98 protein-coding genes, 3 tRNA genes and 1 other RNA gene (2 of these 102 cut by a window edge) are annotated in these 115343 nt (G+C 70.1%); 59 read left to right on the top strand and 43 right to left on the bottom strand.

Annotated features, from left to right (window positions below; translation table 11 throughout):
• Together AC5RV6_RS11085 and AC5RV6_RS11080 are read left to right on the top strand one after the other, a co-directional pair.
• On the top strand, positions 1-2013 hold the final stretch of the coding sequence (locus AC5RV6_RS11085; RefSeq protein ID WP_494007347.1) for a glycosyltransferase. The gene continues 2379 nt to the left of window position 1, outside the view; 2013 of the gene's 4392 nt are visible here — the last part of the coding sequence; the start codon falls outside the window, past its left edge; it ends in the stop codon at positions 2011-2013.
• Between the two features lie 536 nt (positions 2014-2549).
• Positions 2550-3443 (top strand): hypothetical protein, encoded by an 894-nt coding sequence (locus AC5RV6_RS11080; RefSeq protein WP_494007346.1) that lies wholly within the window; start codon positions 2550-2552, stop codon positions 3441-3443.
• 18 nt (positions 3444-3461) lie between these two features.
• Here AC5RV6_RS11080 and AC5RV6_RS11075 read toward each other — a convergent pair whose 3' ends face one another.
• From AC5RV6_RS11075 to AC5RV6_RS11065, 3 genes are all read right to left on the bottom strand, one after another.
• Positions 3462-4940, bottom strand: coding sequence for a DUF6270 domain-containing protein (locus tag AC5RV6_RS11075; RefSeq protein WP_494007410.1), 1479 nt, complete (start codon positions 4938-4940; stop codon positions 3462-3464).
• A gap of 106 nt (positions 4941-5046) precedes the next feature.
• Entirely contained in the window at positions 5047-6192 is a 1146-nt protein-coding gene (gene wecB, locus AC5RV6_RS11070) for a non-hydrolyzing UDP-N-acetylglucosamine 2-epimerase (protein ID WP_494007345.1), read from the bottom strand.
• Between the two features lie 110 nt (positions 6193-6302).
• The gene (locus AC5RV6_RS11065; RefSeq protein ID WP_494007344.1) at positions 6303-6551 is read right to left on the bottom strand and encodes a hypothetical protein; all 249 of its coding nucleotides are present in this window, start codon (positions 6549-6551) and stop codon (positions 6303-6305) included.
• Positions 6552-6785: 234 nt separating this feature from the next.
• Here AC5RV6_RS11065 and AC5RV6_RS11060 point away from each other — a divergent pair, with 234 nt between their 5' ends.
• The 10 genes from AC5RV6_RS11060 to AC5RV6_RS11015 all read left to right on the top strand — a co-directional run bounded on the left by AC5RV6_RS11060 (position 6786) and on the right by AC5RV6_RS11015 (position 27469).
• Complete coding sequence (locus AC5RV6_RS11060) at positions 6786-7985, top strand: glycosyltransferase family 4 protein (protein WP_494007343.1); 1200 nt, start codon at positions 6786-6788, stop codon at positions 7983-7985.
• On the top strand, positions 7982-9727 hold the full coding sequence (locus AC5RV6_RS11055) for a glycosyltransferase family 4 protein (protein ID WP_494007342.1): 1746 nt from the start codon (positions 7982-7984) through the stop codon (positions 9725-9727). Before AC5RV6_RS11060 ends, AC5RV6_RS11055 begins: the two co-directional genes overlap by 4 nt.
• Complete coding sequence (locus tag AC5RV6_RS11050; protein WP_494007341.1) at positions 9717-10592, top strand: ABC transporter permease; 876 nt, start codon at positions 9717-9719, stop codon at positions 10590-10592. Before AC5RV6_RS11055 ends, AC5RV6_RS11050 begins: the two co-directional genes overlap by 11 nt.
• Complete coding sequence (locus AC5RV6_RS11045) at positions 10585-11451, top strand: ABC transporter ATP-binding protein (protein WP_494007340.1); 867 nt, start codon at positions 10585-10587, stop codon at positions 11449-11451. The genes AC5RV6_RS11050 and AC5RV6_RS11045 overlap by 8 nt, the downstream gene beginning before the upstream one ends.
• On the top strand, positions 11448-13349 hold the full coding sequence (locus tag AC5RV6_RS11040; protein WP_494007339.1) for a glycosyltransferase family protein: 1902 nt from the start codon (positions 11448-11450) through the stop codon (positions 13347-13349). The genes AC5RV6_RS11045 and AC5RV6_RS11040 overlap by 4 nt, the downstream gene beginning before the upstream one ends.
• A 114-nt stretch (positions 13350-13463) precedes the next feature.
• Positions 13464-16550, top strand: coding sequence for a bifunctional glycosyltransferase/CDP-glycerol:glycerophosphate glycerophosphotransferase (locus tag AC5RV6_RS11035; RefSeq protein ID WP_494007338.1), 3087 nt, complete (start codon positions 13464-13466; stop codon positions 16548-16550).
• Complete coding sequence (locus AC5RV6_RS11030) at positions 16543-19215, top strand: bifunctional glycosyltransferase/CDP-glycerol:glycerophosphate glycerophosphotransferase (RefSeq protein WP_494007337.1); 2673 nt, start codon at positions 16543-16545, stop codon at positions 19213-19215. Before AC5RV6_RS11035 ends, AC5RV6_RS11030 begins: the two co-directional genes overlap by 8 nt.
• Positions 19216-22749, top strand: coding sequence for a CDP-glycerol glycerophosphotransferase family protein (locus AC5RV6_RS11025; protein WP_494007336.1), 3534 nt, complete (start codon positions 19216-19218; stop codon positions 22747-22749).
• Between the two features lie 185 nt (positions 22750-22934).
• Positions 22935-23651, top strand: a complete 717-nt coding sequence (locus AC5RV6_RS11020; protein WP_494007335.1) for a phosphocholine cytidylyltransferase family protein — start codon at positions 22935-22937, stop codon at positions 23649-23651.
• A gap of 50 nt (positions 23652-23701) precedes the next feature.
• The gene (locus AC5RV6_RS11015) at positions 23702-27469 is read left to right on the top strand and encodes a CDP-glycerol glycerophosphotransferase family protein (protein ID WP_494007334.1); all 3768 of its coding nucleotides are present in this window, start codon (positions 23702-23704) and stop codon (positions 27467-27469) included.
• 22 nt (positions 27470-27491) lie between these two features.
• Here AC5RV6_RS11015 and AC5RV6_RS11010 read toward each other — a convergent pair whose 3' ends face one another.
• Positions 27492-28193, bottom strand: a complete 702-nt coding sequence (locus AC5RV6_RS11010; RefSeq protein ID WP_494007333.1) for an acyltransferase — start codon at positions 28191-28193, stop codon at positions 27492-27494.
• A 125-nt stretch (positions 28194-28318) separates the two neighbouring features.
• On the opposite strand from AC5RV6_RS11010, the gene AC5RV6_RS11005 reads away from it, so the two are divergent.
• Positions 28319-29815, top strand: coding sequence for a glycosyltransferase (locus AC5RV6_RS11005; protein WP_494007332.1), 1497 nt, complete (start codon positions 28319-28321; stop codon positions 29813-29815).
• On the opposite strand, the gene wecB (AC5RV6_RS11000) is transcribed toward AC5RV6_RS11005, so the two are convergent.
• Positions 29812-30963, bottom strand: a complete 1152-nt coding sequence (gene wecB, locus AC5RV6_RS11000; RefSeq protein ID WP_494007331.1) for a non-hydrolyzing UDP-N-acetylglucosamine 2-epimerase — start codon at positions 30961-30963, stop codon at positions 29812-29814. The two genes, AC5RV6_RS11005 and wecB (AC5RV6_RS11000), sit on opposite strands and share 4 nt — an antisense overlap.
• 308 nt (positions 30964-31271) lie before the next feature.
• On the opposite strand from wecB (AC5RV6_RS11000), the gene AC5RV6_RS10995 reads away from it, so the two are divergent.
• From AC5RV6_RS10995 to rsmD, 3 genes are read left to right on the top strand one after another with little or no spacing between them, the layout of a single operon-like run.
• Positions 31272-32231 carry a DAK2 domain-containing protein gene (locus AC5RV6_RS10995; RefSeq protein ID WP_494007409.1) on the top strand — a complete coding sequence of 320 codons (960 nt, stop codon included), beginning with the start codon at positions 31272-31274 and terminating at the stop codon, positions 32229-32231.
• The gene (locus tag AC5RV6_RS10990) at positions 32221-34443 is read left to right on the top strand and encodes an ATP-dependent DNA helicase RecG (RefSeq protein WP_494007330.1); all 2223 of its coding nucleotides are present in this window, start codon (positions 32221-32223) and stop codon (positions 34441-34443) included. The genes AC5RV6_RS10995 and AC5RV6_RS10990 overlap by 11 nt, the downstream gene beginning before the upstream one ends.
• A 59-nt stretch (positions 34444-34502) precedes the next feature.
• A complete protein-coding gene (gene rsmD / locus AC5RV6_RS10985) occupies positions 34503-35099 on the top strand; it encodes a 16S rRNA (guanine(966)-N(2))-methyltransferase RsmD (RefSeq protein ID WP_494007329.1) in 597 nt (198 codons plus the stop codon).
• 70 nt (positions 35100-35169) lie between these two features.
• Here rsmD and AC5RV6_RS10980 read toward each other — a convergent pair whose 3' ends face one another.
• Complete coding sequence (locus AC5RV6_RS10980) at positions 35170-35982, bottom strand: spermidine synthase (protein ID WP_494007328.1); 813 nt, start codon at positions 35980-35982, stop codon at positions 35170-35172.
• A complete protein-coding gene (locus AC5RV6_RS10975; protein ID WP_494007327.1) occupies positions 35979-37220 on the bottom strand; it encodes an aminotransferase class I/II-fold pyridoxal phosphate-dependent enzyme in 1242 nt (413 codons plus the stop codon). Before AC5RV6_RS10975 ends, AC5RV6_RS10980 begins: the two co-directional genes overlap by 4 nt.
• A 90-nt stretch (positions 37221-37310) precedes the next feature.
• On the opposite strand from AC5RV6_RS10975, the gene coaD reads away from it, so the two are divergent.
• Positions 37311-37781, top strand: coding sequence for a pantetheine-phosphate adenylyltransferase (gene coaD / locus AC5RV6_RS10970; RefSeq protein WP_494007326.1), 471 nt, complete (start codon positions 37311-37313; stop codon positions 37779-37781).
• A gap of 30 nt (positions 37782-37811) precedes the next feature.
• Here the strand turns inward: coaD and AC5RV6_RS10965 are convergent, their stop codons facing one another.
• The gene (locus tag AC5RV6_RS10965) at positions 37812-38396 is read right to left on the bottom strand and encodes a YdcF family protein (RefSeq protein ID WP_494007325.1); all 585 of its coding nucleotides are present in this window, start codon (positions 38394-38396) and stop codon (positions 37812-37814) included.
• A 334-nt stretch (positions 38397-38730) separates the two neighbouring features.
• Here AC5RV6_RS10965 and AC5RV6_RS10960 point away from each other — a divergent pair, with 334 nt between their 5' ends.
• From AC5RV6_RS10960 to AC5RV6_RS10940, 5 genes are all read left to right on the top strand, one after another.
• Positions 38731-39285, top strand: coding sequence for a YceD family protein (locus AC5RV6_RS10960; RefSeq protein ID WP_494007408.1), 555 nt, complete (start codon positions 38731-38733; stop codon positions 39283-39285).
• A 2-nt stretch (positions 39286-39287) separates the two neighbouring features.
• Positions 39288-39491: a 50S ribosomal protein L32 gene (rpmF, locus tag AC5RV6_RS10955; RefSeq protein WP_146364453.1), complete on the top strand. Its 204-nt coding sequence runs from the start codon at positions 39288-39290 to the stop codon at positions 39489-39491.
• Between the two features lie 69 nt (positions 39492-39560).
• On the top strand, positions 39561-40331 hold the full coding sequence (gene rnc / locus AC5RV6_RS10950; RefSeq protein ID WP_494007324.1) for a ribonuclease III: 771 nt from the start codon (positions 39561-39563) through the stop codon (positions 40329-40331).
• A gap of 6 nt (positions 40332-40337) precedes the next feature.
• Positions 40338-41303 carry a bifunctional DNA-formamidopyrimidine glycosylase/DNA-(apurinic or apyrimidinic site) lyase gene (mutM, locus tag AC5RV6_RS10945; protein WP_494007323.1) on the top strand — a complete coding sequence of 322 codons (966 nt, stop codon included), beginning with the start codon at positions 40338-40340 and terminating at the stop codon, positions 41301-41303.
• A 601-nt stretch (positions 41304-41904) separates the two neighbouring features.
• Complete coding sequence (locus tag AC5RV6_RS10940; RefSeq protein WP_494007407.1) at positions 41905-43338, top strand: HNH endonuclease; 1434 nt, start codon at positions 41905-41907, stop codon at positions 43336-43338.
• Between the two features lie 81 nt (positions 43339-43419).
• Here the strand turns inward: AC5RV6_RS10940 and AC5RV6_RS10935 are convergent, their stop codons facing one another.
• Genes AC5RV6_RS10935 through AC5RV6_RS10920 form a run of 4 tightly spaced genes read right to left on the bottom strand, consistent with a single transcriptional unit; the run spans position 43420 to position 49101 of the window.
• Positions 43420-44238 carry a serine hydrolase domain-containing protein gene (locus tag AC5RV6_RS10935; protein WP_494007322.1) on the bottom strand — a complete coding sequence of 273 codons (819 nt, stop codon included), beginning with the start codon at positions 44236-44238 and terminating at the stop codon, positions 43420-43422.
• A 44-nt stretch (positions 44239-44282) separates the two neighbouring features.
• A complete protein-coding gene (locus AC5RV6_RS10930) occupies positions 44283-45335 on the bottom strand; it encodes an NAD-dependent epimerase/dehydratase family protein (RefSeq protein ID WP_494007321.1) in 1053 nt (350 codons plus the stop codon).
• Positions 45332-48082: an alpha/beta fold hydrolase gene (locus AC5RV6_RS10925; RefSeq protein ID WP_494007320.1), complete on the bottom strand. Its 2751-nt coding sequence runs from the start codon at positions 48080-48082 to the stop codon at positions 45332-45334. Before AC5RV6_RS10925 ends, AC5RV6_RS10930 begins: the two co-directional genes overlap by 4 nt.
• Complete coding sequence (locus AC5RV6_RS10920; RefSeq protein ID WP_494007319.1) at positions 48076-49101, bottom strand: 3-oxoacyl-ACP synthase III; 1026 nt, start codon at positions 49099-49101, stop codon at positions 48076-48078. Before AC5RV6_RS10920 ends, AC5RV6_RS10925 begins: the two co-directional genes overlap by 7 nt.
• Positions 49102-49317: 216 nt before the next feature.
• Between AC5RV6_RS10920 and smc the strand changes: the two genes are divergently transcribed.
• Positions 49318-52932 carry a chromosome segregation protein SMC gene (gene smc, locus AC5RV6_RS10915; protein WP_494007318.1) on the top strand — a complete coding sequence of 1205 codons (3615 nt, stop codon included), beginning with the start codon at positions 49318-49320 and terminating at the stop codon, positions 52930-52932.
• Between the two features lie 54 nt (positions 52933-52986).
• Here the strand turns inward: smc and AC5RV6_RS10910 are convergent, their stop codons facing one another.
• The gene (locus AC5RV6_RS10910) at positions 52987-53718 is read right to left on the bottom strand and encodes a glutamine amidotransferase (RefSeq protein WP_494007317.1); all 732 of its coding nucleotides are present in this window, start codon (positions 53716-53718) and stop codon (positions 52987-52989) included.
• Positions 53715-55073, bottom strand: a complete 1359-nt coding sequence (locus AC5RV6_RS10905) for an MFS transporter (protein WP_494007316.1) — start codon at positions 55071-55073, stop codon at positions 53715-53717. The genes AC5RV6_RS10910 and AC5RV6_RS10905 overlap by 4 nt, the downstream gene beginning before the upstream one ends.
• Before the next feature lie 67 nt (positions 55074-55140).
• Between AC5RV6_RS10905 and ftsY the strand changes: the two genes are divergently transcribed.
• The gene (gene ftsY / locus AC5RV6_RS10900) at positions 55141-56331 is read left to right on the top strand and encodes a signal recognition particle-docking protein FtsY (RefSeq protein ID WP_494007315.1); all 1191 of its coding nucleotides are present in this window, start codon (positions 55141-55143) and stop codon (positions 56329-56331) included.
• Between the two features lie 89 nt (positions 56332-56420).
• On the opposite strand, the gene AC5RV6_RS10895 is transcribed toward ftsY, so the two are convergent.
• The gene (locus tag AC5RV6_RS10895; protein ID WP_494007314.1) at positions 56421-58133 is read right to left on the bottom strand and encodes a hypothetical protein; all 1713 of its coding nucleotides are present in this window, start codon (positions 58131-58133) and stop codon (positions 56421-56423) included.
• Positions 58134-58429: 296 nt separating this feature from the next.
• Here AC5RV6_RS10895 and AC5RV6_RS10890 point away from each other — a divergent pair, with 296 nt between their 5' ends.
• The 13 genes from AC5RV6_RS10890 (at position 58430) to AC5RV6_RS10830 (ending at position 68497) form a co-directional block, all read left to right on the top strand.
• Complete coding sequence (locus AC5RV6_RS10890; RefSeq protein ID WP_494007313.1) at positions 58430-59716, top strand: ammonium transporter; 1287 nt, start codon at positions 58430-58432, stop codon at positions 59714-59716.
• Positions 59713-60051, top strand: coding sequence for a P-II family nitrogen regulator (locus AC5RV6_RS10885; RefSeq protein ID WP_494007312.1), 339 nt, complete (start codon positions 59713-59715; stop codon positions 60049-60051). Before AC5RV6_RS10890 ends, AC5RV6_RS10885 begins: the two co-directional genes overlap by 4 nt.
• Before the next feature lie 252 nt (positions 60052-60303).
• Positions 60304-61887, top strand: coding sequence for a signal recognition particle protein (gene ffh / locus AC5RV6_RS10880; protein WP_494007311.1), 1584 nt, complete (start codon positions 60304-60306; stop codon positions 61885-61887).
• A 127-nt stretch (positions 61888-62014) separates the two neighbouring features.
• Positions 62015-62911, top strand: coding sequence for a VOC family protein (locus AC5RV6_RS10875; RefSeq protein WP_494007310.1), 897 nt, complete (start codon positions 62015-62017; stop codon positions 62909-62911).
• A 226-nt stretch (positions 62912-63137) separates the two neighbouring features.
• Positions 63138-63539: a 30S ribosomal protein S16 gene (gene rpsP, locus AC5RV6_RS10870; RefSeq protein WP_494007309.1), complete on the top strand. Its 402-nt coding sequence runs from the start codon at positions 63138-63140 to the stop codon at positions 63537-63539.
• A 1-nt stretch (position 63540) separates the two neighbouring features.
• A complete protein-coding gene (locus AC5RV6_RS10865) occupies positions 63541-63783 on the top strand; it encodes an RNA-binding protein (protein WP_494007308.1) in 243 nt (80 codons plus the stop codon).
• A 134-nt stretch (positions 63784-63917) separates the two neighbouring features.
• Positions 63918-64454, top strand: a complete 537-nt coding sequence (gene rimM, locus AC5RV6_RS10860; protein WP_494007307.1) for a ribosome maturation factor RimM — start codon at positions 63918-63920, stop codon at positions 64452-64454.
• Position 64455: 1 nt separating this feature from the next.
• On the top strand, positions 64456-65319 hold the full coding sequence (trmD, locus tag AC5RV6_RS10855; RefSeq protein ID WP_494007306.1) for a tRNA (guanosine(37)-N1)-methyltransferase TrmD: 864 nt from the start codon (positions 64456-64458) through the stop codon (positions 65317-65319).
• A gap of 183 nt (positions 65320-65502) precedes the next feature.
• Positions 65503-65853, top strand: a complete 351-nt coding sequence (gene rplS, locus AC5RV6_RS10850; RefSeq protein WP_494007305.1) for a 50S ribosomal protein L19 — start codon at positions 65503-65505, stop codon at positions 65851-65853.
• A gap of 16 nt (positions 65854-65869) precedes the next feature.
• On the top strand, positions 65870-66571 hold the full coding sequence (gene lepB, locus AC5RV6_RS10845) for a signal peptidase I (protein WP_494007304.1): 702 nt from the start codon (positions 65870-65872) through the stop codon (positions 66569-66571).
• Between the two features lie 11 nt (positions 66572-66582).
• The gene (gene lepB, locus AC5RV6_RS10840; protein ID WP_494007303.1) at positions 66583-67311 is read left to right on the top strand and encodes a signal peptidase I; all 729 of its coding nucleotides are present in this window, start codon (positions 66583-66585) and stop codon (positions 67309-67311) included.
• Positions 67312-67316: 5 nt separating this feature from the next.
• Complete coding sequence (rnhB, locus tag AC5RV6_RS10835; protein ID WP_494007406.1) at positions 67317-68177, top strand: ribonuclease HII; 861 nt, start codon at positions 67317-67319, stop codon at positions 68175-68177.
• Complete coding sequence (locus AC5RV6_RS10830) at positions 68174-68497, top strand: DUF2469 domain-containing protein (protein WP_494007302.1); 324 nt, start codon at positions 68174-68176, stop codon at positions 68495-68497. Before rnhB ends, AC5RV6_RS10830 begins: the two co-directional genes overlap by 4 nt.
• Here AC5RV6_RS10830 and AC5RV6_RS10825 read toward each other — a convergent pair.
• Positions 68466-69080 carry a GNAT family N-acetyltransferase gene (locus tag AC5RV6_RS10825; RefSeq protein ID WP_494007301.1) on the bottom strand — a complete coding sequence of 205 codons (615 nt, stop codon included), beginning with the start codon at positions 69078-69080 and terminating at the stop codon, positions 68466-68468. The two genes, AC5RV6_RS10830 and AC5RV6_RS10825, sit on opposite strands and share 32 nt — an antisense overlap.
• Before the next feature lie 81 nt (positions 69081-69161).
• On the opposite strand from AC5RV6_RS10825, the gene AC5RV6_RS10820 reads away from it, so the two are divergent.
• On the top strand, positions 69162-69788 hold the full coding sequence (locus AC5RV6_RS10820; protein WP_494007300.1) for a 2'-5' RNA ligase family protein: 627 nt from the start codon (positions 69162-69164) through the stop codon (positions 69786-69788).
• Here AC5RV6_RS10820 and AC5RV6_RS10815 read toward each other — a convergent pair.
• Positions 69779-70192 (bottom strand): hypothetical protein, encoded by a 414-nt coding sequence (locus tag AC5RV6_RS10815; protein WP_494007299.1) that lies wholly within the window; start codon positions 70190-70192, stop codon positions 69779-69781. The genes AC5RV6_RS10820 and AC5RV6_RS10815 overlap by 10 nt on opposite strands.
• A 178-nt stretch (positions 70193-70370) precedes the next feature.
• Between AC5RV6_RS10815 and AC5RV6_RS10810 the strand changes: the two genes are divergently transcribed.
• From AC5RV6_RS10810 to AC5RV6_RS10785, 6 genes are all read left to right on the top strand, one after another.
• Positions 70371-70730: a YraN family protein gene (locus AC5RV6_RS10810; protein ID WP_494007298.1), complete on the top strand. Its 360-nt coding sequence runs from the start codon at positions 70371-70373 to the stop codon at positions 70728-70730.
• On the top strand, positions 70727-72286 hold the full coding sequence (locus tag AC5RV6_RS10805) for a YifB family Mg chelatase-like AAA ATPase (RefSeq protein WP_494007297.1): 1560 nt from the start codon (positions 70727-70729) through the stop codon (positions 72284-72286). Before AC5RV6_RS10810 ends, AC5RV6_RS10805 begins: the two co-directional genes overlap by 4 nt.
• On the top strand, positions 72283-73482 hold the full coding sequence (dprA, locus tag AC5RV6_RS10800; protein WP_494007296.1) for a DNA-processing protein DprA: 1200 nt from the start codon (positions 72283-72285) through the stop codon (positions 73480-73482). Before AC5RV6_RS10805 ends, dprA begins: the two co-directional genes overlap by 4 nt.
• 32 nt (positions 73483-73514) lie before the next feature.
• Positions 73515-74201 (top strand): methylated-DNA--[protein]-cysteine S-methyltransferase, encoded by a 687-nt coding sequence (locus AC5RV6_RS10795; RefSeq protein ID WP_494007295.1) that lies wholly within the window; start codon positions 73515-73517, stop codon positions 74199-74201.
• Entirely contained in the window at positions 74198-75148 is a 951-nt protein-coding gene (locus AC5RV6_RS10790; protein WP_494007294.1) for a tyrosine-type recombinase/integrase, read from the top strand. Before AC5RV6_RS10795 ends, AC5RV6_RS10790 begins: the two co-directional genes overlap by 4 nt.
• 248 nt (positions 75149-75396) lie before the next feature.
• Positions 75397-75900 (top strand): DUF3145 domain-containing protein, encoded by a 504-nt coding sequence (locus AC5RV6_RS10785; protein ID WP_494007293.1) that lies wholly within the window; start codon positions 75397-75399, stop codon positions 75898-75900.
• 157 nt (positions 75901-76057) lie between these two features.
• Here the strand turns inward: AC5RV6_RS10785 and fabF are convergent, their stop codons facing one another.
• From fabF to AC5RV6_RS10745, 8 genes are all read right to left on the bottom strand, one after another.
• Entirely contained in the window at positions 76058-77293 is a 1236-nt protein-coding gene (gene fabF / locus AC5RV6_RS10780; RefSeq protein ID WP_494007292.1) for a beta-ketoacyl-ACP synthase II, read from the bottom strand.
• A gap of 88 nt (positions 77294-77381) precedes the next feature.
• On the bottom strand, positions 77382-77627 hold the full coding sequence (locus AC5RV6_RS10775; protein WP_494007291.1) for an acyl carrier protein: 246 nt from the start codon (positions 77625-77627) through the stop codon (positions 77382-77384).
• Positions 77628-77711: 84 nt separating this feature from the next.
• A complete protein-coding gene (locus tag AC5RV6_RS10770; RefSeq protein WP_494007290.1) occupies positions 77712-78773 on the bottom strand; it encodes a beta-ketoacyl-ACP synthase III in 1062 nt (353 codons plus the stop codon).
• A complete protein-coding gene (locus AC5RV6_RS10765; protein ID WP_494007289.1) occupies positions 78770-79723 on the bottom strand; it encodes an ACP S-malonyltransferase in 954 nt (317 codons plus the stop codon). Before AC5RV6_RS10765 ends, AC5RV6_RS10770 begins: the two co-directional genes overlap by 4 nt.
• 109 nt (positions 79724-79832) lie before the next feature.
• The gene (locus AC5RV6_RS10760; protein WP_494007288.1) at positions 79833-81062 is read right to left on the bottom strand and encodes a PucR family transcriptional regulator; all 1230 of its coding nucleotides are present in this window, start codon (positions 81060-81062) and stop codon (positions 79833-79835) included.
• Positions 81063-81111: 49 nt separating this feature from the next.
• Positions 81112-82644, bottom strand: a complete 1533-nt coding sequence (locus AC5RV6_RS10755; protein ID WP_494007287.1) for a carboxyl transferase domain-containing protein — start codon at positions 82642-82644, stop codon at positions 81112-81114.
• Entirely contained in the window at positions 82641-83888 is a 1248-nt protein-coding gene (locus tag AC5RV6_RS10750) for a CaiB/BaiF CoA transferase family protein (protein ID WP_494007286.1), read from the bottom strand. Before AC5RV6_RS10750 ends, AC5RV6_RS10755 begins: the two co-directional genes overlap by 4 nt.
• Positions 83889-83951: 63 nt before the next feature.
• A complete protein-coding gene (locus AC5RV6_RS10745; protein WP_494007285.1) occupies positions 83952-85310 on the bottom strand; it encodes an SLC13 family permease in 1359 nt (452 codons plus the stop codon).
• 142 nt (positions 85311-85452) lie between these two features.
• Between AC5RV6_RS10745 and AC5RV6_RS10740 the strand changes: the two genes are divergently transcribed.
• A complete protein-coding gene (locus AC5RV6_RS10740) occupies positions 85453-86160 on the top strand; it encodes a FadR/GntR family transcriptional regulator (protein ID WP_494007284.1) in 708 nt (235 codons plus the stop codon).
• Positions 86161-86276: 116 nt separating this feature from the next.
• On the opposite strand, the gene aceE is transcribed toward AC5RV6_RS10740, so the two are convergent.
• Positions 86277-89021, bottom strand: coding sequence for a pyruvate dehydrogenase (acetyl-transferring), homodimeric type (gene aceE / locus AC5RV6_RS10735; RefSeq protein ID WP_494007283.1), 2745 nt, complete (start codon positions 89019-89021; stop codon positions 86277-86279).
• Between the two features lie 357 nt (positions 89022-89378).
• On the opposite strand from aceE, the gene AC5RV6_RS10730 reads away from it, so the two are divergent.
• The 5 genes from AC5RV6_RS10730 to gnd all read left to right on the top strand — a co-directional run bounded on the left by AC5RV6_RS10730 (position 89379) and on the right by gnd (position 93107).
• The gene (locus AC5RV6_RS10730) at positions 89379-89798 is read left to right on the top strand and encodes a DUF3052 domain-containing protein (protein WP_494007282.1); all 420 of its coding nucleotides are present in this window, start codon (positions 89379-89381) and stop codon (positions 89796-89798) included.
• 9 nt (positions 89799-89807) lie between these two features.
• On the top strand, positions 89808-90308 hold the full coding sequence (locus AC5RV6_RS10725) for a redoxin domain-containing protein (protein WP_494007281.1): 501 nt from the start codon (positions 89808-89810) through the stop codon (positions 90306-90308).
• Positions 90309-90352: 44 nt separating this feature from the next.
• Complete coding sequence (locus AC5RV6_RS10720) at positions 90353-91291, top strand: NAD-dependent protein deacetylase (protein WP_494007405.1); 939 nt, start codon at positions 90353-90355, stop codon at positions 91289-91291.
• A gap of 127 nt (positions 91292-91418) precedes the next feature.
• A tRNA-Val gene (locus AC5RV6_RS10715) sits at positions 91419-91491 on the top strand.
• A 179-nt stretch (positions 91492-91670) separates the two neighbouring features.
• On the top strand, positions 91671-93107 hold the full coding sequence (gnd, locus tag AC5RV6_RS10710) for an NADP-dependent phosphogluconate dehydrogenase (protein WP_494007280.1): 1437 nt from the start codon (positions 91671-91673) through the stop codon (positions 93105-93107).
• 85 nt (positions 93108-93192) lie between these two features.
• On the opposite strand, the gene epsC is transcribed toward gnd, so the two are convergent.
• The 3 genes from epsC to msrA all read right to left on the bottom strand — a co-directional run bounded on the left by epsC (position 93193) and on the right by msrA (position 95372).
• Positions 93193-93777: a serine O-acetyltransferase EpsC gene (gene epsC, locus AC5RV6_RS10705; RefSeq protein ID WP_494007279.1), complete on the bottom strand. Its 585-nt coding sequence runs from the start codon at positions 93775-93777 to the stop codon at positions 93193-93195.
• Between the two features lie 58 nt (positions 93778-93835).
• A complete protein-coding gene (gene cysK / locus AC5RV6_RS10700) occupies positions 93836-94771 on the bottom strand; it encodes a cysteine synthase A (RefSeq protein ID WP_494007278.1) in 936 nt (311 codons plus the stop codon).
• Positions 94772-94847: 76 nt separating this feature from the next.
• Positions 94848-95372, bottom strand: coding sequence for a peptide-methionine (S)-S-oxide reductase MsrA (gene msrA, locus AC5RV6_RS10695; protein WP_494007277.1), 525 nt, complete (start codon positions 95370-95372; stop codon positions 94848-94850).
• A gap of 90 nt (positions 95373-95462) precedes the next feature.
• Between msrA and AC5RV6_RS10690 the strand changes: the two genes are divergently transcribed.
• The 3 genes from AC5RV6_RS10690 to AC5RV6_RS10680 all read left to right on the top strand — a co-directional run bounded on the left by AC5RV6_RS10690 (position 95463) and on the right by AC5RV6_RS10680 (position 98230).
• Entirely contained in the window at positions 95463-96416 is a 954-nt protein-coding gene (locus AC5RV6_RS10690; protein ID WP_494007276.1) for a Nif3-like dinuclear metal center hexameric protein, read from the top strand.
• Positions 96417-96478: 62 nt separating this feature from the next.
• Positions 96479-97219 carry a zinc ribbon domain-containing protein gene (locus tag AC5RV6_RS10685; protein WP_494007275.1) on the top strand — a complete coding sequence of 247 codons (741 nt, stop codon included), beginning with the start codon at positions 96479-96481 and terminating at the stop codon, positions 97217-97219.
• Positions 97220-97222: 3 nt separating this feature from the next.
• Positions 97223-98230, top strand: coding sequence for a reverse transcriptase-like protein (locus AC5RV6_RS10680; protein WP_494007274.1), 1008 nt, complete (start codon positions 97223-97225; stop codon positions 98228-98230).
• 67 nt (positions 98231-98297) lie between these two features.
• Here AC5RV6_RS10680 and AC5RV6_RS10675 read toward each other — a convergent pair whose 3' ends face one another.
• The gene (locus AC5RV6_RS10675) at positions 98298-99080 is read right to left on the bottom strand and encodes a YaaA family protein (protein WP_494007273.1); all 783 of its coding nucleotides are present in this window, start codon (positions 99078-99080) and stop codon (positions 98298-98300) included.
• A 34-nt stretch (positions 99081-99114) separates the two neighbouring features.
• Between AC5RV6_RS10675 and rnpB the strand changes: the two genes are divergently transcribed.
• The 3 genes from rnpB (at position 99115) to AC5RV6_RS10660 (ending at position 102616) form a co-directional block, all read left to right on the top strand.
• Positions 99115-99496: RNase P RNA component class A (rnpB, locus tag AC5RV6_RS10670), an RNA gene on the top strand.
• 178 nt (positions 99497-99674) lie between these two features.
• Positions 99675-100955: an MFS transporter gene (locus AC5RV6_RS10665; RefSeq protein WP_494007272.1), complete on the top strand. Its 1281-nt coding sequence runs from the start codon at positions 99675-99677 to the stop codon at positions 100953-100955.
• Between the two features lie 191 nt (positions 100956-101146).
• On the top strand, positions 101147-102616 hold the full coding sequence (locus AC5RV6_RS10660; RefSeq protein WP_494007271.1) for a glyceraldehyde-3-phosphate dehydrogenase: 1470 nt from the start codon (positions 101147-101149) through the stop codon (positions 102614-102616).
• Between the two features lie 79 nt (positions 102617-102695).
• Here the strand turns inward: AC5RV6_RS10660 and AC5RV6_RS10655 are convergent, their stop codons facing one another.
• The 5 genes from AC5RV6_RS10655 to AC5RV6_RS10635 form a co-directional block, all read right to left on the bottom strand.
• Positions 102696-103268, bottom strand: coding sequence for a peptide deformylase (locus AC5RV6_RS10655; protein ID WP_494007270.1), 573 nt, complete (start codon positions 103266-103268; stop codon positions 102696-102698).
• Positions 103269-103299: 31 nt separating this feature from the next.
• The gene (locus AC5RV6_RS10650; RefSeq protein WP_494007269.1) at positions 103300-104457 is read right to left on the bottom strand and encodes an acyl-CoA dehydrogenase family protein; all 1158 of its coding nucleotides are present in this window, start codon (positions 104455-104457) and stop codon (positions 103300-103302) included.
• A gap of 108 nt (positions 104458-104565) precedes the next feature.
• Positions 104566-104641, bottom strand: a tRNA-His gene (locus tag AC5RV6_RS10645).
• Positions 104642-104748: 107 nt separating this feature from the next.
• A complete protein-coding gene (gene orn / locus AC5RV6_RS10640) occupies positions 104749-105363 on the bottom strand; it encodes an oligoribonuclease (protein ID WP_494007268.1) in 615 nt (204 codons plus the stop codon).
• A 47-nt stretch (positions 105364-105410) separates the two neighbouring features.
• Positions 105411-106154, bottom strand: coding sequence for a hypothetical protein (locus AC5RV6_RS10635; RefSeq protein WP_494007267.1), 744 nt, complete (start codon positions 106152-106154; stop codon positions 105411-105413).
• A 240-nt stretch (positions 106155-106394) separates the two neighbouring features.
• On the opposite strand from AC5RV6_RS10635, the gene mptB reads away from it, so the two are divergent.
• Positions 106395-107927: a polyprenol phosphomannose-dependent alpha 1,6 mannosyltransferase MptB gene (gene mptB, locus AC5RV6_RS10630; protein ID WP_494007266.1), complete on the top strand. Its 1533-nt coding sequence runs from the start codon at positions 106395-106397 to the stop codon at positions 107925-107927.
• Here the strand turns inward: mptB and AC5RV6_RS10625 are convergent.
• The gene (locus AC5RV6_RS10625) at positions 107890-109143 is read right to left on the bottom strand and encodes a glycosyltransferase 87 family protein (RefSeq protein WP_494007265.1); all 1254 of its coding nucleotides are present in this window, start codon (positions 109141-109143) and stop codon (positions 107890-107892) included. The two genes, mptB and AC5RV6_RS10625, sit on opposite strands and share 38 nt — an antisense overlap.
• A gap of 121 nt (positions 109144-109264) precedes the next feature.
• Between AC5RV6_RS10625 and AC5RV6_RS10620 the strand changes: the two genes are divergently transcribed.
• Positions 109265-109675, top strand: coding sequence for a DUF3224 domain-containing protein (locus AC5RV6_RS10620; protein ID WP_494007264.1), 411 nt, complete (start codon positions 109265-109267; stop codon positions 109673-109675).
• Positions 109676-109717: 42 nt separating this feature from the next.
• Here AC5RV6_RS10620 and AC5RV6_RS10615 read toward each other — a convergent pair whose 3' ends face one another.
• From AC5RV6_RS10615 to AC5RV6_RS10595, 5 genes are all read right to left on the bottom strand, one after another.
• Positions 109718-110479, bottom strand: a complete 762-nt coding sequence (locus tag AC5RV6_RS10615) for a M50 family metallopeptidase (protein ID WP_494007263.1) — start codon at positions 110477-110479, stop codon at positions 109718-109720.
• 3 nt (positions 110480-110482) lie between these two features.
• Entirely contained in the window at positions 110483-111367 is an 885-nt protein-coding gene (locus AC5RV6_RS10610; protein WP_494007262.1) for an anti-sigma factor, read from the bottom strand.
• Complete coding sequence (locus AC5RV6_RS10605; protein ID WP_494007261.1) at positions 111351-111920, bottom strand: RNA polymerase sigma factor; 570 nt, start codon at positions 111918-111920, stop codon at positions 111351-111353. Before AC5RV6_RS10605 ends, AC5RV6_RS10610 begins: the two co-directional genes overlap by 17 nt.
• An 80-nt stretch (positions 111921-112000) precedes the next feature.
• A complete protein-coding gene (locus tag AC5RV6_RS10600) occupies positions 112001-112678 on the bottom strand; it encodes a class F sortase (RefSeq protein ID WP_494007260.1) in 678 nt (225 codons plus the stop codon).
• Positions 112679-112787: 109 nt separating this feature from the next.
• Positions 112788-113609, bottom strand: coding sequence for a DUF4397 domain-containing protein (locus tag AC5RV6_RS10595; RefSeq protein WP_494007259.1), 822 nt, complete (start codon positions 113607-113609; stop codon positions 112788-112790).
• 242 nt (positions 113610-113851) lie between these two features.
• Between AC5RV6_RS10595 and AC5RV6_RS10590 the strand changes: the two genes are divergently transcribed.
• Positions 113852-113924 (top strand) — tRNA-Arg (locus tag AC5RV6_RS10590).
• A gap of 38 nt (positions 113925-113962) precedes the next feature.
• Here the strand turns inward: AC5RV6_RS10590 and AC5RV6_RS10585 are convergent.
• A complete protein-coding gene (locus tag AC5RV6_RS10585; RefSeq protein WP_494007258.1) occupies positions 113963-114655 on the bottom strand; it encodes a response regulator in 693 nt (230 codons plus the stop codon).
• Positions 114652-115343: the end of a sensor histidine kinase gene (locus tag AC5RV6_RS10580; RefSeq protein WP_494007257.1), read on the bottom strand. It continues 1792 nt past the right edge of the window; 692 of the gene's 2484 nt are visible here — the last part of the coding sequence; its start codon lies off the right edge, out of view — the gene reads right to left on this strand; its stop codon occupies positions 114652-114654. The genes AC5RV6_RS10585 and AC5RV6_RS10580 overlap by 4 nt, the downstream gene beginning before the upstream one ends.

Here is a 115343-nt window from a genome sequence, read left to right as displayed (position 1 = left end):
CTGCCTCCTGCTACCTCTTACCGGCACACCGTTGCCTATGCAGGCTCCTACTACGGCGCCCGCTACCCCGAGCGCTCAAAGGAACTGGCCACACTTCTCACAGCGGCCCGGCCACATGGACTCACCATCTATGACCGGCAATACCTGAACCCGGAGAGCCCGTACCGATTCCCGTCCGATCTTGAGCCCTATGTCCAAGGCGGGCTGCCCTACTTGGAAATGGTGCAGGCCTACAAAGCGCATCCTGTCCACCTCAACGTCAATTCGGTTGATGCTTCACCCACCATGTTTTCGCGTAGGGTTGTTGAGGTGGCCGCATCCGGCACTGCAGTTGTAAGCGGAAGAGGCAGCGGCGTCGACCAGGTGCTCGGCGGACTTGTCCACACCGTGGCAGGCGGCAGCGAGGCTGACCTGCTGCTCGACCGCTGGATGAACAATGAACGGGCACGGCTGGCGGACACGTGGCTCGGTTACCGATTGGTCCACCGCGGACACACCGCAGGGCACCGACTGGCCTACGTACTCAGGTGCGCCGGACTCGTCGTCGCTGCACCACAGGCTCCACGTTACGCACTGCGTGTCGAGGCACCGAACGCAGCCGTTATCGCAGCTTTGGAAGCCCAAACAGTCAGGCCCACCGCTGTCATCTGCGCTGAGCAGCCTCAGATGCCGAACGAGCTGTTCTTCCTCACGGAGAGCGAAGCGACGCCGGAACGACTCAAAGAACTGGACGTCGAATGGATTGGGACGGTTCCGCAGGAGGGCGTCGATCGCACGACGTACGAGGACATCCTCACTGCGGTACGTTTCGGCGAATGGAGCAGCATCGGCATCTCCCCGGAGGACTGCGATGAAACAGGCAACGGCCTGTTGACATACGGAGCCTCCCCCGCAGGCTATCCGATCCTCACCAGCTTGCATCCCAAGCCTGCCACGCGCCCGTCGGTGGCCTTCCGCCGTCCCCAATCCGCCCAGGGATCACACCCACAGAGATCTGAGGTCGCAGTATCTCAGGCTGCCGGCCGGCGGGTGCTGGTAGCAGGACATGACCTCAAGTTTGCATCGGGGATCATCGAGGCGCTGGAACAAGCCGGGCACACCGTCATGATCGACCAGTGGCGAGGCCACAACGACCATGACGAGGAGGAAAGCAAAGCCAAGCTCGCCGAGGCAGACGTCATTTTCTGCGAGTGGACCTTGGGCAACGCCGTCTGGTACTCCAGGAATCTGCTCCCCGGGCAGCGGCTGGTGACCCGATTCCACTCCCAGGAACTGTTCACCCCGCACCCCAAAGCGGTCGCCATGCAGCAGATGGACCAGGTCATCTTCGTCGGCAGACACGTGGCGGACCTGGCTGCGAGGGACCACGGGGTTCCCACACGGAAAGCAACGGTGATCCCCAATCCGGTGATGGTGGATGAACTTGCCCTGCGAAAGCCGGCGGAAGCCCGCTTTACGCTGGGATTGGTTGGCATCGTACCGGCGCAGAAGCACCTCGACCGGGCGCTCGACCTGTTGCTTGAACTGCGCTCCGTGGACCCGCGCTACCGGCTGCGGATCAAGGGCAAGCAACCGCACGACTACCCTTGGATGGCGGACCGCCCCGATGAGATGCAGTTCTATGCTGAGCAGTACCGACGCATCGAAGAGGATCCGCGCCTCCAGGGAGCAGTCTTCTTTGACGGACATGGCAATGACATGCCCGAGTGGTACCAGGGTGTGGGCGTGGCGCTGTCGGTAAGCGACTTCGAATCCTTCCACCTCACACTGGCAGACGGTGCGGCCAGCAGGGCCGTACCGGCCAGCCTCGCGTGGCCGGGTGCGGATCGCATCTATCCCGCTGCATGGATCCACCCAACAGTGCCAGAGCTCGCAGAATACATCCGTCAGCAAACTAGCAGTGAGGAGCGCTGGCGTGCTGCGGGTGAGGCTGCGCATGCCGTGGCCGCGGGCCGATTCGCAGAACAGCGTGTCCTGCCGAATCTGCTGAAGACCATCCTGGGGGAGGGGTGAACGCACTATCCAAGGCCATGACAAGTGTCGTTCCGGCGGCAATCCGGGACGGACTGCGGCGCCGACCCAACGGGCGCATCCTGCGCCGGACACAAAAGGTCCTCTCCCGACCGCTTGCCCGGGTCGCTGGTGTTGCAGTCGAGGACGGAGATGCGGGGGAGCAGTTCTTCCTGCTGCCCGGCGGTGAAGCCTCGGGAGGTGGACTTGTATGGTCGGCGCCGCGTGGGGCCACATTTGAGGTGCACGGTCATAGCTTTGTCCTCGTCGATGCGGACGGCGGCCGGCAGGGAGAGGTGTTGATTGAGGCGGACGGTCCGGCTCTGCTGCTCGGCCATCGGGTGAGCGGCAGGGTCAGACGGGTCACGCTCCGGTGTTCCGCCAGAGCGACCATACGGGTCAGGAGCGGAGAGCCGCTGACTGCTGAGCGGGGCGTGGCCCTGCCTCAAGCCGGCTGGAACACCTGGGAAGGCCCTCGCCAGCTGACGTACCTGTTGGATGCTCCGAGGACGACCGCGGGGAAGGGGAGACTCTGCGTCGTGTTTTCCGCCATCGGGGCGCCGCGCGACTTTACCTATAATTACCGGGCCGCCCTCAAGGATGTCGACGCTTATCGTCTGTTTATCTTGGACAACTTCGGTGTCCAAGGCTCCTACTACTACGCGGATCACCGGGACACTTCGATTTTCGACAGCGTACAGGGCCTGTTGAAGGACATGTCGGAACGCCTTGCCATTGAACCTGAGCACACGACATTCGTCGGTTCATCCAAAGGGGGTGCCGCAGCCCTCGCTCATGGCCTGCATTTCGGCGCCGGGTCAATCATTGCAGGCGCACCACAGTGCTTCCCGGGAAAGTACCTGAAAGCAGTCTCCCCGGATATTCTGCGGTTTATTGCGGGCGACGTCAGCGACGAGGCCGTAGAGTGGCTGGACGGCCTGCTCCCCGACGCTCTGGCGATGAGAAAAGGACAGCCGGAGGTCACTATCCTGGTGGGGCAGAACGACGCTCACCGCCGAATTCACGTTCTGCCGTTCCTGAAGATGGCTTCCGCAGCCGCCTTGGACGCAAACGCCGTCATTGTCCAGGACCTGAGCCACCAACAGATCGGCCGGGCCTTCGGCCCGTTCGTACGAGCGCTGCTCGAAGGAGCAACTCCAGACCGCGTTATTCCGTATCGCCTCCAACGGAAGATCAAGGCACCAAGGGAAGTACGGCTTCGTCTGTGGGTGCCGCCCGGAGAGGAGGCCGCCGTCACCTTCATGACACCGGACGGCCCTCCGTCCTCTTCGCGCGTCACTGGTGAAGGCGAGTATGGAACGGTCGTTTCTCCTGACGTCCCCGTATGGGCGACGATACGTCGAACAAAAGCCGCAACCGGCCGATTCATCTGTGAATTTGATACGCCAGTGCTGGGTCCATCGACCCCCTGATGAGGAGAGTGCCGGGACTCAAACCGCCGGCAGGATCCGTCGTCGGGTGTCCGCATCCCAGTTCGGCAAGCCGGCGCCCCAGTCCTCGAGGGCCAGATCGATAAAGTCATTGAGGACCAGCCGGTAAGGCATGCTGTGTCCCTGGCCGAAGCGGTCGACAATCAGCTGTACGTTGCCGTCTCCTGTGCGCCCTGTACGCGGCGCCAGACCGAGTGCCGATGCAAACGGCCCCAGGTGGGCGCGCACGTGCAGCTCGTCGCTGTCATTCTGCACATAGAGGACCTGATAGTCCTCCCGAGTCCTGACGCGCGCCTGCAGCACTACATCGGTGCGGCAGCCCAGCGATGCCAGATCGGCAGGGGCATCAAGCGCAGGGAACAACGCCTCCTGGTAGGCCGACACGGCATTGCGCCAGTACTTTCTGATGCTGGTTTGCGGGTTGAAAACGAGCGCCCGGGACTGTGGGGTCTGCGCCGCCAGAGCCATCGAAGCAAAGCCGCCACCGGACCCGCCGGCAAAAAGGATTCTCCGACTTCCCAATTGGGCAGCAACTTTCCCCACGATGTTTGCGTATCGGGCGCTGAGGTCATCCGCCGCGTCACCGGTATACCAGGCGAGCTCAAGATCTGGATGATCCTCAAGCGCGGTGTCAGCGAGGAACAGCAGATTCTCGCTTCGATTCTGCAAAGTGGCTAACCACTCAAAGCGTGGCAGGGAATACTTGCTGCGTGCCAGTGCCCCGTGACTGATGACGATCAGGGTATCTGAACCGTTGTTCTGGAGCAGGAAACGAAGAGGGAACTTCTCATTCCGCTCGCGCCGCGGTGCAACCACGTGTTCCGTTCGACCGGGGACTGCGGCTTGGAGGCTGTTTGGATCCGTCCAGCAGAACACCGGCGCATGGTGGCGTTCATCCCAGTTCCACGCCGCTGGCTCTTGCCCCATCAGCTGCGCCAGCTCACCGCAGAGCCGATGATAGGCAGCGTCGGGACAGCTCATGGGCCGGTCCGGGCCACCAGACCGCTCCTCCTGCAGACCCTCGCCTACAACGTGAAAGCCTAATCCGCGCAGGTGCCGGAGATAGGATTCCGGCCCGCCTTTGCCCGTCCAGTCGCTCTCGCCAGCGGCGCCGGAGGTAAGGACGTAGGTTTTCTCCTTCAAGCCGTGACTCTCCAGGAGAAGGGCAAAGCGCTGGGTTGCCACCTTCCAAAGGCGAAGGTGGCGCCTTGAACCAAAGGGGATGTACCTGCCCCGGGGGCCTGGGCGTCCCCCGGCTCGTGCGCCGTCGGCACCGGAAGGGGAGACAAACACGCCGTCGGCCAGCTTATGAACACCGGGCCATTCATCGGCCAGGTCCCACAGCACGGCGTGGACATCGTCTGGCCGGGCGGCCAGGAGCGCAGCCAGTGAACCCGGTGGCGCCGGGGGAGGGGGTGGGGTCTTCCGGGAAGGCAGGAGACGCAGACCGGCCCGGCGGGTGTCACCCGGAGTGCCCATGACGGTGATCAGGGACTCACCAGTGACTGAGCCCAAGACAGCCGAATCAAGCGTGTAGTCAGCGACCAGTCTGGAGGCGGTGCCGCCGCCCAGGACGAAGAAGGTTTTAGGCATCCGCGAAGTCGGAGATGCGGGACCCCAGGCCGAGGAGCTCTTCGATGGCAGCGACCGTTCGAGGAGCCGCCTTGCCGTCACCGTACGGATTGACGGCGTTCGCCATGGCTTCGAAGTAGGGCTGGTCGTTGAGCAGGCGGGACACTTCACGCACTACCGTGTCTTCTTCGGTGCCCACCAGCTTGACGGTGCCGGCATCCACTGCTTCCGGGCGCTCGGTGTTCTCACGCATCACCAGCACCGGCTTGCCGAGGCTGGGTGCCTCCTCCTGGACACCGCCCGAGTCGGTGAGGACGACGTGTGCCATGGACAGCATTCGAGTGAACTCGCCGTAGGCAAGGGGTTCGATGATCATGACGTTGGGCAGGCCGTCGATGAAGGGGACCACCGCTTCGCGGACCACGGGGTTCTTGTGCAGGGGCACGACGAGCGTCAGCTCCGGCTCCTGCTCCGCAATCCGCGCCAGGGCCCGGCCGACACCGCGCATGGCCTCGCCCTGGTTCTCCCGGCGGTGCGTCGTGACGAGCAGGATCCTGCGGTCAGCCTCCGCGAGCTCCTCCAGGCGGGGATCGCTGAACGGAACCTTCTTATCCACTGTCATGAACAGGGCATCAATCACCGAGTTGCCAGTGACGACGATGTCGGCCGCATCGATACCCTCCGCCAGGAGGTTGGCCCGGCTGGTGGAGGTGGGGGCCAGATGAAGGCTTGCGATCTGCGACGTCATCTTCCGGTTGGCTTCCTCCGGGAACGGAGAGAAGAGGTTGCCGCTGCGCAGGCCGGCCTCCACATGCACCACGGGGATTCCATGGTAAAAGGCAGCAATGGCTCCGGCGGTGGAGGTCGTGGTGTCGCCCTGCACGACGACGGCGTCGGGACGGTTGACGCTGAAAAGCTTGTCCAGCCCTTCAATGGTCTTGGTGAGGATGCCGTTCAGGGACTGCCCAGGCGAAAAGATATTGAGGTCGTGGTCCGGAACAATGCCGAACAGCCCGTTCACCTGGTCCAGCATGGACCGGTGCTGGCCCGTCACCGTCACGAAGCAATCAAGGGTCGTGGACTCCTGGAGAGCCGCCACGATCGGTGCCATCTTGATTGCTTCCGGACGCGTACCGTAGATGGGCATAACAGTCGGCACGAAAAAACCCCCATGGAATAGCCGAGACTGGATCAGGTGTTAAGCGTAATCCGACAGTCAAAATCGGCCAAACTGCCCCTTAATCCGGGTCACGGCCCGGTTGTGGCTTGTCAGCCCAAAAGGTAGAGCATCAGCAGCAGCGCCGGCACGGACAGGCAGACCAGCGCGGATATCACCAGGACGGCCAGACGCTTCCGCCGGTACACCCGCACGGGCTCCGGGCGGGCGGCGCCGGCAGGACGGACCAGGGCTGTCCCATCCACACTCCTGGCCCCCCTGGAACGCGCCGGCGCCTCAGCTGCCGCGCCCACCTTCATATGGCGGGCAGCAGGAACGTCCGGAAAAAGCTTGTTGGCCATGACACCACTTTGACACAAAGGCCCCTTTCCATCCGGCACCGCGGCCGCCCGGGGACCGGCTCGCCGCCCCGGGCCCCAACGGCAGCCGCACCACGAAGTGGGTGAGGTATCCACGTAGCTGTCGCCGGCTTTTCCGCTGAAAAGGCGAGTATAGGAGGGGCAAACCGGCTGCCCTATACTCAAGGACTGTATCTTTTAGGGGGGAAATCGCAGTGGAAAACGGGGGGACTTGACGTGCGCGTCCTGCTGTTAACGCACTCGTACGCACCGGAGAGCAGCCCTCCGCAGCGACGCTGGACCCAGTTCATTCGATACTTCAGGGCCGCAGGGTGGAAGGTTGACGTCATTGCGCCGGTGGCGCATGCGCCCCACGGGCGGAGAGTTCTGCCGCGTTCAATGGCCGGCCGTCCGTTCCGCCGGGACCGGGGACAGTTTGGGGAAAGCGTCATCCGCGTCCCCTACCTGCCTCATCCCACGACCCGCTTGGGCCGGTTCGCCGACCAGTGTTTTTCCGCTGCAGCCAGCGGGCTGGCGGGGATGTTCTGCGCGCGGCCCGATGTCATCGTGGCCACGGCCCCGAGCCTTCCCATCCTGGTGACAGGGTTCCTGGCGGCCAAGCTGCGGCGGGTACCGTTCGTCGCCGATATGCGCGACGCCTGGCCGGATCTGGCGCGGGATGCCCGAATCGTGGGGGGATCGGCGAAAAGCCTCGCAGAAGTGGTCATCAAAGCGGTCCAGGCCCGGGCGGACCTCGTGGTGACCGTGACGGAGGGCTTTGCCGAGACGCTGCGGGCCAGGGGAGTGCGCCGGGTGGCGACGGTGAGCAACGGCGTGGATGTCACTGTCCGCGAACTGCTTCCGCCGCCGCCCCCGGAATCGGGGCACCTTGAGGTGCTGTACCTGGGAAACCACGGAGAGAGCCAGCGGCTGGAGATCGTCGTCCAGGCGGCCGCCCTCGCCAGGGACACGGTGCGTGTGACCATGGTCGGCCACGGTGTCCGCCGGCGCGAGCTGATGGCCCTCGCCCGCGACCTGGATGCACCCGTCACGTTCCACGAGTCCGTCGCCGGCCCGGAGGTCATGGAGTTCTACCGCCGCTCCGACAGCTGCGTCGTGTCGCTGCGCGATGACTGGAAGTCCTTCGAAACCACGATCCCGTCCAAGACCTACGAGGTCCTCGCGGTGGGCAGGCATGTCACCGCCATCGTGCGCGGCGAGGCCCGCACCATAATCGAGCAGTCCGGCGCCGGCGATGTCGTTCCGGCCGACCCCGGAGCGGTGGCCGCGCTGTGGAAGGAGCTGGCCTCCGACCGGACCAGGCTCCTCACCGGGACCTCGGGCCGGGACTGGATTCACCACCACGCCAACCTGGACACCCTGGCCGGCCAATACATGGCCCTCCTGGGCGAGCTTGCACCGGAGCGGACAGGATGAGTGCGGCCCAGGCCGTGCGTAATCTTCCGCTCGCGGCCCGCACGGTCATCGAGCACCTCGGTGACGATCCCATGACGCTGCTGCTGCAGGCGTCGCGAAAGCTGCCCGCTGCCGTGGTGGTTCCGGCCGCGAAGGTGGCCGGCAGGCTTCCGCACTCTCCCACCGCAGCGGCACTGTCCGCGCACGTGCTCGGCGACGGCGGGCAGCTGCGGCGCAGCCTTGACCGGCACGCACATCTCGGTGGCCGGGTACGGGTCCGCCTTGCCGACGTCGCACTGGCCGCCAACCAGCCTGACACCGCGGACCGGCTGCTGGAGGGCGTGGACCGGCAGACGCCGGGTCTGCGCGCCGTCCGCGCCCGCCGCCGGTGGTATGCCGGGGACATGGACGGTGCGGTGAAGATCCTTCGGGCCGGCAACCGGAGGGAGCGCCGCACGGGAGCGCGCCTGGCGGCGGAGGCCAGGGTCTTCAGCGGCTGGCGGCCGGCCGTGGCGCCGCAGCCCGCCTACCGCCCGGCTGATGACGTGGTGCTGCACCTGCTCACCAACTCGCTGCCGTATACGGGCAGCGGCTATGCCCAGCGCAGCCATTCGCTGCTGCGGGCGCAGGCCGACGCCGGGTGGACGGTCCACGCAGCGACCCGGGTGGGGTACCCGGTCCAGCTCGGCAACCTGGCCGCCGGACGCCGGCAGGCCCTCGACGGAGTGACCTACCACCGCCTGCTGCCGTCCCGCCTGCCGTTCGGCATGGACGCCCGTCTCCAGCTGCAGGCGGAGATGCTCCTCGAACTGGCGCTGCAGACGCGGCCCGCGGTCCTGCACACCACCACGCACTTCGTCAACGCGCTGGTAGTCCGCGCCGTGGCCGACGCGCTGGGGATCCCCTGGGTCTACGAGGTGCGGGGGCAGCTGGCCGACACCTGGGCCTCGACCCGGCCCCCGGAGACGCGCCTGAGCCAGCGCTACGTACAGTTCCAGGCCCGGGAAGCCGAAGCCGCCGCCGAGGCGGACCTGGTGCCCACCCTCGGCACGGCCATGGCCGAGGGCCTCACCGCGGCGGGCGCGGACCCGGACCGGATCGTGCTGCTGCCCAACGCGGTGGGGGAGGACTTCCTCAGTGAGCCGCTGCCTCCCGGACCCGCCCGCGCCGCCGTCGGCCTGGCCGGACCCGGACCCATCATCGGGACCGTGAGCAGCGTGGTGGACTACGAAGGCCTGGACGACCTGCTGCGGGCCACCGCCCTCCTGCTGCCCCGGTACCCTGAGCTGCGCTGCATGATCGTGGGTGACGGAGCCGCCCTGCCCGGGCTCCGGGCACTGGCGGCGGAGCTCGGCATCGCCGGCCAGGTGATCTTCACCGGCCGGGTGCCGCGCGAGGCCGCGGCCCTGCACCACCAGGCGCTGGATATATTCGTGGTCCCGCGCAGGGACCTGCCCGTCACCCGGGCCGTGACGCCGCTGAAGCCGGTGGAGGCGCTGGCCTCCGCCCGCCCCGTCGTGGCCAGTTCCCTGCCCGCCCTGGCCGAACTGGTCCGGGACGGCGAAACCGGGATCCTCGCCCCGCCGTCGGACCCGCCGCAGCTCGCAGAGGCACTCGCCCGCCTGCTCGACGACGGGCAGCTCCGCGCCCGGATGGGTGCCGCCGGGCGGGCCGAGGTCATCGCCACCCGGACCTGGGCAGCCAACGCCCGGCTCTGCACGCAGCTCTACCAAAAGATGAGGCAGGGAGGCCATGGGCATTAGGGGGGATCCGCTCCGCGGCGGACCCGCAACGGTGAACCTGGCAGGACTCCACCGGGTGGGCGCCCGCCCCCGCTTCAGCGCCTATCTGAAGCAGTTGTGGAACTACCGGGAGTTCAGCTTCTACGACGCCCGCTCCCGGGTGGAGAGCGGCAACCGGCGCGACAGGCTGGGCAGCGCGTGGCTGCTGCTGAACCCCGTCCTCAACGGCCTGACCTATTTCCTGGTCTTCGGCCTCCTGCTCCGCACCGGCCGCGGCATCGAAAACTTCGTCGGCTACCTGATCATCGGCATCTTCCTCTTCCAGTTCAGCTCCCGGTCCATCACCAACGGCGCCCGCTCCATCCAGCAGAACCGCGCCGTGGTCCAGGCCTTCAGCTTTCCCCGGGCCACCCTTCCCATCGCCATCAACCTGCGCGAACTCCTGGCCAACCTTCCCGTCTTCGCAGCCATGCTGGTGCTTGTCCTGCTGCTGCCGCCCGCCGAACCGGTGACCTGGCTGTGGCTGCTGCTGCCGCCGCTGGTGGGCCTCCAAATGCTGTTCAACCTCGGCGTCGGCCTGATCCTGGCCCGCGTCATTTCCCACGTGAACGACGTCGTGCACCTGCTCAGCTTCAGCCTGCGGGCATGGATGTACGGCTCGGCGGTGTTCTATTCGTTCGAACGGTTCGTGGATCACCCGCTGCTGCTGCAGATCCTGCAGCTGAACCCGCTTTTCATCGTCCTGGACATCGCCCGCGACTGCCTCCTCTACGCCACGGCGCCGGCCTGGCAGTCCTGGGCCGCGCTGGCCGTCTGGTCCCTGGGCGCGCTCGCAGCGGGCCTGGTGTTCTTCTGGCAGGCGGAGGAAACCTATGGTCGTGACTGAACCCGCAGAGGACCTGCAGGATCCGCCCTGCGTGGTCGTGGACCGTGTCAGGATGCGCTTCGAGGTTCCCTCCAGCGAGCCGCCAGAGGACAACGGCCTGCTCAGCCGGCTCACCGGCCGCGGCCGAATGGTCACCGTGCACGCCCTTCGGTCCGTCTCGCTGGTGGTGCGCCGCGGCGAATCCCTCGGCATCGTCGGACGCAACGGCTCGGGCAAAAGTACGCTGATGAAGATCATCAGCGGCCAGCTTCCGCCGACCTCGGGTGCCGTCTACGCCGCGGCAACTCCCATCATGCTCGGGGTCAACGCCGCCCTGGTGCCGGAGCTGCCCGGGGACCGCAACGTGGTCCTGGGCTGCCTTGCCATGGGGCTCAGCCGCGACGACATCGAGCGCAGGTTCGATTCGATAGTGGAGCTGTCCGGGCTCCAGGGATCGATCCACCTGCCGATGCGGTCCTACTCCTCCGGCATGGCCTCCCGGCTGCGGTTCGCCATCGCCGCCAGCATCAATCCTGAAATCCTGCTCATCGACGAGGCGCTGAACACCGGAGATGCCCAGTTCGGTGAGCGCAGCCGCAAACGCATGGCCGAACTCCGGGAGAACGCCGGATGCGTCTTCCTGGTCAGCCACAACCTGGGCACCATCAAGAGCTCCTGTACCCGGGTCGCCTGGCTGGACCAGGGGGAACTGGTCATGGACGGTACGCCGCAGGACGTGGTGAAGACCTATCAGGAGTTCACCCGGAACCTGGCCAAGGGGAACAACCTCACCGCTGCCGGCATACGCGACGAAGCCGCACACGCACTGAGCACCGCCAGGCCGCCGGAGCGGATCAGCGGACGCCGGAGACGGCAATGAACGCCCTCGCCACGGCGCGGACCGGCTTCTGGCACCTGCGCCGCCATGGCTGGGCGGGACTGCGGAGCTGGCAGGCCCGACGTCGGATCGCCGCCGGGTTCGCTCCGCCGCCCGGGGCGCGGGGCGCCCAGGGCCAGTGGGTGCGCCGAGGCGGCCGGCGGCTCCTGTCGTTCCAGCCGATCGAGCCGCCCGCCCGTCCCCCGCGCCGAAGCGACCTCCGGGTGGGGGTCATCCTTGACGAGTTCTCGGCCATGGCCTTCGGATACGAATGGGAGTGCATCCCGCTGGACCCGGCGAGGTGGCCGACCCAGCTGGCGGAAGGGCTCGACCTCGTCTTCGTGGAGTCGGCCTGGGCAGGCAACGACCGCCTGTGGCGGGGCAAGCTCAACGGCCCCCGGCCCGCCGACGCGGTGCGGCTGATGCTGCAGGCCTGCCGGCAGGCGGGGATTCCCACCGTGTTCTGGAACAAGGAGGATCCGCCCCACTACAACGACTTCCTGCCCGCCGCCGGACTGTTCGACCACGTCTTCACCACGGACAGCGGCCGCCTGCCCGCCTATCGCAGGGACCTGGGGCACGACCGGATCGGCGTGCTGCCATTCGCGGCCCAGCCGGCCATCCACAACCCCGTCAGGCCGGCCCGCGGGTACCGCAGCCGGGACATCGCCTTCGCCGGAATGTACTTCGCCCACAAGTTCCCTGAGCGGCGTGCCCAGATGGAGATGCTGCTCGGCGGCGCCGCCGATGCCTCACGCCACCTGGACACCGGGCTGGAAATCTTCTCCCGGAGGCTCGGCGTGGAACGGGAGTACCAGTTCCCGGAGCCCCTGGACCGCCACGTGGTCGGCACGCTGACCTACCCGCAGATGCTGGCCGCCTACAAGGCCTACCGGCTGTTCCTGAACGTGAACTCCGTGGTCGGGTCGCCGAGCATGTGCGCCCGGCGCATCTTCGAAATCAGCGCCTCCGGCACCCCCGTGCTGAGCGCCCCCAGCGCCGCGCTGCGCACCTTCTTCACCGACGGCGAGGTGCCTTCGGCGTCCGACCGGACCGAGGCTGCCTCGCTGGCCCGGGCCCTCGTCACCGGCCCGGAACTGGCGGACCGGATGGTGCACCGGGCGCAGCGCAGGATCTGGGCGGAGCACACCTACGCCCACCGGTCGGAGCAGGTCCTGGCCGCAGTGCTGCCCGAACGCTCCCGTCCGCTGGCCCTGCCCACGGTCACCGCGCTGGTGCCGACCATCCGCCCCCACCAGCTGGGCCACGTCTATGCCACGCTTGCCGCCCAGAGGGACGTCCAGGTGCAGCTGGTGCTGCTGGCCCACGGCTTCGATCCCTCGCCGGCGGCGCTGAGCCGCCTGCGCGCGGAACACGGACCGCTCGACGTCGTCCTCCTCACCGCGGACGCCGATGTTCCGCTCGGGGCGTGCCTGAACCGCTGCGCGGCGGCTGCCGACGGCGAGGTGCTGGCCAAGATGGACGACGATGACCACTACGGCCCGCAGTACCTGGCCGACCAGCTGCACGCCCTCGACTACTCACAGGCGCAGGTGGTGGGAAAGCAGGCACACTACATGCACCTGTCCGGCTCCGACGCCGTCATCCTCCGCTTCGGAGACCGGGAGCACCGGTTCACCGACTTCGTCACCGGACCGACCATCGTCGCCGGACGCGAGGTGATCCGCGCCCATCCTTTTCCCGAACTGCCGCGCGGTGAGGACACGGGCTTCCTCCGCGCCGTCCGGGCCGCCGGCCTGCAGATCTACTCCGCCGACCGTTTCAACTACTTTCAGGTCCGCACCGGGTCAGGGCACACCTGGCAGGTCGGAGAAGCAGAGCTGCTCGCCGCCGGTGAGCTCAGGTTCTACGGAGGGCCACGTGCGCATACCGACATCTGATAAGGCATTCCTCCGTGGCCGGATCCGCGGAGCACGCGAGGCGGCACCGGCCGCCCCAACCCCGCCGCACCCCCGCCGCGGGACCGCCATCCGTTCCTGGCCACCCTTCCGGCCATGAACGGGGGGCTGCGCAGCTTCGCAGCCCGCCACGTGCAGTCCCTGCACCCGGCGCACCGCGCCGGACTGGCCCGCGCCCTGCACCCCCGCGCAGGAACGGACCACGGGCTGCTCAGCGTGATCATTCCGGTCCACAACGTCGAGCCCTACCTGGACCGGTGCCTGGCCGGCGTCGTGGCCCAGTCGTACCGCAACCTGCAGGTGCTGGTCGTCGATGACGGCTCCACCGACGGCACGGCCTCCATCGCGCGCGGATACGCCCGGCGCGATCGGCGGGTGCGTGTGCTCACCCTGCCCCACGGCGGCAACGGCAGGGCCCGGAATGCGGGTATCCGCGCCGCGTCCGGGGCCTTCCTCGCCTTCGCCGACGGCGACGACGTCGTTCCCTCCGACGCCTACCGCCTGCTCATGGATTCCCTCGCGGCATCGGGGTCCGACTTCAGCGCCGGCTCCTGGTGCCGCCTGCGCGGCCGGGCACGGGTGGCGGTGCACCTGGCCGATGACCTTCACCGGGCCCGCCGGCTCCGCACCACCCTGACGGAAGTGCCGGAGGCCATCCACGATGTCTTCCTCTGGAACAAGGTGTTTCGCCGCAGCTTCTGGGACCGTGCCGTGGGGCCGATGCCCGAGGGCGTCCGCTATGAGGACCAGGAGCCCACGGCCCGCGCCTTCCTGCGGGCGCGCGGCTTCGACCTGCTCCCGGAGCAGGTGTACCACTGGCGGATCCGGCCGGACGGTTCCTCCATCACGCAGGAAAAGCACCTGGCCGCGGACCTGCGGGACCGCCTTGCCGCCGCAACGGCCGTCAGCCGCCTCCTCGGCAGCGAGGCCGGCGCTCCGGTCCTGGCCGCCTGGCGACGACGGCTCCTCGACGCGGACCTGCTGCCGTACCTGGAGCAGGCGGCGGACGCGGACGCGGAGTACCGGGCCGCCCTCGCCGCCGGACTGGCCGACCTTGCACCCGAAGAGCTGTTGGCCGGAACCGCAGGAGTGGACGCCCAGGTCAAGGTGCTGCTGGACCTGGCCCGGCGGCGGGAATGGGACGCGCTGCGCACGGCGCTCGTCGGGCGGACCAACCACGGCACGGCCACGGCGCTGAGCATCCACGGCACCGAGCTCACGGCCGAGCTGCCATATCCGCTGCCTGTTCCGGTGCCCCAGGCACTGCTCAGGGCGGATTCCGGAGTGCTGCGCGCGGTCACCGGCATCACCGGCCTCCACTACGAGCCCGGGGCAGTGACCGTCACCGGCTACGCCTACCTGACGGGGCTGGCCCCGGGCGGCAGCACCGTCCAGCTGCGCGTGCAGCGGCCCGCGCGGGAGGGGGAGGATCCGCCCGCAGAGCTGGAGGTCCAACCGCACGTCGACCCGGACATCGACCTGCTGTCCCCGGACCGGACAGGCAGCCATGCCGACGCCGGGTTCTTCGTCCGTGTGCCCCGGCCGCTTCCGGACGGTCTGCTGCTGACGCTCGGTGTCGGCACGTTCACGGTCCAGACCATCCTGCGGCTGCCCCCCGCCACGGGGGCCGGGAAAGCTGCGGCCACCGCGCGGGACGATGTGCTGACCCTGGACCTGCCGGACGGCATCAGCGGGGAGGCCTTCGCGCTGGTGACCGCCCGCGCCGCCCTGCCCGCCGTCGTCGTCGCCCGGAACCCCGACGGCACCGTGAGCCGCCTCAACGTGCGAATGCGGCTGGACTCCTGGGGCCAGGAGCTTGCCGCGCCCGCCGGCACCTACACGCTGCGGACCCGGGCCGGGCGGGGCGCCGCCGCGGCCGAAGACCCGGCCGTGCACATACCCGAGGAGGCGGCAGCCGGGCTGCGCCCGCTGCTCATGGCCTCCGTCCGGGTGCGACCGTTCCGGACCGCGTCCGGTGCGCTCGCCGTCGCGGTGTCCGCCCCGCTCGCCCCGGGTGAGGCGCCCCTCTGGCGGCAGTACTCCCGCCGCCGGCACTTCGCCGAGCGGAGGCGCGGAGAGCTGGCCCCCGGCATCCTCTTCGAAAGCTACGGCGGCAAGAGCTGCAGCGACAACCCCCGCGCGATCTCCGACCACCTTGCAGCCGCAGGCTTCGATGAGCCGCTGTACTGGTCCGTCAGCGACCGATCGGTGCCCCTCCCCGAATACGCGGTACCCCTCATCCAGGGCAGCCGGGAGTGGTTCGAACGGCTGGCCACGGTCCACCGGCTGGTCAACAACAACAACTTCCCCTGGTTCTTCCGCAAGAACCACGGCCAGGTGTATCTGCAGACCTGGCACGGAACGCCGCTGAAACGGCTGGGACGGGACGCCCCGGCGGCCGGCATTTCGCTGTCCTACCGGGACCTCATGTCCCGTGAGGCTGCCTCGTGGGACCTGCTGCTGGCCCAAAGCAGCTACGCGGCCGGCATATTGCCGCGCGCGCTGGGCTATGACGGTCCGGTGCTCACCGCCGGCTATCCCCGCAACGACGCGTTGGTGCGCGACGACGGCGGGGCACGGGCCCGGGTGCGGGCCCGGCTGGGCATTCCGCAGGAGCAGCAGGTGCTGCTGTATGCCCCGACGTGGCGCCAGGAAGTGCGCGACGCCGCAGGGCGCTCCGGGGCGGTCGGACACCTCGACGTGCGGCAGGCCGTCCGCCTGCTGGGCCCGGGCTTCACGGTGCTGGTCCGCGGACACCACAACACCGCCGGAACGCGCCAGGCCGCAGGACCCGCCGCCCTCGATGTGACGGACTACCCGGAGGCAACGGACTTGTACCTGGCCAGCGACGCCCTGATCACCGACTATTCCTCGGCGCTGTTCGACTACGCGCTGCTGGGCCGGCCCATGTACTTCCTCGCACCGGACCTCGACAGGTACGCCGGCGTGCGGGGCTTCTACCTCGACCCGGCCGCCACGCTGCCCGGGCCGCTGGTGCGGACCACAGCGGAACTCGCCACGGCCGTCGCTGCACGCCGGGCACCTGACCGGCGGCTGGGGGAGTTCCGTGCCGCCTATGCACCGGATATCGGCCAGGCCTCCGCGGCCGCAGCCCTCGCCCTGCTGGAGGCAGGCGAACGAAACGGGCCCCGCCGGGCCCGGGTGGGAGATGTCCATGGCTGAGTGCCGCTTTTCGCTCGTGGTGGCGGTCTACAACGTCGCCGAATACCTGCCGCCGTTCCTCGAATCGCTGCTGCGCCAGCGCTATCCGCTGGCGGAACTGGACATCGTGATGGTCGACGACGGCTCCACCGACGACTCCGCGCAGATCATCAGCGATTGGAACACCCGGACCGGGGCGGGGATCCGGCTGCTGCGCCAGGCCAATGCGGGGCCGGGAGCGGCCCGGAATGCAGGGCTGGAACACGCCGCGGGCGAATGGGTGACGTTCTGCGATCCGGACGACATCCTTCACCCGAGCTACTTTTCCAACGTCTCAGCGTTTCTCGACGCCGACCGCAACGCCTCCGCGCGGATGCTGGCGACGCGGCTGGTCCAGTTCCAGGACGGTTCGGCCCGGCTCTCCCACCGGCACCCGCTCGGGCGCAAGTTCCGGCAGGGCAACCTGCTGGTGGACCTGGAGGCCAATCCCGAATTCATCCAGCTGCACGGGCCCACGGCGTTCCTGAAGCGCAGCGTCCTGGCCGGACACAACCTGCGCTTCGAGGAACGCCTGCGTCCGAAGTTCGAGGACTCGCACCTGATCGGCCGCTACCTGGCCGCGGTGGACTCGCCGGTGCTCGGCATTGTCGCCGACGCCTGGTACCTCTACCGCCGGAACCGGCGCGTCGGGGCCTCGCTTGTCGCCGGGGCGTGGGCGGATCCAAGGGCCTACGACGAGCTGCCGCAGCTGGGCTATCTGGGCCTGCTCGAGGCTGTCCGCGACCGGTTGGGCCGGCTGCCGGCGTGGACCCAGTACATGGTGCTGTACGACCTGGTCTGGTTCTATATCGACGACAAGCGGATGCACAGCCGGACCGCGGGCGCGACGCCGGAGCAGCAGGATTCCATGCACGGGTGGCTCGAACGCATCGTGGATCTCATCGATGACGACGTCATCGACAGTTTCAGCGTGGTGAGTCAGGGATGGGTCTTCCACAACATCCTGAAACTGCACTACCGGCGCCGACAGACCGGCCCGCCGCCGGTGCAGCAGTGGGGCACCGACGCGGACCGCGGCACCACCCGGTACTCGTACCTTTTCACCGGCGCCATGCCGGAGGAGAAGATCTTCCTGGACGGGCGGCCCGTGGTTCCGGCCGCCTCGAAGGTCCGGGCTCACCGGGTCCTCGGGCGGGTCCTGATCCGTGAGCGGATCCTTGTCCTCCCCGCCCGGGGGCGCCTGGAGTTCGTGCTCGACGGCGTCGCCGCCCTGCCGACCACGGACCGCGGGGTGCCGCTGTGGACCGGCCGGCGACCCGGGCAGCAGCAGGACTTCCTCTTGGCGACACTGCCCGCCAGCGCACAGTCCGGCCGGGGGAGGGCCCTGCAGGACCGGATCCAGGTGCGGCGCCTGCTGTCCGGGCAGCCGACCGCTGCGATCCTGGCCGGCGTCATCGCCCGGCGGTTCCGGGACCCCGCCCGCCGCCTGGTGAACCGGTCCCGCGACGCAGCCGTGGCCCGGAGCGCCGCCCGCAGCAGGGTTTCGGCACGTTACCGGAACGCGTGGGTGCTCATGGACCGGGTGGACCGGGCGGATGACAACGCCGAACACCTGTACCGGCACCTGCAGCGTTTCCGGCCGGACATCAATGCCTGGTTCCTGCTGGCACGGACCAGCCGGGACTGGGGCAGACTGGAGCGCGATGGCTTCCGGCTGGTGCCCTACGGGTCCGCCGAGGCGGTACGGCTGGTGCTGAACGCTGTCTTCGTCCTGTCCAGCCACCTCAATGCCAACATCTACGATCCGATCGGACGACGTCGCTTCGGCACCGGGAACGCCCGGTTCGTTTTCCTGCAGCACGGGGTCATCAAGGACGACCTGTCCCGCTGGCTGAACCAGAAGGACATCGCCCTGATGTTCACCGCCACCACCGCCGAACACGCCTCCATCGTGGGAGACGACACCGAGTATGTCCTCACTGGCCAGGAAGTGAAGCTGACCGGGTTCCCCCGCCATGACTCGCTGCTTCGGCTGGCCGCGCAGCACCCGCCGGAGCAGCGCCGGAACCTCCTCATCGCCCCGACCTGGCGGGAAGACCTGAGGGACACCATGGCGGGCATCGCGGATCCGGAGGCACAACGGCTCGCCTTCCAGGGCACGGACTTCGGACGGACCTGGCTTCAGGTACTGCGCTCCCCGCGGCTTGCCCGGTACTGCCGGGACCACGGATACAACCTGGTCCTGCTTCCCCATCCCGAACTGGAACCGGTCGTGCCGCTGCTCGATCTTCCGCCGCACGTCCGGCTCACCTCCTACGATGAGGGCAGCGTCCAGGGCCAGCTGGTGCGCGCCCGGCTGCTGCTGACGGACTATTCCTCCATCGCCTTTGACGCCGCGCACGGCGGGGCCCGGGTGGTCTACCTGCAGTTCGACGAGCACGCTGTCTACGGAGGCGGCCACATCTACCGGCGCGGCTACTTCGACTACCGGCGCGACGGGCTGGGACCGGTGACCGCCACCGCGGAGGACGCCGTGAGCGCAGTCATCCACCACGGGGCGGACGCGGCGGTCTATGAGCAGCGGCGACGTGAGGCTTTTCCTTTCCGCGACGAGGCCGCCGCCGCACGCGTGACGGCGGAGCTGGAACGGTTGAGGCCCGGCACGGGCGGAAGGCTCAGCACCTGAATGGGCAGGCCTGCAGATCGCCGACGGCTTGGTCCCGGCCTGCGCGCCGCGGCCGGCCGGTTGAGCCGCGGGCTCTCCGGCGTTGCAGGCGCTGCGCGCGGCGGCCGGCCTGCCGGCGGGCGGGAGCGCACCGCCGGCAGGCCGCGGGAGCCCCTGCTGACGGTGCTGCTGCCCGCAGACGATGAAGGGGCCGGGGGAACCCTCCAAGCGCTCCTGGCCCAGCGCGGAGTGCGGCTTGAGATCCTGGTTCCCGCGCACCTGGAGCCGGCCGTGCACGATGCCCGGCTTCGGCGCATCGGGGCGGCCGGGGCCGCAGATTTCTGGGAGGCTGCCCGCGGCGAGGTCCGGGGCACCTGGGTGGCCGTGGTCGCCGCCGGTGCGCAGCCGCACCCCGAGGCGTTCAGAAACGTCATCCGCGACCTCGCCGCCGCCGACGCCGCCTTCGGCACGGCGCTGCCCTCAGGGGACCTGCGGCTGGCCCGGCTGCACGCCGTCACGCCTCAGCTGCCGACCATCGACTATCTTGAAGCTTCCGGCGATCTGCGCCTGTGGTGCAAGGTGCTGCGCCGCGACCTCTGGGCCGAAGCGGCAGCCCGGCTGTCGCCGGCACCGCCCGCGACCGTCGAGGATCTGTGCGACCGTCTGCTCCTGGCCGTGTACCGCACCGCGCCGGTCATCCGGCTGACCGGACGGCCGGCGGGGGAGGAGCACGGCCGTGCGGCGCAGGAGCCGGTTGACACCCTGTCCAGGCTCCTGCGACGGACACAGCAGATCACGTGCGGCGGCACGGAGGACCGGGTGGCGGCCGCCTGGGCCGCGTCGCTGCCGACTCACTCATGGCAGGCGATCTGCCGCGCGCTTACGGGGCAGGACACGCCGTACGGAAATCCGGCAGGCCAGGCTGCCCGCGCCATGCTTCAAGCGGTCGGGCGGTACCTCGATCTCCATGTGCCGCTGCACGAACGGGTACTCCTGTATCTGTGTGCCGAAGAGCGCCGAGAGGACATTCTTGAGGTCCTGGCGGATCTGCAGGACCATGGCGCCGGGATGCCCCTGATGCCCTCCGCGGGCGCAGGCGGCCCAGCGCCGGCACCGCCGTCGGGCCGGCCCACCTACCTGCCGCTGCTTCGCGGCCCCCTGCCTGACACGCTGCTTCGCCTGGGCCCGGCCGACGTGCGGCTCCACGCCCGGCTGACCGGCTACGCATGGAACGGTCCCGTGCTGACGGTCCGGGGCCACGCCTACCTCGATGGTCTGGGCGACGACGTCGGACAGCCGACGCTTTCGGCCGCCCTCGTCTGTACGGAGACGGGCCGGCAGATGCCGGTGCCGGTCAGCGGCCGGCCGGATCAGGATGCGGCGGAGCGGTCCATGGATGCCTGGGCGCTGCGCGCGCGTCCGGGTTTCACCGTTGTCATCGACGCAGGCATGCTCCTGGGCGCCGAGGCTGCCGGTGAGCACCAGTGGGCCCTGGTGCTCACGCTCCGGCAGGCCGGCTTCAGCCGCACCGCGCGGATCCTGGAACGGGACGGCGAAGTGCTGGCTGCGCGGCTCGACGTCGGGGCCGTCGTCGGGCAGGAACGCGTGGTCGGTCTCTTCGACCGGACCCGCGGACTGCGCCTGGCCGTGGTCCGGTACCGGGTGCTGGCCGATGCCGTCGACGTCCGTGGTTCCGAGGTCACCCTGTCCCTGCCGACGCCGGGGATCCGCTCCGTGTCCCTGGAAGGCGAAGGCCGGAGCCTGGCCCTTCAGCCTCGGGCCGGTCCCGGGGAGAGCATGCGGTTCGGCTGCATCCTCCCACCTGGCGCGGCCGGGCCGGCGGGCACCGGCGCGGTCCTCTCGTTCCGCGCCGTCGACGGGCAGGGCGGACACCATCCGGTGGGGTGGGCCGGCTCCTCGGACTCGCTCCACGGGATGGCACACGAACCCCTTAAACCCTCCGTCAACGGCTTCGGCTTCCTCCAGCTCGATCCGGCCCGCGAGCGCGCCGTGGTGAGCACCTGGCGGTGCGCCGGCGACGGCACCTCGCCGACCCTGGAGGGCTGGTCCAGCGTCGATCCAGCCGACGGCGGACTGGTCCTGGAAGGACGCAGCAGCTCGTACCCAGGCGTCGTGACCAGCCGCCCGGACGCCACGGGGTGGAGGTTCGAAGCGCACTTTAATCTGGCCGGCCGGCCATGGGGCGGCGAGCGGGTCTGCGCCGCACGGGGCGACTACCGGCTGATGATGCTCACAGCCGGCAGCGCCGCCGTCCCGGTCGCTGCGGCGCCCGGGCTGGCGGGCCACCTGCCCGAAGCAGCCGGTCCCAGGCTGCGGATCCGGATCATCGACACCGGACCGGCCGTCGTGCTCAAACTCCTGCGCCCCTACCCGGCGCAGGAGCGGGGCCCGCGCCGCCGTCGGCTCGCGGTGGAGGCATACCGGGCCTCCGAGGCGCCGCTGCAGGACGCGGCCTTCTTCGAGAGCTTCGCCGGCAAGGACGGAGGTGACAGCCTCCGTCCACTGGCCCAGGCGCTCGCCGAGCGGGAGCCGCAATGGCCGCGCTACTGGTCAGTGGCGGACTTTGCGGTCCCGGCGCCGGCCGGAACCATTCCCGTGCTCCGCTACTCCGCGGAGTGGTTCCATGCCCTGGCCACATCCCGGCTGCTGGTCAGCAACGACACGCTTCCGCCGTTCTTCCGCAAGCGGCAGGGCCAGTTCTACCTGCAGACCTGGCATGGCACGCCCCTGAAAAGAGTCGGCTTCGACACCCCGGCAGCCGGCCTGTCGCCTTCGTATCGGCGCATCCTGCAACGCGAGCCGCAATCCTGGGACCTCCTGCTCGCACAGGGGACCTTCGGGGCGGAAACGCTCGCCTCGGCCTTCCGCTACACGGGCCAGGTTCTGGCCCGAGGCTACCCCCGCAACGACGTCCTGCTTTCGAAACGGGCGCCCGACGTCCGGCGCAGGACAAGGGAGCTGCTCGGAATCGGAGAGGACCAGACCGTCGTCCTGTACATGCCCACCTGGCGGGAGCGCCGGCCCCCGTCCCGCGGCGGGCCGGCGGAGGTCCTTCACACCGGGTTTCCTGCGGCAGGCCTGGAACCGGGATGGATGGTTTTGGTCCGCTCACACCACCTTTCGGCGCCCATGGCAGGCGGTCCCGGCGTCCTGGATGTCACCGGGTTTCCGGATGTCGGAGCCCTTTGCCTTGCTGCGGACATCCTGGTCACCGACTATTCGTCCGTAATGTTCGACTTCTGCCTGACCGGAAAACCGATGGTCTTCCTGGTGCCGGACGAGGAGGAGTACCGGACCCGGGCCAGGGGCTATTACTTCGACTTTCGGACGGAGGCTCCGGGGCCGCTCCTGACGGACGCCGCGCAGCTGCCGGCCGCGCTGGCTGCGGCCGCTGCGGCTGTCCCGGCCGCCACGCCGTCGTATCGGCGCTTCCGGTGCCGATATGCAGGCAGCGGGAGCGGCGACGCCGCCTCCGCTGCACTCTCATATTGGAAAGCTCAGACCCGGGTCCCCGGCGGCGGAAGCGGGGCATAACCGGAGTCCGCTTTAACGGGGTGTACCCGTGATGTTTCCCGCCTTTTGGGCTGTCGTAAACGCGTATTTTTCCATTACTTGGCACGGGTGCAGGCCTGTACTGCGTGCGCTAGCATCCCCACTCTGCCGGGGAGCTCCGGTCCTGCTCACCAAAAATATCCGCCCTCGAGCGACAGGAACGCGACGTGACCGTTCAAGCAATAATTCTGGCTGCCGGCATGGGGACCCGGCTGGCCCGCCCGCACCCCAAGCCGCTCACCCGCCTCGACGACGGACGTAGCATCATGGCCCAGCAGGTTGAAAACCTCGAGTCGACCTTCGGCCCGAAGCTGCACCTCACCGTTGTGGTGGGCTACCAGCTGGAGCAGGTCATGGGGCATGTGCCCGACGCCTCCTTTGTCTACAACGAACACTACGACCGGACCAATACCTCCAAAAGCCTCCTGAAAGCCCTGCGGAACTCATCCGCGGGCGGGGTGCTGTGGATGAACGGCGATGTTGTCTTCGACCCGCGGATGCTGGGATATCTGCAGCGGTGGATCGATTCAGATGAGTCGTTTATCGCCGTTGACACGTCCTCCGTCTCCGACGAGGAAGTGAAATACACAGTCGGTGAGGACGGATTCATCCTGGAACTCTCCAAGCAGGTGCAGAACCCTCTGGGCGAAGCCGTGGGAATCAACTACGTGTCCTCCGCCGACAAGGCTGCCCTCATTGAACGCCTGGCCCAGGTGCATGACCAGGAGTATTTCGAGGGAGGCATCGAACTGGCCATCGCCGAAGACGGGGCGAGGTACCTGCCGGTGGATATCAGCAGCTTCTACGCAGTGGAAGTGGACTTCGCCGAAGATCTGGTGCGCGCCAACGAGGAAATGCTCGGGCGACGCCGGGTCAGCGCCTGATAGCCGCGGTCTCACATCACCATGCACGCTCGGGTCTCACGGGGGAATCAATGATCGGATGGCAGGCGCTGTACGCCCATGCCCGGAGGATGGAACGCCGGGAGGCGTGGTCCGCGGCAGCGGCAACCTACGAACGCCTCAGGCGGCTCGGGGAGGGGGACAACCCGCGGGTGGTCTTCCGCCTCGGCCACACCCTCTTCCGGGCCGGCCGCCTCGACGAAGCCGTGCCCGTGCTGGAGCATGCCACCCGGCTGGACCCTGCCCGGGCGGACTGGCAGTACCGCCTCGGATTCGTCCTCGAACGCCGCAAACGCTACGTCGAGGCGGCTGACAGGTACCGCCGGGCCCTGAGCCTGGCCGCCAATGAACGTTGGCGGCACCGGCTCGCCGCCTGCGAAGCCGCCCTTGCGAACGCCCGCCTCGAGCAGGCGCTCAAGGCCAAGGTACCGACCTGGCAGCTGATCGAGGTCCTTGAGGAAGGCTCGGCCGCCTGCGCCGGGGATCCGGACTGGGCCGCCCGCCTGGGCGATGCCCGGCTGCGGATGGGTCGCTGGAACGAGGCCGCCGAGGCCTACGCCCTGGCTTCCCGGCTTCTGCCGGACTCAGCCCGGCTGGCGTTCAGGGAAGGCTGGGCGCGGGAAGAAGGCGGCGACCGGGCGGGAGCGGAGCGCTGTTACCGGCGGGCCCTCGCCAACGAAGAGTCCGAGGAAATCCGGGCACTGGGCGTGGGCGCCTATTTCCAGGCGGCGGGCAGGTGGCGGCTCGCCGCAGAGCACTACGCCAGCCGGCAGGACAGTGCACCCCGCTCAGTGGAGCTCTGTTACCGGTTGGGCCTGGCACGCCAAAAGAGCTACGACTGGGCCGGCGCCGTCGAAGCCCTTGAGGCCGGTACCGCGGTCGATCCCTCCGCCGAGAGGCTGTACTGGCGGCTGGGGCTGTCATGGGAGCGGCTGGGGAACCCGGCCAGAGCCGAGGCCGCCTACTCACGCGCCCTGCACAGCCCCGGGGACGACCACGCCTACTGGAAGTACCGGCTCGGCTACGTCCTGCATCTGCAGGGCCGCCACCGCGAAGCCTGCATCGCTTTCCTCCTGTCCCGCAAGGACCCCGCCCCCGCCGCTGCGCACGACGGTACGGCTGCGGTCGCAGCGGCAGCCGCAGCCCGGAACGACACGAACCTCGAACAGGCACTGGAACGGAACCTTGCGGATGCGCAGGCAGCCCAGTCTGCGGATCTCTGTCACCGGGTCGGGCTGCGGGCCGAGGCGGCCGGATTTGCCCGGGTCGCGGCCGCCGCCTATGAGGCGGCGGTGGAACGGACGGAGCAGTACAACCCGGATCGGTGGTTCAGGCTGGGGCGGGCCTTGACGGGGCTGGGCAGGTATCGCGAAGCGTGCGCAGCGTTCCTGGAGACACGGCAGTTCAAGCGGCCCCACGGCGTCGATACCGTGCCGTACATGCGCCAAAAGCTGCATCGTCGGATCATGCCCTACACGGAGTACCTTGAGACGTTGGCGCTGCGGCGCGGCACGATCCTGTATGAAAGCGGCCACGGGGCGGTCGTGGGCGGCAACCCGCTGCATCTGTGCCGCGCCGTGCTGGCCGACGTCCGGTTCCACGGTTTCCGCCACGTCTGGGTGCTCAACAACCGTGAGCACATTCCCGCTGAGTTCGCCGGGCGGTCGGACTTTGTCTTCGTGGCCCGGGACAGCGATCTGTACCTGCGCTACCTGGCCAGCGCGGAGTACCTGGTCAACGACAACACCTTCCCGCCCTACTTCATCCGACGCGAGGGCCAGCAGTACCTCAACACCTGGCACGGCACGCCGCTGAAAACCCTGGGCCGGGACATCCGGGGAGGGGTGCTGGAGCATCGGAACGCCGCGCGGAACTTCCTGCACGCAACGCACATGATTGCCCCCAACCGGTTCACCGCGGACTGTCTGATCGACAGATACGACGTCGCGGGCCTGTTCGCGGGGAGGATCGCCCTGACGGGCTACCCGCGCATCGATGCCGTCATCGGCACGTCGGGGGAGGAAAAGGCCAGGCTGCGGCGGAGGCTCAACGTCCCGCCCGGGCGGAAAGTGGTTCTTTACGCCCCGACCTGGCGCGGGTCCCTGGCCAGCCGCGCCGTGGACGAGGAACGGCTTCGGCGTGACGTCGGCGCGCTGGCCGGGGGGAACTGGCATCTGCTGTACCGGGGTCACACGATGACAGGCCCGGGCGCGGGCACGGCCCTGCAGCGGCACGCCGTGCCCGCCGACATCGACACGAACGACCTGCTGGCCGTGGTGGACCTGCTGATCACCGACTACTCCAGCATCTTCTTCGACTTCATCCCCACGGGGCGCCCCATCATCCACTACGCCTATGATCTGGAGGACTACCGGGAACAGCGCGGGCTCTACTTTGACCTGGAGGAAATGCCGGGGACGGTGTGCCGGTCGCTCCCGGAGGTGCTGGAGGCGGTCAAGTCCCTGCTGGCGTCGGCGCAGCATGCCGTCCTGCCGATGGGCCATCTCGGGGCGCGGGAAAAGTTCTGCCCCCGGGAGGACGGGGCGGCCTCGCAGCGGGTGCTCGAGTTCTTCTTTTTCGGCAGCACTGCGGACGACCTGCCGAACCGGAGCGATAACCGCCGCAATGTGCTGATGTTTCAGGGCTCCTTCCTGCCAAACGGCATCACCACCTCCTACCTGAACCTGACCTCCCACCTCGACAGGGACGAGAACAACGTCTACGTGGTCGTGGACCCCGAAGCCCTGGCATCCCGCCCGGAAAGGCTGGAGAAGTTCGCCGGGAACCCGGACCATGTTCGGGTGCTGGGCCGGGTGGGAGCACACGTGCTGACGCCGGAGGAACGGTGGGTCATCGACAAGTTCAACTCCCAGCACGACGTGGACTCCGAGGAGATGTGGGCCGTGATCGACCGGGCCTTCGCCCGTGAGTTCCGCCGGGTTTTCGGCGCCGGCCGCTTTGATTCGGTGATCTGCTTCGAGGGGTACGCCAGGTTCTGGACGGCGCTGCTGGGCTGCGCGCCGCCCGGGAGCCGGAAAACGGTCTGGCTTCACAACGATATGCACCGGGAATGGCGGACCCGGTTCGAATACCTGGAAGGCAACTTCCGGCTGTACCGGCGGTTCGATGCCCTGGCCTCGGTCACCGAGAGTGTCGCCGAGGAGAATGCCCGCAGCCTCGCCGGCAGGTTCAGGCTGGACCCTGAATCCTTCACGTTCTGCAACAACCTCATCAATCCCGATGAGACCGTCCGGCTGGCAGAGGAGGCCCTGGATGCAGATATTGCCGCGTTTGCGGCGGCGGGTGGGCCCCTCTTCGTGACGGCCGGGCGCCTTTCCCCGGAAAAGGGACATGCCCGGCTGATCAAGGCATTCGCCGCAGTGAACGCGGAGCATCCGCAGACCAGGCTGGCGATCCTGGGCGACGGCCCGCTGCATCAGTCACTGACCGCGCTGGTCCGCCGGCTGGGGCTGACCGAAAAGGTCATGCTGGCAGGTCGCCGGGCAAATCCGTTTCCGGCCCTGAAACGGGCCGACTGCTTCGTCTTCTCATCCGAATACGAAGGGCAGGGCCTGGCCGTCCTCGAGGCGCTGATCCTGAGGCTGCCGGTGATCTCCACCGATGTGGTGGGGCCGCGCAGCGTGCTCAAGGACGGGTACGGACTCCTGGTGGAGGACGGGAGGGAAGGTCTCGCCGGCGGCATGCGCCGCTTCCTGGAAGGGACTATCCCGCAGGAGCCCTTCGATTATGAGGTCTACCAGAAGGACGCCCTGGCCCGGTTCGCGGCCGTGGCGCTGTAGAGGCGCAGCTAGGTTTACCGAGCTAGGCCGGGGTGTCAGCGGGCCGGGTCGGATTCCAGTAGGGCGACCGGGTGACCGTGGAGGCGTCCGGCTTGTAGAACGGACGTGCCCTGGACAGGTGCGGGCGTTCCCAGGCGATGTCGCGCCGGATGACGCGGGCCGGGGAACCTACGGCCACGCAGTTGTTGGGTACCGGGCCGGTAACCAGCGAGGCAAAGCCGATGACGCTGCCGTCGCCGACCTCGGCACCTCCGAGCAGCACCGCCCGCTTCGCCAGCCATACGTGGTTGCCCACCGAGATGTCCTTCGACCAGTTCACGCGTTTTCCCGATGCGATGTCGAAGATGGCATGTCCGTCATCAGCGCGCAGCTCGTTTTCGCTGGCCAGCATGACGTCGTCGCCGATGGTTACGGCAGTGCCCTCCACGGCGGAGATCACGCAGCTGTTGGTGGTCGTGACGTTTTCGCCGATGGACACCAGCGAGTCCTGACCGACCCGGATAAAGGCGGAAAAAGTTCCGAAACGGCTCCCGCCGAGGCGCAGCGTCCCGTTGTCGCAGTCAAAGGTCACATTCAGTTTTCCGGGGCGGATGTTTCCGGCGGCCTCGATCGTGTTGCCGGATCCACGGAAGTCTATATGTACTCCGGAAAGGTTCGGGCCGGAGTAGAGGATGCGGTTTCCGTTGTCATCCTTATACGTCGAGAGCGTATTCAGCTGCACCATGCGGGGATGATAGTCCCCGGGCGGGCGGCGGCCAACCGAAAAAGCTACGTGGAATATACGGCGAATCCGCCCCTAAAGTTCAGCCAGGTCCATCCCCGAAACAACGTCCACCCCAGGAGCACGGCATGGAGAACGGACACGTGTACGTGGCCATGATCGGAGTCCTTCCGGGCCGGCCCACAGGCTTGGCGATGTCCGTGCTGCGGCGGGCAGAGACCTTTGCCGAAGCGGGGATCAGCACCGAGATACTCGTCGACCACTTCTCCACCGACTACGACGACCAGACGCGGGAGCTGTTGGACCACAGGAGGATCGGCGGCGCGATTACGGTGCGCTACATGTTCCATGACCTTGCCGGGCAGCGGCTTTACCCTGCGGATGAGCCGTACGAGAGTCCCCTGGGCGGAGAAGGCTGGGTCTACCAGGCGATGGGCGGGCGTACCGATGCCCTGGCCGGCCGGTTCGAGGGACAGTATCGGCACCGCGTCCTGCTGCGGGGGGACCGCGTGGTGTTCATCGACCATCTTGACGACGGAGCCCATACGCGACGCATTTGGCACGATTCGCGGGGCCGCCCCTGCCGGATCGACATCATGGGCAGTACCGGCAAGCCGCAGGTGGTCCGCTACGTTGACCGGCGGGGCCGATGTTTCCTCGAGGAATCCCGTGATGAAGCAAGCCAGCGCATTCTGGGGCTGGAACTGTATCCACGCACGTCGGAGGGCTTTGAGTGCCGGAGCATGGTCGACGTTTTCCACTACTGGATGCGGTACTTTGTGCTGCCGGGCACGTCCGCTCCGACCATCATCTCCGAATACGGCAGCCGACGCGCAGCGCTGACGGCGCTTGAGCGCGAATTCGATGCCCGGGTGGTCTACACGGTCCACAACAACCACCTGTCGAAGCCGTATCGGTACGGCGCGCCCGTACGCCCGGAGATGGCGGACCTGTTCAACCACCTGGCCGACTGCCGGCACGTGGTGGTGCTGACGGAGGAGCAGCGACGGGACCTGTGGAAATCGCATGGCAGGCTTCCGTCGCTGCACACCATCCCGCACTACGTTCCGGCCGTCTCGCGCGATGCTCCCCGGGACGGCCTGAAAGTGGTCATGGTCGGAAGGTTCGAGGAGATCAAGGGGCAGCTGGCCGCGGTTCGGGCGTTCCGCCGGGTGGTTGACGCCGTGCCCGAGGCCAAGCTGGTCTTTTACGGCAGGGGCAGCTCCGAGCAGGCGATGGCCAAGGCAATCAGCGACCTGGGGCTCGCGGAATCCGTGAGCATCGCCGGTTTCGCCGCGGATGCGGAAACCGTTTTCCTCGGTGCGGCCATGTCCATAGTGGCCTCGGATTATGAGGGATTCTGCCTTTCCCTGGCGGAAAGCATGGCGGCAGGATGTGTCCCGGTCGCCTACGACATTAAATACGGCCCGAGGGAAATGGTGCAGAACGGCGTCAACGGCTTTCTCGTGGAACATGGAAACGAAACCGAGCTCGCGGATGCACTGATCCTGGGACTGTCGGACCCGGAGCTGACCCGGGAAATGTCGCTGGCCGCGCGGGCCATTCAGGACCGGTACTCAAAGGAACGGTTCATCGCCGACTGGAAAGCAGTTCTTTCCGGCTAGGCCCGCTGCGTCGTTCGGTCCTCAAGGCCCAGGAGCCGTTCGATGGCGGCAACGCTGGCCCGGGCCGCCGCCCCGACGCCGTAGGGATTGACCGCCGCCGCCATACGGCGGTAGCTGCCGCTGTCGCGGAGCAGGGCCTGGACTTCGGCGACGATCCGGGCTTCATCCGTTCCCACCAGCCTGGCGGTTCCGGCCTCCACGGCTTCGGGACGCTCGGTATTGTCCCTCATGACCAGGACGGGAACCCCCAGGCTGGGTGCTTCCTCCTGGATGCCGCCGGAATCCGTAAGGGCCAGGTAGGAAATGGACAGCAGACGGCAGAACTCCCCATAGGGCAGGGGGTCCGTAACCAGGACATTGGGGCTCTCCCGCACCGCCGGCAGCAGTGCCCCGCGAACGGCGGGATTGGCGTGGGCCGGCAGCACCACGGCGAGGTCAGGCTCCTCGGCCGCGAGCCGGGCAAGTGCCCGGCCGACTCCGCGCATGGCCTCTCCCTGGTTTTCCCTGCGGTGGGTGGTGACCAGCAGGATCTGCCGCCCCGAGGCCGCGAGGCGCTCCAGCGCGGGGTCGCGGAAGGGAACGTCCCGGGCAACGGTCCGGAACAGGGCGTCGATGACGGTGTTGCCCGTGACCACGATGTCTTCGGGACGGACGTTCTCGCGGATCAGGTTCCGCCGGCTGCCCTCGGTGGGCGCCAGGTGCAGAGACGCGATCGTGCTGATCAGTTTGCGGTTTCCCTCTTCAGGGAAGGGCGACCAGGGGTTGCCGCTGCGCAGGCCCGCCTCGACGTGGACGATCGGGATGCCCTGATGGAAGGCCGCCAACGCGGCGCCCAGAGACGTGGTTGTATCGCCCTGCACCAGCACCACGTCCGGCCTGTTAACGCTGAACAGCTTGTCCAGCCCGTCGAGGGTGCGGGTGAGGATGCCGTTGAGGCTCTGCCCGGGCTGGAAGATATTGAGATCGTGGTCCGGGACTATGCCGAACAGGTCGTTGACCTGGTCGAGCATGGCCCGGTGCTGGCCGGTGACGGTGACGAACGCTTCGACGGTCGTCCTGGACCGCAGTTCCTTAATGATCGGGGCCATTTTGATGGCCTCCGGCCTCGTCCCGTACACGGGCATCACAAGCGGTGGTGATTCCCCCATTGCGACTCCTCGGACTTGGCGCGCGCAGCTCACGGCGGCGCGGAATGCGGCTGAGTGTATGTCTGGTTGGCAGACATGACCACGAGTGATATTTGCGTGGTGGAGGCGCGGTTGCGAGTAAACCGGGCTTCCCGCCCGTCGTTCCGCCCGGCCCGTCGGCCCCGCAGGGACCTCGAACGGTGTCGGTGCCCTGCGGTAGGCTCAACACTGACAAATGGGCTGCGGGCAAGGGCGCCCGCCAGCCGGAAGGCAGGCCAGCATGGAACGGAACCGTTTTGCAGAATAAGATCACCGCCAACGCGCAAGCGCTGAAGCGATGGTTGAGCAACGCCGAAGTGTCCTTGGGCAACCACAGCGACCGCCTTAACGCCATCAACATCTTTCCGGTCGCGGACGGCGACACCGGCACCAACCTGTACCGCACCCTGTGTGCGGCCGCCGAAGCGGTCGAATCGCTCGAGACCACGGACATCGGCGAGCTGCTCGGCACCGCCGGGCGGGCCGCCATGGAGCAGGCCCGGGGCAACTCCGGCACCCTGCTGTCGGTCTTCCTCACCTCCATGTCGGAACCGCTGCAGGGGCACACCCGCCTGTCCGCTCCGCTGCTGGCCGAAGCCCTGCAGCGCGCGCAGCTGCGTTCCTGGTCCGTGCTCAGCGATCCCGTACCCGGCACCATGCTCTCCGTGCTCGAGGAAGCCGCCCACATAGTGTCCGAACAGGACGGCGCGAAGTCCGGCGACGACAGCAACGCCGCGCTCGCCGCCAGCCTGCGGGCCATGGTGACCGGGGCACTGGCCGCCGTCGTGCACACCGAGCAGCAGCTCGATGAACTTGCCGCCGCCCGCGTGGTGGACGCCGGCGGCGTGGGGTTCCTGCTGATCCTCGACGCGCTGCGTGCCGCGGCCCTCGGCGAGGAACTCCAGGAGGAGCTGCTCGACGGCCTGCACGGCTACGACGTGCAGGCACCGCACATCCACTCCACGCAGCCGCAGATGGAGGGGGTGGAGGTCATGTGCACCATCACCCTCAGCCCGCTCGACGCCGCCACCCTGCGCCTGCAGCTGGATGAACTCGGCGAGTCCGTGATCATGAGCGCCGTCGAGCCGGTGGGGGAGGGCTACCGCTGGCGGGTGCACGTGCACACCCCCGACGCCGGCTCCGCGCTGGACGCCCTGCGCAGTGTGGGCGAACCCACCAATGTGACCATCACCGAGCTGTCCGCCGACGGACACGAAACCCGGGAGATCCCCGAGACGCATGAAGTCTGACCTGCCCGCTGAACTCGATTTTCCGCTGGACCGCCGGCTGGGCAAGGCCTCGGCCGCGAAGCTGGAGAAGCAGCTGGGCCTCAAAACGGTGGGCGACCTGCTGCACCACTTTCCACGCCGCTATCTTGAACGCGGCGAGCTGACGCCGATCGCCGAGCTGCCCTACGACGAAGACGTCTCCCTGATCGCCCGCGTGCAGAGCGCGAACTCCCGCCGGATGCGCACCCGCAAGGGCATGCTCCTGGAAGTGGTGGTCACCGACGACACCGACGGCACGCTCGGCCGGCTGCACCTGAGCTTCTTCAACGGCTACACCGCGGAAAAGGACCTGCGGGTGGGCGTGCGCGCGCTGTTCTCCGGCAAGGTCGGGATGTACCGGGAGCAGCTGACCCTGACCAACCCCACCTACGTGGTCCTCGACGAAGACGCCGACCTCGACGAGGACATTGCCCGCCGGCCCATCCCGGTCTATCCCGCCACCGCCGCGCTGGCCAGCCCGAAGATCGCCGACGCCGTCGCCGTCCTGCTCGACGGGCTGCAGGGCGCGTCCCCGGCCGACCCGGTGCCGGAGCGGATCCGCCGCCGCGACGGGCTGCCCCGCATGGTCGAGGCCTTCGAGATGATCCACCGGCCCGCCGAGCTCTCCGACGCCTACCGCGCCCGCCACCGCTTCCGCTACCAGGAGGCCCTGGTGCTGCAGGCCGAGCTGGCCCGGCGTCGGGCGCTCACCGAGCTGGAGGACGCCACGGCCCGCCCGTCCCGGGAGGGCGGGCTGCTGGACCGGTTCGACGCCGACCTGCCGTTTACGCTCACCGCCGGACAGGCCGACGTCGGGCAGCAGATCAGCGCGGACCTGGCCCGCCCGCATCCGATGAACCGGCTGCTGCAGGGCGAGGTCGGTTCCGGAAAGACCCTGGTGGCGCTGCGGGCCATGCTCCAGGTGATCGACGCCGGCGGGCAGGCGGCCCTGCTCGCGCCCACCGAAGTCCTCGCCGCGCAGCATTACGCCTCCATCACCCGAACCCTCGGCCCGCTGGCCGAGGGCGGCCTGCTCGGCGGCGACGACGAAGGCACCCGCGTGCGGCTGCTTACCGGGTCCATGCCCACCGCCCAGCGGCGTGCGGCGATGCTGGATATTGCCAGCGGGGAGGCGGGGATCGTGGTGGGCACCCACGCGCTGTTGTCCGAGAACGTCCAGTTCGCCGACCTGGGCCTGGTGGTGGTCGACGAACAGCACCGGTTCGGCGTCGAGCAGCGTGACGTCCTGCGCAGCCGCGGCCGCAGCACCCCGCATCTGCTGGTCATGACCGCCACGCCCATTCCGCGCACCGTCGCCATGACCGTGTTCGGCGATCTGGAGGTCAGCACCCTTGCCGAGCTGCCCGCCGGGCGCGCGCCGATCAGCACGCATCTGGCCCCGCTGGCGGACCATCCGGGCTGGGAGGCGCGGATCTGGCAGCGGGCGCGCGAGGAGATCGACGCCGGGCGGCAGGTCTACGTGGTGTGCCCCAAGATCGGTGACCGGGACGAGGAGCCCGGCTCCGATCCGGGACTGCTGCCGGGAACGGCGGAGCCGGCCGGGGCAGGAGCCCAGCGTGAGCTGGCCTCCGTGGCTGCCGTCTATGAGCGGCTCTCGTCGCTGCCGGCACTGGCCGACACCCGGATCGGCATGCTGCACGGCAGGATGGAGCCGCAGGAAAAGGCCGCCGTCATGGAGGGCTTCAACCGCGGGACGGTGGACCTGCTGGTGGCCACCACCGTGATCGAGGTGGGTGTGGACGTCCCCAACGCCACCCTGATGGTGATCCTCGACGCCGACCGGTTCGGTATTTCCCAGCTGCACCAGCTGCGCGGCCGGGTGGGCCGGGGCGGGCTGCCCGGCACCTGCCTGCTGGTCACCGGGCTCGAGAACGGGCACCCGAGCCGGGAACGGCTCGATGCCGTCGCCTCCACCACTGACGGCTTCGAACTGTCGCGTCGGGACCTTGAGCTGCGCCGCGAGGGCGACATCCTCGGTGCCGCGCAGTCCGGCGGCCGCTCCACCCTGCGCCTGCTCCGTGCCGTGCAGGACGAGGCCCTGATCGCGCAGGCACGCGATGACGCCCAGCTGCTGATCCGCCAGGATCCGGAGCTGGCGGAGTTTCCTGCGCTGGCGGCAGCCATTTCGCGGTATCTGGATCCCGAGGCGCAGGCCTTCCTCGACCGGGGCTGATCGGTGTCCCGCGCCGGCAGCGGAAAGAAGCGTCCACCGCCGGCGGATAAGGTTGAACCATGAGCCGCATCATCGCCGGAGCCGCCGGCGGCACCACCCTCGCAGCCGTTCCCGGGGACAACACCCGCCCGACCACCGACCGCGTCAAGGAGGCCCTGTTTTCCCGCCTTGAGTCCTACGGGGTGCTCGACGGCGCGCGGGTGCTTGACCTGTATGCCGGCTCGGGAGCGCTCGGGTTGGAAAGCGCCAGCCGAGGCGCCGCAGCCGTGGACCTGGTGGAGGCGGCAGAAAAGGCCGCCGCCGTGTGCCGGCGCAACGCGGACCTCCTCAATGACAGGCTCGGCGCCCCGCGGGTCTCCGTCCACCGGGCCAAGGTGGAGACCTATCTGGCCCGCATCCCCGCGGGGATCACCTGGGACCTGGTGTTCCTTGACCCGCCGTACGGCGACGCCGAACCCGACCTTGGCACCGTCCTGGCACAGCTGGCCACGCACCTGGCTGACGGCGCCGTCGTCGTGGTCGAGCGTTCCGCACGCTCACCGGAACCGCAGTGGCCGGCGGGCCTGGAGCGGTTCGCGGACCGGAAGTACGGCGAGACCGTGCTCTGGTTTGCTGAACCGGCCGTCCCCGAAGAAGCCGCCGACAAACAGGCCTGAGCCCGGCCGCGTGCCCGAGTCAGACGGCCCGCACGCGCTCTCAGATCCAACCCGACGGGTACGTCGGGGGCTATTGGCCCGCGAAGCGGTCCAATTCCTCGCCCGTGAGCACCGCCGCCGGATGCGGCCCGGCGGCCAGCAGCGCACCGGTCCATTCCTCGGGCCAGCCCGTCGCCGCGGCGGCCAGGACGATGTTACCCGGGTAACGGCCGGAGAACATGCTGCGTTCGCCCAGCGCCGCGACGCCGGCGTCGGGCCGCGCTGATTCCACGGCTTCCTGCAGTGCCCGCACCTGGGCACGCGCGAACGCCAGCGGCGGATCGTCGCCGACGTTCACCAGCAGCACCCCGGACTCCGTCAGCAGCGAGAGCAGCTGCGCATAGTAGGTCGGCTCGGTCAGATGGCCCGGCGCGTCCGCACCCGCGAAGACATCGAGCACGACGGCGTCGAAGGACCCGCGAGCGTACCGCTCCAGTTCCTCCCGCGCATCGCCGATCACCGGCTCCAGCCGGGTGCCCTCCGGCAGCGGCAGATGCGCCAGGACGAAGTCCAGCAGCTCACGCTCCAGCTCCACCGCGTGCTGTTCCGACCCCGGGCGGGTGGCCTGCAGGTATCGGGCCAGAGTCAGGGCACCGGCACCCAGGTGCAGCGCCCGCAGCGGGCGGCCCGGGGGAGCGGCCAGGTCCAGCACGTTGCCGATCCGCCGCAGGTACTCGTAGAAGATCTCCTGCGGCCGGGCCAGATCCACATGCGACTGCTCCGCTCCGCCGATGCTCAGCACCCACGCGCCGTCGCTGTACCCGTCCGGATGGATCACCGCGTGGGCGCCGATGCCGCGCAGCAGCCTCGACGGGTGCTTTGCGTTGCCGCCGCTCCCGGTCACAGGGCGGCGCCCAGCTTGGCCAGCCGGTCGGCGGCTTCGGTGAGCACGTCCGTCTTCTTGCAGAAGGCGAACCGGAGCAGGGTCCGGGTGCGTTCGGCGCCGTCGTCATGGCAGAAGGGCGCGACCGGAATGGCCGCGACGCCGATCAGTTCCGGCAGGCGGCGGGCCAGGTCGGTGGCGTCGTCGAAGCCCAGCGGGGCGACGTCGGCCAGGACGAAGTAGGTCCCCTGCGGCCGGTACACGCCCAGCCCGGCCGCCCGCAGGCCCTCGCTGAGCAGGTCGCGCTTTGCACCCAGGACGGCGGCGGTACCGGTGAAGAACGACGTCGGCAGCGCCAGGGCCTGCGCGACGGCGATCTGGAAGGGGGTGCCGGAGGTGTAGCTGAGGTAGGACTTGACCGTGCGCACCGCGGCCACCAGTTCCGCGGGACCGGTCAGCCAGCCCACCTTCCACCCCGTCACCGAGAACGTCTTGCCGGCCGAGGAAATGGTCAGGGTCCGCTCCGCGGCGCCGTCGAGGGTCGCCACCGGTACATGGCGCGCCTCGAAGGTTAGGTGCTCATAGACCTCGTCGGTCACGATCACGGCCGAATGGCGGGCCGCCAGGTCGACGATGCGCTGCAGAAGGTCCGCGGGAAAGACGGTGCCGGTGGGGTTGTGCGGGTTGTTGATCAGTACCACGCGGGTACGGTCGCTGAAGGCGGCCGCCAGCTGCTCGTCGTCGGGCAGGAAATCCGGGGCGTGCAGCGGCACCGTGACGTGGTCGGCGCCGGTGAGGCCGATGACGGCGCCGTAGGAGTCGTAGAAGGGCTCGAAGGTGAGCACCTCGTCGCCGGGCCCGCACAGGGCCAGCAGGGCGGACGCGATGGCCTCGGTGGCTCCGGTGGAAACCATGATCTCCGTGGCCGGGTCCAGGCGCAGCCCGTAGAACCGCTCCTGGTGAGCGGCGACGGCCTCGCGGAGCACCGGCAGGCCCTGGCCCGGTGCGTACTGGTTGTGCCCGGAGGCGATGGCGTCGCGGGCCGCTTCCAGCACCGGCGCGGGCCCGTCCTCATCCGGGAAGCCCTGGCCCAGGTTGATGGCGCCGTGGCGGGCGGCGAGTCCGGTGATCTCCTCGAAGATGACGGTGCCGAGGGCTCCGCCCGGCCCCAGCAGGTTGGCGCCGGCGGCGGTGCGCTGCCAGGGCGCCGGAGCGGAGCCGGAAAGGGCCAGCGGAGTGTCTGCGTTCGAGTCGGTCATGTTCTCCAGTATTGCGTGCCGGCGCGCGGACGGCGCGGTTTGTCACGGCGGGCGGCTGGCGGTGACGGGCGGGCTTGGTAGATTCGTGGGATGCAACGTGCAGTGTGCCCCGGCTCATATGACCCCATCCACAACGGACACCTGGAGATCATCGCGCGGGCCGCGAACCTCTTCGACGAGGTGATCGTTGCCGTGTCGACGAACTACGCCAAGAAGTACCGGTTCACCGACGAGCAGCGCCTGGAGATGGTGAGCGAATCGGTGCGCGGGCTCGCCGGCGTGCGCGTGGTGCCCATGGGCGAGGGCCTGCTGGCCGATTTCTGCCGCGAACACGGCGCCAATGCCATCGTCAAGGGAATCCGTTCCACGCAGGACTACCAGTACGAGCTGCCGATGGCCATGATGAACCGCCACCTCACCGGCGTCGAAACCGTCTTCCTGCCGGCGGAGAGCGGCTACACGCACCTGTCCTCCACCCTGATCAAGGAAGTGGCCGGTCTGGGCGGCGATATTACGGAGTATGTGCCGCACGGTGTGCACAAGCGGCTGATGGGCGACTGACGGGGGAGGAGCGCCCGGGCGGCAGGCCGCTCAGATCGCGTTCGCGCATGCGGGGCGCAGCAGCGCCGCCGCCGTGCCCGCCGACTCCTCGACGAAGCGGGACAGCCACTGGCCCGGCCCCAGATCGGGCTCCGAAGCCGCCATGGTGATGTCCGCCCCGCTGCACTGCTCGAGGTTCGCCTGCGCCCGGACCAGGTGGTAGCGCGAGGTCACCACGATCAGCTCGTCCCACCCGTTCTCCGCGGCCAGCCGGGCGACGGCGCGCGCCTCACCGCGGGTGGTCATCGGGTCGGGGCTGAAGCAGACGACGCGGGGGTTGGTTCCGTGGTCGCATAGCACATCAGTCCGCTGGTTTCCGGGCGTGTCGGTGGTCGAGAGGACCAGGACCGGTGCGCGCCCCTCCCACCACAGCTGCCGGCCGACGTCGAGCCGTTCCTCCGCCGCGCCCGCCAGGACGACGACGGCGTCCGCGGACTCCGGAGGCTGGTCCGGGTGCGGAAAGCGGAACAGGTTGATCGAGGTGAACAGCCACAGAAACGCCACGCACATCAGTGCCGCGGCCGCGGAGAGCAGGCTGCGGCGCAGGCGGGGGGCGACAAAGGTGGAGCTGGGCACACCGCAACCTTAGGGCAGGAAACCGCTGCCGCCTGAACCGGGGAGCCGCACGGGTGGCCGTCGGGGTGTGCCCGCGCGCCGTCGTCGCCCGTCCGGAAGGGCGCCCCGCCGGAGGCGCCCGCGCCGTCGTCGCCCCCACGGGAGGCGCCCGGCTGTCTTCGCGGCAGGCCCGCGCTAGGATGGAGGTGGTATCCGGCCCGCAGGGCAGGGCCCGGACAGTCGGCGCAGCTGCCGGTTTGGGTCTGGGGGCCGACTCAGGCTAAGATGATATGTCGGTCTATGTTCTACAGGAGTTCTCATTAGCGTTCATTCGCGGACAAATCCGGGTTCGCCCCTGACGGTCAACGTCAAGGACCTCGGGCGCAGCCCGGGGACCATGCGAACCATGCAGGAACATGTGCCGGCACCGAAGGATTTCGGTGTGGTGCTGATCGGCGTCGACGAGGGTTCGGAAATTGATCTGGACCTGAGGCTCGAGGCCGTGCACGAAGGGATTTTGGTATCCGGAACCGTGGTCGCTCCCATCCGGGGCGAATGCGGACGGTGCCTGAAGCCCCTCGCGTATGACCAGGAAGTCGACGTGCAGGAACTCTTCTACTACGAGGACGCAGAGTCCTTCGAAGAGGAAGAGGAGCAGCGCCGGATCGAGCAGGATAGCATCGACCTTGAACCGGCACTGAGGGACGCAGTGGTAACCACCCTGCCGTTCCAGCCGGTGTGCCGGGAGGACTGCAGAGGCCTCTGCTCCGAATGCGGAGCCAGCCTTGAAGAGGATCCGGAGCACCACCATGAGGTCGTGGATCCTCGCTGGGCAGCCCTCGCCGGGCTGGCTGGCATGACCGCGGAAGCGGCAACAAGTACAGAGTCAGACGAGAGAGAAGAGAGTTAGTCGTGGCTGTTCCCAAGCGGAAGATGTCCCGCGCGAATACACGTGCCCGTCGGTCCCAGTGGAAGGCCACTGCGCCCAACCTGGTCAAGACCGTCGAGAACGGCCGCGTGACCTACAGCCTGCCGCATCAGGCCAAGGTTGTCACCGACTCGGCCGGTACCGCGCTGTTCCTTGAATACAAGGGACGCAAGGTCGCAGACGTCTAAGACCGGTGTCCGCCGGGCCTTCCCGGAGAAGGGCCGGCACTGCACCGCTTTTCAGGTCGAATCTCAAAAGTGAAGAACACTGAAGAGCTTACGAAGCGTCTCGGCGTCGACATCGACGCCGAGACGCTTCGTCTTGCGCTCACACATCGCTCCTACGCCTACGAACACGGCGGCATTCCCACGAACGAACGCCTCGAATTCCTGGGCGATTCCATTCTCGGCTTCTCCGTGACGGACGCGCTTTTCCGGGACCACCCGGACCTTTCCGAGGGCGAGCTCGCCAAGCGCCGCTCCGCCGTCGTCAGCACGCGTGCCCTCGCCGGGATCGCCCGCGACCTCGGGCTGGGCCAGTACATCCTCCTCGGCCAGGGGGAGAAGCTGACCAACGGCCGGGACAAGGCCTCGATCCTTGCCGACACCACGGAAGCCATCATCGGCGCCGTCTACCTGACCAACGGCATTGAAGCCGCCCGGGCCATGGTGATGCGCCTGATCGGCCCGCTGCTGGCCGACACCGAAGCCCTCGGCGCCGGTACCGACTGGAAGACCAGCATCCAGGAGATCGCCGCCGCCCGAAAGCTCGGCGACATCGAATACCAGGTGAGCGGTTCGGGGCCGGACCATGCCCGCAGCTTCGAAGCCGTCCTGGTGATCGGAGGCCGGCCCTACGGCAGCGGCACCGGCCATTCGAAGAAGGAAGCCGAGCAGGAGGCAGCAGCCGCGTCCTGGAAGCTGCTGCGCAGCGCCGAGGAACAGGCGGCCGCCCGGACCGATTCCGGCCTGGCCGACACCGTGCGCACTTCCGCAGCCGCACCGGCCTCGCAACCCGCCGAACGCTGAGCCTTCATGCCCGAACTGCCTGAAGTCGAGGTGGTGCGCCGCGGACTCGCCCGCTGGGTCCGCGGCCGCACCATCGAAACGGCGGAGGTGCTGGACGCCCGGTCCGTCCGCCGGCACCCCGCCGGCGCCGAGGACCTGCGCGCAAACCTGGAGGGCGCCGTCGTCCTCGATGCCGTGCGCCGCGGCAAGTTCCTGTGGATGCCGCTGCGCGGCGAGGGTGAGCAGCCGACGGCGCCGCCCACCCAGGCGCTTATGGCGCATCTGGGCATGAGCGGCCAGCTGCTGGTGGAGGACCCGCATCAGCCCGATGAGAAGCACCTGAAGGTTCGCCTGGTGCTCGGCGAGGCGCACGACGCCGACGGGACGCCGCTGCCTACGCAGCTGCGGTTCGTGGACCAGCGCATTTTCGGCGGCATGTTCCTTTCCCGGCTGGTGCCGACGGCCGACGGGCAGCCCGGCGGGCTCGCCGAAACGCCGCTGGCGCTGGTGCCGGAGGAAGCGGCGCACATTGCCCGGGATCCGCTGGACCCGGCCTTTTCCCGTGACGGCTTCCATGCCGCGCTGCGGCGGCGCAAGACGGGGCTGAAGCGGGCGTTGCTCGACCAGGGGATGGTCTCCGGGATCGGGAACATCTATGCGGATGAAGCGCTCTGGGCTGCCAAGCTGCACTATGCCCGCGCCACTGACACCATCCGCCGGCCCGAAACCGAACGCCTGCTGGACGCGGTGCAGGACGTCATGGCGCGTGCACTCGAAGCCGGCGGAACCAGTTTCGATTCGCTCTACGTCAACGTCAACGGTGCGTCCGGCTACTTTGCGCGGTCCCTCAACGCGTATGGGCGGGAGGCGCTGCCGTGCCCGCGCTGCGAGGAACGGGGACTGGCGACACTGATCCGGCGTGAGTCCTTTATGAACCGCTCCTCGTACACCTGCCCGGTGTGCCAGCCCCGGCCGCGGAACGGGCGCTGGTAGGGCGGGCGAGGCGTTGGTATGGCGGTCGCGAAACTGGCGCTCATAGAGCCCGTGGACAAGTTGTGCAGGACGGGTTTCAGCGCGTTGTGGAGGGGCGCGATTTTCGGCGAGTTGTGGAGGACGGGTACGACGCAGTGGAGCGGGTAGGCGGACGCCGCTGAGTGAGGTAACGCCCCCGCATCCCTAAACCTGCCTCCGGGGTGAACGCTGCCATAGACTCGAACACATGTTCGAATTGATTCTGCCTCAAAGGTACGATGGGCAGCCACCGCTGGATGTGGCCTCGGTGCCGCAGCAGGCTGCTCGGCCCGTCGCCGGGGAACCTGCGGGGATCAGCCAGGACATAGCCGACGGGAGCCCTCGGCAGGTTTTCGGGCGGGCAGGCTCCGCCCCTACCGAGCGGGGGCCTCTCCGAGCTGAACACATTCGGGAATGGAAACAGCTCCTGGCAGGAAGCAGCGAAGAATCGGTGTCGGCAGCGGCAATAGGACATGCGTCGGCGGCAGCAGCGCCGTCGCGACTGCCGTCGGGTGCCGCAACGGGGTCGCCGCCGGTATCCGCGTCGGCATCGAAAGAGCCTCACCTCGACGCCGACGCGGAGCTGATTGACCGTATTCGTGCTCTGGAGGAACTCAAAGCCGCCGCATCGGCCGAGCAGGCCCGCGCTGCTGCGGCGTTCGATATGTCCCAGCGCCGGAAACAGTCCTTGGCGGGCCTTCCCCGCGAACAGCAGGGTCGGGGCGTAGCGGCACAGATCGCGTTGGCCCGCCGGGAGTCACCCAGCCGGGGCGGCCGGCTGCTGGGCTTCGCCAAGGCACTCACGGCCGAGATGCCCTGTACGCTCAGCGCGCTGTCTGCCGGGCGGATCAGCGAGTGGCGGGCGACGCTGCTGGTGCGGGAAACCGCGTGCCTTAGCGTGGAGGACCGGCAGCGCGTTGACCAGGAGGTTGCCGGGGACCCGGAGGTGCTGGAACGGCTCGGTGATCGGCAGATTATCGGGCGGGCGAAGGCGGCCGCGTACCGGCTCGATCCCCAATCTGCCGTAAACCGTGCCGCGAAGGCGGCTGCCGACAGGTTCGTGTCCTGCCGGCCGGCGCCGGACACCATGACCTACCTGACCGGGCTGCTGCCCGTCGCCCAGGGGGTGGGTGTGTACGCAGCGCTGAGCAGGGAAGCGGACCGGCTCCGCGCTGCCGGTGACCCCCGGGGGCGCGGACAGATCATGGCGGACACCCTCGTCGAACGCGTTACCGGGCTGGCCGACGCCGGCCACGCACGCGTGGAGGTGCAGTTGGTCATGACGGACAGGACCCTGCTCGCCGGCGATGCCGAGCCCGCGCTGGTCCCCGGGTACGGACCCGTCCCTGCCCAATGGGCAAGGGACCTGGTGCGCTCACAGCGGACCGGCAGCCGGGGCGCGAAGCCGCGGAACAACGGCAGCTCTCCGGCCGGCAGCCGGGGCGCGGAGCCGCGGAACAACGGCAGCGCTCCGGCCGGCAGCCGGGGCGCGGAGCCGCGGAACAACGGCAGCTCTCCGGCCGGCAGCCGGGGCGCGGAGCCGCGGAACAACGGCAGCTCTCCGGCCGGCAGCCGTGACCGAGAGGCTACGAACGGAGCTCGCATCCTCGATGACGTCCGGGGCGGTGGCGGTGCTGAGGAACGATGGATACGCCGGCTGTTCGCCTCTCCGCGTACCGGAGAGCTGGTCGCCATGGATTCTCGGGCGCGGCTCTTTCCATCCTCGCTGGCCCGTTTCATCGCGGTAAGGGACCAGGTCTGCCGGATGCCGTGGTGTGGGGCACCCATCCGGCACATAGACCACGTCCGGCCCCACAGCCGTGGCGGACCGACAACCGCAGCCAACGGGCAGGGACTGTGCGAGGCCTGCAATCAGGCGAAGGAAGCTCCCGGTTGGAGCAGCGACCCAACAGGACCAGGGGATTCCGAAGTGGAGACAGTCACTCCCACCGGGCATCGGTACCGATCAACGGCGCCGCCGCTGCCCGGAACACGGCAACCGCCCGGGATGACATGAGCCCGAGACATGAGCAGGGAACCGCCGGGCCGAGCGCAGCCAGCCTGCAGTGTCAGCTGGCACCGCAGCCAGCCTGCAATGTCAGCTGGCACCCAGCTCGGCGAGTACCCCGTCCGTGTACACGGGCCATGCTTCCGCAGCCCAGGGGCCGAAATCCCGATCCGTCAGGCCGATGAGCGCTGCCCCCGCCGCCGGATCGACCCAGAGGAAGGTGCCGGACTGGCCGAAGTGGCCGAACGTGGCCGGGGAGCTCTTCGTACCCGTCCAGTGCGGTGCCTTATGGGCGCGGATCTCGAAGCCCAGGCCCCAGTCGTTCTCCTTCTGTCGGCCGAAGCCGGGAAGGACACCCGACAGCCCGGGAAAGACCACCCGGGTGGCCTCGCGCAGTCTGCCCGGATCGGTCAACACGGGCGACTGCAGCTCCGCTGCGAACCGGCTCAGGTCACCGGCGGTGGACACCGCACCGGCAGCCGGGGAACCCTCAAGCGCGGTCGCCGCCATGCCGAGCGGCTGCAGGACACCTTCGGACAGATACGCGGCGAACGGCATGCCGGTGGCCGCCTCGAGGGTCTCGCCAAGCACCTCGAACCCCGCATTCGAGTAAAGGCGACGGGTTCCGGGCTCGTATCGCACGGTGCGCTCGCCGAAGTCGTATCCGCCGGAGTGCGCCAGCAGATGGCGCACGGTGGAACCCTCCGGGCCGGCAGGCTGATCGAGTTCCAGCGCCCCCTCGTCGAGGGCGATCAGCACGGCATAGGCACTGAGCAGCTTGGTCACCGAGGCCAGCGGAAAGCGACGGTCCTGGTCACCGGCCGTGCCGATGACCCCGCCGTCGGCGGACACCAGGGCGGCCGCCGCGTTCTCCACCGGCCACGACTCAATGTTCTTCAGGCTGTTCACGGGTTCGCTTCCTTGCAGCTTGGCTGATCTGTCGGTACAGGAGGTCAGGCTCGGTGGGCGGAGGGGCCGTTCCGGCCATCGGACGCCTCGGCCGTCCCGCCGTAGTGCCGGGCCAGACGGCGCATGCCTTCCTCGATGGACACCTCGGGCACCCAGTCCAGCACCTCCCGGGTCTCCCGCTGGTCGAACCAATGCGAGGTGGACAGCTGTTCGGCCAGGAACCTGGTCATCGGCGGCTCGTCGTGGACCAGCCCGCGTTTGCCGGCAGCCAGCCATGCCTTCTCGATGACGCTGCCCGCCACGCGGGCCAGGCTGCCCGGAACGCTGAGGCCCGGAGGCCGTACGCCGGCCGCCGTGCAGATGCCCGCGATCAGCTCACCCACGGGGCGGGGCTGGCCGTTCGTCACCACCAGGGCACGGCCGTGCGCGGCGTCCATCCGTTCCAGGCCGCGCACGATGGCTGCCGCGGCATTGTCGATGTAGGTCGTGTCGATCAGCGCCGCGCCGGCGTCGAGCAGCGGCAGCCGGCCCGAGCGGGCGCGGTCGATGACCCGTTCCACCAGCTGGGTGTCGCCGGGGCCCCACACGATGTGGGGCCGGATGGCCGTCACCCGGAACGATTCGGAATCCTGGTCGAGGGCGATCAGCTCCGCCTCGGCCTTGGACGCGGCGTAGAAGCCCCGCGCCCGGGCCGGGTCGGCGGTCCCGGCGCCCGCTCCGGCGATCGGCTCGCCGAAGTGCGCGACGGACGGCGAGGAGACGAACACGACGTCGCGCACCCCTTCGGCCCGGGCAGCGTCCAGCAGCACGCGGGTGCCGCGGATGTTGGTGTCCTCGAACTCGCGCCATTCCCCGGTGAAGGAGACTTTCGCGGCCAGGTGGATGACGGCGTCCATGCCGGCCACGGCGCGGGCCGCCGCCTCGGCGTCGGACACCGATCCGGCCACCGCGTCACGTCCCGGCCGGCCGGGACTGCGCTGGAAGGTGCGCACCTTGTGGCCCCTGGCCTCCAGCAGCTCGGCGACCGCACCGCCGAGCAGCCCGCTGGCTCCGGTCACCAGGACGTTGCGCGGCACCTGGACGTCGGCGGCGCTCATCGGCGGGCCCCCTGCCCGGCCGGCTCGGCCGCCGGCACCGTGGGGCCGGCCTTGCCCGGCCGCGGCACCGGGCCGCCGGCCAGCACCTTCGAGGCCCAGCCGGCCAGCGCGGTCCGGTCGATCTTGGAATTGTGGCGGATGTCCGTCGGCATCTGCGGCAGCACCAGCACCGCTGCCAGATCCAGCCCGCACTGCTCCCGCACCCGGGCCCGGACGGCGCCGGACAGCTCGGCGGAGGCAGCTCCGGCCCGGCGGGCCGGCGGCTGGGTTTCGATGACGGCCACCGGAACCTGCGCTCCGGCCGGACCGACGCCGACGACGGCGGCCCGGCCGACGCCGTCGACCGCCTCCGCCGCCTGCTCACCGGCCACCGGGGTGCGGACCCCCTCCGCGGTGGTCAGGATGTGCCCCAGCCTTCCCTGCACCCAGAGCCGGCCCTGGTCATCGAGGTGCCCGACGTCGCCGGTCCGGTGCCAGCCCGGGATGGAGGAGCTGCGGGACTCGGTGATCCACAGCCGGTCGTAGCGGTCCTTCACATGCGGGGCGCTGACGAGGATTTCACCCGTGACGTTCGCCGTGGCCAGCACCTCGCTGCCCACGGAACCGTCAGGGAAGACCTCGGCGATCGCCACCCGGGCCCCGGAGACGGGGGTGCCGACGCAGACGCCGTTCCCGGTCCCGGCGGCGCGGATGCCGGCCAGGTCGATGTCCGTCACCGGCAGCGCCTCGGTCATCCCGTAGGGGGTGTGCAGCGCGGCCTGCGGCACCAGGTCCTGCACCCGGGCCAGCAGCGGCTCCGGAATCGGGGCTCCGGCGGAGAGCAGCAGCTCGACCTTCGCCAGTGCCTCTCGCTGCCGGCCGCTGAGCTGACCGGCGGTGGCCAGCACGTTGGCCAGCGCGGCGGGGGAGGCGAACACCGTCGTGGCGTCCACGGCTACGGCGGCCTCCGCGAGGGCCGCGGCGCTGAGGGTGCGCGGCGAGGTGACGTCCATGTCCGGGGTCACCGACGTCGCTCCCAGCGCCGGGCCGAGCAGCGCGAACGGCGCGAAGCCGGCCACCAGCGACGTGCCGGCGCGCAGGTTGTAGGTGTTTCGGATCGCATCGCGCATGGCGGTCAGCTGCCGGTGCGTATACACGACGCCCTTCGCGGGGCCGGTGGACCCGGAGGTGAACAGCACGGCGGCGTCGGCGTCGGGCTCGACGTCGGGCCAGGCCCGGTCCGCGCCGGCGCGGGAACCTGCGGCGATGAGGTCAGCCACGGAATGCCGGATGCCGAGCAGCCGACGGCGGGCGGGGGAGAGCTCGGCGACGCTGATCCGGGTGCCCGGCCAGCCGAACGCCCGGGCGCCGATCAGCGCCCGCTCGATGCCGATGAGGAACGCGGGGCCGGCGCCCTTGATGGCCCGGCTGAGCCCCTTGGTGCCCAGCCCGGCGTCGGCAACCACAATCACCGCGTTCAGCCGCAGGCACGCGTAGATCAGCGAGGTCAGCTCGATGCCCGGCGGCACCAGCAGGTTCACCCGGGTTCCGGGCCGGACGCCGGCGGCGGCCAGCCCGGCGGCGAGGGCATCGACCCGCTCGGCCAGCTCGGCCCAGGACAGGCTCAGCGGCCCGGCGCCGTCCTGCCCGCCCAGCGGCGCCATGTCGACCACGGCGGGGGAGGAATCGGTGCGCCGCTCGTCCAGTTCGGCCAGCATCGGCCGGAACCCGGCAGCGGTCCCGGCGGACGGCTCGGCGGCCGACGACGCGGGGGAGTCCAGCGCGGAGGACGAGTCCGCGGACGATGACATGGGAGAGGACGTAGCGTCTCCGATCGCGCCCAGGTTCGCCTGCAGCCACTGGAAAAGCGGTGCGGCGATGTCCCGGTCCTCGGCGACCAGGTGCCCGGCGCCCTCGAAGCGGTGCACGTCCGCCTGCGGCAGCCGGTCCAGCAGGTCCCGCAGATAGCGGTCGCTGAACACCGGATCGCGCGGGCCCCACATCATCAGGGCGGGAACGTCCAGCGAACGGATGCCCTCGGCCACGGTTTCCAGGGCCGGCCAGCTGGGGTGGGACCGGTCGGCGGGAATGTCCGCCACGAAGTTGGCCACGCCGTCGCGCCGTTCGGCTCCCCGATACGGGGCGTTGTAGGCGCGGCGCACGTCGGCGGGCAGCGCCGGGTGGGCCAGGGACAGCGTCGTGCGGATGAACGCGTCGGTGCTGCGCGTCCCGGCCCGGTGCACGGCCGGATGCAGGGCCAGGCGCAGCGGAGCGGGCAGCTCGAAGCCGGCCGGATGGACCGCGGTGTTCAGCAGCGCAACGGCGGCCACCTGGCTGCGGTGCCGCAGCGCCCACCCGAGCGAGATGATGCCGCCCCAGTCATGGCCCAGCGTCACCACGGGAGTGTCCAGGCCGAGCGTCTCGGTGAGGTCGGAAAGGTCGGTGATGCGGTCGGCCAGGCGGCGGAAGGCGCCGGTGCGCTCCGAGAAGCCCATGTCCAGCTGATCGACCGCCACCACACGCCAGGGCCCGCCCGGAGCGTCCGCGGCGGCAGCTGCCACGCTGCGCCACAGGTAGGACCAGGTGGGGTTGCCGTGCACGCACAGGATGGTGCCCCGCGGGGTCAGCCCCCGTTCCGCCAGGTCGGCCGCGGTGTCGAGCACGTGCCAGGTGCGGACGGTGCCGGGGCGGTCGACGGCGGCGCTGGAGGGCACCTGCACATGGGTGGACCAGGAAGCGGCCACGCCGGGCCAGTCTGCAGCTACCACGCGATCTCCATCATCGTGGTGTTCAGGCCGGAGCCGACGCCCATGCACAGCACCCGGTCGCCGGGGTTCAGCGATTCGGCCTCCTGGGCGAGGGTCATCGGCAGCGACGCCGGGCCCACGTTGCCCCACTTGGGGAAGGTGATCGGCACCCGCTCACGGTCCAGCTCCACGGCCTTGATGATCGCGTTCGTGTAGGAGGTGGAGACCTGGTGGGTGACGTAGCGGTCCATGGCGGACCAGTTCCAGCCCTGCTCCTGCGCCTCCCGCCACGCGGTCACCACCAGCTCCAGGCCGCCGTCGAGCAGGCCCTTGGTGTCGGTGTACATGCCGTCATGCCCGCCCACGCACAGCTCATGGTGCTCCGTGCCGGCGCGGGACACGCCGCCGAGGATGCGGTGCGAGCCGGGATGGGCGTCGGCCCGGCCGATCACGGCCGCGGCTGCGCCGGAGCCCAGGGTCAGGCTGGCGAATTCGCGCAGGTAGTCCTCGCGGGTGGAGTCCTCCCGGTTCAGGCGGGAGAACGTCGCCTCGGCGACCTTCTGCGAATCCTCGCCGGCCACGATCAGCGCGTAGTCGATCTGTCCGGACTCGATCATGTTCGCTGCAAGCGTGATTCCGTTGACGAATCCGAGGCATGCGTTGGCCAGATCGAAGTTCAAAGCGGAGGACGGCAGCCCCAGTCCGTGATGGATTTTCACCGCCACCGAGGGCTCGAGGTTCCGTCGGGTGACCGAGGTGTTGATCAGCAGGCCCACCTGGTGGGGTTCGATGCCGGCTTCGGCCATGGCCTTCGCTCCGGCCTCGATCGCGCCGTCGTCAAAGTCCGCGCCTGGCGCCCACCAGCGGCGCTCCTCGACGCCGGCCACCCGCTCCAAAAGCCTGCGGGAAAGCCGGAGCCGCTTGAGGGACGGGGCAAGCCGCTTGTCGAATTCGTCCGACGAGACCACCACCGGCGCTTCAACGCTGGTCACGCTCAAGAGGGCCGTGTTGCTGTGCTGGAAGGTGAAGTTCCCGGTCAAAATGCCTGCCTTGTCTGCTGCCTGTTACTCATGCGCTGGCGGCCGCCGCACAGCCCAACCTCGCGTCGGGATCGTCTGATCCCTCCAAAAGCCTACTTTCCTCCGGCGGGTTGTCGTGCGCGCTCCCCGGGACCATGCCGTGCGGGTACCCGGTTTATTGTGGTGTACCGCGTAGATTTATGGAATGACTCCAGCAGCAGGAAGCGTGCATCAGCTGTGCATTTGAAGACCCTCACGATGCGCGGCTTCAAGTCCTTCGCATCGGCGACCACGTTTGAGTTCGAGCCCGGCGTCACGGCCGTGGTGGGCCCCAACGGATCGGGCAAATCGAACGTGGTCGACGCACTCGCCTGGGTGATGGGCGAACAGGGCGCCAAGACCCTGCGCGGCGGCAAGATGGAGGATGTGATCTTCGCCGGGACCTCCTCCCGGCCGGCGCTCGGCCGCGCCCAGGTGGCGCTGACCATCGACAACGCCGACGGCGCGCTGCCGATCGAATACTCCGAGGTCACCATCTCCCGCACCCTGTTCCGGGCCGGCGGCTCGGAATACGCCATCAACGGCGCCCCGTGCCGGCTGCTGGACATCCAGGAACTGCTCTCCGACTCGGGCCTGGGCCGGGAGATGCACGTGATCGTCGGGCAGGGGCAGCTGGACCGGGTGCTGCACGCCGGTCCGGAAGAGCGGCGCGGCTTCATCGAAGAGGCCGCCGGCATCCTCAAGCACCGGCGCCGCAAGGAGAAAACCGTCCGCAAGCTGGAGGCCATGCAGGCGAACCTCGCCCGGCTCACGGACCTCACGGCTGAGCTCCGCCGCCAGCTCGGACCGCTGGGCAGGCAGGCCGCCGTCGCCCGCCGCGCCCGGCAGGTGCAGCAGGATGTCCGCGACGCCCGGGCCCGCCTGCTGGCCGATGACATTGCCGTCCTCGAGGCGGCGCTGGCCAAGGACGCCGCCGACGAACAGGCCCTGAAGGAACGCCGCGCCGCCGTCGAGCAGGAGCTCGCCGCCGGGCAGGAACGCCAGCAGCAGCTCGAACGGGCCGCCGCCGACGCCGCCCCGCGCCTGGCAGCCGCCCGGGAGGCCTGGTACCAGCTCTCCGCGGTCCGCGAGCGGCTGCGCTCCCTGGGGGAGCTCGCCCGGGAGCGGGGCCGGCTGCTGGGGGCCGCGGACGGCGGACCGGCCCCGGGCCGGGACCCGGAACAGCTGCGCGCCCAGGCCGAGCGGATGCGCGCCGAAGCCGGTGCCCTGCAGGAGGAGGTCGAGGCCCGCCGGGAGGCCCTGGAGGACGCGGTGGAGGTCCGCCTCGAGGCGGAGGAGGACGCCGCCGCGGAGGAACAGCGGCTGGCCGCCGTGCTCCGTGCCGCCGCGGACCGCCGTGAGGGCCTGGCCCGCCTCGCCGGCACCGTCGGCGCTGCCCGTTCCCGGGTGGAGTCCGCTCAGGCCGAGCTGGGCCGGCTGCGCAGCCTGGTCGCCGACGGGCAGCAGCGCCGCGCCCGGGCCGCGGAGGAGTTCGCGGCCCTGGAGGCCGAAGCCGCCGGCGCCGAGCAGGGCGAGGAAGGCCTCGACGAAGAGTACGAGCAGGCGCTGTCCCGCCAGGAGGAGGCCGAAGCCGAGGTCCGGCGGCTGCGGGACGAGGAACGGCAGGCAGAGCGGGACCGGGAGACCCTGGCCGCCCGCCGTGACGCCCTCGCCGTGGGGCTCCAGCGGCGTGACGGCAGCGCCGCGCTGCTGGACGCCGGGCTCGACGGCGTGCTCGGGCCGCTGGCCGAGCTGGTCACCGTGGCGGCCGGACGCGAACGCGTTGTCGCCGCCGCGCTGGGCGGCGCCGCGGAGGCGCTGACGGTCACCGGCGTCGACGCGGCCGTGGCCGCCCTGGAACAGCTGAAGGCCGCGGACGCGGGACAGGCCGAGCTGCTGCTCGCCCCCCGGCACCCGGCGCCGGCGACCGGAGCCTCCATGCCTGTTCCCGACGGCGCCGAACCGGTCGCCGGCCTGCTGGAAGGCCCGGACCACGTGCTGGAGCCGCTGCGGCGGCTGCTGGCGGGCACCGTGGCGGTTCCCACGCTGGCCGACGCCGTCCGCGTACTGGCCGAGGCGCCCGAACTGCGGGTCGTCACGGCGGACGGTGACCTGGTGTCCTCCGTCCACGCCCGCGGCGGATCCGAGTCGGCGCCGGGGCTGATCGAGGTGCAGGCCGCCGTCGATGAGACGCAGGCCCGGCTGCGGGACGCCGAAGCCCGCCGGGACACGGCGCACGAGGCCCTGGCCGCCGCCGTCGCCGCCCGGGACGAGGCCGCCGCCCGCGCCGATGCGGCGCTCGCCGCCCTGCACGACTCCGATGCCCGGCTCGCCGGCGTGGCCGAGCGCCTCGGCTCGCTGGGATCCGTGCTGCGGTCAGCCGAAGGCGAAGCGGCACGCCTGCAGCGTTCCATCGAGGCCGCGGAGCAGAACCTGGCCGCCGAACGCACGGCCCTGGAGGAGGCCGAGGACCGCCTGGCGGCGGCCGAACAGCAGCCCGCCGACGAAGCGGAACCGTCCCGGGACCGGCTCGAGGCGCTCAACGCCGCGGCGGTCCAGGCCCGGCAGGCGGAAATGGAAGCCCGGCTGTCCCTGCGCTCCTGCGAGGAGCAGCTTTCCGCGGCCACGGGCCGCGCCGCCGCCCTGGAACGGACCGCCCAAGCCGAACGCCGGGCCCGCGCCGCAGCCGCCGAGCGGGCCCGGCGCCGCCGCCGGCAGGCCGCCCGCGCGCACGCCGTCGCGCAGGCCGCCGACGCCGCCCTCGCGTTCACCGACGTCTCGCTCGCCCGGGCCGCCGCCGACCGGGACGAGGCCGAAGCGATGCGCAACGCACGCCGCGCCGAGCTGGAGACGGTACGCTCGGCCAACGCCGAGGCCGCGGCCCTGCTGGCCAGGCTCACCGACTCGGTGCACCGCGACGAACTGCAGCGCGCCGAGCAGCGGCTGCGGCTCGAAACGCTGCAGGCCCGCTCGGTCGAGGAACTGGGCATGACGGCGGACCACCTGCTCGCCAACTACGGACCGGACCAGCCGGTTCCCGTCCCGGAGGACGGCGACGGCGACAAGTGGGCGGCCCTGCGCCAGGAGGTCGACGACGACGGCAACCCGATCCCGTCCGGGGTGCCCTACGTGCGCGCCGAGCAGGAGAAGCGGCTGCGGAAAGCCGAGCGGGACCTGGCCGCCCTGGGCAAGGTCAACCCGCTGGCACTGGAGGAATTCGCGGCCCTGGAGGAGCGGCACAAATTTCTCAGCACCCAGCTCGAGGACCTCAAGGCGACCCGGAAGGACCTGCTGGACATCATCAAGGAAGTGGACCAGCGGGTGGAGCAGGTCTTCACCGAGGCCTTCCACGACACCGCCGCCCAGTTCGAGCGCGTCTTCGGCCGGCTGTTCCCCGGCGGGGAGGGCCGCCTGGTGCTCACCGATCCCCAGGACATGCTCACCACCGGCATCGAGGTGGAGGCCCGGCCGGCCGGCAAGAAAATCAAGCGCCTCTCGCTGCTCTCCGGCGGTGAACGGTCCCTGACCGCGGTGGCCCTGCTGGTGGCCATCTTCAAGGCCCGCCCCTCGCCGTTCTACGTGATGGACGAGGTGGAGGCCGCCCTGGACGACACCAACCTGGGCCGGCTGATCACCATCTTCGAGGAACTGCGCGCGTCCAGCCAGCTGATCGTCATCACGCACCAGAAGCGGACCATGGAGGTCGCCGACGCCCTGTACGGGGTCACCATGCGCGGCGACGGCGTCTCCACCGTGATCAGCCAGCGCATGGAACGCCCCGACCGCCGCGGGGAGCCAGCCCGGCCGCGATGAGCAGGCCGGCGGGGCAGGGGAGCCCGGCCCCGCAGTGTCGGGAAGGCGGGACAGCTAGCGGGCGTAGCGGCGGACGAAGTTGTGCAGGATCCGCGGCGGCGCCTGCACGTTGGCGCCGCGCACCGAGTCCATCACCGCCTCGGCTTCCTCCTCGGGGAAGTAGCCGGCGTGCCGGTAGACCGAGATGCGGGTGAGCAGGCCCGGGACGTCCAGCTCCGGATGGAACTGGGTGGCGTACAGGTTGCTGCGCACCCGGAACATCTGCACCGGGCAGGTGGCGGACCCGGCCAGGTTCACCGCGTGCGCGGGCAGCTTCGCCACCGCCTCCTTGTGGCCGACAAAGGCGTGGAAGCGCTCCGGCAGCCCCTCCAGCAGCGGATCGGCCCGGCCGGCGTCGGTCAGCGACACCTCGACGGCGCCGATCGGCTCACCGAAGCGGCGGTCGACGACGGCGCCCTGGTGCCGGCCCAGCGTGCCGACGCCGTAGCAGGCGCCCAGGAACGGAAAGTCCCGCGCCGTCACCTCGTCCAGCAGGCGGGCCAGATCCGCCTCGACGCGCCGCTGCACCGGGCTCTTGGCGTCTTCGGGGTCGCTGGAGTTGAACACGGAGCCGCCGGTGATCAGCCCGCTGTAGCGGTCCAGGTCCAGGTCCGGCAGCGGGCCCCGCTCCAGCCGCAGCCGGTGCAGGCCGGAGGAATCCAGGCCGGCGAAGCGGGCAACGGCTTCGTACTCCTCATCGGCGGCGTCGTCCTCTGACCGGGTGGCCAGGAGCAGGAAGGGCTTCATTCCTCGATCGTAGACCCGGTGCGGGCGGCGGGGCGGCCGGCCAGGGTTTCCCGCGCGCCCAGCCACACCAGGAAGGCGAGCAGGGCGACGGCTCCGGTCAGGGCGAACGCCCATTCGTAGCCCAGCGTGTCCGCGAGCACCCCGGCGAGGATCGGGCCGATGATCGCCCCCGAGTCCGCGGTCATCTGGAACGCGGCCAGCACCTTGCCGCCGTTGCGCTCGTTGCCGACGACGTCGGCCACCGCCGCCTGCTGGGCCGGGTTCAGCATGCCGGTGCCGAGCCCGGCCAGGGCCGACACGGCCAGGAACAGGGGCACGCTGTCGGTAAAGCCGATCACGGCCGTCGCCGCGGCGTTCAGCGCCAGGCCGGAGAGCACCATCGGCCGGCGCCCCCAGCTGTCCGTCAGGCGGCCGGAGAACAGCAGGGCCAGGGCGGTGCCGCCGGCGAAGAAGGTCAGGGCGATGCCGGCGGTTTCGCTGCCGCCGGCCAGCACCGCGGCCGCGAACAGCGGCAGCAGCGAGTTCCGGACCCCGAAGGAGGACCAGCCGTTGGCGAAGGAGGACGCCAGGGCCGCCCGGTAGGCCGAATCCTGCAGCGCTTCCCGGACGGTCAGGCGGGGCCGCGTGTCGCGCCCGGCCCGGCCTGCCGGCCGGCCGGCGGTCCCGGCGGCCACCTCGGTCACCGGCTCGCCCTGGACCGGGCCGGCGGCGGCCACGGCATCGTCGGCGGCGTCCTGCCCGGAGGCAGGGGAGGCGGCCGCCGCCCCGGCGTCGGGGCCTCCGGCCGGCTCGACGGCCTTCAGCTGCCAGGCGACGCCTCCGGCGGCAATGAGCAGCGCCACGGCGTAGACGAGGAACGGCACCTGCATGCCGAAGCCGGCCAGCAGCCCGCCCACCAGCGGGCCCACGATGTTGCCGATGAGGAAGGACGACGCGTAGAGGCCGGACACCCGGCCGCGGACTCCGGGCGGCGCCAGCCGGATGATGAGGCCCATCGCGGAGATGGTGAACATGGTGGAGCCGATGCCGCCCAGCCCGCGGAACAGCAGCAGCTGCCAGTAGGTGCCGGCGAAGGCGCAGGCCGCGGTGGACAGGGCCACGATCAGCAGGCCCCAGATGTAGACCGGGCGTTCGCCGAACTTTTCCAGCAGCTGCCCGCCGGCCGGGGCGAACACCAGGCGGGTGAACGCGAAGGCGCTGACGATCACCGATGAGGCGGTGACGCCCACGTCGAAGCTCTGCGCGAACTGGGGCAGCACCGGGGCCACCAGCCCGTAGCCGAGGGCAATGACGAAGGCCGCAGCAATGAGGACCTTGATTTCGCGGGGGATGAGAAGTCGGGAAGCGCGCACCATGATGCCTTGATTCTCGCACTGCCCGGGACCGTGTGCCCGCCGACGCCGATATGCAATGCTGGGAGGCGTGAATGAGACTCTTTCGATAGTGATCTATGTGGTCATCGCGATCGCCGTGGTCGGCTCCGTGGCAGCGCTGCTGGTGCGCGGCCGCCGGCAGCGCCCGGAGATCTACCCGACGAAGCGCGACGCCGACGACCTGCCGCAGGCCTCGGGCAGCACCGCCGTCGCGGAGGCTCCGACGGCCGAACCCGCGCCCGACGTCGTCGTTCCCGACGACCTGCGGGACCTGGAGGAAGCCGCCCCGGCGCCCGCCCCGACGATCGAGACCCCTGAGCCCGTCCAGGGCCGGCTGGCCCGGCTGCGCGCCCGCCTGGCGAAGTCCAACAACGCCCTGGGCAAGGCCCTGCTCGCGCTGCTGGCCAGCGACAAAATCGATGAGGACGTCTGGGACGAGATCGAGGAGACGCTGCTGCTGGCCGACCTCGGCACCGAGCCCACCATGGAGCTCGTCGACAACCTGCGCGAACGGGTGAAGATCTCCGGCAGCCGGAACCCGGAGGAAGTGCGCGGCATGCTCCGCGAGGAACTGATCAAGCTGGTGGACCCGTCCATGGACCGTTCGCTGGCCGTGGACCGGCACGCCGACAAGCCCGCCGTCGTCATGGTGGTGGGCGTCAACGGCGTCGGCAAGACCACGACCGTGGGCAAGCTGGCCCGCGTGCTGGTCGCCGAGGACAAGGACGTCATCCTGGGTGCGGCGGACACCTTCCGCGCCGCCGCCGCGGAGCAGCTGGCCACCTGGGGACAGCGCGTGGGCGTGCCCACCGTGAAGTCCGACGTCGACGGCGCGGACCCGGCGTCCGTCGCCTTCGAGGCGGTCAAGGCCGGCATTGACGGCGAGGTGGACACCGTGTTGGTCGACACCGCGGGCCGCCTGCAGAACAAGGTCGGGCTGATGGACGAGCTGGGCAAGGTCAAGCGCGTGATCGAGAAGCAGGCCGAGGTGGACGAGGTCCTGCTGGTCCTGGACGCCACCACCGGGCAGAACGGCCTGGCCCAGGCCAAGGTGTTCTCGGAGGTCGTGAACATCACCGGCATCGTGCTGACCAAGCTGGACGGCACCGCCAAGGGCGGCATCGTCGTCGCCATCCAGCGCACCCTCGGCGTGCCGGTGAAGCTGGTCGGCCTGGGAGAAGGCCCCGACGACCTGGCCCCGTTCGAGGCCGAAGGATTCGTGGACGCCCTGCTGAACTGACGCTCCGGCGGCATCCGCCGCGACGCAAAGAGCCCCGCAGCCCGGATCGGGCTGCGGGGCTCTTTGCATGCCCCTCGGGGCCGCCGGCCTTACTGCAGGGTGAAGTGCAGGACGGTCACCGTGCCCGCGGTCAGCGGGAAGGTCTGCGTGGTTTCCCCGTAGGCGAAGCCGGGTACGGTCAGCCGCTCGGCCGCCGGAACGCTTTCGGTCCGCCCGCCGTCGATCGTGGTGGTGTCCTCGGAGGCGAACGCGGCACCGGTCATCTGCGTCATCGTGCCGCTCAGCGCGCGGCCGGGCAGCGTCAGGGTGACCTCGGTCTGGGCCGCGGTCTCGGGGTTGTTCTGGTTGATCAGCGCCACCGAGATGCTCCCGTCGTCGTGCCGGACGGAATAGGCGTAGGCCAGCCCGCCGCCCGCGGCGTCCGTGGCGAGGAATTCACCGGAGGGGATCTCCGCGACCATGGACAGGCCGTAGTAGTTGGCCCGCTGGTCCACCTGGCCGTTGGGCTGCAGGTAGGCCCCGCCCGTGCAGATCGCGGACATGGGCGGGCCGCCCTGGCAGGTGATCAGCGAGCTGTGGAAGCTCATCGCCTCCACGCCCAGCTCGGCCCCGCTCAGTGCGTAGTCCGCCACCCACAGCGCCGAGGCGTGGGTCTTGGTCGTCTCATTCGACCCCGGGCACGCCGACTGCCCGGTCTCGGTGATCCAGGTCGCCAGGCCGTTCTCCCGGCCCGGCGCCAGCGCCTGCGCCCGGTAGTCCTGCGCCCGGTCATGGATCAGGGGATCCATCAGGTTGGCCAGGATCGGCTCGCCCTGCGGGTCGCCGCTGCCGTCGCAGGCCGAGAGCGGGTAGTGGTGCAGCGAGAGGATCTTCTCCTGGGGCAGGTCGACGGTGGCAAAGGGCCCCCACCAGGATTCCGCGTAGGTGCCGGGGCCGATGATCGGCACCTCGGGGGCCACCTCGTAGATGGCCTGCGCGTAGGTCTTCAGCTCCCCGAGGTACTGCTCCACCCCGTAATCTCCGCCGCGCAGCCCGGTCTTGGCGTAGCCGTTGGGCTCGTTGCCGACGGTGATGCCCACCAGGCGCTCACCGAACGCGTCCCTGGCATGGCGGACCATGTCGGCGGCCCGGGCGGGGTCGTAGTTGCCGAGGTCGACGGTCAGGGCGATCCGCCCGTCCACCGCCTCCAGGAGAGTGGCCACCCGCGCCAGGTCCTGCGGGGTCACGGCACGGACGGGATGCGCCTTGTCTCCCTTGAGGTTCCCCGGGATCGGTTCTCCGGCGGAGGTCCAGAAGAAGCGCCGGTCCACGGCGTTGCCGCCGAAGCGCAGCAGCGGCTTGCCCAGTCCCTGCAGCGCGTGCACCATTTCCGGGTTGTCCCCGGCCAGGGACGGATCGGCCAGATCGGTGGCCTCCAGGGACAGGCCGATCAGGTTCTCCGGCAGCTCGGTGCCGGTGGTCTGGCCGGCCACGGTCACCGACATCGGCTCGACCGGCTCCAGCGGAGAACCGGCCGGCGGGCCGATCTGCTCGTAGTAGGTGAACTCCGGAGCCGGCGGCAGCGCCGCTTCCGTCTCATAGGCCACCGGGGTGCCGGTCGGGGCCGCAACGGACGGCTCGTCGTCGTCGGTCACCAGCGGGAAGATCACCGCACCGGCGGCGAGGGCGACGGCGGCCGTGCCGGCGCCGCCGATCAGCCACTTCCGGCGGGACGGCCCGCGGGAGTTACCCCGGGTACGCAGGGAACCGTCGTCGGACTTCCGGCTGGAAGCGTCCTCGGGCAGGGGTGGTTCAACGGGCATGGGGGCATAACCTCCGGGGATCGTGGTCTTAGGTGGACATCCTAGCCGCAGGGGTGTGACCGCCGTCGCGGCGCCGTCGTGTGCCCGCAGCGGGGAAGGGGCCGAAGGCGGCGCATGCAAGCCCCGGCGGGGCGGAGAGGCCGTGGAAACGAAGCCGAAACACGGCCGTTACGGCGGTTTTACGCAGGCCGCCGGTTTGTAATCCGCAGGCAATCAAACAGGGCCTTTTCCGAAATGCGGCCCCGGCAGAGTTTCGGAGTGCGGGAAGTCCCCGCGGATTTCGAAAGGACGTGGAGATGGATCTGTCTGCAGGTCACGTCTGGGTGATGGTCTCAGCGGCGCTCGTGCTGCTCATGACGCCGGGACTGGCATTCTTCTACGGCGGCATGACCCGGGCCAAGGCGGCCCTGAACATGATGATGATGAGCTTCGTATCGATCGGCCTGGTCGGCGTGGTCTGGGTGCTCTGGGGCTACTCGATGACCGGCGGCGACGGCTTCGCGGGGCTCTTCGGGAACCCCTTCACGTCCTTCGGCCTCGAAGGCCTGCTCGGCAGCGAGGACCTGATCAGCGCCGGGTTCGGCGCCACGTTCGCCATCATCACCGTCGCCCTGATCAGCGGCGCCATCGCCGACCGCGCCCGGTTCAGCGCCTGGGCCGTCTTCGTGCCGATCTGGGTCACCCTGGTCTACTGCCCGCTGGCGTTCATGGTGTGGGGCGGGGGACTGCTCAGCGCCGAGGGCGCCGTCGGTTCGGTGGTCGGTGAGGCCATCGACTTCGCCGGCGGCACCGTGGTGCACATCAACGCCGGCGTCGCGGCCCTCGTCCTGGCCCTGATCATCGGCAAGCGCAAGGGCTTCGGCAAGGACCCCAGCCAGCGTCCGCACAACATCCCGTTCGTCATGCTCGGCGCGACCCTGCTGTGGTTCGGCTGGTTCGGGTTCAACGGCGGCGCCGCCGGTTCGGCCGAGGAAGGCGGGCTGATCTGGGTCAACACCCTCGCCGCCCCCGCCGCCGCCATGGTCGGCTGGCTGGTCACGGAGCGCGTCCGCGACGGCCGCCCCACCTCCCTGGGCGCAGCCTCCGGCATCGTCGCAGGCCTGGTGGCCATCACCCCGGCCTGCGCCAACGTCAGCCCGCTCGGCGCCGTGGGCCTGGGCATCGTCGCCGGCGTCCTCTCGGCGCTCGCCGTCGGGCTCAAGTACCGCCTGGGCTACGACGACTCCCTCGACGTGGTCGGCGTGCACCTGGTGGCCGGCATCGTGGGCACCCTGGCCCTGGGCTTCATCGCCCTGCCCGCCGACGGCGAGGCCGGCGGCCTGTTCTACGGCGGCGGCTTCGCCCTGCTGGGCGCCCAGCTGGTGGCCGCGGTGATCGCGATCCTGTTCTCCGCCGTGATGACACTGATCATCGGGCTGGCCGTGCACAAGACCATCGGCTTCCGGGTCTCCGAGGATGAGGAGATCTCCGGCGTGGACCTCAGCGAGCACGCCGAAACCGCCTACGAATTCGGCGGCCTGGGCACCGGCGGGTCCTTCCGCCCGGTCGCCGCCGCCACCACGAAGGAGACCGTGAACTCATGAAGCTGGTAACCGCCATCGTCCGGCCGGAAAAGATCGACGCCGTCCGCGGCGCCCTGGAAAGCTACGGCGTACAGGGGCTGACCGTCAGCCAGGCCAGCGGCTACGGCCGCCAGCGCGGGCACACCGAGGTCTACCGCGGCGCCGAGTACACCGTGGACCTGCTGCCCAAGGTGCGCATCGAGGTGCTGGTCTCCGACGAGTGGCTGAACGACATCGTCGACGTGCTGGTGGCCACGGCCAACACCGGCCGGGCCGGAGACGGCAAGGTGTGGGTGGTCAACGTGGAGGAGGCGCTGCGCGTGCGCACCGGCGAGCGGGGGGTCTCCGCCCTCTGACCCGCAGCGGGCCCGGCACATCGCCCGGAGCCGCCCTGTTGACCAACGGTCCGCCCGGCTGGAATTCCAGCCGGGCGGACCGCGTGTTCAGAGGCCGCGGGCGTCCGGCTGCCGCCGGCATGCGGGGACGGTGTCCCCGGTCACGGGCCCAACGTCCCACCCGGTACCGTCGCTTGGTACCCTTAACAGCTGGGCCTGGCAATTTCAGCCGAAGTACACGCCAAAGTATCCGACGAAAGAAGTGCGCGGCACGTGTTCAATTCACTGTCTGACCGGTTGACCTCAACCTTCAAGAACCTGCGCGGCAAGGGCCGGCTCACCGAAGCCGACGTCGACGCCACCGTCCGGGAGATCCGGCGCGCACTGCTCGACGCCGACGTGGCCGTTCCCGTGGTCCGTGCCTTCACCGCCTCGGTCAAGGAGCGTGCCCTCGGCTCGGAGGTCTCGCAGGCCCTGAACCCGGGCCAGCAGGTCGTCAAGATCGTCAACGAAGAGCTCGTGGGCATCCTCGGCGGCGAAACCCGGCGGCTGCGCCTGGCGAAGAACCCGCCCACCGTGATCATGCTGGCCGGCCTGCAGGGCGCCGGCAAGACCACCCTGGCCGGCAAGCTGTCCAAGTGGCTCAAGGGCCAGGGCCACAGCCCGCTGCTGGTCGCCGCCGACCTCCAGCGCCCCAACGCCGTCAAGCAGCTGCAGGTCAACGGCGAACGCGCCGGCGTGCCGGTCTACGCCCCGCACCCCGGCATCAGCTCCGAGTTCGAGGCCGCCACCGGCGATCCGGTGGCCGTGGCCCGCCAGGGCGTCGAGGAGGCCCGCGCCAAGCTGCACGACGTGGTCATCGTCGACACCGCCGGCCGCCTGGGCGTGGACGCCGAGCTGATGCAGCAGGCCGCCGACATCCGCACCGCGATCAGCCCCGACGAGGTGCTGTTCGTCATCGACGCGATGATCGGCCAGGACGCGGTCAACACCGCCCAGGCCTTCAACGAGGGCGTGAACTTCACCGGCGTCGTGCTGACCAAGCTCGACGGCGACGCGCGCGGCGGCGCGGCCCTGTCCGTCGCCTCCGTCACCGGCAAGCCGATCATGTTCGCCTCCACCGGCGAGGCGCTGACCGACTTCGAGGTCTTCCACCCGGACCGGATGGCCAACCGCATCCTCGACATGGGTGACATCCTCACCCTGATCGAGCAGGCCGAGAAGAACTGGGACAAGGACGAAGCGTCCCGGATGGCGAAGAAGTTCGCCGATCAGGAGGACTTCACCCTCGACGACTTCCTGGCCCAGATGCAGCAGCTGCGCAAAATGGGCTCCATGAAGAAGATGCTCATGATGATGCCCGGCGCCGCCGGCATGCGTGAGCAGCTGGAGAACTTCGACGAGCGCGAGATCGACCGGGTCGAAGCCATCGTCCGGTCCATGACGCCGCACGAGCGGGTCGCCCCGAAGATCATCAACGGATCCCGCCGGGCCCGCATCGCCCGCGGCTCGGGCGTGCACGTCTCCGAGGTCAACGGCCTGCTGGAGCGCTTCGGCCAGGCGCAGAAGATGATGAAGAAGATGGCCGCCGGCGGCGGGATCCCGGGCATGCCCGGGATGGCCGGCCCGGGCGGCTTCGGCGGCGCCCGCAAGAAGCAGCAGGCGGCCAAGGGCAAGAAGAAGGCCCGCTCCGGCAACCCCGCCAAGGCCGCGCAGGAGCGCGCCGAGGCCGAGGCCCGGCGCAGCGCCTCCCGCAGCGCGCTGCCCACCGGCGCCGCGTTCGGTGCCCAGGATGCGGACTTCGATCCCAGCTCGCTGAACCTGCCCAAGGGCTTCGAAAAGTTCCTCGGCAAGTAGGCTCCAGCCACAGCAACCGGAGGCCGTCCCGCGCAGGTGGGGCGGCCTCCGCCGTTTAACCGGCCCGGCGTCACTGTTGCCGATGCGCCCGCTGGCAATTACATGAAGCTTCAACTATGCTAATTGCATGAACCTTCAAGTAAGCCCCGTCGACCTGCTGCCCTCCGACCTGGCGATGGGAACGGTGATGCTGAAGGTGGGAAACCTTGGCGCAGTCGCCGGCTACTACCGGCAGGCGCTCGGCCTCGCGGTGGTCGCCGAGGCCGACGGCGGGCTGTACCTGGGCCGCGCCGGCACCCCGCTGGTGCACCTGGCCCCGGCCTCCGGGCTGCAGGTGGCCGGGCGGGGTGAGGCCGGCCTGTTCCACACCGCCATCCTGTTTGCGAGCCAGGCCGACCTGGCTGCCGCCGTCGCCGTCGCCTACCGGCACGACCCTTCGGCCTTCGTCGGCAGTGCGGACCACCTCGTTTCGGAGGCCTTCTACTTCCAGGATCCCGAGGGCAACGGCATTGAGCTCTACTGGGACCGCCCGCGCACCGAGTGGGCCTGGGATTCAACCGCCGACGGGCCCCGGGTCCGCATGGACTCCCTGCCCCTGCCGCCGGCGCAGTACCTGCAGCGCCACCTGGCCGAGGCTTCACTCACGGGCATGGAGGAGACCGCGGCCGACGTCGGGCACGTCCATCTGCAGGTCGGATCCGTCGAGACGGCCGAGCGGTTCTATGTGGACGTGCTGGGCTTCGAAAAGACCGCGGACTTCCACGGGCAGGCACTGTTCGTCTCCGCCGGCGGCTACCACCATCACATGGCCATGAACGTCTGGAACTCCCGGGGCGCCGGCCCGCGCCGGGACACCCTGGGGCTGGGCGAGGTGCTGCTGTCCGTGCCGGCGGCCGACGACGTCGCGGCGCTGGCCGACCGGCTGGCCGCCGCCGGCATCGGCAGCCACCACACCGGCGCCGAGCTGCGCTTCGAGGATCCGTGGCGCAACCGGCTGCGCGTCGCCGTCGGCGCCACCGGCTGACCGGCAGGCGGGGCCGGCCTCCCGGCTGACCGGCCGCCCCGTTCGGGAGTCCGCGCGGCGAAGTCGCAAAACTTGCCGCTCTCTGGCATCATAGACAGGTACTCGATCTGCGTGGCCCCTCTCTCCGCGCATGCATCTTGTCCTTTGAACCCCTCAGTATGGCCCGCCCCACGGGAGCAGAAGTCGGCGGTTCGCCCCCTTTTTCAGATCAGGAGTGACCACAAAAGTGGCCGTAAAGATTCGCCTCAAGCGCCTCGGCAAGAAGTTCTCCGCACACTACCGCGTTGTTGTCATGGATTCCCGTGCCAAGCGCGATGGCCGTGCCATCGAGGAGATCGGGCTGTACCGCCCGACCGAGGAGCCGTCGTACATCGACATCAAGTCCGACCGCGCCCAGTACTGGCTCGGCGTCGGCGCCCAGCCCACCGAGCAGGTCGCAGCGCTGCTGAAGATCACCGGTGACTGGCAGAAGTTCAAGGGCCTGCCGGGCCAGGAGGGCACCCTCCGGACCAAGGCCCCGAAGGAAGCCTTCGTGGCTCCCGAGAAGGACTCCGTGATCGTCCCCGAGGCCATCACCCCGAAGGCCAAGAAGGAAGAGGCTGCTTCCACCGAGGCCGAGGCTGAGTAACTTGCTCGCCGAAGCGCTGGAACACCTGGTCCGCGGCATCGTTGACAGCCCCGAGCGTGTCAAGGTTGCCGCCCGCAGCAACCGCCGCGGTGAAACGCTCGAGGTGCGCGTCCATCCGGACGACCTCGGGCGGGTCATCGGCCGGCAGGGCCGCACGGCCCGCGCACTGCGCACCGTGATCGCAGCCCTGCCCGGAGGCGACCAGGTTCGTGTGGACGTCGTGGATACCGACCGCCGGCGCTGAGCCGACGACCCGGGCACACCGTCACAGCGGTTTCTTCAGCATCCGGCCCCGCACCAGATAATGGTGGAGGGGCCGGATGTTTTTTTACGCCCGCCCGCACCGGCCGGGCGGGACAGCAGCACTAAGGAGAGTTCATGCAGTTACAGGTGGCACGCATCGGCAAGCCGCACGGCATCCGCGGCGAGGTGACCGTCCAGGTCCTCACCGATGCGCCCGAAGACCGGTTCGTTCCCGGCGCCCGGTTCATCGTCGAGCCGGCGGCCAAGGGCCCGCTCACCATTGCCGGAGCCCGCTGGAACAAGGCCATCCTGCTGCTGGCCTTCGAGGAGGTCGCCGACCGGAACGGCGCCGAGGAACTGCGCGGAGCCAAGCTCTTCATCGACACCGATACCGACGCCGACGACGACGCCGATGAGGGCTGGTACGAACACGAGCTGGTGGGCCTCTCCGTCCGGGTGGGCGACGACGTCGTCGGCACCGTCAGCGGACTGCGCACCACCGCCGCCCAGGACCTGCTGGTGCTCACCGACACCCGGGGACGGGAGGTCTTCGTGCCCTTCGTCGACGAGATTGTGCCCGAAGTCGACCCGGAGGCCGGCTATGTCCTGCTCACGCCGCCGCCGGGCCTGCTGGAGCTGAACGCCCCCGACGATGAGAAGGCCGGCAGCTGAAGTGCGCATTGACGTCATCAGCATCTTCCCCGAGTACCTCGCCGCGCTGGACCTGTCCCTGATCGGCAAGGCACGACGGGACGGGCTGCTTCAGCTGCAGGTCCACGACCTGCGCGAATGGACCACCGACCGGCACCGCACCGTCGATGACACCCCCACCGGCGGCGGGGCCGGCATGGTCATGAAGCCCGAACCCTGGGCCCAGGCCCTCACGGACGTGGCCGGCGGTGCCGACGAAGCCGCAGACGAAGCCGCGGCTGGATCCGCGGCCGACGGCGCGCGCCGTCCCGTGCTGATCGTGCCGTCCCCGGCAGGGGAGGTGTTCACCCAGGCCACCGCCTACGAACTGGCCGCCGAGGAACACCTCGTCTTTGCCTGTGGACGCTACGAGGGCATTGACGAACGCGTCCTGGACTGGGCTGCGGAGCACTACACGGTCCGGCCCATGAGCCTGGGCGACTACGTCCTCAACGGGGGAGAGGTGGCCGTGCTGGCCATGGTGGAGGCCGTCGGCAGGCTGGTGCCCGGCGTCGTCGGCAACCCCGAATCGCTGGTCGAGGAATCCCACTCCGACGGCCTGCTGGAATACCCGGTCTACACCAAGCCGGCCACCTGGCGGGACCGAGGCGTCCCCGAGGTGCTGCTCAGCGGCAACCACGCCGCCATCGCCCGCTGGCGGCGCGACGAGCAGCTGCGCCGGACCGCCCGACGTCGCCCGGACCTGCTCGAGCGGCTCGACCCCGCCGTGCTCGACAAGGGGGACCGTGCGGTGCTGGCGGCGCTCGGGTGGAGCGTCGGAGCGGCCGGCCTGCTGCCGCCCTCCGGTGCCGGGCTTGGAGCCGGTGCCGGGCCTGTGGCAGAATAGGAAACTGTGCCATCTGGGTCCGCACCTGCCGCAGGGGGAGCGAGGCCAACAGCCACGGCACACCGGGCGGCCTGTTCCATGGCCTGCCGGTAAACCAGCTTCGACGGCATCTGTGCGGTTTTCCGCATCCTTGCCGCCGTGACCAAAGTGGATGACCTGCGGCGTTCACCAGGAGTGACAACTATGCACATCCTCGACTCCGTCGATGCAGCCTCGCTGCGCAATGACGTTCCCGACTTCCGCCCGGGCGACACCATCAAGGTGCACGTCAACATCATCGAAGGCAAGAACTCCCGTGTTCAGGTCTTCCAGGGCTTCGTTGTCGGCCGCCAGGGCGACGGCATCCGCGAGACCTTCACGGTCCGCAAGGTGAGCTTCGGCGTCGGCGTGGAGCGTACCTTCCCGGTGCATTCCCCGATCATCGACAAGATTGAGGTCGTCTCCAAGGGCGACGTCCGCCGCGCCAAGCTGTACTACATGCGCAACCTGCGCGGCAAGGCTGCCAAGATCAAGGAGAAGCGCGACTTCAAGTAAGTCCGCCCACCGCTTCTTGGACGCAGTACCCTCCGTGCACGGGGAGAACCCCGCGGCACACACGAAACGCCGGCTCCGCTTTGCGGGCTGGCGTTTCGTGCTGTGTGCCCTCACCGCCGCCGTGATCCTGACCGCCCTGGTCCGCGCGTTCATCGTGGACCTCTACTACATTCCCTCCGAGTCGATGCAGCCGCTGCTCGAACCGGGGGACCGGGTCCTCGTGAACCGGCTGGACGGCGAGGTGCGCCGCGGCGACGTCATCGTCTTCGACGGGCGCGGCTCCCTGGCCCCGCTGGACAGCGGCCGCCCGCCCCTGGCCGAGGCCGCCCACACCGCCGGCCGCTGGCTGGGCCTGGCCGGCAGCGACACCGCCTACGTCAAGCGCGTCATCGGCGTGCCGGGGGACCGGGTGAGCTGCTGCGGCCCCGACGGCCGGATCACCGTCAACGGCAAACCGATCGAGGAGCCCTACCTCTACCCGGGCGACGCCCCCAGCGAGACCGCGTTCGACGTCGTCGTGCCCGAGGGCCGGCTGTGGCTGCTGGGCGACCACCGCGCCGAGTCGGCGGACTCCCGGTCCCTGCTCGGCGCCCCCGGCGGCGGGCTGGTCTCCGAGGAGCGGGTGATCGGCCGCGCGCAGCGGATCGTGTGGCCGTTTGAGCGCAGTACCCAGATTGGGCGGCTAGAGTTGGAAACCGAGCGGAACACCGCGGAATAAGAGGACGGCACATGGCTCACAGCACCCCGGAGGAACCGCGGGACGCGCAGCACGCGGAGTCCGGACGAGGAATCGGCAGCTGGCTCAAGGAAGTCGGCATCATCATCGTGGTGGCGCTGCTGCTGTCGTTCCTGATCAAAACCTTCCTGTTCCGGGCCTTCTACATCCCGTCGGGCTCCATGGAGGAAACCCTGGAGATCAACGACCGCATCTTCGTGAACCTCCTGGTTCCGGATGTCATGGACCTGCAGCGCGGCGACGTGGTGGTGTTCGAGGACACCAAGGGCTGGCTGCCGGCCCAGGCCGCGGACGACGGCGGGGAGAACCTGCTGCGCGAGGCCCTGGTCTTTGTCGGCCTGCTGCCGGACGAATCCGAGCAGCACCTGGTCAAGCGGGTCATCGGGCTGCCCGGCGACCGGGTCACCTGCTGCGACGCCGAGGGCCGGATCACGGTCAACGGCGAGCCCCTCGACGAGCCGTACATCTACCCGGGTGCCACCCCCTCCGACATTCCCTTCGACGTCACCGTCCCCGAGGGCAAGGTCTGGGTCATGGGCGACCACCGCAACGCCTCCGCCGACTCCCGGGAGCACCAGGACTCCGACGGCGGCTTCATCGACATTGACGACATTGAAGGCCGCGCCGGAATCATCGCCTGGCCGCTGAACCGCATCAGCGGGGTGGACAGCTACGAGGAAGTCTTCGCGGACGTTCCCGAACCGGCCGGCAGCGGGCAGTGACCACCGTGCCTGCCGCGCCCCGCCGGACCGCCGGCACCGCCCGGCGCCGCCCTGCCGGGCCCACGCTCCGCCACGAGCGGACCTACGCCGAGGCCGGCTACCGCATCCTGGCCGGCTGCGACGAGGTCGGCCGCGGCGCCCTGGCCGGCCCGGTCACCGTCGGCATGGTCGCCGTGGACATTGCCACCGTCAAGCCGCTGAAGGGGGTGAAGGACTCCAAGCTGCTTGCCCCTGCGGACCGCGTGGCGCTGGTGCCGCGGATTCGGGCCTGGGCCGCGGCGTCCGGCGTCGGGCACGCCTCCGCCGCCGAAATCGACCGGCTGGGGCTCACCGGCGCGCTCCGGCTGGCCGGGACCCGCGCCTGGGCCCAGGTCTGCGCTGAGCTGACGCCCGACGTCGTCCTCCTGGACGGCAACTACAACTGGCTCTCCCCGGCGCAGGCCAGCCTGTTCGACGACCTGGACGACGCCGGCCTGCCTGCCGGCCTGGACGCGCCCGGCGTCGGACGCGGAACCATCACCCACCCGGTTCCCGCCGAACCCGCGCTGCCCTGCGAGGCGCCGGTGCATACCCGGATCAAGGCCGATCTGTCCTGCCTCAGTGTGGCGGCCGCCAGCGTCCTGGCCAAGGTGGCCCGGGATTCGATGATGCTGGAGTATGCGCGGGAATATCCGCAGTTCGGATGGCACGAGAATAAGGGCTATGCCACCGACGCGCACCGCGCGGCGCTCGAGGCGGGCGGGCCCTCGCCGCTGCACCGGCTATCGTGGAGGCTTGGCGGGACGCCGCGGCCCGCCGCCGCAGCGGAGCCCGACGACGGATACGGGGTGGACGAGCTTCAGCCCGGGGGGATGATAGAGCTATGAGTGCCGAAGACCTTGAGAACTACGAGACGGACATGGAGCTGCAGCTCTACCGGGAGTACCGCGACGTAGTGAACCTCTTCAGCTACGTGGTCGAGACCGAGCGACGGTTCTACCTGGCGAACAACGTCGACCTGCAGGCCCGCTCGGCAGACGGCGAGATCTACTTCGACCTGACCCTGCAGGACGCCTGGGTGTGGGACGTCTACCGTTCCGCCCGATTCGTGAAGAGCGTCCGGGTGATCACCTTCAAGGACGTCAACGTCGAGGAACTGACCCGCAACGACGACCTCACCCTGCCCAAGGCGGACGAGCTGGGCTAGGTTCCAGCGCGTTGCCCAGCAGCAGCGCCTGCGCCTGCTCCCACGGCAGCCGGGGCGCCCGCGGCGCGTCGGCGGTGATCGAGGAGGTCCATCCGTCGATCCGGCTGCCGCGGTGGCTGATCAGCCCGGGCACCAGCACCGGCAGCGGGAAACCGTTCCGCCACACCGTCTTGTAGGAGCCCACGTTGCCCGGGTTGGCGCTCCAGCCGACCTCCTGCCAGCCGAGCGGGCCGAAGGCGTAATCCAGCGCGAGCCCGACCGCCCGGCTCATCAGCCCCTGGCCGCGGAATCCGGGGGAAGTGGCGAACCCGAGGCTGCCCACGCCCGCACCGTGCCAGCGCAGATCAAGGGTGCCGGCGCAGTCCCCGTCCACGTCGAGCGCCCAGACGATCATGTCCTGGCGTGGCCGGGCGACGGTGGCGATGAAATCCAGGGCCATCTGATGCGTGTACTCCAGCGGCACCGTGGTCCACTCGATGGTCAGGGGATCGATGGAGCGGGCGTAGACGGCGTCGGCGTCCGCCGCGGTGTGGGCGCGCAGCAGCAGGGCGCCGTCGCGCAGTTCGGGGATCTCGAAGGGCATGCAGCTACGGTAGTGCACACGCGGGCGCACCGGCGCGTGCGCCGCCGGCTGTGACGGCGGAACAATGCGGAGGATGCGCGGATGACGACAACAGACGACGGCGGGCCGGCCCCCGGGGACGGGCTGCGCAGCCTCCTGGGGTCAGATCCCCGCATCTATGCGCAGATGCGCCCCGACGCCGCCTCGCTGGCACACCTGCGCACCCTGCAGGAGGCGCTGCCGCGCGGACACGGCCTTCGGCTGGTCAGTGCGGCGCGCCTGCACCTGACCCTGATCCACTTCGGCAAGGTGCGGGACGTGCAGGCGGTGCTGCGGGCCGCGCTGCCGGGGCTGGAGGAGGAGGTGTTCCTGGCCGCGCTGGGGGAGTACCTGCAGGCCACCCGGGCCGTGCTGCCGGAAGGCAGCTTCAGCCTTGACCCGGCCGGCATTGCAGGCTTTGGACCGGGCGGGCGGGTTGTGGTCGTCGAGTACCGGCCCGTGCCGGAGCTGCTGGCGGTGCACGCCGAGCTGCACGCCGTCCTGGCGCGGTTCCTGCGCCGCTGCGGGGTGCAGGACGCTGCCGCCTTCACCGCCGGCGACGCGAACTTCCGGCACGCCGCCCGGCTGCGCCCCCACATCACTCTGGCCCGCGGCTGGAACGGTGCACCGCCGGCGCTGCCGCCGCTGGAACCGGTGACCCTGGAACCGATGCCGGTGCTCTACCGCTGACGATGAGTGGCCAGCAGGGACAGCACGGCTGCCCCCAGCAGCCCGGTCAGAAGTCCGAAGACTCCCACGAAGAACCAGACCACGATCGGCCGGCCGGCCAGGAGCAGCTCGACCAGCGCCGCCGGAACGGCCGTCAACGCGCCGACGCCGGCCATCACGGCGAGACGGAATACGGCTGGCAGGGATTCGGCGGCGAGGCGGCGCCAGGCAGGAAGCCAGGCGGCCGCCGTCCAGATCAGGGCACCCGCTGCGGCCCAAGCCATGACCATGAGTCCGGTCCGGACACCGGTGGCCCCGCCGGCCAGCAGCAGCCCGACGGCGAGGCCAAGGACCGACGCGGTGGCCCCGAGGACGCAGAAGACACGACGTGCGTCCGTGGCGACAGCCGCTGTACGTTCAGGCACCGACCCTCCTTCCCGGCTTTGGCGCAGTTCCTCCGTTGGAGGAAGGATACGTCGGCGCCCGCGGCTGTGGTCCCTTCCGAGCCGTGGGTGCTCCTCCACAGGTGCGGAGCGGCCGGAGCAGTCCACACAGTCCCATCGCCGCGGCGCGGAGTATGGGGCAGGCCTGCAGGATGGGCCCATGAAAGCCAAAGACCTGTTGGGCAGCCGAGGCGAGGACCTGGCCGCCGAGTACCTCGTAGGTGCCGGGCTGCAGATCGTTGCACGCAACTGGCGGTGCCCGAGCGGAGAGATCGACGTCGTGGCCCTGGACGGGCCGACGCTGGTCATCGCCGAGGTGAAGACCCGTTCCTCGCTGGCCTTCGGGCATCCCTTTGAAGCGATAGACGAGGCCAAGCTGCGCCGCCTTCAGCTGCTCGGGGCGGAGTACGCGCGTGAACACGGCTGCCGGAACCTGACGCGGCGGGTCGATGCGGTGTCCGTCCTCGACGACGGAACCGGGGCACCGGTCATTGAGCACCTGAAAGGGGTCGGGGAATGAGCATCGGCCGGGCCTACGCCGTGGGACTGGTGGGCCTGGAAGGGCGGATCGTCGAGGTCGAGGCGGACATCGGACAGTCGCTGCCGGCGTTCGTCCTGCTGGGCCTGCCCGACGCGGCCCTGAACGAGGCAAGGGATCGGGTCCGTTCAGCAGCGCGGAACTCGGGCCTGCCGTTGAGCCGCCGAAAGCTCACGGTCAATCTGATGCCCGCCGACCTGCACAAGCGCGGTTCGGGATTTGACCTCGCCATAGTGATGGCGGCCCTCGCAGCGGCCGGAGACCTCCCGGACCCCGGCCGCACCGTGTTCATCGGGGAACTCGGCCTGGACGGCCGGCTGCAGCCCGTGCGCGGAGTACTGCCGTCGGTTATGGCTGCCGCCGCCGAGGGGTTTACCCGGGTGGTGGTCAGCAGCAGGAACAGGGAGGAAGCGGCGCTGGTACCCGGCTGCGAGGTCCGCGGCTACGACTGTCTGGCGGAGGTGGCGCGGTCCTTCGGGGCCGACCCGGCCGGGCTGCTCTATCCCAGGCCGCTGCCGGCCCCGGCATCGGGGCCGGAACAGGCGGAATCGGAGGAACCACAGGCACCGGGATCGGCGACGGAGAAGGACCTGGCGGACATCGCAGGGCAGAACGAAGCCCGGTTCGCGGTCGAGGTGGCCGCCGCCGGCGGACACCACCTGCTCCTGACCGGGCCGCCCGGGGCGGGAAAGACGATGCTGGCGGAACGGCTGCCCGGCATCCTCCCCGACCTGGACGACGCCCAGGCGATGGAGGTCACCGCCATCCATTCCCTCGACGGCAGGGCTGCCTGCAACTTCCTGCTCCGCCGCCCGCCCTTCGAAGCTCCGCACCACGGCGCGAGCATGGCCGCGGTGATCGGCGGCGGCAGCGGAATGCCCCGCCCGGGCGCCGCGTCCCGGGCCCACCGGGGTGTGCTCTTCCTGGACGAGGCCCCCGAGTATGAGCGGCGGGTGCTCGACGCTTTGCGGCAGCCGCTGGAGAGCGGACGCCTGGTCCTGCACCGGTCGGCAGGTACTGCGGTCTATCCGGCACGCTTCCAGCTGGTCCTGGCGGCCAACCCCTGTCCCTGCGGCAAGGGCGGCGGCCGGGGACGGGACTGCACCTGCACCTCCCTCCAGCGCCGCCGCTACTTCTCCCGGCTCTCCGGGCCGCTGCTGGACCGGGTGGACATCCAGCTGGGAGTCGAACGGGTCGGGCTCAGGGAGTTCGCGAACCCGGGAGCGGCCGAAAGCAGCCGCGACGTCGCGGCCCGGGTGGCCGCGGCCCGGGCGCGGCAGCAGAACCGCCTTGCCCGCTGGGGCAGTGCCAGCAACGCGGAGGTCCCCGGGGCCGTCCTGCGGGGAAAGCTCCGTCCTCCGGGAGCGGTGCTGTCCGTGGTGGACCGGGCGCTGGACAACGGGGCGCTGACCGCCCGCGGATATGACCGCGTGCTCCGCCTCGCCTGGACCGTTGCGGATCTGGCCGGGCACGACATGCCCGATGCCGACGACGTCGGGCAGGCACTGTCCCTCCGGCAGCAGGTGAAGACTCCATGAACGGACACCCCACTGCCATCGATCCGGCAACAGCCCGGGCGGGGCTGTCCAGGCTCTTCGAGCCCTGCGACAACGTCGGTGCCGCGCTGGTGGCGGCTGCCGGACCCCAGGAGGCGCTGGGCATCGCCAGCGGCCGGATCCGGGCTTCAGCGGCAGTCCGGGAGCTGCTCCATGACGTCCTGGCTGCCCACGGCATCGCCGCCCGCACCGGATTCCTGGAGACGGCCCTCGAACGTTGGCGCCCCAGGGTGCCTGACCTGGCGCCCGAGCGTGACCTGGCGCTCGCCCGCCGCGCCGGCGGCAGGCTCCTGATTCCGGAGGATGAGGACTGGCCCGCGGCCCTGGACGACCTGGAACTGGCGGCACCCCTGTGCCTGTGGGTGCGCGGAGCGTCCGAGCAGCCCATCCCGGGCCCGGAACGGATGGCCGCCATCGTGGGTTCGAGGGACTGCACCGGATACGGAGCCACGGTGGCCGGGGATCTCGCCGCCGGCCTGGTGGCCAGCGGGTGGACCGTGGTGTCCGGCGGTGCGTACGGGATCGACGCGCATGCCCACCGTGCCGCGCTCGCAGCCGGAGGCGGACGCCGCCCGGCCACGCTCGCCGTCATGGCCTGCGGGACGGACCGGTTCTATCCCGCCGGAAACGAAGATCTGCTGCGTGCAGTCGCCGCCCAGGGACTGCTGATCTCCGAAGTGCCGCCCGGCTCAGCTCCCACCCGCTGGCGTTTCCTGCAGCGCAACCGCATCATCGCCGCCCTCTGTTCCGTCACCGTGGTCGCCGAGGCCCGCTGGCGGTCCGGGGCGCTGAACACGGCTCACCACGCGGCCGGGCTGGGCCGGGCCGTGGCGGCGGTGCCCGGGTCGGTGTACTCGGCCAACTCCGCGGGCTGCCACCGGCTGCTGCGTGACGGCAGCGCGGTGTGCATTACCGACAGCCGGGAACTAAGGGAACTCGCCGGCCCGGTGGGCGCCAGGGCGGCGCCGGAACCCCAGGTCCAGGCAGCTGCCCACGACGGGCTGGCGGTCGAGGACATCCTGCTGCTCGACGCCCTTCCGGTCCGTGCCGGCTCCACTGTCGAAAAACTCGCCGCCGTGGCCGGGCTGCCCCCGGCCGCGGTCCGCGCCGGCCTGGGACGGCTGGAGGTATCCGGGCTGGCCGAACGCAGCGCCCCCGACGCCTGGCGGCGGCGGTAATGAACCGATACACCAACCGGAAGGAAACCATCATGCGATGCCACCGACTCATGCTCAGTCCGCTCGGCATTCTGACCCTCGTCGCCGACGAGGGCCGGCTGACCGCCGTCCTGCCCGGCCCGCCGGAGGCCTCCGGGCTGGGCACCCCGGTCGGCCTCAACGCCGTTGAAGGGTACGACGCCGAGGTCCTGGAGGACGCCGAGGTGCAGCTGCTGCAGTATTTCGAAGGCAGCCGCTGTGGGTTCAGGCTGCCGATGACGGTTCACGGCACGGCCTTCCAACGGGACGTCTGGGACGCGGTGCAGCGAATCTCCTACGGCTGGCGGATCTCCTACAAGGACCTGGCGGTGCAGCTGGGGGACGCCGCCAAGGCCCGCAGCGTCGGCGTGGCCCTGGCCCGGAACCCGCTCAACATCATCATTCCCACCCACCGTGTGGTGGGCTCCCGCGGCAACCTCACCGGATACACGGGCGGGCTCAACTCCAAGCTCTTCCTCCTCGAACACGAGGCGGCCCACCTCGCCGCGCATGAGCACGACAAGCCGGAGGGCCCGGCGGGAGACGCACGCCAGGCCTGCCGCTCCGCGGGCAGCCGCATGGCCGTGCCCGCCCCCACGACGCCGACGTCAACGCCAACGGCGACAAAGATGGCGACGACGCCGGAGAAGGCTTTTGAGCCCGAGGGGATGTCGGAGGCGGCGGTTAGAGTGAGGGGGTGAGCGCAGAACCGGAGAAAGCGGGCGAAGCGGCCGGGTGGCCGGAGGAGTTCAGCTCGGCCGTGCGGGGATTCCGCAGCTACCAGGCGGCCGAGCGCGGACACTCCGACCACACGGTGCGGGCGTATGAGTCCGACCTGGTGCAGCTGCTCGAGCACGCCCGGAGCGCAGGGGTGCGACGCCTGAAGGACCTGGACCTCGGCGTGCTGCGCAGCTGGCTGGGGGAGCTCAGCGCCGCCGGGCAGTCACGGGCCACGCTCGCCCGCCGTGCGGCCACCGCGCGGGCCTTCACCGCCTGGGCCGTCCGCGAGGAACTGCTCGAGACCGACCCCGGGCTGCGGCTGAAGGCCCCCAAACGCGAAAAGACCCTCCCGTCCGTACTGCGGCCCGTCCAGCTTGAAGACCTGTTCGACCGGCTCGCGGCCGCCGCCAAGGACGGCGATGCGGTTGCTGTCCGGGACCGGGCCATGGTGGAGCTGCTCTACGCCACGGGCATCCGGGTCGGCGAACTCGCCGGCCTCGACGTCGACGACTTCAACCCCGACCGCCGGACCCTCCGCGTGATCGGCAAAGGCGACAAGGAACGCACCGTGCCGTACGGGCTGCCGGCAGCCATGGCCGTCGACGACTGGCTGCGCCGCGGCCGTCCGCAGCTGGCCACCGGCGACAGCGGCCCGGCCCTCTTCCTGGGACGGCGCGGCCGGCGCGTCGACCAGCGCCAGGTACGAAGCGTCGTCGCCGGACTGTTCGAAGCGCTCGGAGACACCGCCGCCACCGGCCCGCACGCCCTGCGCCACTCGGCGGCCACCCATCTGCTCGACGGCGGTGCCGACCTGCGGGCGGTGCAGGAGATCCTCGGCCACACCTCCCTGGCCACCACCCAGCTCTACACCCACGTCTCGGTGGACCGGCTGCGGGACAGCTACCGGCAGGCGCATCCCCGCGCCTGACCGACATCATTGGGCATCACCTGTCCCACTGTTCCCGGCAGCCCCGAATGCCACCCTGCTCCGGCGGCGTTCATTGGCACAATCAGGTAACTTGCGGCACAATGATGCTTAGTTCGGGCTGATCTGTCAGCCGCATCCGGATCAACCGCAGTACCGCAGGAACAAAGGCACGAAAAGCACACGGAATCCGCCCTCCGCGGAGTCTGCAGGTCGTTGGGGAAGACGCACCTACAGCTATGGAGGATGGAATGTCTGTTGTGATGGCGCATGGGATGCTGTTCATCCACTCGGCGCCTTCTGCTCTGTGCCCGCATATTGAATGGGCAATCGGGTCCGTCGTCGAAAAGAGGACGGACCTAAAGTGGTCCCCGCAGCCCGCCGCGCCCGGGATGGTCCGGGCCGAGGTGGCCTGGCAGGGGCCGCAGGGCACCGGATCGCTGCTCGCCTCCGCGCTGCGCGGCTGGGCGCACCTGCGCTACGAAGTCACCGAGGAGGCCAGCCCCGGCGCCGACGGCAGCCGCTGGTCCCACACCCCCGAGCTGGGCATCTTCCATGCCACCACCGACGTGCACGGCAACATCATGGTCTCCGAGGACCGGATCCGGTACGCCTACGAGGCGGGGGCCGGCGATCCCGCGGCCGTTTATCACGAACTGTCACTGGCGCTGGGCGAGGCCTGGGACGACGAACTGGAGCCCTTCCGCCACGCAGCCGACGGCGCCCCGGTGCGCTGGCTGCATCAGGTCGGCTGACCGGCACCGTGCCTGGTGAGATGCGCCGGGCGCTGACCGGGACGCCCCGAGAGCATTGACCTGGCGAGGGGCGGAACCGCAGCAGCTGAATCCATAGCAAAGGGCCGGGCCCCGTCCATTCCTGGACGGGGCCCGGCCCTTTGCTGTCGTGTCTGCGTCAGTGGCTGCGCATCACGGCGACGGCATTGTGCCCGCCGAAGCCGAAGGAGTTGCTCAGCGCCACGATGTCGCCGGCGGGCAGGCCGCGGGCGGAGGTCACGACGTCGAGCGGGATCTCCGGATCCTGGTTCTCCAGGTTGATCGTCGCCGGGGCCTGGCGCTCGTAGATGGCCAGCGTGGTCAGCACCGCCTCGACGGCGCCGGAGGCACCCAGCAGGTGGCCCGTCTGGGACTTGGTGGCGGAGACCGCCACATTATCCACGTGGGCGCCCAGGGCGGCCTTCAGGGCCGTGTACTCCGGCTTGTCGCCGACCGGGGTGGAGGTGGCGTGGGCGTTGACGTGGACCACGTCCTCCGCCTGCGCCCGGGCGTCGAACAGGGCGGCCTTGAGGGCACGGGTGGCACCGAGGCCTTCGGGGTCGGGGGCGGTGATGTGGTACGCATCGGCGGTCACGGACGCGCCGGCCAGCTCGGCGTACACGCGGGCGCCGCGGGCCTTGGCGTGCTCCTCGGACTCCAGCACCAGGGCACCGGCGCCCTCGCCCATGACGAAGCCGTCGCGGTCGGTGTCGTAGGGGCGCGAGGCACGCTCGGGATCGTCGTTGCGGCGGGACAGCGCCTGCATGGAGGAGAAGGCGGCCAGCGGCATGGGGTGGATGGCGGCTTCCGCGCCGCCGGCGACGACGACGTCGGCCTTCCCGGAGCGGATCAGCTCCAGCGCCTGGGCCAGGGCCTCGGTGCCGGAGGCGCAGGCGGAGACCGGGGTCTGGGCCGCGGCGCGGGCGCCCAGGTCCAGGGACACGGCCGCCGCGGGCCCGTTGGGCATCAGCATGGGCACGGTCATCGGCAGCACCCGGCGGGGGCCCTTCTCGCGGAGCGTGTCCCAGGCATCCAGCAGGGTCCATACTCCGCCGATGCCGGTGGCGAAGGTGACGCCGAGGCGTTCGGGATCCACGTCGCTGATGCCGGCGTCGGCCCAGGCCTCGCGCGCGGCGACGACGGCGAACTGGGTGGAGGGGTCCATGCGCTTGGCCTCCACCTTGGACAGCACCTCGGAGGCGGGGGTGGAGACGCGGGCGGCGAAGGTCACCGGCAGGCTGTACTGCTCAACCCAGTCATCCTCGAGGGTCCTGGCACCGGGCACGCCCTTGAGCGCGTTCTTCCACAGGGTCGGGACATCGCCGCCGATCGGCGTGGTGGCGCCGAGACCGGTGATGAGAACTTTGCGGGCCATGTTTTCCTCTTTCGGGACGGGTTGCTGCTGTGAAGACCCGGAATCCGGGCCGGGGAACGGCCGCTGCCGCGGCAGCGGCCGCCCTCGGTCAGGACTGGGCGTTGTTGATGAACTCCACGGCGTCGCCAACGGTCTTGAGGTTCTTGACCTCTTCGTCGGGAATGCGCACGCCGAACTTCTCCTCGGCGTTGACCACGATGGTCATCATGGAGATGGAGTCGATGTCCAGGTCATCGGTGAAGGACTTGTCCAGCTCCACGGACGCGGGGTCCAGGCCGGTCTCTTCGTTGACGATCTCGGCCAGGCCGGCCAGGATTTCTTCGTTGCTAGCCATGGGGGCTCCTTTTCCTTTCGGTGGTGCCGGTGGGTACCGGCCGGGTCCAACCGCCGCAGGCGGTGGGGGTCTGTGGGTGCTGCGTCAGGGCAGGACGACGACCTGCGCGCCGAACACCAGGCCGGCGCCGAAGCCGATCTGCAGGGACAGCTTGCCGCTGAGCTCCGGGTTTTCCTTCAGCAGGCGGTGCGTGGCCAGCGGAATCGACGCTGCGGAGGTGTTGCCGGCGTCGGCGATGTCGCGGGCGATCACCACGGTGTCCGGCAGCTTCAGCTGCTTGGCGAGCTCGTCGATGATGCGCATGTTCGCCTGGTGCGGTACGAACGCGGCCAGGTCGGAGGCCTCGATGCCGGCCGCGTCCAGGGCCTGCTGGGCGGCCTTCGCCATTTCCCACACGGCCCAGCGGAAAACGGTCTGGCCGTCCTGGCGGAGGGTGGGCCAGAGCTTGGCCGGTCCTTCGGAGAGCGCATCGGGGGTGAGGCCCCCGTCGGCCTCGGCGGCGAGCGAAAGCGCGCGGATGTCCAGCATGGAATGCGTCATGCCGATCGCGCCGGACTTCCCGCCGTCGGAACCCCACACGGACGGGCCGATGCCCGGGGTGTCGGAGGGGCCGACGACGACGGCGCCCGCGCCGTCGCCCAGCAGGAAGGAAATGGTGCGCTCGGTGTTGTCGATGAAGTCCGAGAGCTTCTCGACGCCGACCACCAGGACATACTCGGCGGCGCCGGAGCGGACCAGGGCGTCGGCCTGGGCGATGCCGTAGCAGTAGCCGGCGCAGGCGGCGGAGACGTCGTAGGCCGGGGCCGGGGTGGCGCCGAGCCGGTCGGTCAGCTCTGCGGCCGCGGAGGGGGTGGCGTAGGGGTGGGTGACCGTGGACACCAGCACGGCGCCCAGCTGCGAGGCCTCGATGCCTGCGTGGTCCAGCGCCTCGCGTGCGGCCGCCTCGGCCATGTCGATGACGGAGGTGCCCTTGTCCGCCCGGTGGCGGGTGATGATCCCGGTGCGCTGGCGGATCCACTCGTCGGAGGACTCGATCCACTGGCAGACGTCTTCGTTGCTGACGATGACGTCGGGCCGGTAGGCGCCGAGGCCGTGAATCCGGCTGTGCTCGCGGGTGGGGGACTGCTTCAGGACGGGCGTGCTCACGCGATACCTTCTCCGGTTGTTGCTGCCGCCCCGGCGTGCTCGGCCACGAAGGCGCGGGCGGCGTCGAGGTCTTCTGGGGTCTTCAGGGCCAGCGTCGGCACGCCCTTGAGCCCGCGGCGGGCGAGCCCGGTGAGGGTGCCGGCCGGGGGAAGCTCGATCAGGCCGGTGATGCCGGTGGCGGCCATGGTATCCATGCACAGGTCCCAGCGCACGGGGCGGGAGACCTGGGCAATCAGGCTGTCGAGGTTGGCTGCGCCGGAGGTGACCGGCGCGCCGTCGTAGTTCGAGAGCAGGGTGGGCAGCGGATCGGCCGGCGCCAGGCTCGGGCGCAGGGCGTCGAGGGCGGCGAGGGCGGGCGCCATGTGGGCGGTGTGGAAGGCGCCGGCGACCTTCAACGGGATCACCCGTGCCTTGGCCGGCGGGTTCTCCGCCAGGGCGGCCAGCTGGTCCAGGGTGCCGGCGGCCACGGTCTGTCCGCCGCCGTTGGCGTTGGCGGCGGTGAGGCCCAGGTCCTGCAGGACGGCGGTGACCTCCGCGGGATCTCCGCCCAGGACGGCGCTCATGCCGGTGGGGACGGCGGCTGCGGCGCGGGCCATCGCGCCGGCACGTTCGCGGACAAAGGCCATGGCGTCGTCTTCGCTGAGGGCACCGGCGACGGCGGAGGCGGTGATCTCGCCCACCGAGTGGCCGGCGACGATGGTGGCGGCGGTCAGCGCGGCGGGCTCCAGGAGCAGCCGGGCCGCGACGAGGCCGGCCGCGACGATCAGCGGCTGGGCGACGGCGGTGTCCTTGATTGTCTCCTCGTCGGAGACGGTGCCGTGGGCCACCAGGTTGAGCCCGGCAAGGTCGCTGAGCCGTTCGAGGTGCTCCCGCACGCCGGGCAGTTCAAGCCAGGGCGCGAGGAAGCCGGGAGTCTGGGCGCCCTGTCCGGGGCAGGTGATAGCGAGCACGTATCCAAGCTTTCCAAAGCGGGGGGCGGAACCGGTGTGTTTCGTCAGACCAAGCTGTCGGGGGTGCGTTGTAGGAAGTCTACAAGCGTCACAGCAGCATCGGACAGGGTCACGAGCGCGGGGCGGAGCGTTCCGGCGGGCCCTGGGGGCCGGGGTCGAGCCGCCCGACGACGAGGGCGGTCTGCAGTACGAACGCCTCGCGCGGCAGCATCGGATCCCATCCGGTGATGTCGCAGACCCGGCGCAGCCGGTAGCGGACCGTGTTGGCGTGGACGAAGAGCTCCCGGGCGGTCGCCTCCAGGGAATGGCCGAGCGAAAGGTAGGCCGAGAGGGTCTCGGCCAGGCCGTTCGTGGCGTTCAGCAGGGGCCGGTAGATGCTCTGCACCAGGGCGGCGCGCGCCGCCGGGTCCCCGGCCATCACCCGTTCGGGCCACAGGTCGTCCGCGGCCACGGGGCGCGGCGCCGCCGGCCAGGCCCGGGCCGCGGTGAGGCCGGCAAACGCCGCCTGGGCGGAGGGCCCGGCGCTGACGAGGGCCTCGGCCGGCGGGCCGTAGACCACCGGCCCGGGGCCGAACAGCTCGGCCAGCCGGGCCATCGCCCCGGACTTGTCGGTCAGGCCGCCGAGGACCAGGATCAGCCGCTCGCCCTGGATGCCGACCAGGGTGTCCTCGGCCAGCCGCGAGGTGATGCGGCGGACATCGGTCACGAAGGTGGCGTTGGCTTCGGCGGGGGAGGAGCCCACGAGGACGGTCACCGGGGCGGTGGAGGTCCAGCCGACGGCGGCGATGCGGGAGCGCAGGGCATCGGAGCTTTCCCCGCGCAGGATGGCGTCGACGACGAGCGCCTCGAGCCGGGTGTCCCAGGCGCCGCGGGTCTCGGCCGCGCGGGCGTAGACATCGGCCGCCGCGAAGGCCACCTCCCGCGAGTACCGCAGCACGGCCTCGCGCAGCGCCGGCTGCACCCGCGCGTCGGCCAGCACCGGCACCTGGTCCTCGACCACCTGCACGACCACCCGGATCAGCTGTAGCGCCTTCTGCAGGCTGATGGTGCCGGTGAGCTCGGTCGGCGCGGTGCCGAACACATCGCTCAGCACCCAGGCGGTGGAACCCTGGCGCTGGTACCAGTTCACGAAGGAGGCGATGCCCTTCTGCGCCACCATGCCCAGCGCCGCCCGTTCGTCGGGCCGCAGCGCCCGGTACCACGGCAGCGAGGCGTCGAGCTGCTTCAGCGTGGCGGTGGAAAGCCGGCCGATGCTGCTTTTCAGCCGCTCGAGCGTGGGCGGATCAAGCTGGTCCGCGCTCGGAGCGGATTCGGCGGATGTCGTGCGGGTCACGGGCATACCCCAGAGCTTACGGCCTGCCGGCGTCGGGCTCCATTTTGTGTAGAGGCTACAAGAGCGCTATGCCCGCCGAATCCGCGGAACCCAGCCGATGGTACTTGGTGAGCCGCCTGGACAGCATGGCCTGGCGGGGCTGGGAACGCAGCGAGGCCAGCTCCCAGGCGATGGCTGCGGCAAGCCGGCGGCTGAATTCCGCCGGCTCCAGCGCGGCGTCGGGCCGTTCATCGACCAGGTGGTCCACGACCCCGTGCCGGTGCAGGGCGGAGGCGCTGATGCCCTGGTGCTCGGCCATCTCGGCGCCGTGGGCGGTGTCCCGGTGCACGATGGCGCTGGCTCCCTCCGGCGGCAGGGGCGACAGCCAGGAGTGCCAGGCGGCGATGGTCCGATCCGCCGGCAGCAGCGCCAGCGCGCCGCCGCCGGCGCCCTGGCCCAGCAGGACCGAAACGGTCGGACACTGCAGGCCGACCAGGTCGTTGAGGCAGCGGGCGATTTCGCCCGCCAGGCCGCCTTCCTCCGCTTCCCGGGACAGGGCGGCTCCGGCGGTGTCGATGAGCGTGAGCAGCGGCAGGTCCAGCTCCTCGGCCAGCCGCATGCCCCGCCGTGCCTCGCGCAGGGCCGCCGGGCCCAGGGCCGTGTCGCTGCCCGGGCGCGGCCGCTCCTGGCCCAGGACAACGCAGGGAACCTGCCCGAAACTGGCCAGTGCCAGCAGCAGCCCGTGGTCCTTCTCGCCCTGGCCCGTGCCGTTCAGCGGCAGCACGTCCGCGGCCCCGTATCTGAGCAGGGTACGCACGCCGGGGCGGCGCGGGTTGCGGGAGCGCTCCACCGACTCCCAGGCGGGAGCGGACGACGGCGCGACGGCGAGGGTTTCGGGGGCCGGAACGGAGGTTGCCGGCTCCGGCTGCAGCAGGCTCAGGACCCGGTGCACGGTCTCGCCCAGTTCATCAGCCGGGAGGACGGCGTCGATGATGCCCTTGTCGTGCAGGTTCTCGGCGAGCTGCACGCCGGAGGGAAACGGGCGCCCGTACAGGGCCTCGAAGACCCGTGGGCCGAGGAAGCCCACCAGCGCTCCCGGCTCCGCCACCGTGATGTGGCCCAGCGACCCCCAGGACGCCATCACGCCGCCGGTGGTGGGGTGGCGCAGGTAGACCAGGTAGGGCAGGCCCGCTTCCTTGTGCCGGCGGACGGCTGCGGTGATTTTCACCATGGACAGGAAGGCGAGGGTGCCTTCCTGCATCCGGGTGCCGCCGGAGGAGGGGCCGGCGAGCAGCGGCAGTCCCTCGCGGGTCGCGCGCTCGATCGCCTGCACCAGCCGGTCCGCGGCCGCGACGCCGATGGATCCGGCCAGGAACCGGAACTCGCAGACGACCAGGGCCACCCGCCGGCCGCGGACCCGCCCTTCGCCGGTGATGACCGATTCGTCCTCGCCGGACCGTTCCCGGGCCGCCTGCAGATCCGCCTCGTAGGCGGCATCATGCGGGGTGTAGCTGACCGGTGCGTCCCAGCCGACGAAGGTTCCGGGATCGACGACGAGGTCGATCACCTGCCGGGCAGTGAGCCGGGACGGGGTGCCGGTGCCGCTCATGCCTGCTCCGCCTGCTCGGCCGGAGCCGGGGCAGCCGCCAGCCAGCTGCGGATGCCGGCGCCGTGCTCGTCCAGCAGCGGCGGGGCGGCGTGGTGCCTGCGGGTGGTTTCATCCCCCTCCGTCGAGAAGAAGCGCAGCGGCGGTCCGGGCAGCCGCACGTCGCCCAGCAGCGGGTGCTCCACGTCCACCAGCAGGTGCTGCGAGCGGACCTGTTCCCATTCGTAGACTTCGTCGAGGGTGCGGACCTTGCCTGCCGGGATGCCGGCGCCGTCCAGCTTGGCCAGCAGGTCGGCGGCGTCGTAGCCCGCGAAGGCCTCTTCGATCAGGGCCACGACCTCGCTGCGGCGCCGCACGCGTTCGGCGTTCGTATCCAGCGACGCGGCGCGTGCCCCGAGGTCGAACTCCTCCACGAAACGGGCCCACAGCTTCTCGCTGCCCACGCTGATCTGCACGTGGCCGTCCCGGCAGGCGAAGAGCCCGTAGGGCGCAATGGACGGATGATGGTTACCCTGCGCGCGGGGCACCTCTCCGGCGACCGTCGTCCGGGTGCCCTGGAAGGCGTGGACCCCGACGACGGCGGCCAGCAGCGAGGTGCGGACCACCTGGCCGCGGCCGGTTGCCTCCCGCTCCAGCAGGGCGGCCAGCACGCCGTAGGCCCCGTACATGCCCGACAGCAGGTCGGCGATGGGCACGCCCACCCGCTGCGGGTCCTCGGGTCCGGAGCCGGTCAGGGACATCAGTCCGGCCTCGCCCTGGAGGATCTGGTCATATCCGCTGCGGTGCGCTTCGGGGCCGTCGTGCCCGAAGCCGGAGATGGAGAGGATCACGAGGCCGGGGTTGAGCCGGTGCAGCAGGTCCGTCGGGAAGCCGAGGCGGTCGAGCACGCCCGGCCGGAAGTTCTCGATCAGGACGTCCGCCTCGCGGATCAGGGCGGTGAGCACCGCCGCGCCGTCGTCGGACTTCAGGTCCAGGGCGATCGATTCCTTGTTCCGGTTGCAGGAGAGGAAGTAGGTGGCCTGCGGATCATCCTCCGGGCCGACGAACGGCGGTCCCCAGCCGCGGGTGTCGTCTCCGGTGCCGGTGTTCTCGACCTTGATGACCCGGGCGCCGAGGTCGCCGAGCATCATGCCGGCGTGCGGTCCGGCCAGGGCGCGGCTGAGGTCGATGACCAGCCGCCCGGCCAGGGGACCCGTGCCGGCTGCGGTCCCGGTCTCGGTGCGGGGGGTGTGGGCGTGGTTATCCATGACGGTCCTGTTCTCTGTGGGCCGGGAGCAATCGGGGCGGGCGGGCACGGCTGGCTGAGGGGGTCAGAGCCAGCCGGGCACGACCATGATCAGCCAGGCGACGGCCGGGCCGACGACGACCACGACGCCGCTGTAGGTGAGGATCTGCTTGTAGAAGCGGTCCTTGTCGACGTTCTCCGGGGCGTTGGCAAGCACCAGGGCGCCGTTGGTGGAGAACGGTGAGACGTCCACGATGGTGGAGGACACGGCCAGTGCGCAGATCAGGCCGACGGCGCCGATCTCGCCGCTGGCCAGGAAGGGCACGGCCAGCGGGATGAGGGCGGCCAGGATGGCGGTGGAGGAGGCGAAGGCCGAGACCACGGCGCCGATGTAGCAGATCAGCAGTGCGGCGAGCAGCGGCATGCCGAGGCTGGCGACGCCTTCGGAGACATACTCGACGGTGCCTGCGGCCTGGAGGACGCCGACGAACGTCAGCATGCCGCAGATCAGCAGCACGGTGGACCAGCTGATCTTGTTGACCGCGCCCTTCTGGGCCTCGGGCGAGGCCAGCGCCAGCAGCACCGCGATGGTGATGGAAACGAAACCGACGTCGATCTTGAAGCCCAGGGCGATGACGGCCAGGGCCAGCAGGCCGAGGATGGTCAGCACCTGCGGCGCCTTCACCCGCCCCGGCCGGGTGGCCTCGACGCCGTCGCCGGCGGGGTCGCGGGGCCCGTACATGTCGGAGCCGAAGCCCTTGAGCGGCACGTCGGGGTGGGAGGCGGTGGCGTTCACTCGGGCGGCGGCGACCTGCTCCGCGAAGCGTCCGGCCAGGCTGCCGCGGCGGCCCCTGCCGCCGAGCAGCACGGTGAGGATCACGGCGATGAAGGTGTTGAACAGCAGGCTGGCCAGGAAGACCGCCAGCGGGCTGGAGTCCAGGTCCGTGCCGGCGATGATGCCGTTGACGGTGACGCCGTACACGGCGATGGGCGAGAAGCCGCCGGCCTGGGCGCCGTGGATCACCATCATGCCCATCAGCAGCGGGTTGATGTTGTTCCGGGCGGCAAAGCCGAGGGCGATCGGGGCCACGATGGCGACGGCGGCGGGGGAGAGCGCGCCCACCGCGGTGATCGCCGCGGTGATGGCGAACATGATCCAGGGAATCAGCGCCACGCGGCTGCCGACCAGGCGCACTGCGCCGCGGACCAGGAGGTCGATGGTGCCGTTGTTCTGCGCGATGGCGAACAGGTAGGTCACGCCGACGATCGTCAGGAACAGCTCGCCGGGAAAGTTGGCGAGGATCTCATCGGTGTCCATGCCCAGGAAGACGAAACCGAGCAGGAAGGCGCCGACGAAGGCGAGGGCGCCCATGTTCAGCGGGAGCACCGTGGCGAGTATGAACATGGCCGCGAGGACCAGGATGGACAGGAGTGGAGCGGACATCGTTGTTCTCCCCGGTGAAGGATTAGGCTGTGAGGTGCACCACAGCACCTGCTACTGGCCTAGCCTCTTAGACAGTGAGACTCTTGTCAACCCGGCTATACTTGCGGCGACGAGCCCGGATCACCATGGAAGGTGGAACCAGATGGAGCCCACGGGCCCCGCAGCAATGGCCCGGGTCTCCCGGCCGCGCCTCTACGAACGCCTCGTCGAACAGATCCTGGACTACATCGCCCGCTCCGCGCTGCAGCCCGGAGACACCCTTCCGGGCGAACGTGACCTGGCCGACCAGCTGGGCGTCAGCCGCGCCACCCTGGCGCAGGCGCTCGTGGCGCTGGAGGTGCTGGGCGTCATCGACGTCCAGCACGGCACCGGGGCGGTGCTGGTCTACCGGCCGAGCGTGGCCGCGGTGCTGCGGGAACTGCGCGAGCAGCGGGACCGGCTGCCGGAGATCGCCGAGGCCCGCGCCGTCCTCGAGGCCGGCCTCGCCTCGCTCGCCGCGCGCCGGCGCACGGACCGGGATCTGGCCACCATCGACGCGGCGCTTGAAGTGATGGCGGAAGAGGTCGCCGCGGGCAGCCGCGGCACCCGGGGCGACGAACTGTTCCACAAGGCGGTTGCGGCGGCGGCGCACTCCACCGTCCTGGCGTCGATCATGACCTTCATCGGCGAGCTCGTGGTGCAGACCCGGCTCGCCTCCCTGGCCCAGCCCGGACGCCCGGAACGCTCCCTTGCCTCGCACCGCGCCATTGCCGACGCCATCCGCAGCGGGGATGCCGACGCCGCCGCGCGGGCCATGCAGGAACACATCGAGCTGGTCTCCAACGGCGCCCTGCGCAAGGGCGACGCCTGATCCTCGCCGGAACCGCCGTCGCGGCCGCGGCGGGTTAACGGTTAACGGCTGCAGGGCCGCCCGCCGAAGCGGACGGCCCTGCAGCCGTTGACGATTACCTCACGGCAACGCCCGTATCAGGCGTCTCCGCCGGCGTTGCCGCTGGTGCCGGCATTGACGTCCAGCAGCCGGTACTTCTCGATGGCCTCCTTGGGGGCGCTGGCCGGAACCTCGCCGCGGCGGGCAAGCATCTCCAGTGCGCGGACCACCATGGAGTGGCTGTCGATCTTGAAGTAACGCCGGGCGGCGGCGCGGGTGTCGGCGAAACCGAAGTCGTCGGCGCCAAGGCTGGCGAACTCGTTGGGCAGGAACTGGCGGATCTGGTCCGGCACTGCCTTCATGTAGTCGCTCGAGGCCACGATCGGGCCGGTGGCACCTTCCAGCTGGCGGGTGACGAACGGAACCCGCGGCTCGGCGTCGGGGTTCAGGAACGCCTCCTCCTCGGCGGCCAGGCCGTCGCGGCGCAGTTCGTTCCAGGAGGTCACCGACCAGACGTCGGCGGAGACGCCCCAGTCCTCGGCCAGGATCTTCTGGGCTTCCAGGGCCCACGGGACCGCGACGCCGGAGGCGAGAAGCTGGGTCCGGGGACCGTCGACCTTGGCCGGGGCGAGCAGGTAGATGCCCTTGATGATGCCTTCGACGTCCAGGTCCTCCGGCGCCTTCGGCTGCACGATCGGCTCGTTGTAGACCATCAGGTTGTAGATGACGTTCGGATCCTTCGAATCCGGGCCGTACATCTCCTCCAGGCCGTGGCGGACGATGTGCCCGATCTCGTACCCGTAGGCCGGGTCGTAGGTCTTCACCGCGGGGTTGGTGGAGGCGAGGATCGGGGAGTGGCCGTCAGCGTGCTGCAGGCCCTCACCGGTCAGGGTGGTGCGGCCGGCGGTCGCGGAGATCAGGAAGCCGCGGGCCAGCTGGTCGGTTGCCGCCCAGATGTAGTCGCCGGTGCGCTGGAAACCGAACATCGAGTAGAACACGTAGACGGGAACCAGCGGCTCGCCGTGCGTGGCGTAGGAGGTGCCCGCCGCGGTGAACGCCGCGATGGAGCCGGCCTCGTTGATGCCGACGTGCACGATCTGGCCCTGCGGGGACTCCTTGTAGGCCAGGACCAGGTCCCGGTCCACCGAGAGGTAGTTCTGTCCCTTCGGGTTGTAGATCTTCGCCGTGGGGAAGAAGGAGTCCATGCCGAAGGTACGGGCCTCATCCGGAATGATGGGCACGACCCGGGCACCGAATTCCTTGTCCCGCATCAGGTCCTTGAGCAGCCGCACGAAGGCCATGGTGGTGGCCGCCTGCTGCTTGCCCGAACCGCGCATCGCGACTTCGTACGCCTTCTCGTCAGGCAGGTGCAGCGGCTTGTACTCCACGCGCCGCTCCGGCACGAAGCCGCCAAGCTCCCTGCGCCGCTCCAGCATGTACTTGATCTCCGGAGCATCGGGGCCCGGGTTGTAGTACGGCGGCTGGTACGGATCCCGCTCCAGCTCCTCGTCGCTGATCGGAATGCGCAGGTGGTCCCGGAAGGCCTTGAGGTCCTCCAGAGTCAGCTTCTTCATCTGGTGGGTCGCGTTGCGGCCCTCGAAGTGCGTGCCCAGGCCGTAGCCCTTGACGGTGTGCGCCAGGATGACGGTCGGAGCGCCCTTGAACTCGGTGGCGGCCTTGTACGCGGCGTAGACCTTGCGGTAGTCGTGCCCGCCGCGCTTGAGGTTCCAGATCTGCTCGTCGGTCAGGTCGGCGACGAGCTCCTTGGTCTGCTCGGACTTGCCGAAGAAGTGCTCACGGACAAATCCGCCGGACTCCGCCTTGTAGGTCTGGTAGTCGCCGTCGGGAGTCTGGTTCATGACCTCGACCAGGGCGCCGTCCTTGTCCTTGGACAGCAGGGCATCCCACTCGCGGCCCCAGACCACCTTGATGACGTTCCAGCCGGCGCCGCGGAAGAAGGCCTCGAGCTCCTGCATGATCTTGCCGTTGCCGCGGACCGGGCCGTCGAGGCGCTGCAGGTTGCAGTTGACCACGAAGGTCAGGTTGTCCAGCTTGTCGTTGGCGGCCAGCTGGAGCAGGCCGCGCGATTCCGGCTCGTCCATTTCGCCGTCGCCCAGGAACGCCCAGACGTGCTGTTCGGAGGTGTCCTGGATGCCGCGGTTGTGCAGGTAGCGGTTCATCTGGGCCTGGTAGATCGCGTTCATCGGGCCGATGCCCATGGACACGGTCGGGAACTCCCAGAACTCGGGCATGTTGCGCGGGTGCGGGTAGGAGGAGAGGGCGTTGCCCTGCCGGGACTTCTCCTGGCGGAAGCCGTCGAGGTCCTTCTCGGTCAGGCGCCCCTCCAGGAACGCGCGGGCGTACATGCCGGGGGAGGCGTGGCCCTGGAAGTAGATCTGGTCACCGCCGCCGGGGTGGTCCTTGCCGCGGAAGAAGTGGTTCATGCCCACTTCGTAGAGCGTCGCGGCGCCGGCGTAGGTGGAGATGTGCCCGCCCACGCCGATGCCCGGGCGCTGGGCGCGGTGCACCATGATGGCGGCGTTCCAGCGCAGCCAGGCGCGGTAGCGGCGTTCGATCTCCTCATCGCCGGGGAACTCGGGTTCCTGGTCGACGGGGATGGTGTTGATGTAGTCGGTGGTTGTCACCATCGGGACGCCCACGGACCGGGCGCCGGCACGCTGGAGCAGGGCGCGCATGATGTACTGCGCCCGCTCGGTGCCCTGCGTCTGGATCAGCTCATCGAGCGACTCCATCCACTCCGCGGTCTCCTCGGGATCCCGATCGGGCAGCTGGTTCGTCAACCCGCTGAGGATGTCGGTTGTGTCTTCTGCGGCCACGGCCAACCTCTCTTACGTACAGATTGTGTCTGCAGGTATTAACGCTTGGGTCCGGCCTGTCGTTGCCGGAGCATCACTTCTTTTTGCCTCGTGCGGTCTGCATGGTCCTGAGGGCGCACGTGGCCAGCCCTTCCGAGGCTCCTTAAGCCACTGTATCCGTGCGCCCGGTCTGTTGCGTAGCCTGTTCGCTATCGGCGCGCCCGTATGACGGCGGTGCCCGGGCCGGGAGCGGCTCCCGGAACGCGGCGGGCGGACGGGCCCTTGAACACCGGGCCGGTTGGGTGTTCCCTAGGTTCAGGAACACCACAGTTCCGCCCGATATGTGATTCCCTTATAGGTATGCAGTCATCCAGGAGGAGTGAAGTGAGCGAGGCCGAGGCCGTCACGTCGGAAAACGTGGCGGGACGATTGGGTTTCAAGGACGGTGACCTCGTTCAGGAATTCGGCTACGACGACGACGTCGACTTCGATTTTCGGGAGGACCTGGAAGACGTCATCGGATCCGAACTGCTGACCGAGGATGACCACGACGTGGTCGACGGCGTCATCCTCTGGTGGCGGGCCGATGACGGGGATCTGGTGGATGCCCTGGTCGACTCCCTGACCACTCTCGACGAGGGCGGCGTGGTGTGGGTGCTGACCCCGAAGTCCGGGCGGGCCGGGTACGTCTCGCCCTCCGAGATCGAGGAAGCCGCGCCCACCGCAGGACTCCACGTCACCACGTCCCCCGGCGTTTCCGCTGACTGGGCCGCGACCCGCCTGGTCAGCCGGCGGAAGAAGTAGACGGACCCTTTGGCCCTGGATCAGCGGCCTTTTCCGGACCGGGTGCCGGCTCCGGAGTTCGGGCTCGCCAACCAGCACGGTGCTCCGGTCCGGCTGCGGGATTTCGCCGGGCATGCGGTGTTCCTGGTGTTCTTCCCGTTTGCCTTCTCCCGCGTGTGCACCGGTGAGCTTCGGCAGCTGCGCGGGCAGGCGGCGATGTTCGAGCAGGCGGGCGCCCGAGTGGTCGGGGTGTCCTGCGATTCCCGGTACACGCTGAGGGCCTATGCCGAGGCGGAGGACCTGCCGTTCGACCTGCTCTCCGACTTCTGGCCGCACGGCGAGGTCTCGCGCCTGTTCGGCGCCTTCGACGAACAGCTGGGCCGGCCGGTCCGGCTGACCGCCGTGATCCGCCCGGACGGGTCGCTGGCCGAGACCTTCTCCACCGACCCCGGCGAAGCACGCCCGCCGGCCGCCTACCGGGAAGCCCTGGACCGGCTCGCCCCGCAGGCCGCGCCCGGGGCAGCGACGTGAGCACGGAGCGCAACGGGCAGCCGACGCCGCCCGCCGCCGGCGGAGTGCCGTCCCCGCCGTCCAGGCCGGGAGAGGCGCCGACGCAGGCACCCGAGCCGACCGCCGAGGAGCGGGCGCAGCTGCAGGAGGCGCTCCGGCTGCTCTCAGGACGCCGCCTGGCCCTCCTGACCGGCGCCGGGCTCAGCACCGATTCCGGCATCCCCGACTACCGCGGGCCGGGCGCCCCGCCCCGGAATCCCATGACCTACCAGCAGTTCATCGGCGACCAGGCGCTGCGGCGGCGCTACTGGGCCCGCAACCACGTCGGCTGGCACCACATGCGCCGGGCCGTGCCCAACGCCGGGCACCGGGCGGTGGCGGAGCTGGAACGGCGCGGACTGATCACCGGACTGATCACCCAGAACGTGGACCGCCTCCACACCGACGCCGGCAGCCGCCAGGTCATCGACCTGCACGGCCGCTTCGACCAGGTCATCTGCCTGGACTGCGGCAGCCGGTTCAGCCGGGCCGACATCGCCGACCTGCTGCTGCGCCTGAACCCGGGCTACCTCGAGGAGGTCGGCGACCGCGGGGACATCAACCCCGACGCCGACGCCGAGATCACCGAGACGGACTCCTTCGTGGTGGCGGACTGTCCGGTCTGCGGGGGCACCCTCAAGCCGGACTTCGTGTACTTCGGGGAAAACGTGCCCAAGGACCGCGTGGCTGCGGCCTTCGACATCCTGGCCGCCTCCGACGCCCTCGTGGTCGCGGGTTCGTCCCTGACGGTCATGAGCGGGCTGCGGTTCGTGCGTCGCGCCCACAAGGACGGCAAGCCCGTGGTCATCATCAACCGCGGGCCCACCCGCGGCGACGAACTGGCCGACCTCAAACTGGACATCGGCACCGCACCGGCCCTGACCTACCTGGCCCGGCACCTGCCTGACCTGCCCGCTCCCGCGGACGGCGCAGCGGACGGCGCGGGCGACGGCCGCCGGGACTGACGGCGACGGGCGCCGAATTAGGCAACCCGGCCCGTGATCCGGTAGGGTTGTTCCTCGTGACACGGCGCTGGAGAGCCCGGTTCGGAGGAGAAATTCCCGGACGGTTCCTGGCATAACGGTCACAATCGGGTCTTTAGCTCAGCTGGTAGAGCGCCACGTTTACACCGTGGATGTCATCGGTTCGATCCCGGTAGGACCCACACCGAACCCGCAGGCGCCGCCTGCGGGTTTTCGTGTCTTCCCGGTCCCCGCGGCGCCTGCGGCCGGGCCGGCCGTGTGGCGGCGGACGCGCCCGGAAGAATAGGGTGGAGTGGACGAACGGCGCGCGCGCCGACCCCGTGCCCTGCAAGAAGGGCACCCGAGGAATCCTGGAGTTGTTTTGAGCGCACAAATTGGTGTGACCGGCCTGGCAGTCATGGGCGCGAACCTCGCCCGCAACCTGGCCCGCAACGGGTACACGGTGGCCCTGCACAACCGCTCGGTCGCCAAGACCGACGCCCTGCTGGCAGCCCACGGCGATGAGGGGAACTTCATCCGCACCGAGTCGCTGCAGGAGCTGGTGGACTCGCTGGAGAAGCCCCGCCGGGTGCTCATCATGGTCAAGGCCGGCGCTCCGGTGGATTCGGTGATCGACCAGCTGACCCCGCTGCTGGAGGAAGGCGACATCGTCATCGACGCCGGCAACTCCCACTACGAGGACACCCGCCGCCGCGAGGCGGCCCTGGCCGATAAGGGCCTGCACTTCGTGGGCGTCGGCGTCTCCGGCGGCGAGGAGGGCGCGCTCCTCGGCCCCTCGATCATGCCCGGCGGCTCCCGCGAGTCCTACGATTCCCTGGGCCCGATGCTGGAGAAGATCTCCGCCAAGTACAACGGCGAGCCCTGCTGCGCGTGGGTGGGCACCGACGGCGCCGGCCACTTCGTCAAGATGGTGCACAACGGCATCGAGTACGCCGACATGCAGGTCATCGGCGAGGCCTACGACCTGCTGCGCTCCGCCGCGGGCATCGAGCCGGCCGAGCAGGCCGAAATCTTCCGCGAATGGAACGCCGGCCAGCTCAGCTCGTTCCTGATCGAAATCACCGCCGAGGTGCTCGCCCACAAGGACGAAAAGACGGGCAAGCCGTTCGTCGACGTCGTCGTCGACTCCGCCGGGCAGAAGGGCACCGGCCGCTGGACCGTCGTTTCCGGCCTGGATCTCGGCTCGCCGGTGTCCGGCATCGCCGAGTCGGTCTTCGCCCGGGCCCTGTCCTCGCAGCGCGGCCAGCGGGCCGAGGCGCAGGAGACCCTGGTCGGCGCCGAGACCGAGGTGCAGCTGCCCGAGACCTTCGTGGAGGACGTGCGCCAGGCGCTCTACGCGTCCAAGCTGGTCAGCTACGCGCAGGGCATGGACATGCTTGCTGCCGCCGCCAAGGAGTATGGCTGGGACCTGAAGCTGGACGAGATCGCCTCGCTCTGGCGCGCCGGCTGCATCATCCGCGCCGAGCTGCTCGACGACATCATGAAGGCCTATGAGGGCGGCAAGGCCCCGGCGAACCTGCTGCTGGATCCAGCCTTCGCCGAGTCGATCGCCGCGGCCGTGCCGGCCTGGCGCCGCGTGGTGGCCACCGCCGTGCAGCTGGGCATTCCCGTGCCCGTGTTCTCCTCCTCGCTGGCCTACTACGACGGCCTGCGCCGGCGCCGGCTCCCGGCCGCCCTGACGCAGGGCCTGCGCGACCTGTTCGGCGCACACACGTACAACCGTGTCGACGCCGAAGGGACCTTCCACACGCTGTGGAGCGGTGACCGTTCCGAGGTCTCCGCCGTCGACACCCACTGAGCGGTGCCGGCAGGCATCACCCAGGCATAAGGAAAGGCCGGCAGCCCTCGGGCTGCCGGCCTTTCCCTGTCTGAGGGGTCCGAGCCTAGATGTAGATCGCCGGATCCACGTACTCGGCGGGATCCACCGCCGCCAGCGTTTCCTTCCGGTCCCGGTGCCGCCAGGTCGCCGGGATGCCGGTGACGATCGAGTCGGCCGGGGCGTCCTTGACGACGACGGCGTTCGCGCCGACCGCCGAGTTGTCGCCGATCGTGACCGGGCCCAGCACCTTGGCACCGGCCCCGATGGTGACGTTGTTGCCGATGGTCGGGTGGCGCTTGACCCTGGCCAGCGAGCGTCCGCCCAGGGTGACCCCGTGGTAGAGCATGACGTCGTCGCCGATTTCGGCCGTTTCCCCGATGACCACGCCCATGCCGTGGTCGATGAAGAAGCGCCGGCCGATCGTGGCGCCGGGATGGATCTCGATGCCTGTCGCGAACCGCGTCAGCTGGGACAGCACCCGGGCGGGAAACCGCAGCGCGGGATTCGCCCACATCCGGTGGGTCAGCCGGTGCATCCAGATGGCATGCAGCCCGGAGTACACGACGAGGTTCTCAAGGGACCCGCGTGCCGCCGGATCGTGGGAAGCGGCGGCACGGAGGTCTTCACGTAGGCGGGCGAGGATTCTCACTCAGGTTCTTTCTGGGTCGGGGCCCTGCCCGGCGCGGGCGGGCAGGGAAACCGGGGACCTATCCCCGGATGTCGTCGTACAGGACGGTGGAGATGTAGCGCTCTCCGAAGTCGCATACGGTGGCGACGATCAGCTTACCGGCGTTCTCGGGCCGCTTTGCCAGCTCCAGGGCCGCCCAGACGATCGCGCCGGAGCTGATGCCGCCCAGGATGCCTTCCTGGGTTCCGAGCGCACGTGCGGTGGCCACGGAGTCCTCAATGGACGCGTCGAAGACCTCGTCGTAGATCTCGGTGTCGAGGATCTCCGGCACGAAGTTCGCGCCGATGCCCTGGATCTTGTGCGGGCCCGGGGCGCCGCCGTTCAGGATGGGGGAGTCCTTGGGCTCGACGGCCACGATCTGCACGTCCGGCTTGCGCTGCTTCAGGACCTGCCCGACGCCGGTGATGGTGCCGCCGGTGCCGATGCCGGCCACGAAGATGTCGACCTGGCCGTCGGTGTCCTTCCAGATCTCCTCGGCGGTGGTCTCACGGTGGACCGCGGGGTTGGCGGAGTTGGCGAACTGCTGCGCCCAGATGGCGTTGTCGGTGGAGGCGACGATCTCCTTGGCCTTCTCCACCGCGCCGCGCATGCCCTCGGACCCGGGCGTCAGCACGATCTCGGCGCCAAAGGCGCGCAGCATGACCCGCCGCTCGGTGGACATGGTCTCCGGCATGGTGAGGATGACCTTGTAGCCGCGGGCGGCGCCGACCATTGCCAGGGCGATGCCGGTGTTGCCGGAGGTGCCTTCGACGATGGTGCCGCCGGGGCGCAGCGCGCCAGCCTTCTCGGCGGCGTCGACGATGGCCACGCCGATGCGGTCCTTGACGCTGTTGGCCGGGTTGTAGAACTCAAGCTTGACGGCCACCTCGGCCGGAAGGCCCTCGGTGAGCCGGTTCAGGCGGACCAGCGGAGTGTGACCCACCACCTGGGTGACGTCGTCGTAGATGCGTGCCATGTTGATTCCTCTGTTCTCAGTCTGCGGGACGGACACAGAACTGCCCGTTCCAGCCTATCGCCGGGCCTGAGGGGCCCTACGCGGCAAGCCATTCGGAGTAATATTTGCGGGCCTTGGCCAGCTTCGGGTTGATAATCACCTGGCAGTAGCCGGCCCAGGGCTGCTTGGCGTAGAAGTCCTGGTGGTAGTCCTCGGCCGGATGGAACGTCGGCAGCGGCACGATTTCGGTGACGATCGGATCCTTCCAGTCGGCCTGCGCCCGCTCCAGGGCCTGCAGGTACTCCTGCCGCTGCTCCTCGGTGCGGTAGAACATGGCCGACCGGTACTGCGTTCCGACGTCGTAGCCCTGCCGGTTCAGCGTGGTCGGATCGTGGGAGGCGAAGAACAGGCCCAGGATCACCTCGGGCGGCACCACAGTCTCATCGAACGTCACGGAGACCACCTCGGCGTGCCCGGTGGTCCCGGAGCACACGCTGTCGTAGTTCGGGTGCGGGTCATGGCCGCCGGTGTAGCCCGACACCACCTCGGTGACTCCGCGGGTCTGCCGGTAGACGGCGTCCAGGCACCAGAAGCACCCGCCGCCAAGCACATACGTCTTCATGCTTTGTGCCAACCGCCGCACGGGCGGATCCATTCCCGTCCGCGCTGCGGAATTGAGCGCCGCCGGTGCGGCAGAGTACAACTTAAACCTATGAACGCAGAGCATTCCGCCGCAGGCGGCAGCGGTCCCGGCGCCGTGCACCCCGACGAGGCGGGCTCCGATGAGGCCGGTGTCGGCACCGGCGCCCCGGCGGCGGCCGACGCCGCTCCGACGCTGGGCGATGTACTCCTGGCCGCGGAGGAGCTGTGGCCCGAATCCCTGGCCGAGGACTGGGACGCCGTCGGGCTCGTCGCCGGACGGCCCGAGCGGCCCGTCCGGCGGATCATGTTCGCCGTCGATCCGGTGTCAGCCGTGGTCGACGATGCGCTGGCCTGGGGCGCGGACCTGCTCATCACCCACCACCCGCTGATGCTGAAGCCGGTGAACTCCGTGGCGGCCACCGGTTTCAAGGGCGAAGTGGTGCACCGGCTGATTGAAGCGGGCTGCGCCCTGCTGGCCGTGCATACCAACGGTGACAGCGCCGTCGGCGGAGTCTCCGACGTGCTCGCCGATGCACTCGGCCTGCAGGACGTGCAGCCGCTCGCTCCGGCCGCGGAGGGCCTGCCGGAGGAGGGAATCGGCCGGGTCGGGGAACTGGACCAGGTGCGCAGCCTGTCCGACTTCGCCGAGCGGGTCTTCAGCGTGCTTCCGGCGGTGGCCGGCGGCGTGCGGGTGGCCGGCGACCCGGACGGGCTGGTCCGCCGGGTGGCGGTCTGCGGGGGAGCCGGCGACAGCCTGTTTGCCGCCGTCCGCCGGGCCCAGGCCGATGTCTACGTCACCGCGGACCTGCGCCACCATCCGGCCTCCGAGGCGCGGGAGGCCGCCGTCAACGGCCGGCCCTACCTGATCGACGTCTCCCACTTCGGCAGCGAGTGGCTCTGGCTCACCCCGGCCGCGGCGGCCCTGGAGAACGTGCTGGCCGACCAGGGGTTCGAGGTCGAGGTCCGCGTGAGCACCGTGAACAGCGACCCGTGGGATTTCGTGCTCACCCCCGGGGTGGACTGACCTGCCGCCTGCCATAGGCTAGGGAGGGTCCGGGGTCCGCCCGGACAGCAACGGAGGTACACGTGGCAAAAGCATCACCGGCCGAGCAGCTGCGGCTGCTGGACCTGCAGGCCCTGGACAGCCGGATCCGCAAGCTGCGCAGCGAAGCGCGGGCGGCCGCCGGCAACCCGGAGATCGCCGCGGCGCAGGGGCGCCGGGACGAGGCCGGGAGCGCGGCAGCCGAAGCTGACGGCGCCGTCAGCGCCGCCGAGCGGGAGGTCACCAAGGCGGAGGACGACGTCGCGGCCGTCACTGCCCGGCTGGAGCGCAACCAGGCCCGGCTCGATTCCGGGACGGGCACCTCCAAGGACCTCACCGCGCTGCAGCACGAGATTGAGTCCCTCACCCGACGGCGTTCTGACCTGGAGGACGTGGAGCTTGAGGCCATGGAGCGGCTGGAGGAGCTGCGCGGCACCGCCGGCGCGGCCCACGGGGTGCTCGACCGCGCCGCGGGGGAGCTGGCCGCACTTGAACAGGCCCGCGACGCGGAGCTTGAGCGCATCCGCGGCGAGGAGGACGCTGCGCTGCAGCAGCGCAGCGAACTCGCCGGGACCTTCGAGCCGGGCCTGCTGGCCCTGTACGAAAAGACCCTGGACCGGCACGGCGTCGGCGCCGCGCGGCTGTTCCACGGCTCATCGGAAGGCTCGGGCATGCAGCTGAGCCCCGGCGACCTTGCCGACATCCGCCGCGCCGCCGAGGACGACGTCGTCTTCTGCCCCGACTCCGGGTGCATCCTGGTCCGTTCCGCGGAATGGGGCAGCTGAGCAGTGACGCTGTTTGAACACGAGCCCGCCGCCGCCCCGGCGCCGGGCGGCAGGATCCTGGTGGTGGAAGCCGACGGCGGGTCGCGCGGCAACCCCGGCCACGCCGGTTACGGCGCACTGGTCCGGGACCCGGACACCGGCCGCATCATCGCCGAAGAGGCGCAGTATGTGGGCATCGCCTCCAACAACGTCGCCGAATACTCCGGCCTGGTCGCCGGACTGCGGATGGCCCACGCCATCGATCCCGGCTGCTGGATCCTGGTGAAGATGGACTCCAAGCTCGTCGTGGAACAGATGAGCGGGCGGTGGAAGATCAAGCACGAGGACATGCGCCGGCTCGCGCAGCAGGCCAGGTCCATGGTGGATCCGCAGCGCGTTAAATACGAGTGGATTCCCCGCGAGAAGAACAAGGACGCCGACCGGCTGTCCAACGAGGCAATGGACGCCGGAATCGCCGGCGTGCCCTGGCAGCCGCGGAAAGGCTCGCCCGGGCCGGTCGGCTCCGGGTCCGCCGGCGGCAGCACTCCGGACGGGGGCGACACCGCCTCCCTGGCGGGTTCCGCCGTTCCGGCGCAGCGGGAGGATGTCCCGGCCGTGCCGGCCCCGGCTGCGCCCGCCCCGACGGGGCGGCTCCACCACGTGGAAGTCTGGGTCCGCGACCTTGCGGCGGCGGAGAAGTCGCTGGGCTGGCTGCTGGAGCGCCTGGGCTTCACGCCCGGGGATACATGGGCCACCGGACGACGCTGGAACGGCGCCGGCGGATACATCGTGCTCGAAGCCGGCCCCGACGTCGTCGACGCCGCCCATGACCGGCGCCGGCCGGGAGTGAACCACCTGGCCTTCACGGCCGGAACCAGGCATGAGGTGGACCTGCTGGCGCGCCGCGCCGCCAGCCACGGCTGGACGCAGCTCTTCGCGGACCGGTACCCGCACGCGGGCGGGCCGGAGCACTACGCCGCCTACCTGGAGAACGCCGACGGCTTCGAAGTGGAGCTGGTGGCCGCCGACTGAGGGCGCCCCCGGTGCCGGGCAGGTCGGGCGGCACTGCGCGCCCTGCCCGGCCGCCCGGCTCGGGACCTCAGCGGGTGAAGGCCGCGTCCTCGGGCAGGATCAGGTTCAGCTGATGCGGTTTGCGGCCGGCCGGCGGCAGCAGCTCGGCCTGCCATTTCTCCGCGGCGGCCGCCAGCAGCTCCGCGGGCGTGCGCGGTTCGGGGCCGCTGCGGGCCAGCAGGTGGCGGGCCAGCTCGCCGCGCGTGTGCTTGGCAAAGTGGGAGACCACCTTCCGCTCGCCGTTGCGGATCTGGAACACATTGACGGCCGCGCCGGTGGCCGCATCCGGCGCCCACGCCGCGGCATAGGTGCTGGAGCGGCAGTCCACGACCAGCCGGCCGTCGGCGTGCTTGTCCAGGACGCCGGAGAGCTGCCGCTTCCAGAACGCCGCCAGCGCACCCGTTTCGGGCAGCCGCGCGGACATGGAGAGCCGGTACGCGGGAATCGGATCAGCGAATCCGAGCGCACCCCACAGTGCCGAGACCACCAGCACCTGCCGGTCCGCGCGCTCCCGTGCCTCCGGCGGCAGGGTGCCGTAGCCCAGCGCGTCGTACAGCACACCCGAATACACCGCATGGGCCGGCGCCGTCGGCTCCTCGGCGAGCCGGGTGTTCCGTGCCACCTCCCCGGCAAGCGAGGCGCCGACCTTGAGCACCTGCAGCGCGTCGGGGGAGGCGCTGACGCGTGCCAGCTCGTTGAGCACCAGCTCGCGGGCGGGGCTCAGCTCAGGGAAACGCAGGGCGGAGTAGTCGAAGCGGGGGCCGGCCGCGGGAGCGGTCTTGCCTTCGGACGGGGGCAGCAGAATCAGCACCAGTCGATTTTATCGGTAGCATTGACGGCAGGGACGGGTTGGCCAGGCAATCGCGTCGGGGCCCGCAAGGGCACCCGCCGAGGAAAGTCCGGGCTCCGCAGGGCAGGGTGGTGGGTAACGCCCACTCGGGGAAACCCGCAGGACAGTGCCACAGAAAACAGACCGCCGTCGGCGATGCCGCACGGTAAGGGTGAAAAGGCGGTGTAAGAGACCACCAGCGCCCCGGGTGACCGGGGCGGCTAGGTAAACCCCACCCGGAGCAAGGCCAGACAGGACGCGTTCGAGGGCTGCCCGCCCGAGCGTCCGGGTAGGCCGCTGGAGGACGCCGGCAACGGCGTCCCGAGATGGATGATTGCCGCGGCGGATCCGGTAACGGAACCGCCGTACAAAACCCGGCTTATCGGCCAGCCCGTCCCTGCCCCCGCCTCCGCGGGCGGCCCTTCCGAGGCAGCTGCGGGCAGATCGGCTGAATTATGCGGCCCCGCCGGGCCCGCTGCAACACTTCAGGCAAAGATGCGGGTCGTTTTCGGGTACATGCATCTGCATGCGGCGCTGCGTCCGGACGGCTGACGGGCCCTCGGCTAGTCTGTGGCAATGTCCCGCACGAGCGACAAGCACCTCCTGGTCCGGAACGCCAACTTCCGGGCGCTGTGGATCTCCTCCACGGCAGGCCTCCTGGGTACGTCGGTGGCCGCCGTCGCGCTGCCGCTGATCGCTGCGGTCGAGCTGGACGCCGGCAACTTCGCAGTAGCCGCGTTGGCGGGCATCGGTTATCTTCCCTGGCTCTTTTTCGGCCTCCCCATCGGAGCGCTGGTGGACCGCTACCGCCGCCGGCCGCTGATCATCGGCTCCCTGACGGCGCGGATCCTGCTGCTCGCGTCGCTGCCGGCGGCGTACTGGCTCGACTCGCTGAGCCTCGCCCACCTGTTTGCCGTGTCCTTCCTGGCCGGACTGGCCGCAGTCTTCTTCACCCTGGCCGAGGCGGCCCTGGTGCCCCGGGCCGTGGACCGCGAGGACCTGGTGGAGGGCAACGGCCTGATGACCGGATCCGGCGCTTCCGCCGACGCCGCCGGGCGGGCGCTGGGCGGGTGGCTGACCCAGGCGTGGGGGGCCTCCAATGCCCTGCTGGTCCAGGTGGCAGCCTCCGTCGCCGCGCTGCTGGCTGTGGCGTCGCTCAAAGTTCAGGAAGCTGCCCGGCCCCCCGCCGGGCGCCGCCTGGGCCGGGAAATGGGCGACGGGCTGCGCTACGCCCTCAGCACCGCACCGCTGCGCGTGCTCCTCTGCGTGGGCGCGCTGTGGAACCTGGGCGGGAACATCGTGGCCTCCGTGCTGGTGCTGCTGGTCGTCCGCACCATCGGGGAATCGCCGCTCATGCTGGGCGTGGTGACCGCGGCCCTGGCCGTGGGCGGAACCCTGGGCGGACTCACCGTCAAGCGGGCCACTGCGCGGCTTGGCTCGGGCCGGGTGTGGCGCTACTCGCTGTTTCCGGCGGCGGCCGGCTACGCCAGCCTCCTGTTCATGACCCCCGGATGGGGCATGCTGCCGGGCATCGCCGGGCTGTTCGTCACCGGTTTCTTCATCTCCCAGAACATCGTCGTCTCCACCAGCTTCCGCCAGCGGGTCTGCCCGCCGTGGATGATGGGCCGGCTCAGCTCGGCGAACCGGATGGTCAGCTGGGGCATGCTCGCGGTGGCCGCGTTCGCCGGCGGAACGCTGGCCACCCTGCTCGGCGTCCGGGAAGCCGTGTTCGTCGGGCTCTGGGTGGCGCTCACCGCTGCCTTGCTGGCCGTGTTCGGCCCGCTTCGCGGCATCCGCCACCTGGAGGAGCTCGAGCCCGCCGCTGACGCACAGCAGGCCACCGGAAGCCCGCTGTGATAAATGTCTCGCAACACGAAGCGGTCACGAATGTGGGCCGCAATACACTGGTAGTGGTCCTGCCTTCCCTGCGAAGGACGAAACGGGAGAACACTGCTGTGACGGGCTTGGCCCGGCTGCGGGCGGTGACGCCCGCGGTGCAAACCAACCGGCACGGAGCTGTGCCGGCTGAGATAAGGATGTGAAGATCTGTGAGCCAGAAGTCCGAGACCTGCCTGGAAACCTGGATGGACCGGGTGGCCCTCGCGGAGGCCATGATTCCGCTCATCGGGCGGCTGTACCGTGAGAACAGTGTTGTCACCTCGGTGCACGGCCGGAGCCTGGTGAACCGCTCCGTGATCGAAATCCAGAAGGCGCACCGCTGGGCGCGCCAGATTGACGACACCGAGCTGCCGCTGGCGGAGACCTACCCCGTCCTGAAGGCCCTGGCCGGCCTGGACCTCGGCGCCTCGTCCATTGACCTGGCCCGCCTGGCGACCAAGTACAAGGAGCTCGGCGAGGGCGCCGACCTTGAGGCCTTCCTCCGCGCGGAGCTGGCCGACGTCGTCGGCCGCGGCGGCGCGGACGAGCGCACCAGCACCGACGTCGTGCTGTACGGCTTCGGCCGGATCGGCCGGCTGCTGGCCCGGATCCTGATCGAGCACGCAGGCGGCGGGCACGGCCTGCGGCTGCGCGCGATCGTGGTGCGCAAGGGCTCGGAGAACGACATCGTCAAGCGCGCCAGCCTGCTGCGCCGCGACTCGGTGCACGGCGCCTTCGACGGGACCATCACCGTCGATGAGGAGAACAACACCATCCTCGCCAACGGCACCCTGATCCAGGTCATCTACTCGAACGACCCGGCCTCCGTCGACTACACCGCGTACGGCATCAACGACGCGATCGTGGTGGACAACACCGGCCGCTGGCGCGACGAGGAGGGCCTGTCCCAGCACCTGCAGTCCAAGGGCGTGGCGCGGGTGCTGCTCACGGCCCCCGGCAAGGGCGACCTGAAGAACATCGTGCACGGCATCAACCACCAGGTGATCACCGACGAGGACCGGATCCTCTCCGCCGCGTCCTGCACCACCAACGCGATCACCCCGGTGCTGAAGGTGCTGAACGACCGCTTCGGCATCGTCCACGGGCACGTGGAAACGGTGCACTCGTTCACCAACGACCAGAACCTGATCGACAACTTCCACAAGGGCGACCGCCGCGGCCGCTCCGCGGCGCTGAACATGGTGATCACCGAGACCGGCGCGGCCAAGGCCGTGGCCAAGGCGCTGCCCGAACTGGGCGGCAAGCTCACCGGCAACGCCATCCGGGTGCCCACCCCCGACGTCTCGATGGCGATCCTGAACCTGAACCTGGAGCAGCCCACCGACAAGGATGAGCTGAACACGTTCCTGCGCGAGGTGTCGCTGAACTCCGACCTGCACAAGCAGATCGACTACATCGCTTCGCCGGAGGTCGTCTCCACCGACTTCGTCGGGTCCCGCCGCGCCGGCATCGTCGACGGCCTGGCGACCATCTGCAGCGGCACCAACGCCGTCGTCTACGTCTGGTACGACAACGAGTTCGGGTACTCCTGCCAGGTGGTCCGGGTCCTCGAGGAGATGGCGCACGTCAACCCGCCGGCCTTCCCGAAGGCCGAGGAACTGGCCGCCGTCGTCAGCTGACGCCGCGGCAGGACCGATTGCGGAAAAGCCCCGCTCCCGGAAGGGAGCGGGGCTTTTCGTGTACTGCCCGGGCCGGGCGTCAGTGGCCGAAGGGGTCCGGGTCCACGCCCGGCATCCAGGTCAGGCCCGGAACGTTCCAGCCGTTGCTGCGGACGGCCTTCTTCGCCGCGCGTGCCCAGCGGTCGGTCAGCCGGTCCACGTACACCTTGCCGTCCAGGTGGTCGGATTCGTGCTGCATCACCCGGGCGAACCAGCCCGTCGCCTCGAAGTCGACCGGGCGGCCGGTGTCGTCGAAACCTCTCACGCGGGCCCAGGCGGCGCGCTGCAGGGGGAAGGCCTCGCCGGGAACCGAGAGGCACCCTTCCGTGTGCTCGTCGGGGTCCGGGGCGGAACCGGGGACCTTGGAGGTCACCAGCACCGGGTTGACGAGCACGCCGCGGTCCGGCGCGTCGTCGTCGTTGGGGTAGTCAAAGGTGAAGATCCGCAGGCCGACGCCGATCTGCGGCGCGGCGAGCCCGACGCCGTGGGCGGCGTCCATCGTCTCGTACATATCGGCGACGAGGGAGCGCAGGTCCTCGTCAAAGGCGGCGACCTCGACGGCGCGGCGGTGCAGGACCGGCTCGCCGTGGATCACGATGGGGCGGATGGCCATGTGGGGGAGTCCTTTGTGCAGTGAGGCGGGGTCAGCGGGCGATGTCGCGCCCGATGACCTCCTTCATGATTTCGCTGGTGCCGCCGAAGATGGTCAGCAGCCGGGCGGCCAGGAAGGCCTGGGCCACGGGATATTCCATGATGTACCCGTACCCGCCGTGCAGCTGCAGGCACCGGTCGGTGATCGTCTTGGCCCGCTCGGCTGCCCAGAGCTTGGTCTTGGCGGCGGAGACGGGATCGAGCGCGCCGTCGTTGAATGCGCGGACGGCCGCGTCGACGTACGTCTCGGTGACCTCCACCTCGGTGAGGATCTCGGCCAGCGTGAACCGTGAGGCCTGGAAGTCCATGATCCGGGCATCGAACGCGGTGCGTTCACCCGTGTAGCGCACGGTGGCGTCGTAGACGGCGCGGGACACGGCCGAAGCCGCCACGGCGATGGCCAGCCTGCCCTGGGGGAGCTGGCCGGCGGCGTACTCCAGTCCGCGGCCTTCCTCGCCCACCAGGTCTCCGGCCGGCACGCGGACGTTGTCGAAGAACAGCTCCGCGGTGTCGGAGGCCTTCAGGCCCATCTTGTCCAGCTGCCGGCCGGTGGAGTAGCCCTCGGTCTTGCCCACCATGAACATGCTGAAGGAATTGCTTCCGCCGCGCCCGCTGCCGCCGTCGGTGCGGGCCAGGACCAGCGCGGCGTCGCCGCTGATGCCGTTGCCGATGAAGGTCTTCTGCCCGCTGAGCAGCCAGTCCCCGTCCTCGGTGCGGACGGCGCGGGTGCGGATCCCGCGCAGGTCGCTGCCGGCTCCGGGCTCGGTCCAGGCGACGGAGGTGACGATGTCCCCGGACACCATGCCCGGGAGCCAGCGCTGCTTGAGGTCCTCGGAGCCGTAGGCCAGCAGGTGCGGCAGGACGAGGTCGTCGTGGAGGTGGAAGGCGAGGCCGACGGCGAGGTGCCCGGCACGGGCGAACTCCTCGTCCAGGACAACCCGGTACCGGTAGTCGGGCATGCCGGCGCCGCCGTATTCCTCGGGCACCGCCAGGCCGAGCAGGCCCTGCTCGCCGGCCGCCTTCCAGAGCCGGCGCGGCATCATGTGCTCGCGGTCCCAGTCGGCGTAGTGGGGGGTGACCTCGCGGTCGTTGAATTCCCGCGCCAGCTCGCGGAACAGTTCATGGTCCTCATCGAACAGACTGCGTAACACGTGCCCGTGCCTCCTCTTTGATCAGCAGTTTCCAGTGAACCACATGGAAAAGGCCGCCCCGGAGATCTCCGAGGCGGCCTGAGGGGCCGGTGTACCGGCGTCCCATTCTGGGGTGAGTAACGGGGTTTGAACCCGCGACCTCCTGGACCACAACCAGGCGCTCTGCCAACTGAGCTATACCCACCATGTGCTCCGCATCGGTTTCCCTCACTGGAGCAGCGCAATCCAGCTTACACGGTTTTTTGACCGCTTCTGCGCATCCGGTGCCCGGGCGCGGCAAATGTGACGGAGCTAACCCTGCGGGTCGGCGCCCAGCCCAGCCGCAATCTTCTTCGCCGTCGCTGAATCCGGCCCGGGCGCGGGCACGAAGACCGCCTCCCGGTAGTAGCGAAGCTCATTGATGGAATCGCGGATGTCGCCCAGCGCCCGGTGCCCGCCGTGCTTGGCCGGGGCCTGGAAATAGGCCCGCGGGTACCAGCGGCGTGCCAGCTCTTTGATGGTGGAGACGTCGATGACCCGGTAGTGCAGGTGGTTGATCACCTCGGGCATGTCCCGGGCGAGGAACTGTCGGTCGGTGCCCACCGAGTTGCCGGCGAGCTGGGCCTTCTTCGGCTCCGGAACCCAGGTCGTGATGTACTCGATGACCTCGGCCTCGGCCTCGGCCATGCTCATCCCGCCCGGCAGCTCCTTGAGCAGCCCGGAGGTCGTGTGCATCTCGCGGACGAAGTCGCCCATGCCGGCGAGGGCCTCGTCGTCGGGCCGGATCACGACATCCACTCCCGTACCCAGCACGTTGAGCTCGGCGTCCGTCACGAGGACGGCCACCTCGATCAGGGCGTCACGGGTGATGTCGAGCCCCGTCATTTCGCAATCGATCCAGACAATGCGTTCACTTGAAATCGGCACCCCACCAATGTACCGCCTCGGCCCGACGCACCCGCTGCGGGGCCCGGTCAGCTGCTGGAGTGGCTGCGCTGGCGCCCGTCGAGGGCCTCGGGGTCGGCGACGATGATCGGCAGCGGCCCGGTGGGCACGTACTGCTGGAGCGGAAGCGATCCGGTCTCGGGCGGCCCGAAGGCCCGGGTCCAGCGGCTGGGGCCGTCACCCGCGGCGGCCTGGTGCCCCGCGTCGGCGCGGCGCCGGCCGCGACGGCCCGCGGCGGCGTCCCACGGCAGCGGTTCGACCGGCGCGCCCTGGTGCTGCGGGACGGGCGGAGGGGCGACGGCGGTGTCCCGTCGCCGCGGGCCGGGAGCGGTTCCGGCGCCTGCGGCGGGGGCGGCAGCCGGCTCGGCAGCTGCCGCGACCGCGCCGTCGGCCCCGGCGGGGGAGGAGTCCTCCCGGGAGGCGGCCGCCGCCGGTGATTCGGAATCCGCCGGCCGGTCCCGGCCGCCGAACCACCAGATGGCGGCGAAGACCGCGGTCACCAGGAATGCGGTGCCTGCTCCGGCCGCGGGGTCGATTTCGGTGCGGGTGGAGGCCGCATAGGTCACGACGCCGAGGAAGATGCCCCAGAGCGCCAGATCAGGGTCCCGTCGGGGTCGCTGCGGCCGCTGTGCGGCGCGGGCCGCTGCCCGCCGCGTCCCGGCGGCCGCCGGCGGCGCCGGCTTGGTGGACCGCCGCCGGGGACCGCTGCGTCCCGCGGCGTTTTGCCGGTCCTCGTTCCTTGCCTGCCCGGCCTCTGCACGATGGCGCCCCACAGCCATTACCGCCCTTGCACTTGTCGGTCCAAAACCGAGCCCAGTCTATAAGGCGGCCCCCGGCACTCAGGTCCCGCCGCGCCCGGCCCGCCGGGGATCGTTGCCGGGAACAGACTGGTATCTTGGCTAGGACGGTGCTCATCGTGCCTGGCCCGACCTGCCTTACCAGTGCGCCGGCTTCGGCTGTGATGCCGGTGAGCCGTTCGGAAGACCAGCCAGCCGACGATTGGAACCATGCAGATGACCGCCCCTGTGCCGGCGATTGAACCGTCGATTCCGGCCAAGGATGCCCCCGACCGACCCAATGTGGCCATCCTCCAGGGGTTCGTGGGCTCGATGATGATGCTTGTCGGGTCCCTCGGCGTCGGCTGGCTGTCGCTGGCCTCCACCGAGCTGCGGCGGATGCCGCTGATCATCTGGATGCGGTTCGAACCGGCCGGGGCCGTGTTCTCCGTCGTCATGCTCGCCGTGGGCGGCATGCTGCTGGTCCGGTCCTGGCTTCGGCTGGGGCAGCGGATGGGATCCTGGGGCCCCGGGTCCCGGCCCGTCGTGCTCCGCGCCGTCGTCGCCTGGGGTGCGCCGATGTGCCTCTGCCTGCCGCTGTTCAGCCGGGATGTGTTTGCCTACATCGCCCAGGGCCTGGTCATGGTCAGCGGCCTGAACCCGTACAAGGACGGGTACGCGCAGATCAACAACTACCTGCAGATCGGCGCCGACGACCTGTGGGCGCTGAGCCCCACCCCCTACGGCCCCGTGTTCCTCTGGCTGGAGCAGCTCGTGGTGATGATCACCGGCGGCCAGACCGAGTTCTCCATCCTGCTCTTCCGCCTGATCGCGCTCATCGGCGTGGGCATGTGCATCTGGGTGGTGCCGCGGCTGGCTGAACTGCACGGAATCAATCCCAACCGGGCGCTGTGGCTGACCGCCGCGAACCCGCTGTTCCTGGCCAACTTCATCGCCGCGATCCACAACGACGCGCTGATGATCGGCCTGGCGCTCGTGGGCCTGTACTTCGCGGCGACCCGCCGCGGCCTGCTGGGCGTGCTGCTGGTGACGCTGTCCGTGGGGATCAAGCCGATCACCCTGGTGTTCCTGCCCTTCATCGGCCTGCTGTGGGCGGGCAAGGGAGCCAGCTGGAAGCGGCGTTTCGGCTACTGGTTCCTGACCGCCGGACTGTCGCTGGCCATCCTGGCCGTGATGGGACTGATCAACGGCTTCGGCTTCGGCTGGGTCGGAGCCCTGAGCACCCCCGGCAGCGTCTGGATCTGGTACGCGCCGGTCGGTTTCCTCGGACTGGTGGTGGCCACCCTGGGCAACTCGGTGGGCCTGCCGGGCTGGGGGATGGCCGACGTCGTGCACACCGTCGGGCGGATCGCCTCCGTGGCGATCGTGGTCTGGCTGATGTTCGTGGGCGACCACGGCCGGCTGGTGCGCCGGCTCACGCTCGGCTTCGCGGCCATCGTGTTCCTGGCACCCATGATCCAGTCCTGGTACGTGGTGTGGCTGATCCCGCTGTTCGCCGTCACCGGCATCCGCAGCGACTGGCAGGCCAAGACGCTCTACCTGATCGTGTCCTTCTTTATGGTCTACGCGATCAGCGACCAGCTGGACATCTGGCCCTACTTCGAGTTCAGCCTTTCCGCCGCCCGGCAGATCGCGGTGGTGACGGCCCTTGCCTTCGCCCTCTACCTGATCTTCCTGGATCCGAAGACCAAGACACTGTTCCGGAAGAAGCTCACCGATCCTGCGCCGGGAGAGCTGCGGGTCCGCTGACCCGCGCCGCCCGGGCCAGGGAGACGATCCGGGCCAGCGCCCAGCCGAAGAGCACCAGCAGGGCGCCGTTGCGCACCGTCAGCAGGGCGGCGACGGCGGTGTTCAGGTCCTCGTACAGGGCCTGGTAGAAGAGCGGGTAGACCAGGGTGGTGAGGGCGGCGACGCCGAGCATCAGCCAGGCGGGGAACCGCCAGGCGCGGCCCTCCCAGGCCAGCCCGACCGCGGTGACGGCCACCAGCCAGAGCATGAACTGCGGCGAGCCGACCTTGTTGAAGACAATGAAGGCGCTGACCAGGGCCAGGGCCCCGGCTGCGATCAGTTCCCGTTCCGGTACGCCGCGCCGCAGCGCCCAGATGAGCAGCAGGGCGACGGCGACGGCGGCGGCGGCGAGCAGCGGCGTCATCAGCGCCGCGACCGGTTCGCCCAGCGCGCCGCGGACTTCCCGGGTATTGATCACCACGTCCTCGAAGATGTGCGCGTCGGAGCGTCCCAGGATGGCCTGCCACAGGCCGGGCGTGGTGAAGGGGGCTTCCAGCTGCATTCCGCGGTCCCCCTGCGCGCCGATGAAGCTCAGCAGGTGGCGCAGGCCGCCTGCCGCGGTGACGGCCACGGCGATGAGGGCGGAGACTGCGGCGCCGGTGGCCAGCAGGGTCAGCCGCCGGCGCCAGGCCACCAGCAGGGCCAGGATGACGGCGGCCGGCCAGACCTTGATCCATGTCGCCGCCGCCAGCAGCGCCGACGCCGCGACCGGCCGCCGCTCCAGCAGCAGCAGGGCGGTGATCACCAGTGGAACCGTCAGTCCGTCGATGCGGCCCACGGCCACCGGGCCGAGCAGCGCCGTCGCCGCCAGCCACCAGTATGCCGCCGCCGTCCTGCGCGGCGTGGGGCGGGATGTCAGCAGCGCGAACGCCGCGGCGTTCAGACCGGCGAAGAGCAGGAACCAGGCAAACATGTACCCGCCCCAGCCGCCCAGCGCGGCCAGCAGCATGGGTACGAGGGCCCCGATCGGGTAGACCCAGTCGGAGACTATGCCCCGGGGTTCGCCCTGCAGCGCGTCGAAGGCCCATTCACGGTAGAAGCGCACATCGCTGAGCACGTCCCCGGAGAGCATCATCGGCGCAAGCACCGCCAGGATGCCGCCGTGCACCAGGAGAAATGCCGGCCACAGCACGGATCGGCGGCGAAGGAAGGAAACCGGAGTCGGTTCAGCGGACATGCGGGGACGGCTCTCCTTAGACGCGGAAATACCTGCAGATTCGGCTGCAGGTACAGCGTCAAGGCTACCGGCGGGCGGCGCGCGGAATGCAATCACGGGCGGGACACGGAATACTGGAGGGATGACCGAGGGAACTGAAGTGCAGATTGTCGCCGATTTTGAAGTCTCGGAGTGGGAACCGACCGCCTACCAGGTGGAGGGAACCAACAGCGAGCTGTCCACCGTCCGTGCCCGGAAGATCTTCGAGGGTGAAGTGGTGGGAACCTCGGTCGCGGACATGATCATGGCCGGCAACGCCGTCGGCGCGGGTTACGTGGCGTCGGAGGTCTTCGCCGGGCGGATCGCCGGCCGCGAGGGCACGGTGGTGATCCAGCACTGGGGCCTCGCCGAAGGGGAGGCGACCGCCAGCTCCGGGCACATCATTCCCGGGTCCGGCACCGGTCAGCTCGCGGGTATGGCCGGGCAGGCCGTGTTTTCGCAGCTGCCCGACGGCCAGCACCGGCTTGAACTCAGGGTGAGCTTCCCGGCCTGAGGCCCGGGCCGGACCCGGGGCGAACGCCGGCGGGAACGGCGGCTACGCCCGGCCGCTGCCCAGGTAGGCCAGCACCGCTGCAGCCCATCCCGCAGCGATCACCGCCGCGAAGAGGGTCAGCCAGCCAAAGGCCGGGAACCGCGTGCGCCGGGCCAGGATCCAGGCGTCCGAGGCGTTCGGCGTCCCCGGGCGCAGATGGAGCCGCAGCACCTTGAACCAGTCCCGCACCGCGCCCACCAGCAGGGCCAGGCCCACGACGAGGCACACGAGGGCGGTGGCCGGGGGCGTGCTGAACCACACCAGCAGCACGGCGGAGGCAGCGCAGCCCACCGCGATCACTGCCCCCTGTACATTGCGGATGAACAGCAGGGCCGCCAGGAGTATCAGCGCGGAGGCGGACAGCGCCGCCGGCGCCCAGCCGGTCAGGGCAGCCGCGGTGAAGGCCGCGCCCGCCACGGCAGGGGCGGGATAGCCCCAGAAGCCGGTCCAGGCCGCCGATGCCCGGCCGCGGCCCAGGCTGCGGACCTGCCCGGAGTGGTCGAAGCGCAGTTCGATCCCGCGCAGCCGCTGGCCCGTGCTGAGCGCGGCAAAGGCATGGCCGAGTTCGTGGACGAACGTCACCAGCAGGCCGAACCACCGCCAGCTGACGCGCGGCACGGACAGCAGGACGGCGGCGGCCACAACCGCCGCCGGCAGCCACAGGGGAACCTCCGGCGGTTCGACGCGGGCGAATCCCGCGGCCAGGCGGTCCCACCAGGCCGGCAGCAGCTCCGCCGCCCGTTCCCGGACGGCCGCGACGTGCACGGGCTAGAGCTCCAGCTCGCCGCGCAGGATCGAGTCGCCCGAATGGGCGGGGTTGCCGTCGAAGGGCTCATCGGAGATGTCGACGACCGGGTAGCTGTCCAGGTCGAGGTCCTCCGGCAGCGGGAAGCGCGCCTCGGTGCCTTCCATGGTGCCGAGGCTGACCATGGACTGCGCGTCCGGAGCCAGGAGCCACACCTCGCGGTATCCGGCAGCGTCGGTTCCGCTGGCCCGGACCACCAGCTCCCGGCGCCCGTCAGGCAGCCGGTCCACTTCGGCGCGGCCGGTCTCCTGATAAGCCGGCAGTGGCTGCAGATTGGCTGCGGCGAGCGTTTCCGGTTCCCTGTTCAGGACCTGGACCGTGCCCCAGACAGCTGCGCCGGCCACGACGGCGGCGGCAGCGGCGGCGGCCGGCAGCCAGCGGCGTGCGCTCCGCGCCGGACGTCCGGCGCCTCGCCGGGTCGATGCCCCGGCGGGTTCAGGGCCGCCCGCCCGGCCCGGTGCCGCCCCACGCCGGCGGCCCTGGAGGTCGATGACGTCGGCCCCGTCGTTGTCGTCAGCACTGTCGTCGGCACTGCTGACGGCACCATTGTCTTCGGCGCCGTCGCCGGCAATGCCGGCGGGTCCGCCGCGGTGCGCCGGGTCCTCCCTGACGGCGTCGGACAGGTTCAGGGTCCGGTGGATCCCCTCCCAGACGGAGGAAGGCGGGTATTCATCGGCGGTCAGCCCGCTGCCGCCGGGGGCGGTGCTCCGGCCGACGGCGACGACGCGGCCGAAGGCGGCCAGCTCACCGGCGCATTGCGGGCAGGAGTCGAGATGGGCCTGTTCCTCGGCGGAGGCCGGTTCGCCCAGGGCCAGGAGGGACAGCGTTTCCTCATGCAGGTGCCGCATCGCTGGCCTCCAATCGCTGCCTCAGCTGAATCAGTCCTCGTCGGATGTGGCTCTTCACGGTGCCAAGGGGCAGCCGGAGCCGGTGGGCAATCTGCTGGTGCGTCAGGTCCTCGTGGAAGGCCAGCCGCAGGATGGCCGCCTGGGGATCGCCCAGCCGGTGCAGCTCGGCCTCGAGCACCAGGCGGTCCGCCACCCGGTCCGGATCCGACTCCGCGTCGGCCGCACGCGGCGGTTCGCCGGCCACCGTGTCCAGGACGTCCGCCTCTTTCATCCGTGCCGTCGACAGGTCGGCGGCGACGTTGCGGGTGATGCCCACGAGCCAGCCCGCCAGCGGCGCCGCGTCAGGGCGGTAGCCGCCGCGGTAGCGCCAGGCGCGGATGAAGACCTCCTGCACGGCGTCGTCCGCCGCGGCCCCGACGTCGCCCAGCCGCCGGACGGCGAGAGCCCGGATAAGGGGCGCATGACGCCGGTACGCTTCGGCCAGGGCCGCCTCGTCGCCGTCACGGAAGGCGCTGCCCAGCGCATCGTCCGTCACGGAGGGGCCGAGGGCCATGGGTCGCGTTCTCCTGCGGTGGAAGGGCACCGGCGGCAGCTGTGCAGCGGTGTCACTCATTGTCACGGTGCACCCCCTCCTCAGGGGAGCGGCGCCGCCGTGAGGACAATGTTATCCGCATAATCGTCGGCCGCCTCCACATACTCGCCGCCGCATGTCACCAGTTTCAGCAGCGGTTCTCCGCTTCGGTCGAAGAGCTCCCCGGAGTTCAGCTCCCGCTTGGCGATCTGCTCCACGGATCCTGCCGCGTACCGGACCGTGCTTCCGTCCGACCGCGTCACGGTCACGACGGTGCCGGGCCGCACCTCGTCGAGCCGGGCGATGGGCAGGGCTTCGGTGCCGGTGTCCAGGTGTGCCGCCAGCACGGAGGAACCGGCGGGGGAACCCGGAGGCGGTCCGTACCGGTACCAGCCGGCCTGGCGGTGGTTGTCGGGCAGGACCATCTCGCCGTCACCGCGGACCCCGGTGGGCACCACTTCCAGGTCCAGTCCGATGTCCTCGATCTGTACCCGGACCGGTTCGGGGCGGGAGATCTCCGGCGTCGGAGCCGCGTCGCGGACCGGAACATTGCCCGGTGCCTGCGCCGGTTCCGGCGCCGCCGGTCCCGCGGTGACGGAGGACGGCGTCGGGCCGGTGGCCTGGGCCGGAGCGGCCGGGTCCTGGGTGGACGCCGAGCAGGAGACAGCGCCCAGGGCGACGGCGGCCGAGGCCAGGAGGAGGCCGGCTGCTGGGGAAAGCCGGGGCCGGGGAGAGTTCATGGGGCGCTGCTCCTGCGTCGGTGGTCGGGCCCGTGGGCGGGATGAGGTGCCGGGCCGGCGTCCGGCCTGCCGGAAGCAGGCGGGACGCCGGCCCGATGCCGGCAGGGTCCTAGCGGCCGGCGGTCCCGGCGGCGCGGCTGCGGCGGAACAGCGCCAGGGCGCCGCCGACGGCGAGCAGGCCGGCCGCGGCGGTGGCGGCGACGGCGGTGCCGGCGTCGTTGTCCCCGGCTTCCAGGGCACCCGGAACGGCGCTCGGCGAGGAGTGCATTCCGGTCACGGACTGGGTGGCCAGGGCCAGGTTGCCGTCCTCGAGGGAGCCCCAGGCGTACACGATGGTGTTGGTGCCTTCGGGCAGGTTCAGGTCGGCCGGGCCGATCACGGGCTCGGTGGTGCCGGCTGCCGCCACCGAAGCGGAAATGGTGCCGGGATCAACGGTCAGGACCTCTTCCATCGGGTTCTCCAGCCCGCTGATCACGGGGCTGCCGTTGGCGAGGACGTCGACGGCCGGGGCGGCTGCGACGTGGCGCACCGTCAGCCTGGACTTGCCGGCCTCGATCATCGAGGTGTCATTGGTGAACACGTTCGCTGTGGGCTGGCCGGAGGCGTCCAGGTTGGCCGTCGCGGTGTAGTTCATCCCGGCGGCGAGGTCAACGGAGACCGGCCCGATGATCGGAGCGGAGGCATCAGCGGCGTCGGGGGCGGTGATGGCCAGTTCATAGGTGCCGGCAGGCAGGGGCAGGGGGCCGGCCAGCGTGCCGGGGGCAAAGTCGTCCAGGGTGAGGGCACCGTTGACATAGACGTCGACGACCGTGTCCGGCACCCCGTGGAGCACGGACAGCTGGGCGTCGCCCTCCGCGGCGGAGGCAGGGGTCATGAATCCAACGGCAGCGACGGTGCCGGCGGCGGCGAGGAACGAGATGGACTTGCGCATCGGGGTCTCCTTTGGCGGACCGCCCCTGGGAGCGGTTTCTGTTTTTGCTGACACCCCTGTTACCGGCGCCACAGCGGAAACGGATGCAGATGCATGGATTTTTTCCAGGAAAGTTTTTACGGCCGGGCCCCGCCGGGTTTTCAGGACCCGTCCCGGCCGCGCTCCGCCTGTCCCGGACCGTTCCCGTGGCCGGTACGGCCGGCTGCGGCAGCCGAACGTGCCCGTAGTATCATCGACGAGTCGCCTCCGTAGCTCAGGGGATAGAGCAGCTGCCTTCTAATCAGCTGGTCGCAGGTTCGAATCCTGCCGGGGGCACCCATTCCTCTTCGCGGCGCGTTGTCGACCGCGCACGATCAGGCCGGGGCTGGCTGGAACCGGTAGCCCATCCCCGCCTCGGTCAGCAGGTAGCGCGGACGCTGCGGATCGGGTTCGAGCTTCTTCCGCAGCTGGGCAATATACAGGCGCAGGTAGCCGGTGTCCGTAATGTGTTCCGATCCCCAGATCCGGCGCAGGAGGTCCTGGCGGGTCACCAGCCGGCCGGCGTTGTGCACCAGCATGGCCAGCACCTCCCACTCGGTGGGCGTGAGCCGGATGTAGTCCGTTGCGCCGTCGTGCTGCCGTGTGATGCTCCGCGCCGCCAGGTCGATCGTCAGGTCCGCCACCCGCACCACCGGGGCCGGGTCCGCCTGCGGCACCCTGCGGCTGAGCGCCCGGATCCGGGCCAGCAGCTCGTCGACGGAAAACGGCTTGGTGACGTAGTCGTCCGCGCCCGCATCAAGTGCGTCGACCTTGTCCGCCGCCCCGGCCCGTCCCGAGACGACCAGGATGGGCGCCCGGCTCCAGCCCCGCAGCGCGTGGATGACGTCCAGGCCGTCCAGCCCGGGCAGCCCCAGATCGATCATGAACAGGTCGGGGTGCTGCTCGACGGCGGCGTTGACCGCCCCGGCGCCGTCGACGGCGGTGACGACGGCATAGCCGCGGGCCGTGAGGGTGATCCGCAGCGCCCGCAGGATCTGCGGGTCGTCGTCGGCAATCAGGATCTTCATTCGCCGTCCTGGCAGGTAGGGAGGGAGATGACCATGGTAAGGCCGCCGCCCGGGGTGTCTTCGGCGTCGAGCTTGCCGCCCATGCCTTCGGTAAAGCCCTTGGACAGGGCAAGCCCGAGGCCGAGACCGGTCAGGTTGTCCGTGTCGCCCAGGCGCTGGAACGGCACGAAGATGTCCTGCCGCCGTTCCGGCTCAATCCCGGGGCCGTGGTCGATGATCCGGATCTCAGCGGTGCCGCCGAAGGCGCTGGTGTTGATGCGGACCTTCGTGCCCTCGGGGGCGAAGCGGACGGCGTTGGCGAGCAGGTTCACGACCACCCGCTGCAGCAGGACCCGGTCGGCCAGCAGCGGCGCCAGCTCCTGGGCCAGGTCGAGTTCGACCGTGTCCGGGCCCAGCTGCAGTTCGTCCAGCGCCGGCAGGATGACGTCGTCGGCCTCCACCGGTGCCAGGGCGACGCCGAGGACGCCGGCCTGCACCCGGGTGACGTCCAGCAGGTTGGTCACCAGGTCGGCCAGCGCCGTCAGGCTCTCCTCCGCGGTCGTCAGCAGTTCGTCACGGTCCGCGGCGGAGTAGGACACGTCGGGGGAGCGCAGGGCGCCGACCGCCGCGGCCGCGGAGGCCAGGGGCCGGCGCAGGTCATGGCTGACCGCGGAGAGCAGCGCGCTGCGCACCCGGTCAGCCTCGGCCA

This window comes from Arthrobacter saudimassiliensis, assembly GCF_059090665.1.
Note: the sequence above shows the minus strand (reverse complement) of the source record. Positions and strands in the feature narration are given on the sequence as shown.

What these genes read in the sequence shown, in the direction of transcription:
- rsmD (WP_494007329.1), top strand. Translation starts at nt 34,503, where the DNA reads ATGAGCCGCATCATCGCCGGAGCCGCCGGCGGCACCACCCTCGCAGCC.
- AC5RV6_RS10585 (WP_494007258.1), bottom strand. Translation starts at nt 114,655, where the DNA reads ATGAAGATCCTGATTGCCGACGACGACCCGCAGATCCTGCGGGCGCTG.
- AC5RV6_RS10885 (WP_494007312.1), top strand. Translation starts at nt 59,713, where the DNA reads ATGAAGCTGGTAACCGCCATCGTCCGGCCGGAAAAGATCGACGCCGTC.
- AC5RV6_RS10875 (WP_494007310.1), top strand. Translation starts at nt 62,015, where the DNA reads ATGAACCTTCAAGTAAGCCCCGTCGACCTGCTGCCCTCCGACCTGGCG.
- AC5RV6_RS10625 (WP_494007265.1), bottom strand. Translation starts at nt 109,143, where the DNA reads ATGTCCGCTGAACCGACTCCGGTTTCCTTCCTTCGCCGCCGATCCGTG.
- AC5RV6_RS10825 (WP_494007301.1), bottom strand. Translation starts at nt 69,080, where the DNA reads ATGCCCTTCGAGATCCCCGAACTGCGCGACGGCGCCCTGCTGCTGCGC.
- AC5RV6_RS10750 (WP_494007286.1), bottom strand. Translation starts at nt 83,888, where the DNA reads ATGGATAACCACGCCCACACCCCCCGCACCGAGACCGGGACCGCAGCC.
- cysK (WP_494007278.1), bottom strand. Translation starts at nt 94,771, where the DNA reads ATGGCACGCATCTACGACGACGTCACCCAGGTGGTGGGTCACACTCCG.
- mutM (WP_494007323.1), top strand. Translation starts at nt 40,338, where the DNA reads ATGCCCGAACTGCCTGAAGTCGAGGTGGTGCGCCGCGGACTCGCCCGC.
- AC5RV6_RS10930 (WP_494007321.1), bottom strand. Translation starts at nt 45,335, where the DNA reads ATGAGCGCCGCCGACGTCCAGGTGCCGCGCAACGTCCTGGTGACCGGA.
- AC5RV6_RS10905 (WP_494007316.1), bottom strand. Translation starts at nt 55,073, where the DNA reads ATGGTGCGCGCTTCCCGACTTCTCATCCCCCGCGAAATCAAGGTCCTC.
- AC5RV6_RS10975 (WP_494007327.1), bottom strand. Translation starts at nt 37,220, where the DNA reads ATGACCGACTCGAACGCAGACACTCCGCTGGCCCTTTCCGGCTCCGCT.
- AC5RV6_RS10820 (WP_494007300.1), top strand. Translation starts at nt 69,162, where the DNA reads ATGACGACAACAGACGACGGCGGGCCGGCCCCCGGGGACGGGCTGCGC.
- AC5RV6_RS10745 (WP_494007285.1), bottom strand. Translation starts at nt 85,310, where the DNA reads ATGTCCGCTCCACTCCTGTCCATCCTGGTCCTCGCGGCCATGTTCATA.
- AC5RV6_RS10775 (WP_494007291.1), bottom strand. Translation starts at nt 77,627, where the DNA reads ATGGCTAGCAACGAAGAAATCCTGGCCGGCCTGGCCGAGATCGTCAAC.
- AC5RV6_RS11005 (WP_494007332.1), top strand. Translation starts at nt 28,319, where the DNA reads ATGGAGAACGGACACGTGTACGTGGCCATGATCGGAGTCCTTCCGGGC.
- AC5RV6_RS11075 (WP_494007410.1), bottom strand. Translation starts at nt 4,940, where the DNA reads ATGGGCACTCCGGGTGACACCCGCCGGGCCGGTCTGCGTCTCCTGCCT.
- AC5RV6_RS11035 (WP_494007338.1), top strand. Translation starts at nt 13,464, where the DNA reads ATGAACGGGGGGCTGCGCAGCTTCGCAGCCCGCCACGTGCAGTCCCTG.
- AC5RV6_RS11055 (WP_494007342.1), top strand. Translation starts at nt 7,982, where the DNA reads ATGAGTGCGGCCCAGGCCGTGCGTAATCTTCCGCTCGCGGCCCGCACG.
- AC5RV6_RS10910 (WP_494007317.1), bottom strand. Translation starts at nt 53,718, where the DNA reads ATGAAGCCCTTCCTGCTCCTGGCCACCCGGTCAGAGGACGACGCCGCC.
- AC5RV6_RS10895 (WP_494007314.1), bottom strand. Translation starts at nt 58,133, where the DNA reads ATGCCCGTTGAACCACCCCTGCCCGAGGACGCTTCCAGCCGGAAGTCC.
- AC5RV6_RS11010 (WP_494007333.1), bottom strand. Translation starts at nt 28,193, where the DNA reads ATGGTGCAGCTGAATACGCTCTCGACGTATAAGGATGACAACGGAAAC.
- msrA (WP_494007277.1), bottom strand. Translation starts at nt 95,372, where the DNA reads ATGAAGACGTATGTGCTTGGCGGCGGGTGCTTCTGGTGCCTGGACGCC.
- coaD (WP_494007326.1), top strand. Translation starts at nt 37,311, where the DNA reads ATGCAACGTGCAGTGTGCCCCGGCTCATATGACCCCATCCACAACGGA.
- AC5RV6_RS10740 (WP_494007284.1), top strand. Translation starts at nt 85,453, where the DNA reads ATGGAGCCCACGGGCCCCGCAGCAATGGCCCGGGTCTCCCGGCCGCGC.
- AC5RV6_RS10805 (WP_494007297.1), top strand. Translation starts at nt 70,727, where the DNA reads ATGAGCATCGGCCGGGCCTACGCCGTGGGACTGGTGGGCCTGGAAGGG.
- AC5RV6_RS10810 (WP_494007298.1), top strand. Translation starts at nt 70,371, where the DNA reads ATGAAAGCCAAAGACCTGTTGGGCAGCCGAGGCGAGGACCTGGCCGCC.
- rplS (WP_494007305.1), top strand. Translation starts at nt 65,503, where the DNA reads ATGCACATCCTCGACTCCGTCGATGCAGCCTCGCTGCGCAATGACGTT.
- AC5RV6_RS10890 (WP_494007313.1), top strand. Translation starts at nt 58,430, where the DNA reads ATGGATCTGTCTGCAGGTCACGTCTGGGTGATGGTCTCAGCGGCGCTC.
- AC5RV6_RS11030 (WP_494007337.1), top strand. Translation starts at nt 16,543, where the DNA reads ATGGCTGAGTGCCGCTTTTCGCTCGTGGTGGCGGTCTACAACGTCGCC.
- AC5RV6_RS10830 (WP_494007302.1), top strand. Translation starts at nt 68,174, where the DNA reads ATGAGTGCCGAAGACCTTGAGAACTACGAGACGGACATGGAGCTGCAG.
- lepB (WP_494007303.1), top strand. Translation starts at nt 66,583, where the DNA reads ATGGCTCACAGCACCCCGGAGGAACCGCGGGACGCGCAGCACGCGGAG.
- AC5RV6_RS10605 (WP_494007261.1), bottom strand. Translation starts at nt 111,920, where the DNA reads ATGGCCCTCGGCCCCTCCGTGACGGACGATGCGCTGGGCAGCGCCTTC.
- rimM (WP_494007307.1), top strand. Translation starts at nt 63,918, where the DNA reads ATGCAGTTACAGGTGGCACGCATCGGCAAGCCGCACGGCATCCGCGGC.
- AC5RV6_RS10990 (WP_494007330.1), top strand. Translation starts at nt 32,221, where the DNA reads ATGAAGTCTGACCTGCCCGCTGAACTCGATTTTCCGCTGGACCGCCGG.
- wecB (WP_494007331.1), bottom strand. Translation starts at nt 30,963, where the DNA reads ATGGGGGAATCACCACCGCTTGTGATGCCCGTGTACGGGACGAGGCCG.
- AC5RV6_RS10785 (WP_494007293.1), top strand. Translation starts at nt 75,397, where the DNA reads ATGTCTGTTGTGATGGCGCATGGGATGCTGTTCATCCACTCGGCGCCT.
- AC5RV6_RS10620 (WP_494007264.1), top strand. Translation starts at nt 109,265, where the DNA reads ATGACCGAGGGAACTGAAGTGCAGATTGTCGCCGATTTTGAAGTCTCG.
- dprA (WP_494007296.1), top strand. Translation starts at nt 72,283, where the DNA reads ATGAACGGACACCCCACTGCCATCGATCCGGCAACAGCCCGGGCGGGG.
- AC5RV6_RS11025 (WP_494007336.1), top strand. Translation starts at nt 19,216, where the DNA reads ATGGGCAGGCCTGCAGATCGCCGACGGCTTGGTCCCGGCCTGCGCGCC.
- AC5RV6_RS10600 (WP_494007260.1), bottom strand. Translation starts at nt 112,678, where the DNA reads ATGAACTCTCCCCGGCCCCGGCTTTCCCCAGCAGCCGGCCTCCTCCTG.
- AC5RV6_RS10795 (WP_494007295.1), top strand. Translation starts at nt 73,515, where the DNA reads ATGCGATGCCACCGACTCATGCTCAGTCCGCTCGGCATTCTGACCCTC.
- fabF (WP_494007292.1), bottom strand. Translation starts at nt 77,293, where the DNA reads ATGGCCCGCAAAGTTCTCATCACCGGTCTCGGCGCCACCACGCCGATC.
- AC5RV6_RS10760 (WP_494007288.1), bottom strand. Translation starts at nt 81,062, where the DNA reads ATGCCCGTGACCCGCACGACATCCGCCGAATCCGCTCCGAGCGCGGAC.
- AC5RV6_RS11050 (WP_494007341.1), top strand. Translation starts at nt 9,717, where the DNA reads ATGGGCATTAGGGGGGATCCGCTCCGCGGCGGACCCGCAACGGTGAAC.
- AC5RV6_RS10665 (WP_494007272.1), top strand. Translation starts at nt 99,675, where the DNA reads ATGTCCCGCACGAGCGACAAGCACCTCCTGGTCCGGAACGCCAACTTC.
- AC5RV6_RS10595 (WP_494007259.1), bottom strand. Translation starts at nt 113,609, where the DNA reads ATGCGCAAGTCCATCTCGTTCCTCGCCGCCGCCGGCACCGTCGCTGCC.
- AC5RV6_RS10655 (WP_494007270.1), bottom strand. Translation starts at nt 103,268, where the DNA reads ATGGCCATCCGCCCCATCGTGATCCACGGCGAGCCGGTCCTGCACCGC.
- AC5RV6_RS11065 (WP_494007344.1), bottom strand. Translation starts at nt 6,551, where the DNA reads ATGGCCAACAAGCTTTTTCCGGACGTTCCTGCTGCCCGCCATATGAAG.
- AC5RV6_RS10690 (WP_494007276.1), top strand. Translation starts at nt 95,463, where the DNA reads ATGAACGCAGAGCATTCCGCCGCAGGCGGCAGCGGTCCCGGCGCCGTG.
- AC5RV6_RS11040 (WP_494007339.1), top strand. Translation starts at nt 11,448, where the DNA reads ATGAACGCCCTCGCCACGGCGCGGACCGGCTTCTGGCACCTGCGCCGC.
- AC5RV6_RS10755 (WP_494007287.1), bottom strand. Translation starts at nt 82,644, where the DNA reads ATGAGCGGCACCGGCACCCCGTCCCGGCTCACTGCCCGGCAGGTGATC.
- mptB (WP_494007266.1), top strand. Translation starts at nt 106,395, where the DNA reads ATGACCGCCCCTGTGCCGGCGATTGAACCGTCGATTCCGGCCAAGGAT.
- AC5RV6_RS11015 (WP_494007334.1), top strand. Translation starts at nt 23,702, where the DNA reads ATGATCGGATGGCAGGCGCTGTACGCCCATGCCCGGAGGATGGAACGC.
- AC5RV6_RS10610 (WP_494007262.1), bottom strand. Translation starts at nt 111,367, where the DNA reads ATGCGGCACCTGCATGAGGAAACGCTGTCCCTCCTGGCCCTGGGCGAA.